Annotated in this window: 104 protein-coding genes and 1 tRNA gene (2 of these 105 cut by a window edge); 59 read left to right on the top strand and 46 right to left on the bottom strand. The window is 71.6% G+C overall.

From position 1 onward, the window contains the following. Window positions 1-1,232: the 5' portion of a lysophospholipid transporter LplT gene (gene lplT / locus LXT12_RS16725; protein ID WP_233393419.1), read on the bottom strand. It extends 58 nt beyond the left edge of the window; only the first 1,232 of its 1,290 coding nucleotides appear in the window; the start codon lies at window positions 1,230-1,232; the stop codon falls past the left edge of the window. A gap of 116 nt (window positions 1,233-1,348) precedes the next feature. Between lplT and alr the strand changes: the two genes are divergently transcribed. Together alr and arfB are read left to right on the top strand one after the other, a co-directional pair. Further along, a complete protein-coding gene (gene alr / locus LXT12_RS16720; RefSeq protein ID WP_233393418.1) occupies window positions 1,349-2,461 on the top strand; it encodes an alanine racemase in 1,113 nt (370 codons plus the stop codon). Continuing rightward, a complete protein-coding gene (gene arfB, locus LXT12_RS16715) occupies window positions 2,454-2,861 on the top strand; it encodes an alternative ribosome rescue aminoacyl-tRNA hydrolase ArfB (RefSeq protein ID WP_233393417.1) in 408 nt (135 codons plus the stop codon). The genes alr and arfB overlap by 8 nt, the downstream gene beginning before the upstream one ends. A 28-nt stretch (window positions 2,862-2,889) precedes the next feature. On the opposite strand, the gene LXT12_RS16710 is transcribed toward arfB, so the two are convergent. From LXT12_RS16710 to LXT12_RS16700, 3 genes are all read right to left on the bottom strand, one after another. Beyond that, complete coding sequence (locus tag LXT12_RS16710; protein WP_233393416.1) at window positions 2,890-5,064, bottom strand: prolyl oligopeptidase family serine peptidase; 2,175 nt, start codon at window positions 5,062-5,064, stop codon at window positions 2,890-2,892. 71 nt (window positions 5,065-5,135) lie between these two features. Further along, a complete protein-coding gene (locus LXT12_RS16705) occupies window positions 5,136-6,041 on the bottom strand; it encodes a DMT family transporter (protein WP_233393415.1) in 906 nt (301 codons plus the stop codon). Between the two features lie 5 nt (window positions 6,042-6,046). After that, a complete protein-coding gene (locus LXT12_RS16700; RefSeq protein ID WP_233393414.1) occupies window positions 6,047-6,676 on the bottom strand; it encodes a LysE family transporter in 630 nt (209 codons plus the stop codon). Window positions 6,677-6,736: 60 nt separating this feature from the next. On the opposite strand from LXT12_RS16700, the gene LXT12_RS16695 reads away from it, so the two are divergent. From LXT12_RS16695 to LXT12_RS16650, 10 genes are all read left to right on the top strand, one after another. Next, window positions 6,737-7,906 carry an MFS transporter gene (locus tag LXT12_RS16695; protein WP_233393413.1) on the top strand — a complete coding sequence of 390 codons (1,170 nt, stop codon included), beginning with the start codon at window positions 6,737-6,739 and terminating at the stop codon, window positions 7,904-7,906. Beyond that, the gene (gene radA, locus LXT12_RS16690; RefSeq protein ID WP_233393412.1) at window positions 7,906-9,282 is read left to right on the top strand and encodes a DNA repair protein RadA; all 1,377 of its coding nucleotides are present in this window, start codon (window positions 7,906-7,908) and stop codon (window positions 9,280-9,282) included. The genes LXT12_RS16695 and radA overlap by 1 nt, the downstream gene beginning before the upstream one ends. A gap of 79 nt (window positions 9,283-9,361) precedes the next feature. Then, complete coding sequence (locus LXT12_RS16685; protein ID WP_233393411.1) at window positions 9,362-9,793, top strand: hypothetical protein; 432 nt, start codon at window positions 9,362-9,364, stop codon at window positions 9,791-9,793. 76 nt (window positions 9,794-9,869) lie between these two features. Next, complete coding sequence (locus tag LXT12_RS16680; protein WP_233393410.1) at window positions 9,870-10,217, top strand: antibiotic biosynthesis monooxygenase family protein; 348 nt, start codon at window positions 9,870-9,872, stop codon at window positions 10,215-10,217. Further along, window positions 10,214-10,600, top strand: coding sequence for a hypothetical protein (locus LXT12_RS16675; RefSeq protein ID WP_233393409.1), 387 nt, complete (start codon window positions 10,214-10,216; stop codon window positions 10,598-10,600). The genes LXT12_RS16680 and LXT12_RS16675 overlap by 4 nt, the downstream gene beginning before the upstream one ends. Window positions 10,601-10,635: 35 nt before the next feature. Next, complete coding sequence (locus LXT12_RS16670; protein WP_233393408.1) at window positions 10,636-11,568, top strand: branched-chain amino acid transaminase; 933 nt, start codon at window positions 10,636-10,638, stop codon at window positions 11,566-11,568. Window positions 11,569-11,578: 10 nt separating this feature from the next. Then, window positions 11,579-11,794 carry a zinc-finger domain-containing protein gene (locus LXT12_RS16665; RefSeq protein ID WP_233393407.1) on the top strand — a complete coding sequence of 72 codons (216 nt, stop codon included), beginning with the start codon at window positions 11,579-11,581 and terminating at the stop codon, window positions 11,792-11,794. Between the two features lie 12 nt (window positions 11,795-11,806). Next, window positions 11,807-12,250, top strand: coding sequence for a YybH family protein (locus LXT12_RS16660; protein ID WP_233393406.1), 444 nt, complete (start codon window positions 11,807-11,809; stop codon window positions 12,248-12,250). Window positions 12,251-12,261: 11 nt separating this feature from the next. Then, entirely contained in the window at window positions 12,262-13,227 is a 966-nt protein-coding gene (locus tag LXT12_RS16655) for a YheT family hydrolase (protein WP_233393405.1), read from the top strand. 12 nt (window positions 13,228-13,239) lie between these two features. Further along, complete coding sequence (locus LXT12_RS16650; RefSeq protein ID WP_233393404.1) at window positions 13,240-13,758, top strand: DUF2946 family protein; 519 nt, start codon at window positions 13,240-13,242, stop codon at window positions 13,756-13,758. 55 nt (window positions 13,759-13,813) lie between these two features. Here the strand turns inward: LXT12_RS16650 and LXT12_RS16645 are convergent, their stop codons facing one another. Beyond that, a complete protein-coding gene (locus LXT12_RS16645) occupies window positions 13,814-14,353 on the bottom strand; it encodes a c-type cytochrome (RefSeq protein ID WP_233393403.1) in 540 nt (179 codons plus the stop codon). A gap of 155 nt (window positions 14,354-14,508) precedes the next feature. Here LXT12_RS16645 and LXT12_RS16640 point away from each other — a divergent pair. Beyond that, window positions 14,509-14,584, top strand: a tRNA-Arg gene (locus tag LXT12_RS16640). A 55-nt stretch (window positions 14,585-14,639) separates the two neighbouring features. Here LXT12_RS16640 and LXT12_RS16635 read toward each other — a convergent pair. Continuing rightward, window positions 14,640-14,840: a heavy-metal-associated domain-containing protein gene (locus tag LXT12_RS16635; RefSeq protein WP_233393402.1), complete on the bottom strand. Its 201-nt coding sequence runs from the start codon at window positions 14,838-14,840 to the stop codon at window positions 14,640-14,642. A gap of 128 nt (window positions 14,841-14,968) precedes the next feature. Here LXT12_RS16635 and cueR point away from each other — a divergent pair, with 128 nt between their 5' ends. From cueR to LXT12_RS16615, 4 genes are all read left to right on the top strand, one after another. Continuing rightward, window positions 14,969-15,442, top strand: a complete 474-nt coding sequence (cueR, locus tag LXT12_RS16630) for a Cu(I)-responsive transcriptional regulator (protein WP_233393401.1) — start codon at window positions 14,969-14,971, stop codon at window positions 15,440-15,442. Between the two features lie 81 nt (window positions 15,443-15,523). Further along, on the top strand, window positions 15,524-15,868 hold the full coding sequence (locus LXT12_RS16625; protein ID WP_233393400.1) for a hypothetical protein: 345 nt from the start codon (window positions 15,524-15,526) through the stop codon (window positions 15,866-15,868). Between the two features lie 102 nt (window positions 15,869-15,970). After that, window positions 15,971-17,413 (top strand): TolC family protein, encoded by a 1,443-nt coding sequence (locus LXT12_RS16620; protein WP_233393399.1) that lies wholly within the window; start codon window positions 15,971-15,973, stop codon window positions 17,411-17,413. A 9-nt stretch (window positions 17,414-17,422) separates the two neighbouring features. Further along, window positions 17,423-18,808 (top strand): multicopper oxidase family protein, encoded by a 1,386-nt coding sequence (locus LXT12_RS16615; RefSeq protein ID WP_233393398.1) that lies wholly within the window; start codon window positions 17,423-17,425, stop codon window positions 18,806-18,808. Window positions 18,809-18,834: 26 nt separating this feature from the next. Here the strand turns inward: LXT12_RS16615 and LXT12_RS16610 are convergent, their stop codons facing one another. Next, window positions 18,835-19,080, bottom strand: a complete 246-nt coding sequence (locus LXT12_RS16610; protein ID WP_233393397.1) for a hypothetical protein — start codon at window positions 19,078-19,080, stop codon at window positions 18,835-18,837. A gap of 17 nt (window positions 19,081-19,097) precedes the next feature. After that, on the bottom strand, window positions 19,098-19,631 hold the full coding sequence (locus tag LXT12_RS16605; protein ID WP_233393396.1) for a pyridoxamine 5'-phosphate oxidase family protein: 534 nt from the start codon (window positions 19,629-19,631) through the stop codon (window positions 19,098-19,100). Between the two features lie 226 nt (window positions 19,632-19,857). Between LXT12_RS16605 and LXT12_RS16600 the strand changes: the two genes are divergently transcribed. From LXT12_RS16600 to LXT12_RS16590, 3 genes are read left to right on the top strand one after another with little or no spacing between them, the layout of a single operon-like run. After that, window positions 19,858-20,367: a DUF4142 domain-containing protein gene (locus tag LXT12_RS16600; protein WP_233393395.1), complete on the top strand. Its 510-nt coding sequence runs from the start codon at window positions 19,858-19,860 to the stop codon at window positions 20,365-20,367. Between the two features lie 2 nt (window positions 20,368-20,369). Next, on the top strand, window positions 20,370-20,624 hold the full coding sequence (locus tag LXT12_RS16595; RefSeq protein ID WP_233393394.1) for a hypothetical protein: 255 nt from the start codon (window positions 20,370-20,372) through the stop codon (window positions 20,622-20,624). A gap of 57 nt (window positions 20,625-20,681) precedes the next feature. Then, the gene (locus tag LXT12_RS16590) at window positions 20,682-21,425 is read left to right on the top strand and encodes a proteasome-type protease (RefSeq protein ID WP_233393393.1); all 744 of its coding nucleotides are present in this window, start codon (window positions 20,682-20,684) and stop codon (window positions 21,423-21,425) included. Between the two features lie 231 nt (window positions 21,426-21,656). On the opposite strand, the gene nadC is transcribed toward LXT12_RS16590, so the two are convergent. Further along, on the bottom strand, window positions 21,657-22,523 hold the full coding sequence (nadC, locus tag LXT12_RS16585) for a carboxylating nicotinate-nucleotide diphosphorylase (protein WP_233393392.1): 867 nt from the start codon (window positions 22,521-22,523) through the stop codon (window positions 21,657-21,659). Then, window positions 22,520-23,218 (bottom strand): fumarylacetoacetate hydrolase family protein, encoded by a 699-nt coding sequence (locus LXT12_RS16580; RefSeq protein ID WP_233393391.1) that lies wholly within the window; start codon window positions 23,216-23,218, stop codon window positions 22,520-22,522. Before LXT12_RS16580 ends, nadC begins: the two co-directional genes overlap by 4 nt. 49 nt (window positions 23,219-23,267) lie before the next feature. On the opposite strand from LXT12_RS16580, the gene LXT12_RS16575 reads away from it, so the two are divergent. Next, on the top strand, window positions 23,268-24,131 hold the full coding sequence (locus LXT12_RS16575; RefSeq protein WP_233393390.1) for a septal ring lytic transglycosylase RlpA family protein: 864 nt from the start codon (window positions 23,268-23,270) through the stop codon (window positions 24,129-24,131). Window positions 24,132-24,134: 3 nt separating this feature from the next. Here the strand turns inward: LXT12_RS16575 and LXT12_RS16570 are convergent, their stop codons facing one another. Beyond that, entirely contained in the window at window positions 24,135-24,881 is a 747-nt protein-coding gene (locus LXT12_RS16570) for an SDR family oxidoreductase (protein WP_233393389.1), read from the bottom strand. Between the two features lie 53 nt (window positions 24,882-24,934). On the opposite strand from LXT12_RS16570, the gene LXT12_RS16565 reads away from it, so the two are divergent. The 3 genes from LXT12_RS16565 to LXT12_RS16555 all read left to right on the top strand — a co-directional run bounded on the left by LXT12_RS16565 (window position 24,935) and on the right by LXT12_RS16555 (window position 28,119). Next, window positions 24,935-26,128 (top strand): GGDEF domain-containing protein, encoded by a 1,194-nt coding sequence (locus LXT12_RS16565; RefSeq protein ID WP_233393388.1) that lies wholly within the window; start codon window positions 24,935-24,937, stop codon window positions 26,126-26,128. Window positions 26,129-26,150: 22 nt separating this feature from the next. Beyond that, window positions 26,151-27,317, top strand: a complete 1,167-nt coding sequence (locus LXT12_RS27050) for a GGDEF domain-containing protein (RefSeq protein WP_233393387.1) — start codon at window positions 26,151-26,153, stop codon at window positions 27,315-27,317. A 190-nt stretch (window positions 27,318-27,507) separates the two neighbouring features. Then, complete coding sequence (locus tag LXT12_RS16555) at window positions 27,508-28,119, top strand: DUF4337 domain-containing protein (RefSeq protein ID WP_233393386.1); 612 nt, start codon at window positions 27,508-27,510, stop codon at window positions 28,117-28,119. A gap of 32 nt (window positions 28,120-28,151) precedes the next feature. Here the strand turns inward: LXT12_RS16555 and LXT12_RS16550 are convergent, their stop codons facing one another. The 4 genes from LXT12_RS16550 to LXT12_RS16535 all read right to left on the bottom strand — a co-directional run bounded on the left by LXT12_RS16550 (window position 28,152) and on the right by LXT12_RS16535 (window position 32,903). Beyond that, window positions 28,152-29,456 carry an NAD(P)/FAD-dependent oxidoreductase gene (locus LXT12_RS16550; RefSeq protein WP_233393385.1) on the bottom strand — a complete coding sequence of 435 codons (1,305 nt, stop codon included), beginning with the start codon at window positions 29,454-29,456 and terminating at the stop codon, window positions 28,152-28,154. A 129-nt stretch (window positions 29,457-29,585) separates the two neighbouring features. Beyond that, window positions 29,586-29,957, bottom strand: a complete 372-nt coding sequence (locus LXT12_RS16545) for a hypothetical protein (RefSeq protein WP_233393384.1) — start codon at window positions 29,955-29,957, stop codon at window positions 29,586-29,588. Between the two features lie 377 nt (window positions 29,958-30,334). Next, complete coding sequence (locus tag LXT12_RS16540) at window positions 30,335-30,760, bottom strand: hypothetical protein (protein ID WP_233393383.1); 426 nt, start codon at window positions 30,758-30,760, stop codon at window positions 30,335-30,337. Window positions 30,761-30,857: 97 nt separating this feature from the next. Further along, complete coding sequence (locus LXT12_RS16535; RefSeq protein WP_233393382.1) at window positions 30,858-32,903, bottom strand: M13 family metallopeptidase; 2,046 nt, start codon at window positions 32,901-32,903, stop codon at window positions 30,858-30,860. Between the two features lie 131 nt (window positions 32,904-33,034). Between LXT12_RS16535 and LXT12_RS16530 the strand changes: the two genes are divergently transcribed. Next, on the top strand, window positions 33,035-33,967 hold the full coding sequence (locus LXT12_RS16530) for an NAD(P)-dependent oxidoreductase (protein WP_233393381.1): 933 nt from the start codon (window positions 33,035-33,037) through the stop codon (window positions 33,965-33,967). 15 nt (window positions 33,968-33,982) lie between these two features. Here LXT12_RS16530 and LXT12_RS16525 read toward each other — a convergent pair whose 3' ends face one another. Next, entirely contained in the window at window positions 33,983-34,252 is a 270-nt protein-coding gene (locus LXT12_RS16525; RefSeq protein ID WP_233393380.1) for a hypothetical protein, read from the bottom strand. A 236-nt stretch (window positions 34,253-34,488) separates the two neighbouring features. Here LXT12_RS16525 and LXT12_RS16520 point away from each other — a divergent pair, with 236 nt between their 5' ends. Then, the gene (locus LXT12_RS16520) at window positions 34,489-35,913 is read left to right on the top strand and encodes a DUF1254 domain-containing protein (protein WP_233393379.1); all 1,425 of its coding nucleotides are present in this window, start codon (window positions 34,489-34,491) and stop codon (window positions 35,911-35,913) included. Window positions 35,914-35,948: 35 nt separating this feature from the next. On the opposite strand, the gene LXT12_RS16515 is transcribed toward LXT12_RS16520, so the two are convergent. Then, a complete protein-coding gene (locus LXT12_RS16515) occupies window positions 35,949-37,076 on the bottom strand; it encodes a transporter (RefSeq protein ID WP_233393378.1) in 1,128 nt (375 codons plus the stop codon). Window positions 37,077-37,215: 139 nt separating this feature from the next. Between LXT12_RS16515 and LXT12_RS16510 the strand changes: the two genes are divergently transcribed. Next, the gene (locus LXT12_RS16510) at window positions 37,216-37,854 is read left to right on the top strand and encodes a TetR/AcrR family transcriptional regulator (protein ID WP_233393377.1); all 639 of its coding nucleotides are present in this window, start codon (window positions 37,216-37,218) and stop codon (window positions 37,852-37,854) included. A gap of 12 nt (window positions 37,855-37,866) precedes the next feature. Here the strand turns inward: LXT12_RS16510 and LXT12_RS16505 are convergent, their stop codons facing one another. From LXT12_RS16505 to LXT12_RS16475, 7 genes are all read right to left on the bottom strand, one after another. After that, window positions 37,867-39,678: a putative bifunctional diguanylate cyclase/phosphodiesterase gene (locus LXT12_RS16505; RefSeq protein ID WP_233393376.1), complete on the bottom strand. Its 1,812-nt coding sequence runs from the start codon at window positions 39,676-39,678 to the stop codon at window positions 37,867-37,869. Continuing rightward, window positions 39,675-40,259 (bottom strand): YfiR family protein, encoded by a 585-nt coding sequence (locus LXT12_RS16500; RefSeq protein ID WP_233393375.1) that lies wholly within the window; start codon window positions 40,257-40,259, stop codon window positions 39,675-39,677. Before LXT12_RS16500 ends, LXT12_RS16505 begins: the two co-directional genes overlap by 4 nt. Before the next feature lie 8 nt (window positions 40,260-40,267). Continuing rightward, entirely contained in the window at window positions 40,268-42,241 is a 1,974-nt protein-coding gene (locus tag LXT12_RS16495) for a TonB-dependent receptor plug domain-containing protein (protein ID WP_233393374.1), read from the bottom strand. 157 nt (window positions 42,242-42,398) lie between these two features. Then, entirely contained in the window at window positions 42,399-43,841 is a 1,443-nt protein-coding gene (locus LXT12_RS16490) for an aminotransferase-like domain-containing protein (RefSeq protein WP_233393373.1), read from the bottom strand. A 7-nt stretch (window positions 43,842-43,848) separates the two neighbouring features. Beyond that, window positions 43,849-44,433 (bottom strand): LysE family translocator, encoded by a 585-nt coding sequence (locus LXT12_RS16485; protein ID WP_233393372.1) that lies wholly within the window; start codon window positions 44,431-44,433, stop codon window positions 43,849-43,851. Window positions 44,434-44,537: 104 nt separating this feature from the next. Further along, window positions 44,538-44,948 (bottom strand): VOC family protein, encoded by a 411-nt coding sequence (locus LXT12_RS16480; RefSeq protein ID WP_233393371.1) that lies wholly within the window; start codon window positions 44,946-44,948, stop codon window positions 44,538-44,540. 84 nt (window positions 44,949-45,032) lie between these two features. Next, complete coding sequence (locus LXT12_RS16475; protein WP_233393370.1) at window positions 45,033-45,461, bottom strand: helix-turn-helix transcriptional regulator; 429 nt, start codon at window positions 45,459-45,461, stop codon at window positions 45,033-45,035. A 99-nt stretch (window positions 45,462-45,560) separates the two neighbouring features. On the opposite strand from LXT12_RS16475, the gene LXT12_RS16470 reads away from it, so the two are divergent. Next, a complete protein-coding gene (locus LXT12_RS16470) occupies window positions 45,561-45,839 on the top strand; it encodes a hypothetical protein (protein WP_233393369.1) in 279 nt (92 codons plus the stop codon). On the opposite strand, the gene LXT12_RS16465 is transcribed toward LXT12_RS16470, so the two are convergent. The 6 genes from LXT12_RS16465 to LXT12_RS16440 all read right to left on the bottom strand — a co-directional run bounded on the left by LXT12_RS16465 (window position 45,811) and on the right by LXT12_RS16440 (window position 53,276). Continuing rightward, window positions 45,811-46,971, bottom strand: a complete 1,161-nt coding sequence (locus tag LXT12_RS16465; protein WP_233393368.1) for a TolB-like translocation protein — start codon at window positions 46,969-46,971, stop codon at window positions 45,811-45,813. The genes LXT12_RS16470 and LXT12_RS16465 overlap by 29 nt on opposite strands. A gap of 91 nt (window positions 46,972-47,062) precedes the next feature. Beyond that, window positions 47,063-47,566: a hypothetical protein gene (locus LXT12_RS16460; protein ID WP_233393367.1), complete on the bottom strand. Its 504-nt coding sequence runs from the start codon at window positions 47,564-47,566 to the stop codon at window positions 47,063-47,065. 154 nt (window positions 47,567-47,720) lie between these two features. Then, a complete protein-coding gene (locus tag LXT12_RS16455) occupies window positions 47,721-48,773 on the bottom strand; it encodes a 2-oxoacid:ferredoxin oxidoreductase subunit beta (RefSeq protein ID WP_233393366.1) in 1,053 nt (350 codons plus the stop codon). Then, on the bottom strand, window positions 48,770-50,605 hold the full coding sequence (locus LXT12_RS16450; RefSeq protein WP_233393365.1) for a 2-oxoacid:acceptor oxidoreductase subunit alpha: 1,836 nt from the start codon (window positions 50,603-50,605) through the stop codon (window positions 48,770-48,772). The genes LXT12_RS16455 and LXT12_RS16450 overlap by 4 nt, the downstream gene beginning before the upstream one ends. Before the next feature lie 113 nt (window positions 50,606-50,718). Beyond that, window positions 50,719-52,509, bottom strand: coding sequence for an FAD-dependent oxidoreductase (locus tag LXT12_RS16445; RefSeq protein ID WP_233393364.1), 1,791 nt, complete (start codon window positions 52,507-52,509; stop codon window positions 50,719-50,721). 92 nt (window positions 52,510-52,601) lie between these two features. Then, on the bottom strand, window positions 52,602-53,276 hold the full coding sequence (locus tag LXT12_RS16440) for a phosphatase PAP2 family protein (RefSeq protein ID WP_233393363.1): 675 nt from the start codon (window positions 53,274-53,276) through the stop codon (window positions 52,602-52,604). 24 nt (window positions 53,277-53,300) lie between these two features. Here LXT12_RS16440 and LXT12_RS16435 point away from each other — a divergent pair, with 24 nt between their 5' ends. From LXT12_RS16435 to LXT12_RS16420, 4 genes are all read left to right on the top strand, one after another. Next, window positions 53,301-54,287, top strand: coding sequence for a KpsF/GutQ family sugar-phosphate isomerase (locus LXT12_RS16435; RefSeq protein WP_233393362.1), 987 nt, complete (start codon window positions 53,301-53,303; stop codon window positions 54,285-54,287). A gap of 146 nt (window positions 54,288-54,433) precedes the next feature. Next, window positions 54,434-55,021 (top strand): KdsC family phosphatase, encoded by a 588-nt coding sequence (locus LXT12_RS16430; RefSeq protein WP_233393361.1) that lies wholly within the window; start codon window positions 54,434-54,436, stop codon window positions 55,019-55,021. Continuing rightward, window positions 55,018-55,677 carry an LPS export ABC transporter periplasmic protein LptC gene (lptC, locus tag LXT12_RS16425; protein WP_233393360.1) on the top strand — a complete coding sequence of 220 codons (660 nt, stop codon included), beginning with the start codon at window positions 55,018-55,020 and terminating at the stop codon, window positions 55,675-55,677. Before LXT12_RS16430 ends, lptC begins: the two co-directional genes overlap by 4 nt. Continuing rightward, on the top strand, window positions 55,674-56,459 hold the full coding sequence (locus LXT12_RS16420) for an SDR family oxidoreductase (RefSeq protein WP_233393359.1): 786 nt from the start codon (window positions 55,674-55,676) through the stop codon (window positions 56,457-56,459). The genes lptC and LXT12_RS16420 overlap by 4 nt, the downstream gene beginning before the upstream one ends. A gap of 109 nt (window positions 56,460-56,568) precedes the next feature. On the opposite strand, the gene LXT12_RS16415 is transcribed toward LXT12_RS16420, so the two are convergent. Then, window positions 56,569-57,081, bottom strand: coding sequence for an RNA recognition motif domain-containing protein (locus LXT12_RS16415; protein ID WP_233393358.1), 513 nt, complete (start codon window positions 57,079-57,081; stop codon window positions 56,569-56,571). A 222-nt stretch (window positions 57,082-57,303) separates the two neighbouring features. On the opposite strand from LXT12_RS16415, the gene LXT12_RS16410 reads away from it, so the two are divergent. Together LXT12_RS16410 and LXT12_RS16405 are read left to right on the top strand one after the other, a co-directional pair. Next, on the top strand, window positions 57,304-58,203 hold the full coding sequence (locus LXT12_RS16410) for a hypothetical protein (RefSeq protein ID WP_233393357.1): 900 nt from the start codon (window positions 57,304-57,306) through the stop codon (window positions 58,201-58,203). Further along, window positions 58,200-58,994: a helical backbone metal receptor gene (locus LXT12_RS16405; RefSeq protein ID WP_233393356.1), complete on the top strand. Its 795-nt coding sequence runs from the start codon at window positions 58,200-58,202 to the stop codon at window positions 58,992-58,994. The genes LXT12_RS16410 and LXT12_RS16405 overlap by 4 nt, the downstream gene beginning before the upstream one ends. Here the strand turns inward: LXT12_RS16405 and LXT12_RS16400 are convergent. Beyond that, on the bottom strand, window positions 58,957-60,273 hold the full coding sequence (locus LXT12_RS16400; protein WP_233393355.1) for a reverse transcriptase family protein: 1,317 nt from the start codon (window positions 60,271-60,273) through the stop codon (window positions 58,957-58,959). The genes LXT12_RS16405 and LXT12_RS16400 overlap by 38 nt on opposite strands. Before the next feature lie 204 nt (window positions 60,274-60,477). On the opposite strand from LXT12_RS16400, the gene LXT12_RS16395 reads away from it, so the two are divergent. The 11 genes from LXT12_RS16395 to LXT12_RS16345 all read left to right on the top strand — a co-directional run bounded on the left by LXT12_RS16395 (window position 60,478) and on the right by LXT12_RS16345 (window position 71,625). Further along, the gene (locus LXT12_RS16395) at window positions 60,478-61,119 is read left to right on the top strand and encodes a MarC family protein (protein ID WP_233393354.1); all 642 of its coding nucleotides are present in this window, start codon (window positions 60,478-60,480) and stop codon (window positions 61,117-61,119) included. Between the two features lie 251 nt (window positions 61,120-61,370). Further along, the gene (locus LXT12_RS16390; RefSeq protein ID WP_233393353.1) at window positions 61,371-62,396 is read left to right on the top strand and encodes an NAD(P)H-dependent flavin oxidoreductase; all 1,026 of its coding nucleotides are present in this window, start codon (window positions 61,371-61,373) and stop codon (window positions 62,394-62,396) included. Further along, window positions 62,384-63,064: a two-component system response regulator CreB gene (gene creB / locus LXT12_RS16385; RefSeq protein ID WP_233393445.1), complete on the top strand. Its 681-nt coding sequence runs from the start codon at window positions 62,384-62,386 to the stop codon at window positions 63,062-63,064. The genes LXT12_RS16390 and creB overlap by 13 nt, the downstream gene beginning before the upstream one ends. Window positions 63,065-63,167: 103 nt before the next feature. Next, window positions 63,168-64,589, top strand: a complete 1,422-nt coding sequence (creC, locus tag LXT12_RS16380) for a two-component system sensor histidine kinase CreC (RefSeq protein WP_233393352.1) — start codon at window positions 63,168-63,170, stop codon at window positions 64,587-64,589. Between the two features lie 59 nt (window positions 64,590-64,648). Next, window positions 64,649-65,941: a cell envelope integrity protein CreD gene (gene creD, locus LXT12_RS16375; RefSeq protein WP_233393351.1), complete on the top strand. Its 1,293-nt coding sequence runs from the start codon at window positions 64,649-64,651 to the stop codon at window positions 65,939-65,941. A 22-nt stretch (window positions 65,942-65,963) separates the two neighbouring features. After that, window positions 65,964-67,622 (top strand): GMC family oxidoreductase, encoded by a 1,659-nt coding sequence (locus LXT12_RS16370; protein ID WP_233393350.1) that lies wholly within the window; start codon window positions 65,964-65,966, stop codon window positions 67,620-67,622. A gap of 64 nt (window positions 67,623-67,686) precedes the next feature. Continuing rightward, window positions 67,687-67,938, top strand: coding sequence for a type II toxin-antitoxin system Phd/YefM family antitoxin (locus LXT12_RS16365; RefSeq protein WP_233393345.1), 252 nt, complete (start codon window positions 67,687-67,689; stop codon window positions 67,936-67,938). 37 nt (window positions 67,939-67,975) lie between these two features. Beyond that, window positions 67,976-68,293 (top strand): type II toxin-antitoxin system RelE family toxin, encoded by a 318-nt coding sequence (locus LXT12_RS16360; protein ID WP_233393341.1) that lies wholly within the window; start codon window positions 67,976-67,978, stop codon window positions 68,291-68,293. A gap of 21 nt (window positions 68,294-68,314) precedes the next feature. Beyond that, entirely contained in the window at window positions 68,315-70,219 is a 1,905-nt protein-coding gene (locus tag LXT12_RS16355; RefSeq protein WP_419964781.1) for a B12-binding domain-containing radical SAM protein, read from the top strand. 10 nt (window positions 70,220-70,229) lie between these two features. Continuing rightward, window positions 70,230-70,811, top strand: a complete 582-nt coding sequence (locus LXT12_RS16350; protein ID WP_233393337.1) for a peptidylprolyl isomerase — start codon at window positions 70,230-70,232, stop codon at window positions 70,809-70,811. 49 nt (window positions 70,812-70,860) lie between these two features. Continuing rightward, entirely contained in the window at window positions 70,861-71,625 is a 765-nt protein-coding gene (locus tag LXT12_RS16345; RefSeq protein ID WP_233393335.1) for a ParA family protein, read from the top strand. A gap of 7 nt (window positions 71,626-71,632) precedes the next feature. Here LXT12_RS16345 and LXT12_RS16340 read toward each other — a convergent pair whose 3' ends face one another. The 4 genes from LXT12_RS16340 to LXT12_RS16325 form a co-directional block, all read right to left on the bottom strand. After that, the gene (locus tag LXT12_RS16340; protein WP_233393333.1) at window positions 71,633-74,476 is read right to left on the bottom strand and encodes a M16 family metallopeptidase; all 2,844 of its coding nucleotides are present in this window, start codon (window positions 74,474-74,476) and stop codon (window positions 71,633-71,635) included. A 70-nt stretch (window positions 74,477-74,546) separates the two neighbouring features. Next, window positions 74,547-75,530, bottom strand: coding sequence for an AEC family transporter (locus LXT12_RS16335; protein WP_233393331.1), 984 nt, complete (start codon window positions 75,528-75,530; stop codon window positions 74,547-74,549). Window positions 75,531-75,659: 129 nt separating this feature from the next. Next, window positions 75,660-77,510, bottom strand: coding sequence for an ATP-binding protein (locus LXT12_RS16330; RefSeq protein ID WP_233393329.1), 1,851 nt, complete (start codon window positions 77,508-77,510; stop codon window positions 75,660-75,662). Between the two features lie 109 nt (window positions 77,511-77,619). Further along, window positions 77,620-80,223 (bottom strand): DNA topoisomerase III, encoded by a 2,604-nt coding sequence (locus tag LXT12_RS16325; protein ID WP_233393324.1) that lies wholly within the window; start codon window positions 80,221-80,223, stop codon window positions 77,620-77,622. Between the two features lie 193 nt (window positions 80,224-80,416). Between LXT12_RS16325 and LXT12_RS16320 the strand changes: the two genes are divergently transcribed. From LXT12_RS16320 to LXT12_RS16310, 3 genes are all read left to right on the top strand, one after another. Continuing rightward, window positions 80,417-80,881 carry an SET domain-containing protein gene (locus tag LXT12_RS16320; RefSeq protein ID WP_233393320.1) on the top strand — a complete coding sequence of 155 codons (465 nt, stop codon included), beginning with the start codon at window positions 80,417-80,419 and terminating at the stop codon, window positions 80,879-80,881. Between the two features lie 136 nt (window positions 80,882-81,017). Further along, a complete protein-coding gene (locus LXT12_RS16315; RefSeq protein ID WP_233393315.1) occupies window positions 81,018-81,737 on the top strand; it encodes a biotin--[acetyl-CoA-carboxylase] ligase in 720 nt (239 codons plus the stop codon). Continuing rightward, window positions 81,737-82,441, top strand: coding sequence for a hypothetical protein (locus LXT12_RS16310; RefSeq protein WP_233393313.1), 705 nt, complete (start codon window positions 81,737-81,739; stop codon window positions 82,439-82,441). The genes LXT12_RS16315 and LXT12_RS16310 overlap by 1 nt, the downstream gene beginning before the upstream one ends. On the opposite strand, the gene LXT12_RS16305 is transcribed toward LXT12_RS16310, so the two are convergent. From LXT12_RS16305 to LXT12_RS16290, 4 genes are all read right to left on the bottom strand, one after another. Further along, on the bottom strand, window positions 82,424-84,535 hold the full coding sequence (locus tag LXT12_RS16305; RefSeq protein ID WP_233393312.1) for a S8 family serine peptidase: 2,112 nt from the start codon (window positions 84,533-84,535) through the stop codon (window positions 82,424-82,426). The genes LXT12_RS16310 and LXT12_RS16305 overlap by 18 nt on opposite strands. A gap of 155 nt (window positions 84,536-84,690) precedes the next feature. Next, window positions 84,691-86,175 carry a CYTH and CHAD domain-containing protein gene (locus tag LXT12_RS16300; protein ID WP_233393311.1) on the bottom strand — a complete coding sequence of 495 codons (1,485 nt, stop codon included), beginning with the start codon at window positions 86,173-86,175 and terminating at the stop codon, window positions 84,691-84,693. A gap of 11 nt (window positions 86,176-86,186) precedes the next feature. After that, window positions 86,187-86,855 (bottom strand): glutathione S-transferase family protein, encoded by a 669-nt coding sequence (locus LXT12_RS16295; protein ID WP_233393306.1) that lies wholly within the window; start codon window positions 86,853-86,855, stop codon window positions 86,187-86,189. 67 nt (window positions 86,856-86,922) lie between these two features. Beyond that, the gene (locus tag LXT12_RS16290) at window positions 86,923-87,816 is read right to left on the bottom strand and encodes a DMT family transporter (protein ID WP_233393304.1); all 894 of its coding nucleotides are present in this window, start codon (window positions 87,814-87,816) and stop codon (window positions 86,923-86,925) included. Window positions 87,817-87,834: 18 nt separating this feature from the next. Here LXT12_RS16290 and LXT12_RS16285 point away from each other — a divergent pair, with 18 nt between their 5' ends. From LXT12_RS16285 to LXT12_RS16275, 3 genes are all read left to right on the top strand, one after another. Then, the gene (locus LXT12_RS16285) at window positions 87,835-88,992 is read left to right on the top strand and encodes an NAD(P)/FAD-dependent oxidoreductase (protein WP_233393297.1); all 1,158 of its coding nucleotides are present in this window, start codon (window positions 87,835-87,837) and stop codon (window positions 88,990-88,992) included. Window positions 88,993-89,114: 122 nt separating this feature from the next. Next, on the top strand, window positions 89,115-90,191 hold the full coding sequence (locus LXT12_RS16280) for a type IV toxin-antitoxin system AbiEi family antitoxin (RefSeq protein WP_233393296.1): 1,077 nt from the start codon (window positions 89,115-89,117) through the stop codon (window positions 90,189-90,191). Beyond that, the gene (locus LXT12_RS16275; RefSeq protein WP_233393294.1) at window positions 90,188-91,051 is read left to right on the top strand and encodes a nucleotidyl transferase AbiEii/AbiGii toxin family protein; all 864 of its coding nucleotides are present in this window, start codon (window positions 90,188-90,190) and stop codon (window positions 91,049-91,051) included. Before LXT12_RS16280 ends, LXT12_RS16275 begins: the two co-directional genes overlap by 4 nt. A 77-nt stretch (window positions 91,052-91,128) precedes the next feature. Here the strand turns inward: LXT12_RS16275 and LXT12_RS16270 are convergent, their stop codons facing one another. From LXT12_RS16270 to glnE, 3 genes are all read right to left on the bottom strand, one after another. Beyond that, window positions 91,129-91,728 carry a hypothetical protein gene (locus LXT12_RS16270; protein ID WP_233393291.1) on the bottom strand — a complete coding sequence of 200 codons (600 nt, stop codon included), beginning with the start codon at window positions 91,726-91,728 and terminating at the stop codon, window positions 91,129-91,131. Next, window positions 91,718-92,308, bottom strand: a complete 591-nt coding sequence (gene rrtA, locus LXT12_RS16265) for a rhombosortase (RefSeq protein ID WP_233393290.1) — start codon at window positions 92,306-92,308, stop codon at window positions 91,718-91,720. The genes LXT12_RS16270 and rrtA overlap by 11 nt, the downstream gene beginning before the upstream one ends. Before the next feature lie 667 nt (window positions 92,309-92,975). Beyond that, entirely contained in the window at window positions 92,976-95,687 is a 2,712-nt protein-coding gene (gene glnE / locus LXT12_RS16260) for a bifunctional [glutamate--ammonia ligase]-adenylyl-L-tyrosine phosphorylase/[glutamate--ammonia-ligase] adenylyltransferase (RefSeq protein WP_233393285.1), read from the bottom strand. 222 nt (window positions 95,688-95,909) lie between these two features. On the opposite strand from glnE, the gene LXT12_RS16255 reads away from it, so the two are divergent. The 4 genes from LXT12_RS16255 to LXT12_RS16240 all read left to right on the top strand — a co-directional run bounded on the left by LXT12_RS16255 (window position 95,910) and on the right by LXT12_RS16240 (window position 105,493). After that, a complete protein-coding gene (locus tag LXT12_RS16255) occupies window positions 95,910-99,968 on the top strand; it encodes a YhdP family protein (protein WP_233393282.1) in 4,059 nt (1,352 codons plus the stop codon). Between the two features lie 18 nt (window positions 99,969-99,986). Next, on the top strand, window positions 99,987-100,784 hold the full coding sequence (locus LXT12_RS16250; RefSeq protein ID WP_233393444.1) for a carbon-nitrogen hydrolase family protein: 798 nt from the start codon (window positions 99,987-99,989) through the stop codon (window positions 100,782-100,784). Window positions 100,785-100,859: 75 nt separating this feature from the next. Then, the gene (locus LXT12_RS16245; RefSeq protein WP_233393278.1) at window positions 100,860-104,207 is read left to right on the top strand and encodes a S41 family peptidase; all 3,348 of its coding nucleotides are present in this window, start codon (window positions 100,860-100,862) and stop codon (window positions 104,205-104,207) included. Beyond that, complete coding sequence (locus LXT12_RS16240; protein WP_233393274.1) at window positions 104,204-105,493, top strand: MFS transporter; 1,290 nt, start codon at window positions 104,204-104,206, stop codon at window positions 105,491-105,493. The genes LXT12_RS16245 and LXT12_RS16240 overlap by 4 nt, the downstream gene beginning before the upstream one ends. On the opposite strand, the gene LXT12_RS16235 is transcribed toward LXT12_RS16240, so the two are convergent. Further along, window positions 105,477-106,034: a hypothetical protein gene (locus LXT12_RS16235; RefSeq protein WP_233393271.1), complete on the bottom strand. Its 558-nt coding sequence runs from the start codon at window positions 106,032-106,034 to the stop codon at window positions 105,477-105,479. The genes LXT12_RS16240 and LXT12_RS16235 overlap by 17 nt on opposite strands. Window positions 106,035-106,154: 120 nt before the next feature. On the opposite strand from LXT12_RS16235, the gene LXT12_RS16230 reads away from it, so the two are divergent. Beyond that, window positions 106,155-106,745, top strand: coding sequence for a 2OG-Fe(II) oxygenase family protein (locus LXT12_RS16230; RefSeq protein ID WP_233393269.1), 591 nt, complete (start codon window positions 106,155-106,157; stop codon window positions 106,743-106,745). Here the strand turns inward: LXT12_RS16230 and LXT12_RS16225 are convergent. Both LXT12_RS16225 and LXT12_RS16220 read right to left on the bottom strand, forming a co-directional pair. Continuing rightward, window positions 106,702-108,099 carry a sensor histidine kinase gene (locus LXT12_RS16225; protein WP_233393267.1) on the bottom strand — a complete coding sequence of 466 codons (1,398 nt, stop codon included), beginning with the start codon at window positions 108,097-108,099 and terminating at the stop codon, window positions 106,702-106,704. The genes LXT12_RS16230 and LXT12_RS16225 overlap by 44 nt on opposite strands. 2 nt (window positions 108,100-108,101) lie before the next feature. Then, window positions 108,102-108,770 carry a response regulator gene (locus LXT12_RS16220; RefSeq protein ID WP_233393265.1) on the bottom strand — a complete coding sequence of 223 codons (669 nt, stop codon included), beginning with the start codon at window positions 108,768-108,770 and terminating at the stop codon, window positions 108,102-108,104. A gap of 117 nt (window positions 108,771-108,887) precedes the next feature. Here LXT12_RS16220 and LXT12_RS16215 point away from each other — a divergent pair, with 117 nt between their 5' ends. The 3 genes in view from LXT12_RS16215 to LXT12_RS16205 are tightly spaced (each overlapping or abutting the next) and all read left to right on the top strand, a layout consistent with a single transcriptional unit that may run on beyond the window. After that, window positions 108,888-109,727: an alpha/beta hydrolase gene (locus LXT12_RS16215; protein WP_233393263.1), complete on the top strand. Its 840-nt coding sequence runs from the start codon at window positions 108,888-108,890 to the stop codon at window positions 109,725-109,727. After that, entirely contained in the window at window positions 109,711-109,974 is a 264-nt protein-coding gene (locus tag LXT12_RS16210) for an acyl carrier protein (protein WP_233393262.1), read from the top strand. Before LXT12_RS16215 ends, LXT12_RS16210 begins: the two co-directional genes overlap by 17 nt. Next, window positions 109,974-110,397, top strand: partial view of a beta-ketoacyl-[acyl-carrier-protein] synthase family protein gene (locus LXT12_RS16205; protein WP_233393261.1) — the 5' end (the start) only. The gene runs 800 nt beyond the window's last position; only the first 424 of its 1,224 coding nucleotides appear in the window; it begins with the start codon at window positions 109,974-109,976; its stop codon lies beyond the right edge, outside the window. The genes LXT12_RS16210 and LXT12_RS16205 overlap by 1 nt, the downstream gene beginning before the upstream one ends.

Below are 110,397 nucleotides of genomic sequence, written 5' to 3'. Positions count from 1 at the left end.
TCGCTGTGCTCGACGAGGTTGCGCTGGTGCCAGCGGCGGATCCACCACATCGTGCCGGCCACGACGACGCCGAAGATGGTGATGGCGCCGAACACCGACAACCCGAACTTGGTCATGGCCGTGTAGAAGGCGCCCATGCCGAGGATGCAGGCCTGCTCGTTGAAGTTCTGCACGGCGATGCTGCGGCCGGCGCCCATCAGGTTGTGGCCGCGGTGCTGCAGCAGGGCGTTCATCGGCACCACCATGTAGCCGCCGATGGCGCCCAGGGCCATCAGGAAGGGCGCGGCCAGCCAGACGTTGCTGATGACGTTCATCAGGATGACGAGCAGCCCCATGGCGATGCCCAGCGGGATGACCGAGGTGGCGCGGTCCAGCCGGCTGACGACCGAGGCCACGACGGCGCCGACGGCCGTGCCCACGGCCACCACGCCCACGAGGGAGGAGGCCTGCGTCATGCCGTAACCCAAGGCTGCGGCGGCCCAGGCCAGCACGATGTAGCGCAGGTTGCTGGTGGCGCCCCAGAACAGCGTCGTCACCGCCAGCGAGATCTGGCCGAGCTTGTCCTGCCACAGGCGGCTGTTGCAGGCCGAGAAGTCGCGCACCAGGCCGACGAAGCTGTGGGCGAAGGGCTGCAGCGGCGCCGAGGTGCGCGGGATGCGCAGGTTGAACAGCGCCGCCAGCACGTAAAGGAAGAGCAGGCTGGCGATGGCCGCCTCGGGTGGCGTGTCGATGCCGGTGTCGAGCATGGGCAGGTCGAACTGCAGCAGCAGGTGCGAGACCCGGTCGCCCACCAGTTGGCCGCCCAGCAGCACGCCCATGATGATGGAGCCGATGGTCAGGCCCTCGATCCAGCCGTTGGCCTTGACCAGTTGGGACGGCGGCAGCAGCTCCGTCAGGATGCCGTACTTGGCCGGCGAGTAGGACGCGGCGCCCAGGCCGACGATGGCATAGGCCGCCAGCGGGTGGGTGCCGAACAGCATCATCAGGCAGCCGATGACCTTGATGCTGTTGGAATAGAACATGACCTTGCCCTTGGGCACGGCGTCCGCGAAGGCGCCCACGAAGGGCGCGAGCACGACGTAGAACAGCGCGAACATCGGCACCAGGGCGGCGCGTTGCCACTCGGCGGCGCCCGAGGAGCGCAGCAGTTCGATGGCGGCCACGAAAAGCGCGTTGTCAGCCAGCGAGCTGAAGAACTGCGCCGACATGATGGTGTAGAAGCCGCGTTTCATCGGGCGTGGGCGCAATCCTGAATTCTTCTGCTGGGAGCGTGAGCGGGGGCGGCGCGGGTTTATAGCACGCCCCTAGTTTGGGCCGTCTGGCCCCGCTGCGGGCGCAAAATCCGGGCATGCCGCGCCCCATCGAAGCCCTCGTCCACACCGACGCCCTCGCCCACAACCTGGCCCGTGCCCGCGCACAGGCGCCCAACGCCCGGGTCTGGGCCGTCGTCAAGGCCAATGCCTACGGCCACGGCATCGAGCGCGCCTATCCGGGCTTGCGCGCGGCCGACGGCTTCGCCCTGCTGGACCTGGCCGAGGCTGAAGCGTTGCGCGCGCTGGACTGGCGCGGCCCCATCCTGCTGCTGGAAGGCGTGTTCGAGCCGCGTGACCTCGAGCTGTGCTCGCGCCTGAAGCTCTGGCATGCCGTGCACTGCGAGCAGCAGATCGACTGGCTGGCCATGCACAAGACGCACGAGCCCCACCACGTCTTCCTCAAGCTCAACTCGGGCATGAACCGTCTCGGGTTCACGCCGGCGACCTTCCGCGCCGCCTATGCCCGGCTTGCAGCCCTGCCCCAGGTCGACGAGATCGGGCTGATGACCCACTTCTCGGACGCTGACGCCCTGCGCCGCGGCGTGGACGGCATCGCCCACCAGCTCGCCGCCTTCGACGCCGCCACCGAGGGCCTGGCCGGCGAGCGCACCGTCGCCAACAGCGCCGCGACATTGCGCCACGTCGCCCGCACCGCCAACGACTGGGTGCGCGCCGGCATCATGAGCTACGGCGGCGTGCCGGACTACCCCGAGCACGACGCGGCCCACTGGGACCTGCGCCCGGCCATGACGCTGCGCTCGCGCCTCATCGGCGTGCAGGAGCTGCAGCCCGGCGACACGGTGGGTTATGGCAGCGCCTTCACCGCCGAGCGCGCCATGCGCATCGGCATCGTGGCCTGCGGCTACGCGGACGGCTACCCGCGCCATGCGCCGACCGGCACGCCCATCCTGGTCGACGGCCGCCGCACCCGGACCCTGGGCCGCGTGTCCATGGACATGCTGGCCGTGGACCTCACCGAGTTGCCGGCCAGCGGCTTCGGCAGCGAGGTGACGCTGTGGGGCGAGGGACCCGCCGTCGACGGCCAGGGTTCGCGGCTGCCCATCGACGAGGTGGCCCACGCCGCCGGCACCATCGGCTACGAGCTGATGTGCGCGGTCGCGCCGCGGGTGCCCATCCGCGGTGTCTGAATTCCGCTGGTCGCCGCGGCCGGACGAGATCGTCTTCGAGGCGATACGCGCCAGCGGCCCGGGCGGCCAGAACGTCAACAAGGTCAGCAACGCCGCCCACCTGCGCTTCGACATCCGCGCCAGCAGCCTGCCCGAGGCCGTGAAGGCACGGCTGCTCACCTGGCCCGACCAGCGCATCAGCTCGGACGGCGTCGTCGTCATCAAGGCGCAGGACTCGCGCAGCCTGGAGCGCAACCGCGCGGACGCCCTCGCCCGCCTGGTCGAGCTGGTGCAGGCCGCCGCCCACGTGCCCAAGGCAAGGCGCGCGACCCGGCCAACCCGCGGCTCGCAGCAGCGGCGGCTGGAAGGCAAGGCCCGGCGCGGCGAGGTCAAGGCCGGACGGCGCAAGGCGTTCGACTGAGCGCCGCCACCGGCCGGACGGGCCTGGCCTAACGCCCCGGCCGGTAGGCCATGCCAAGCTGGTCGAACAGGAAGGCGTAGATGTCGGCCGCCTGGTTCACGCGGATGGACAGGGAGCTGCCCATGCCGTGGCCGGCGTGGGTGTTGATGCTGAGCAGCACCGGCCGGCCGGAGCCGGTCGCGGCCTGCAGGCGGGCGATCATCTTGCGCGAGTGCATGGGATTGACCCGGCCGTCGGTCTCGCCCGTGGCCATGAGGACAGCCGGGTAGCGGGCGCCGTCCTGCACGTGGTGGTAGGGCGAGTAGGCGTAGAGGGCCGCGAGCTGCTCGGGCACCTTCACCGACCCGAACTCCGAGACGTTGAAGGCGCCGTTCGGGTCCAGCTCGACGCGCAGCATGTCGTAGATGCCCACGGTGGAGACCACGGCGCGCAGCAGCTGCGGATGCTGGGTCAGCGTCGCCCCCATCAGCAGGCCGCCGTTGCTGCCGCCGATGGCGGCCATGCGCCGGTGCGAGGTGTAGCCGCGTTCGACGAGGTATTGCGCCGCAGCGGCGAAGTCGTCGAAGACGTTCTGCTTGTGCGTCAGCGCGCCCTGGGCATGCCAGTCCTCGCCGAACTCGCCGCCGCCGCGCAGGTTGGCGACGACGTAGACGCCGCCGGCGTCCAGCCACATGCGCGTGGCGGCGCCCAGGAAGCGCGGCACCTGGCTGACGTTGTAGCCGCCATAGCCGTTCAGCAGCAACGGCGCGCGGCCGTCGAGCTTCATGCCCTTGCGACGCACGATGTTGAGCGGGATGCGGGTGCCGTCGCGCGAGGTGGCGAACTCGCGCACCACCTCCACGTCGCCGAAGCTCAACGGACTGGTCTGGCGCAGCAGCGTGGGCTTGCCTTCGCCGCCGGCGCTGGCGAAGCGCACGAAGCGCGGCGGCTCGAGGTAGGTCTTCACGGCGACGAGCAGGCTGCCGTCGTCCATGGCCTCGAGTTCGTCGACGGTCGCGACCTCGGGCAGGGCCAGGTGGCCGCGCGGGCGGCCGTCGAGGCCGTAGACCGCCACGCGCGACGGACCGCCGACGATCTCGCGCAGCAGCAGCGCGTCCCGCGTGACGGTGATGCCGGCGGCGCCGGACTCGCCGCCCGGCTGCAGCGCGCCGTCGGATTCCGGCACCAGCACCTGGGCGTGGGCCAGGGCGAGGTCGTCCAGCCCCAGCTTCAGCACCTTGCCGCGCGGCGCGCCGTCGTGGGAGACGAGGTAGAGGGCGTCGGGCCCGAGGGCCGCGGCCACGACCTTGTCCTCGAAGCGCGTCACCTGGCGGATGCCGCCGTCCTTGCCGATCAGGTAGTGGGCGAACTCGCCGCCGTCGCCGTTGCCGACCGAGACCACCACGCCGGGGGTGCCCGGCCTGGCTTCCAGGACGATTTCGGCGACGCGCGGGAAGTCCCGGCCCAGCACGTAGCGGTCCTTGGCGGGGTCGTCGCCGATGCGGTGCTCGTAGACCTGCTGGTAGAAATGCCGGCGTTCGGCCGGCGCATCGGCACCGGGGTAGCGCGTGTACCAGAAGCCGCTGCCGTCCTCGCGCCAGGCGAGGCTGCCGCCGCCGGTCGGGTATTGCACGTCGGGGATGACCGCGTCCACCTCGCGGCCCGTGGCCACGTCGAACACATGCAGCGAGCCGTCCTCGCTGCCGTTCTCCGACATCGACACCGCCACGAGTTTGCCCGTCGGCGACGGCACGAACCAGTCGATGGCGGTGGTGCCCTTGGGGTTGAGGGCGTTCGGGTCCAGCACGACGCGCGCCTGGGCCGGGTCGGCCTCCTGGCCCATCACGACCAGCATGGGCTGCTGCCGGGGCGGCTGGTTGTGCAGCGCGAAGAGCCTGCCGCCGGCGGCGTGCAGGCCGTAGTAGGCGCTGGAGCTGGCGGCGGCCTGCTTCATGAGCCAGTCGAACATCGGCTTGCGGGCCGGCAGCTTGTCGAGGTAGGCGCGCGTGCGGCGGTCCTGCGCGGCGCTCCAGCGGCGCACGGCGGGGTCGCCGGTGGCTTCGAGCCAGCGGTAGGGGTCGCTGACCCGCAGGTCGCCATAGGTGTCGACGACGGGCTTGACGGCCGTGGGCGGCGCGCCTTTGTCGGCGGCATGGGCGAGCAGCGCCGCGGTGCCGAGGGCCAGGGCGGCGCACAGGCGCGCGAAGACGGGATGCCAGGGCATGGGGTTCTCCGTGGAGGGGCACCGGCAGGTTAAGTGCATTTGCGCCGGCCCGGGCTCCCGAGGTTGCCCGCTCAGGGCTTGACCTGGGGCCGCGTGGCGACGACGAGGCTCACCAGGCACAGGCCCATGCCGGCGAGGGCGAGCGGCGTCGCCTGCCAGCCCTCCAGGGCGGCCGACACCATCAGCGCGATGACCGGCACCAGCACGCCCACCAGCGCCGCCTGGGCCGGCCCGCGGCGCTCGGCGAGCTTGTAGTAGAGCGTGAAGGCGATGACCGATCCGAAGGCGGCCAGGTAGACGAGGCTGCCGACGTAGGGCCAGGCGGTGTCGAAGCGCAGGCCGTGGCCGGTCGCCAGCGACAGGGCGAGCAGGAAGGCCGCGCCATAGCCCATGCTCCAGGCCAGCACCGGCAGCAGCGGCAGGCCGCGGCGCGTGAGCGCCATCGTGAAGAAGCCGCCGATGACGGCCGCGACGACGGCGAAGAAGCTCAGCGACAGGCCCAGGGCCGCGTCGGGCCGCGCGCCGGTGGCGGCGATCTCGGGCCAGAAGATCAGGGCCACCCCCAGCACGGCGCCGCTGGAGGCGGCCAGGAAGCGCCGGCTGACCGGCTGGCGCCACAGCAGCCAGGCCACCAGCGCGTTCATGAAGACCATGAGGCAGAACAGCACCGCCACCAGGCCGCTGGGCACGTAGCGCTCGGCCTCGTAGACGGCCCAGTAGTTGCCGGCATATTGGATGACGCCCGTGGCCAGCGCGAAGCCGTGGGCCCGCGGCGGCAGCTTCAGCGAGGCGCCCTGGCGCCGCGCCAGCGCCGCCAGCATCAGCGCGGCCAGCAGGAAGCGCCAGCCCACCGAGGTCAGCACCGGCACCGTGCTGCCGAGCTGGTAGAGGATGACGTGCCACGTGCTGGCCCAGATCGCCACCGGGGCCAGGAAGAGGAACCAGGTCGGCAGGCCGCGTGCGCGGGTCTCGCCCACCCCCATCAGGCGGCGCGCTTGAAGGTGGCGAGCAAGGCGCCGGCCGCGACGAAGAGGGTGCCGAAGACGCGGTTCAGCGCCTTGATGTGGGCCTCGCTCTTCAACGCCGCCAGCACGCGCGCGGCCAGCGCCGTGTAGCCGGCCATGACGACGAGGTCGGTGAAGGCGAGGGTGCCGCCGATGACGAGGTACTGGGGCGGCAGCGCGGCATGCAGGTCGAGGAACTGCGGCACCACGGCCAGCAGGAAGACGGTGCCCTTGGGGTTGACGGCGTTGATGCCCCAGCCGCGCAGCACCAGCTGCCGGCGCGTGACCTGCACGGCGCCCTCGGCGGCGGCCACCAGCGGCCGGGCCGGCGCGCGCCACTGCTGCACGCCCAGCCAGATGAGGTAGGCCACGCCGGCCCACTTGACCAGGGCGAAGCCCAGCGACGAGGCCGCGATCAGCGCCCCGAGACCGGCGCTCACCAGCACCACCTGCGTGAGGATGCCGAGGATGAGGCCGAAGGTCATGAAGTAGCCGCGCCTGAAGCCATGCGAGAGCCCGGCGCTCATCGCCGCCACCGCGCCCGCGCCGGGCGACAGGCTGATGGCCCAGGACGCCGCGAAGAAGGCCAACCACACCGAGAAATCCATGACCGGCTCCGTCAAAACAAAAAGCAGCCGGCGAGTGTCCCATGCGGCAACATGGGCTCGATGTGGAAAGCCCTTTTCTCGCTGCCGCGCAGCGTCTGGCTGCTCGGCCTGGTCAGCCTCGTCAACGACAGCGCCAGCGAGCTGGTCTATCCCCTCGTGCCGCTGTATCTGAGCGGCGTGCTGATGGCCGGTCCGCGCGTGCTGGGCCTGATCGAGGGCCTGGCGGAGGCGCTGGCCAGCCTGCTCAAGCTCTGGGCCGGCGTCATGGCCGACCGCAGCGGGCGCAGCAAGCCCTGGGTGGTGGCCGGCTACGGGCTCGCCGGCCTGGGCCGCCCGCTCATCGCCCTGGTGTCCGGCTGGCCGCTGCTGCTGGCCCTGCGGCTGGCCGACCGCGTGGCCAAGGCGGTGCGCGCCGCCCCGCGCGACGCGCTGCTGGCGGCCAGCATCGCCCCGGGGCAGCGCGGCCTGGCCTTCGGGCTGCACCGCGCCATGGACAACGCCGGCGCCGTCATCGGCCCGCTGCTGGCCTGGGCCTTGCTGGCGGCCGGCCTGCCGTTGAAACAGGTCTTCGCCTGGGCCATCGTGCCGGGCCTGGTCTGCGTGGCGCTGACCCTGGCCCTGCGCGACGCACCGCCGCCGGCACAGGCGCCGCCACGCTTCTCGTGGCGCCTCGCCGGCCTGCCGCAGCCGCTGCGGCGCTATCTGGTCGTCGTCGCCCTCTTCACGCTGGGCAACTCCAGCAACATGTTCCTGCTGCTGCGGGCCCGCCAGCTCGGCGTGGCCGAAGCCCACGTGCCGCTGCTGTGGGCGGCCGTCTCGGCGGTGGCGGCACTGTGCTCGGTGCCGGCGGGCAGCCTGTCGGACCGCATCGGCCGCGTGCGGCTGCTGCTGGCGGGCTATGTGGCCTATGCGCTGTTCTACGTCGGCATGGCCACCTGGGCGCAGCCGGGCTGGACGCTCTACCTGCTGTTCGGCTCCTACGGCCTTTTCATGGCCGCCACCGAGGGGGTCGAGCGCGCCCTGCTGGCCGACCTGGCGCCCCCGGAGCTGCGCGGCACGGCCTTCGGCTGGCTCAACCTCGTCATGGGCGCCATGCTGCTGCCGGCCTCGCTGTGGTTCGGCTGGCTGTGGGAGGGCGCCTCGGCCACGGCCGCCTTCGGCTTCTCGGCCGGCTGCGCGCTGGCGGCGGCGCTGCTGCTGGTGACCTGGGTGCGCCCGACAATGCGCTGATGGCCACGAGCAAAAGCATCTACACCTGCACCGAATGCGGCGGCACCAGCCCGCGCTGGCTGGGCAAATGCCCGCACTGCGGCGCCTGGAACACGCTGACCGAGACCGCCGCCGAGCCCACCGGCGGCAGCCGCAACCGCTTCCAGGCCCTGGCCAAGAGCCAGCCCGTGGCGACGCTGTCCGAGATCGAGGCGGCCGACTTCGAGCGCACGCCCACCGGGCAGGAGGAGCTGGACCGCGTGCTCGGTGGCGGCATCGTCGCCGGCGGCGTGGTGCTGATCGGCGGCGACCCGGGCATCGGCAAGTCCACGCTGTTGCTGCAGGCGGTGGAGTCGCTGTCGCAGACGGTCAAGGTGCTCTACGTCACCGGCGAGGAAAGCGGCGCGCAGGTGGCCATGCGCTCCCGCCGCCTGGGCCTGGCCGGCAACCGGGTGCGCGTGCTGGCCGAGATCAACCTCGAGAAGATCCTCGCCACGCTGGATGCCGAGGCGCCCGACTTCTGCGTGATCGACTCCATCCAGACCCTGTACTCCGAGCAGCTCAGCTCCGCACCCGGCTCGGTCGCCCAGGTGCGCGAATGCGCCGCCCAGCTGACGCGCACGGCCAAGGCCAGTTTTGGGGGGAAAGGCTGCGCCATGGTGCTGGTGGGCCACGTCACCAAGGAAGGGGCGCTGGCCGGGCCGCGGGTGCTGGAGCACATCGTCGACACGGTGCTGTACTTCGAAGGCGACACCCACAGCAGCTTCCGCCTCGTGCGGGCCATCAAGAACCGCTTCGGGGCGGTCAACGAGATCGGCGTGTTCGCGATGACGGAGAAGGGGCTCAAGGGCGTGGCCAACCCGAGCGCCATCTTCCTGTCCACCCACGCCGAGCCCGTGCCCGGCAGCTGCGTGCTCGTAACGCTGGAAGGCACACGCCCCATGCTGGTGGAGCTGCAGGCCCTGGTGGACAGCGGCGGCGTCAGCCCGCGGCGGCTGTCGGTCGGCCTGGACCGCGACCGCCTGGCCATGCTGCTGGCGGTGCTGCACCGCCATGCCGGCGTGGCCACGGGCGACCAGGACGTCTTCGTCAACGCCGTGGGCGGCGTGCGCATCAGCGAGCCGGCGGCCGACCTGGCCGTGCTGCTGGCCATTCAGAGCAGCCTGCGTGCCCGCGCCCTGCCGCGCGGCTTCATCGCCTTCGGCGAGGTGGGCCTGGCCGGCGAGGTGCGGCCCGCGCCGCGCGGCCAGGAGCGGCTCAGGGAGGCCGCCAAGCTCGGCTTCAGCGTCGCCGTCGTGCCCAAGGCGAATGCGCCGAAAAAGCCCATCGAGGGCCTGACCATCCATGCCATCGAGCGCGTGGAGCAGGCCATCGAGGTGCTGCGCGGCCTGGCCTGAGGCCGGCCGCGGGATTGCCTTCGTGCCCGCCCTGCCAAAGTCTGCTTAGGATGGAGGGGTCCGCATCGCAGGAGGCCCCATGACCAATCCCGCCGAGCATCGCCAGTACGTCCGCACCGACTTCCTCGCGGCCCAGCACGACGCCGACTCCCTGCCCGGCTGGGTCTTCAAGCCGGTGCAGTTCAGCCAGGGGCCGGCTGGCTTGGTGCTGAACATGAGCGACGGCGGCCTGCAGGTGCTGACCAGCGCCACCGAGCCGCTGGACGACGCGCGCTACGAGGTGGTGCTGCTGCTGGGCCGCGCCGACGCCGACACCGACGACGAGCAGGTGTCGTGGTTCAACGGCATCGTCGAGCGCAAATGGTCGCGCCCCGTGCCACGCATGGGCATCCTGCACGGCATGTGCTTCGTCGCCCGCAACTCCACGGCCGAGCAGTTCCTGGCCGGCCACAAGGCCGCGCTGGAATCCGGGCAATGGGTGCGTTGCGTGCTGCTGAAGGTGGCGAGCTGAGGCCCCTCGCCCAGCTCGGCCCGCAAATCCCGTGCTCCGTGGCAGGATGCGCGCCTCAGCCGCCCGCCGTCCTGACATGAGCTCCCTGCCCGAACCGCCCTACTACGCCGTCATCTTCACGAGCCAGCGCACCACGGTCGACCACGGCTATGGCGACATGGCCGAGCGCATGGTCGAGCTGGCGGCTGGACAGCCGGGCTACCTCGGCGTGGAGAGCGCGCGCGGCGCCGACGGGCTGGGCATCACGGTCTCCTACTGGCGCAGCCCCGAGGACATCGCCGCCTGGCGCCGCCATGCCGAGCACAGGATCGCCCGCGACACCGGCCGCAGTGACTGGTATGCCCACTACACGCTGCGGGTGGCCCGGGTCGAGCGCGCCTACGCCTGGGCGCGCGAGGACGGCCCGCAGGACCCGCAGGCATGAACCCCTGGGTGGGGACGGGGCTGGCGCTGGCCGCGCTGGTCGCCGGCGGCCTGCTGCTGGGCTGGCAGGGCGTGATCTTCGCGATGACGGGCATCGTCTTCTGGCTGCTGCTGCAGATGTCGCGGCTGATGCGGCTCATGAAGCAGGCCGGTGCGGCGCCGATGGGCTCGGTGGCCAACGCCGTCATGCTCGGCAGCAAGCTGCACGCCGGCATGAAGCTGGTCGACCTCATCACGCTGGCCGGCAGCCTCGGCGTCAAGCAGGCGGCCGAGACCTACCGCTGGCAGGACGCCGGCGGCGACGCCGTGGAGGTGGTGCTGCGCAAAGGCAGGCTCGTCGAGTGGCGGCTGGTGCGCGCTGACGGCGTCACCGGCTCTTCGTAAAATCGCCGGTTTTCACCTGCACCCCTGGAGTCACGATGGTTCCCGCTCCCCTGCACGACCGCGACGGCAAGATCTGGATGGACGGCGAACTCGTCGACTGGCGCGACGCCAAGATCCACGTGCTGACCCACACCCTGCACTACGGCTGCGGCGCCTTCGAGGGCGTGCGCGCCTACGACACGGTCAATGGCACGGCCATCTTCCGGCTGCAGGAGCACACTCAGCGCCTGTTCAACAGCGCCAAGATCCTGCGCATGAAGATCCCCTTCTCCGTGGAGCAGGTCAACGAGGCCCAGCGCGCCGTCGTCAAGGCCAACGGCCTGAAGAGCGCCTACATCCGCCCCCTGATCTGGATCGGCTCCGAGAAGTTGGGCGTCAGCCCCAAGGGCAACCAGGTGCACCTGATGGTGGCCGCCTGGAGCTGGGGCGCCTATCTGGGCGAGGAAGGCATGAAGCGCGGCATCCGCGTCAAGACCAGCTCCTACACCCGCCATCACGTGAACATCACGATGACCCAGGCCAAGACGGTGTCCAACTACACCAACTCCATCCTGGCCAACATGGAAGCCACCGACGACGGCTACGACGAGGCCCTGCTGCTGGACGCCTCGGGCTTCGTCAGCGAAGGCGCAGGCGAAAACCTCTTCGTCATCAAGAACGGCGTGGTCTACACGCCCGACCTGTCCGCCGGCGCCCTCAACGGCATCACCCGCAACACCATCTTCGCGATCTGCCAGGACCTGGGCCTGAAGCTGGTCGAGAAGCGCATCACCCGCGACGAGGTCTACATCGCCGACGAGGCCTTCTTCACCGGCACCGCCGCCGAAGTGACGCCCATCCGCGAGCTCGACCGCGTCGAGATCGGCGCCGGCTCGCGCGGCCCCGTCACCGAGAAGATCCAGTCGGCCTTCTTCGACATCGTGAACGGCCGCAACGCCAAGTACGCCGAGTGGCTGACCGCCGTCTAAGACCTCCATCATGAGCACCACCCAGACCCCCGCCGCCACCATCGAAGTGACCGCCAAGGACCTGCAAGGCCCCGGCGTCGTCGCCTGTCCCAACCCCAAGATGGCGCTGTGGAGCAACCATCCGCGCGTCTTCATCGACCTCGCCCACGGCGGCGTCGGCCAGTGCCCCTACTGCGGCACGGCCTACAAGCTCAAGGCCGGCGAGGTCATCTCCGGCCACCACTGAGCCGACGGCGCCATGCCTCGCACCCCCGCCCAGCAGGCCGCGCTGCTGGCCTCGCCCGACGACACCGAGGCTCAGTTCTACGAGGCCCTGCAGCATGCCGACCTCGACCGCCTGATGGCGCTGTGGGCCGACGAGGAGGAGGTGGCCTGCGTCCACCCGGGCGGCCCGCGCCTCGTGGGCCTCGCGCCCATCCGCGCCACCTTCGAGGCCATCTTCCAACGCGGCGCGGTGAACGTGCATCCCGAGCGGGTACGCCGGCTCGTCAGCGCCAATTGCGCCATCCACCACGTGCTCGAGCGGGTGCAGATGGCCGGCGACGCCCAGCACGCCTGGGTCATCGCCACCAACGTCTATCTCAAGACGGCCCAGGGCTGGCGGCTGGTGCTGCACCACGCCAGCCCCGGCAATGCCGGCGACGTGCAGGAACTCGTGGCCGACGCCGGCGTGCTGCACTAGCCCGCAGAGCCATGCAGTACCGCGCCCCCCGCTGGCTGCCTGGCGGCCACGCCCAGACCATCTGGCCGGCCCTCTTCAGCCGCCGCCACGCCGGCCCGCCGCCGGCCTGGACCCGCGAACGCTGGGACACGCCGGACGGCGACTTCATCGACGTGGACTTCCTCGCCGGCGCCCCGGCGGGTGCCCCCTTGTTCGTGCTCTTCCACGGCCTGGAAGGCGACCGCCACAGCCATTCGAGCATCGCCTTCGCCAGCGTCGCCCGAGACCGCGGCTGGGCCCTGGCGCTGCCGCATTTCCGCGGCTGCTCGGGCGAACTCAACCGCGCGCCACGCGCCTACCACTCGGGCGACTACGAGGAGGTCGGCTGGATCCTGCAGCGCCTGCGGGAGCGCCATGGCGCGCCGCTGCTGGCCGCAGGCGTCTCCCTCGGCGGCAACGCCCTGCTGCGCTGGGCGGAAGAGGCCGGCGACGGCGCCGCCCGGGTCGCCCACGCCGTCTGCTCCATCTGCTCCCCCATCGACCTCGCCGCCGCGGGCGCGGCCATCGACCGTGGCTTCAACAAGCAGGTCTATGCCCGCCGCTTCCTGCGCACGATGATCCCCAAGGCGCTGCGCAAGCTCGAGCAGCACCCGGGTCTGTTCGACGGCGAGCGGCTCAGGCGCGCCACCACCATCTACGAGTTCGACAACCTCTTCACCGCGCCGCTGCACGGCTTTCGCGGCACCGAGGACTACTGGACCCGCGCCGCCGCCAAACCCCACCTGCACCGCATCCGCATCCCGGCCCTGGTGCTGAACGCCCGCAACGACCCCTTCGTGCCCGGCAACAGCCTGCCGAAAGCCGCTGAAGTCGGCAGTTATGTGACACTCTGGCAGCCTGGCCACGGCGGCCACGTCGGCTTCCCGGCCGGCCGCCTGCCCGGGCATCTGTTGACCATGCCCGAGCAGGTCTGCGACTGGCTGTGGCGTCACCGCTGAGGGATCGCATCGATGGATGACATCGTCCAGGCCGCGTTGAAAAAGTGGCCCAACGTGCCCCACTGCTACGGCTGGCTGGCGCTGGACGCGCGCGGCGACTGGTACATGCGCGACGAGCGCATCCAGCGCGCCGGGCCCTTCCCGCGGGTCAAGGGCAGCCGCATCGACCACGACAAGCTGCTCGCCTTCATCGGCCGCAACTACGACTGCGACGAGCGCGGCGCCTGGTTCTTCCAGAACGGCCCGCAGCGCGTCTACGTGGAACTGGAATGCACGCCCTGGATCTGGCGGCTTCAGCCCGGCGGCGCCGTGCTCAGCCACACCGGCCGCGAGGCGCAGGTCGAGTCTGCCTGGCTGGACGAGGCGGGCCACCTCTACCTGCTGGCCGACCTGGGCCTGGGCCTCGTGCACACCCAGGACATGGCGCTGGCCGCCGACGCCATCGAGGCCGGACGCTGGACGCCGCAGGACTGCATCGCCGCCAAGCTGCCGGCCATCCACCGCTACCAGCGCCGGCCGCAGCCTGCCTGAGGCAGGCGCAAAAAAGCCCGCACGCGGCGGGCTCTCCTGCCGGGGCCGGCGACGCTCAGTTCGCGGCGGCGGCGGCCGGGGCGGGAGCCTTGGGCTCCTCGAACTTGGCGCCGCCCTGGTTGGCCATGTAGACCACGGCGCGGTGGATCTCGAAATCGCTGAACTCGCCGCCGCCTTGCGCCGGCATGTTGTTCTTGCCCTTGAGCGCGGAGGTCAACAGGGCCTCGACGCCGTTCTTGATGCGAGGGCCCCAGGCGCCCGCGTCGCCCAGCTTGGGCGCGCCCAGGGCACCGCTGGCGTGGCAGGTAGAGCACTGGGCCTGGAAGACCTGCTCGCCGGTGCGCAGGGCCGCGGCGTCGTTGGCGTCCTTGACCTCGACGCGGCCGACGGGCGCGATGCGCTCGGCCACGGCCTGGGCATCCAGCGCGCCGGTGCCTGCGGCCGGCTTGGTGTCGGTGCTGACGTAGTTGGCCAGCAGGATGATGACCAGGATGGGCACGACGAAGGCGAGCAGCACGGCCCAGGCCAGTTGCTTGGGCGTCTTGATCGGGCCGGTATGGGCGTCGTCTTGGTTGTGGTCGTGGCTGGCGCTCATGGATTCCTCTTGTCGATCCTGCTCGGATTGCCTAGGTCTTCGTCGGTGTTCGCTCGCGCAAGGTACGCCGCGCGACGCAAAAAACCGCGGAATTATAGGAGGCGCCCGCCACCCTCCCCGGCCCGGGGAAGCCCGCTGTTAGAATGAGCGGCTTCGCGCCCGTAGCTCAATGGATAGAGTACTGCCCTCCGAAGGCAGGGGTTGTTGGTTCGATCCCAACCGGGCGCGCCAGACATGACAAGCACCTGGCTTCACAGCCAGGTGCTTTTTTTGAACCCAGCCCGGCTCAGGCCAGCGCCGGCGTGTAGCCCGCCTCCCTGATGGCAGCCTCGAGCATCGCGGCGTCGGCCGTCGCGGGCTCGACCTGCACTCGGTGGGCGACCAGGTCGACCTGGACCTTGGCGGCGCCGTCGACGGTCTTCACGGCCTCGGTGATGGCGCCGACGCAGTGGCCGCAGCTCATGTCGGGGACTTCGAAAACGATCATGGGATTCTCCTTGAAGGGCGAGTGACGGACGGACTTTGAACCTTGCCATCGTGGTCAGGTCAAGGCCTTGCCCGCGGTCAAGCCGCAGGGGCCGGCGGCTCTGACACACTGCGCGCCAAGGAGCCGCCATGAACATCGGAGAAGCCGCCGCCGCCTCGGGCGTGTCAGCCAAGATGATCCGTCACTACGAGAGTGTCGCGCTGCTGCCGCCCGCCAGCCGCACGGAGTCGGGCTACCGCCAGTACGCGGCGAAGGACTTGCATGTGCTGCGCTTCATCCGCCGCGCGCGCGACCTGGGTTTTTCCATCGACGAGATCCGCGACCTGTTGAGCCTCTGGCAGGACCGCGAGCGCTCCAGCCGCCAGGTCAAGGCCCTGGCGCAGGTGCACCTGCAGGACCTGCAGGCGCGCATGGATGAGATCCAGGCCATGAAGACGGCGCTGGAGCAACTGGTGCATTGCTGCCACGGCGACGAAAGGCCCGACTGCCCCATCCTCGAAAGCCTCGAAGGCCAGCCCTCCGCAGCAGCCGTCGGCGTGCCCGCCCCGCCGCGTCCCGCGGCCCATGGCGCCGTGCCGCGCCGCCACGGCAAGGGCGCTTGACCTTGCCACGATGGCAAGCTGCAAGCTCTGTCCTGCGGGGCGTCAAAGGCCCCGCGTCGTCCCTCTGCTAGGCTTTCCCACGTGAGACTCCTGCGCATCTGGCTGTTGGTCGTTCTCGCCCTGCTGCTTCCGCTGCGGGGCGCGGTGGCCGCCGCCATGCTTTGCCAGCCGCTGGCCGCCGGACCGGCCATGCATCAGCTCGCCCATGCGGGCCAGGGCCACGAGGCCTGCCACCAGGACTACGGCCAGGCGACGCAGGACCGATGCCATGTGTGCGCGGCCTTCTGCGCCCTCACGCCGCTGCCCGCGGCAGGGTCGGACCTGCCCGAGCCACCCGAAGCGGCCTCGGCCGCCTTTCCCGAGCCCTGGCTGCCGCCCGCCAGCTTCCTGTCGGGCGGGCAGGAACGCCCGCCACGAACGGCCTGACCCCGCCGGGCCTGCATCGACAGGCCTCCAAGGGACTCGTGCGCCCTCCGCACGGGAGCTGCCCGCAGTCACGACCGCCGGGCCGTCAGAACCTTCACCGCCATGCCCATCTCCCCACCCCGACCCGGCCGTGCCGGGCCGCCTGCCATGCTGCGCTTCACCCCTCTCGCCCTCGCCTCCCTCGTGCTGGCGGGCTGCGCCTCCTTCTCGCCCGATGGCGGCTTCGGCCGCGTCGAACAGCTCACGCAGGACCGCACCGGCCTCAAGCCCAGCTTGCAGCGCAGCGCCGAGGCCTCGGCCGCGGCACGGACGCACATCGACGAGCTGCTGCGGCAGCCGCTCAGCGCCGACGGCGCCGTCGAGCTCGCCCTGCTCGGCAACCGTGATCTCCAGGCCCGCTATGCCGATCTCGGCATCGCCGAGGCCGACCTCGTGCGCGCCGGCCGCCTCGCCAACCCCAGCTTCACCTTCGGCCGGCTCAGCGGCCACGGCGCCGTCGAGATCGACCGCGCCGTGATCTTCGACGTGCTGGGCCTGCTGACCCTGCCCATGGCCCGGCAGGTGGAGCAGCAGCGCTTCGAGCAGGCCCAGCTCCAGGCCGCCTACGCCACGGTGGACGTGGCGGCCGACGCGCGCCGCGCCTATTTCGAGGCCGTCACCGCCGAGCAGCTGGTCGGTTACCACCTGCAGGTCCAGGAGGCTGCCGACGCCACCAGCGAGCTGGCCCGGCGCATGCTCGCGGCCGGCAACTTCAGCAAGCTGGCGCAGATGCGCGAGCAGGCCTTCCAGGCCGAGGCCTCCGTGCAGCTGGCGCGAGCCCGGCACCAGGCCGTGGCCGCGCGCGAGCGGCTGGTGCGCGCCCTGGGCTGGGATGGCGATGCTGCGGCCCTGAAGCTGCCCGAGCGGCTGCCCGACCTGCCTGCCAAACCCGCCCAGCCCCGCGACGCCGAGCAGATGGCCATGGCCCGCCGGCTCGACGTGCTGATGGCCCGCCGCGACGCCGAGGCCACGGCCCGGGCGCTGGGCCTGACGCGGGCCACGCGCTTCATCAACGTGCTGCACGCCGGCTACCAGAACCAGAGCACCAGCGGCGAGCCCCGCAGCAACGGCTACGAGATCGAGCTCAGCCTGCCGCTGTTCGACTTCGGCCAGGCGCGCGTGGCGCGAGCCGAGGCGATCTACATGCAGTCGGTCGATCGTGCGGCGGCGGTGGCCACGCGCGCCCGCTCCGAGGTGCGCGAAGCCGTCTCGGCCTACCGCACCGCCTTCGAGCTGGCCCGCCACTACCGCGACGAGGTCGTGCCGCTGCGCCAGCGCATCTCCGACGAACAACTGCTCCGCTACAACGGCATGCTCGCCAGCGTCTTCGAGCTGCTGGCCGATTCGCGCGACCAGGTCGCTGCCGTGACGGCCGCCATCGAGGCCCAGCGCGACTACTGGATCGCCGACACCCGGCTGCAGACCGCGCTGACCGGCCTCTCGCCCGGCGGCGCCGCGCCCATCGCCCCGGCCGCCGCCGCAACCGCCGCCGGCGCCGCCCACTGAGGACGAGACATGAGCAACCGCAGACACTTCTTCCGCGCCGCCGGCGCCACCTTCCTGGGCGCCGCGGCCGTCAGCCGCGCCGGCGCCGCCCTGCTGCCCGAGGCCGCATCGCAGACCTCGCCGGCGACGCAGGTGCCACCCTCGCCGCCCAACGGCAGGCCCTTCCAGCCCCTGGTCACGCTCAACGGCTGGTCACTGCCCTGGCGCATGAAGGATGGCGTCAAGGAGTTCCACCTCGTCGCCGAGCCCGTCGTGCGCGAGATCGCGCCAGGCATGACGGCCAGGCTCTGGGGCTACAACGGCTCCAGCCCCGGCCCCACGATCGAGGCCGTCGAAGGCGACCGCGTGCGCATCTTCGTGACCAACAGGCTGCCCGAGGTCACCAGCGTGCACTGGCACGGCGTGCAGGTGCCCTCGGGCATGGACGGCGTCACCGGCCTGACCCAGCCGCCCATCGAGGTGGGCAAGACCTTCATGTACGAGTTCGTGCTGCAGCGCCCCGGCACCCACATGTACCACCCGCATGCCGACGAGATGGTGCAGATGGCCATGGGCATGATGGGCCTGTTCATCATCCATCCGCGCGACCCGCGGCAGCACCGCGTGGACCGGGACTACGGCTTCATCCTGAACGCCTACGACATCGACCCCGGCAGCGCCACGCCCCGCGTGAACACGATGCTGGACTTCAACCTGTGGACGTGGAACAGCCGCGCCTTCCCGGGCATCGAACCCCTGGTGGCGCGCACCGGCGAGCGCGTGCGCCTCCGCATCGGCAACCTGACGATGACCAACCACCCCATCCACATGCACGGGCCGCACTTCGAGGTCACGGGCACCGACGGCGGCTGGGTGCCCAGGAGCGCCCGCTGGCCCGAGGTGACCACCGACATCGGCGTCGGCCAGATGCGCTGCATCGAGTTCGACGCCCTGGCCGGCGACTGGGCCATCCACTGCCACAAGAGCCATCACACCATGAATGCCATGGGGCACGGCGTGCCCACGATGATCGGCGTGGACCACCGCGACGTGGCCGACAAGATCACCCGCCTCATCCCCGACTACATGGTCATGGGCGACCGCGGCATGCACGACATGGCGCAGATGCACATGCCCCTGCCGGACAACACCCTGCCCATGATGACGGGCACCGGGCCGTTCGGTCCCGTGGGCATGGGCGGCATGTTCAGCGTCGTCAAGGTGCGGGACGACCTCGCGCGCGGCGACTACCGCGACCCCGGGGCCTACCGCCACCCGGCCGGCACCCTGGCCAGCGAATACACGGCCGAGTTGCCCGAACCTGCCCGTGCGGCCGGGCCCGCAGCCAGCGAGCAGACGCTGAAGGTGCGCAAGCCGGCCGGCCATGAAGGCCATGAAGGCCATGAAGGCCACTGAGGCAGGCCGCCCACCCGGACGATGCGTCAGGACCCCGCGCTGGATTCCGGCGGCGGCTCGCCCGGCTTGAGATCGCGGATCTTGCGCGGCTGGGCCGAAGTGGGGCCGGGCTCGGCCTGCGGCCGGCCGTCCGGCGGGATGCGCCCGCCTTCGCTCGGGTTGAGCTGGCGCTCCGGCGAGCCGGCGTCGCCGGCCTGTTCGTCGGCGGCATCGGCGGCGGAAGTCTCGGGACGGGGCGTCTGGCCCACGTGGCTGAGGGGATTGGTGCTCACGGCGGCTCCTTCGGGCGTCAGAGGTTCAACTGCCCGTGCACGCCTTCGTCCACGCGCCGGCCGGCGAGAGCGCCGAACAGCATCTTGATGCCGGTGATGGCGGCACCGTGGCGGTTGTCCCAGTACTCGCCGCCGCTCGGGTCGAAGCGCAGCAGGCTGATGCGCGGATCGTCCTCGCCGTCGAACCACGCGCGCAGCTTGGGGTTCCACAGGCGATGGATGGTCTCGCGGTCGGTCACCTCGGTGGTCGTGCCGTCGAGCTTGAGGTGGCCGCCATAGTCGCTCTCCTTGAAGAACAAGGTCACGCGCGGGTCGCGGTCGAGCTCGATGTTCTTGAAGCTGTCGACGTCGGTGAAGAACCAGAGCCGGCCACTGTCTTCTTCCACCTCCGTCACCGTCATCGGCCGGGCATGCAACTCGGCCGACATGCTGTGGGTGCAGAAGAAGCAGGTGTCGCCGGCATCGACGAGGTCGGCCACCTTGCGCGCGGCGGCAGCGCCGGCCAGGTCTTCGTCGCGGTCACCGGCCGCGCCCGGGTCACTGTCTTGCATGAGAGTCTCCTGGAAGTCTGTACCCAGACTAAGTCGTTATGTCGCGCCAGGCTGTCGGCCGGGAGGCCGGTCACGCGTCGGAACGCGTCGGCCGCCTGTTCTCCTACGCGAGGGTAGGCCGCCGCCGATGTGCGGCGGCCTGCGCGGCTGCCTAAATTGGCCTCGTCCGGCGGGCGCTGCGCGCGCTTAGGCCCGGCGTGCCCCATCCACCATCAAGGAGCCCTCCATGCGACCCCTCCAGCGATTCATGAGCCTCACCCTCGTCCTCGCCGTCACCGCCTTCGCGTCGCACGCCCACGCGCGCTCCGACGCCTCGTTCATGAAGGAGGCCGCCCATGCCGGCGCCGCCGAGATCGAGGCCAGCAAACTGGCCGTCAGCAAGGCCAAGAGCGCCGACGTGAAGTCCTTCGCCGACACGATGATTGCCGACCACACCAAGGTCGCCGACGAGCTCAAGGCCCTGGCCGCGACGAAGAACGTCAAGCTGCCCGACGGCCCCTCGGTCAAGCAGAAGGCCGAGATCAAGCTGATCGACGCCGGCGACAACGACAAGTTCGACGAGCGCTTCGCCAAGAACTTCGGCGTCAAGGCCCACGAGGACACCATCAAGCTCTTCGAGGAGGCCGCCAAGAACGCCAAGGATCCCGAGGTCAAGGCCTGGGCCGAGAAGACCTTGCCGGGCCTGCGCCACCACCTCGAGATGGCCCAGGCGCTGAGCGTCGCGCCCAAGAAGTGACCATGGCCGCCGCTCGCCTCACGCCCGCGCGGCGGCTGGCCGCCGCGGTGGCCGCCGTCGCCGTGTTCGGCCTGCTGGCCGCCTGCAGCGAGCAGGTCGCCACGGCGGAGCCCGGCACAGACCCGGGCACGGCCGCGGCCGTGCCGCCCTTGCCGCCGGCTCCGCCATCGGCGCCGTCCACGCCCGCGTCGTCCCCACCCTCCTTCCCGCCGGCGTCCGGCCCCGCATCGGCCCCGCCGTCCAGCCCCATCCGCTGAGGCGGCGGCGCGCGGGGCTCCGCGATAATCGACCCAGCCAACCGTCCTGGACCGCCCATGACCTACTGCGTCGCGATGCGCCTGCGCTCGGGCCTGCTGTTCGCCTCCGACACCCGCACCAATGCCGGCGTCGACCACATCGCCAGCTTCCGCAAGATGCACCAGTTCCAGATCCCGCACCAGCGGGAGCTGGCCATCCTGACGGCGGGCAACCTGGCCACCACCCAGTCCGTCATCTCCCTGCTGAACCAGCGCCTCAAGGGCGAGGGCGAGCACCTGCTGAACGTGCCGACCCTCTACGACGCCGCCGTGCTGCTGGGGCGCACGGTGCGCGAGGTCATCGCCCGCGACGCCGACACCAACGACCGCCGCAACAGCGTCGATTTCGGCGCCAACTTCCTCATAGGCGGGCAGATCAAGGGCGAGGGGCCGCGGCTCTTCCACGTCTACCCGCAGGGCAACTTCATCGAGGCGACCGAGGACACGCCCTACTTCCAGATCGGCGAGAGCAAGTACGGCAAGCCCATCATCGACCGCGTCATCAGCTACGACGGCACGCCGCTGGACGAAGCCGCCAAGTGCACCCTCGTCAGCTTCGACTCCACCATCCGCTCCAACCTGTCGGTCGGCCTGCCCATCGACATCCTGATGCTGCGCGCCAACCAGTTCGAGCAGGCCATGAAGCCGCCCCACCGCATCGGCCGCGACGACCCCTACTTCCTGGCCCTGCGCGACGGCTGGAGCAAGGGCCTGCGCCGGGTCTTCGACGAACTCCCCAACGAGCCCTGGTTCGACGTCTGAGCGAGCCGCCTGCGCGCAAGACGGGCACGCGTCGGGGTCATCTCGACGCGACGACGGCCACCTCCCGCCGATGAAGCGGGGGTATTGCGGGCCAGCGCTGGGGCCGGACATGACAAGTCCTGAGGACTTGTCGTGCCTGCCGAAGAGCAGCCGCTCTGTCGGCTGCGCGGTCTGCAAGACCGACCGGGCTCGCTCGCGTTCAGCAACGCGAGACCGGGCGTGGGGCAGACGTCAGACCGGCCCGAGCACCCGCATCGAATAGTCGACCGCCCTGACGTCCTTGGTCAGGCGGCCGATGGAGATGCGGTCCACGCCGGTGGCGGCGATCCAGCGCAGCTGCTCCAGCGCCACGCCGCCCGACACCTCCAGCAGGGCACGCCCCGCGTTCACGGCGACGGCCTCGCGCATCATGGGCTCGGTGAAGTTGTCCAGCAGCACGCTCACCGCGCCGGCCTCCAGGGCCTCGCGCAGCTGGTCCAGCGTCTCGACCTCGATCTGGATGTCCACCCCCGCCTGCAGGGCCTGCGCCGCCCGCAGTGCGGCACCGACGCCGCCCGCCGCGGCGATGTGGTTCTCCTTGATGAGGATGCCGTCGTAGAGGGCCAGGCGCTGGTTCTGCCCGCCGCCCACCCTGACGGCGTACTTCTGCGCCAGGCGCAGGCCCGGCACGGTCTTGCGCGTGTCGAGGATGGCGCAGCCGCGCGGGTTGGGGCTGGCGCCGGCGACCGCGTCGACATGAGCCCGCGTGACCGTGGCCGTGCCGGACAGCAGCTGCAGGAAGTTCAGCGCCGGCCGCTCGGCCGACAGCAGGGCGCGGCCCTCGGCTTCGATGCGGCAGACGATGGTGTCGGCGGCCATGGCGGCGCCTTCGTCGTACAGCCAGTCGATGCGGCGGGTCGCGTCCAGCGCCGCGAATACGCCGTCGAACCAGTCGCGCCCGCACAGCACCGCGGCCTCGCGCACGCGCACCTGGGCGGCCACGCGCCGGCCGGCCGGCACGAGCTGGGCCGTCCAGTCGCAGCGGCCGATGTCCTCGGCCAGGGCGTCGTGGATGTTGCGCGCGCGGGCCTGCTCGAGGGTCTCTTCGGGAAAGCTCATGCCGCCGGCCCCACCGTGAGCCGGATGTCGCCCAGGCCCTCGATGCGGCCCTCGAGCACGTCGCCCGGCACCACCGCGCCCACGCCGGCCGGCGTGCCGGTGTAGATGAGGTCACCGGGCTGGAGGTGGTAGAGCTGGGAGAGGTTGGCGACGATCTCGGCCGGGTTCCAGATCATGTCGGCCAGGTCGCCGCGTTGCTTCTCCACGCCATTGACCGCCAGCGTGATGGCGCCGCGCTGCAGCAGGCCGACGTCGGCCACGCGGACGATCTCGCCGAGGATGGCCGACTGGTCGAAGCCCTTGGCCGTGTCCCAGGGCTTGCCGGCCGCCTTGGCCGCCGCCTGCAGGTCGCGCCGCGTCATGTCCAGGCCCGGGGCATAGCCCCAGATGGCCGCCAGCGCCGCCTCGGGCGAGGCGCGGAAGACCGGCGCCCCGAGGACCAGCACCAGCTCCATCTCGTAGTGGTAGTTGCGCGTTTCCGTTGGGTAAGGCACGGTGCTGCCCGAGGGCGTCAGGGCGCAGGCCGGCTTGGTGAAGTAAAACGGCGGCTCGCGCGTCGGGTCGGCGCCCATCTCGCGGGCATGATCGGCATAGTTGCGGCCGACGCAGAAGATGCGGCTGACCGCGTAGCGGGCGTCCGTGCCACGGACGGCGGCGCTGGGGATCTCGGCCGGAGGAAAGACGAAGTTGCTCATGGCATGGCATCGACGATGGGGACAGAGGGCGCAGCATACTGGGCTGGCCTTGCTGCTGGCGGCCCTGGCCCTTCTGGCCGGCTGCGCCAGCCGGCCCACCGTTCCCGGCGTGGGCATCGACCGCGACGGCCCCCTGCCCAACCCGCCGCCCGACCTCGCCAAGGTGCCCGACGCCCAGCCCCGCCTGGAGTCCATCCGCAGCGGTGGCCCCAACAAGCCCTACGAGGTGCTGGGCGAGCGCTACGAGCCCATCACCGGTGACGAGCCCTATGTCGACAAGGGCCTGGCCTCCTGGTACGGCCGCAAGTTCCACGGCCGGCCGACGGCCAGCGGCGAGGTCTACAACATGTACGCCATGACGGCCGCCCACGCGACCTTGCCCATCCCGAGCTACGCCCGCGTGCGCAACCCCGCCAACGGCCGCGAGGTCATCGTCCGCATCAACGACCGCGGGCCCTTCCACAAGGGCCGCATCATCGACCTCAGCTACACCGCCGCCCTCAAGCTCGACCTGCTGCGCGGCACCGCGCCCGTCGAAGTGCGGCGCATCACCTATGCCGAGATCCGCGCCGGCAACTGGCGCAAGCCCGGCTCCGAGCCCGCGCCGGTCTTCGTGCCCGAGACCTCCCCGGGCGCGCCGCAGCGCGAGACGACGGGCAGCCCGGTCGCGGCGGCCGCTGCCGGCTACTGGCTGCAGTTCGGCGCCTTCGCCCGGCTCGACGGCGCCGAGGCCCTGCGCCAGCGCGTCGCCGAGGCCGACCTGACCCTGCTGCCGCTGCTGACCATCGTGCGCGAGGCCGGCCTGCACCGGCTGCGGGCCGGGCCCTTCCCGAGCGTCGAGGAGGCCCGGGCCACATCGGCGCGGCTGCGCGACGAGGGCGGGCTGGAGTCCAGCCTGGTGGATAAGCGCTGAGCCTCAGCGCCCGCCGGCCACGTCCAGCATCGCGCCCACCGTGTAGCTGGCCGCGTCGCTGAGCAGCCAGGCGATGGCCTCGGCGATCTCGTCGGGCCGGCCCAGGCGCTGGATGGGGATGGCCGACGTGACCTCCGGCGCCGCCACCGCCATGCCGCTGGTGGCGTGGATGTCGGTCTCGACGATGCCCGGGCGCACGCCGTTGACGCGGATGCCCTCGGCGATCAGTTCCCGCCCGAGGCCCCGCGTCAGCGTGTCCACGGCGCCCTTGGAGGCCGCGTAGTCCACGTAGACGCCGGGCGCGCCGAACTCCGCCGCCCGCGAGCTGAGGTTGACGATGGCGCCGCCCGCGCCGCCGTGGCGGGTGCTCATGCGCCGCGCCGCCTGCTGGCAGCACAGCAGCGTGCCCATCACGTTGACGTCGAAGACGCGCCGCCAGCGAGCCATGTCCATCGCCTCGAGCCGCGCGGCGGGCGCCACGATACCGGCGTTGTTGACGAGGCCGGCGAGCCGGCCGCCGGCCTGGTCCAGCCGCTCGAACATCGCGGCCACCTGGCCGGGGTCGGCCACGTCCGCCTGCAAGGTCAGCGCACGGCGACCCAGCCCGTCCAATCGCGAAGCCAGCGCCACCGCGGCGGCGCTATCCTGGGCGTAGTTGATGGCCACGTCCCAGCCGGCCTGCGCACAACGCAGCGCCGTCGCGGCGCCGATGCCGCGTGAGCCCCCGGTGATCAAGACCCAAGCCGTCATCCGCGCATTGTGGCTTTGTCGGAGAAGATGCGCGGCTGCCCATTTCCTGCTGCATGGATTTCCTCGACGTCCCGACGGTGCTCAAGGTCAGCGCCGTCTTCAACCTGATGGCCGCCCTCGCCTGGCTGATGCTGGCGCAGACCTTCCGGGTCGCGCCGCGCGCGGCCCGGCTGATGGCGGCCGGCCATCTGCTGCGCATCGCCTCGCAGGGCTGCGGCGAGTGCACGGCCGGCTGGCCCCTGCTGCTGCGCCAGGCCGTCCCCGCGTTCGGCCTGCTGGCCAGCGTCACGCTGCTGACGCTGGCGCTGCGGCACATGCTGCGCAGCCGGCAGCGCGTGCACGACATCGCCTGGGTCGGCGGCCTGGGCGCCCTGGGCATCGCCGCGGGCCTGGCCAGCGGCTCGGGCCTCGCACCGCAGCTGGCCTGCACGGCCGGCGTGGCGCTGCTGTCGCTGCTGGCCGTGCGCGACCTGGTGCGCGGCATCGGCGGCCAGCTCTCGCCGGTCGTCACCGCCTGCATGACCCTGCCCTTCGCGGCCCTGGCCGCCCTTTCGGTGGGCCATGTCGCGGCGCTGCTGCTCCTGCCGGGCTGGGGCGACCACGGGCTCGACGGCGAGCCGCCCACGCCAGCGCGCGTCGTGCTGTGGTTCGTCGTCACCGCGGGCATCACGCTGAGCCTGATCGCGCTGCTGATCTGGCGCGTCATTTCGCGCATCCAGCACCTGACCTACCGCGACCCGCTGACCGGTGCGCTGAGCCGCCGCGCCTTCGAGCAGGCCCTGGCCGAGGCCCAGGCGCAACTGCAGCGCGGCCACGGCTTCGCCTTGGTCATGATCGACGTCGACCACTTCAAGCGCATCAACGACGAACACGGCCACGCCGCCGGGGACGCGGCGCTCCAGCATTGCGTGCGCCTGTGGCAGGCCGGCCTGCGCGCCGTGGACCGGCTTGGCCGCCTCGGCGGCGAGGAGTTCTGCGCGCTGCTGCCGCTGGCCGCCCCGCAGGACCTGCCCACGGCCATGGCCGTCGCCGAGCGGCTGCGCGCCACCCTGGCCGCCCAGCCGCTGCACTGGAAGGGCGTGGAGCTGCCGCTGTCGGCCAGCTTCGGCGTCGCGCTGCCCGCGACGGACGACCCACGCGGCGAATCCGGCCTGGCGCGCGCCGATGCCGAGCTCTACCGCGCCAAGGCCGAGGGCCGCAATCGCGTCTGCGCCGCGCCGGAATTCCACGGGCTGGCCGCCGCATGAGCGCAGGACCAGGGGTGCCCCCGTGACCGCACCCAGCCCCACGCTGACCCTGGTCGCGGCCATCGGGCTGTGCGCCGGCATCGCCACCCTCGTCTGGCTGGCCCTCGCCACGCTGGCCCGCATCGCCCCGCGCGCCTCGCTGACCATGGCCGGCGCCAATGCCGCCGCCCTGCTGTCGCTGGTGCTGCGCGCCTCGCGCGGCAGCATGCCCGGGACGCCGGCCAGCTGGCTGGGCGACACGCTCGCCGTGGCCTCCGCCGCGCTGCTGGGCGTCGCGGTGATGGCCATCACCACGCGCCGGCTGCACTGGAAGGCGGCCGTCATGGTCGTCTCCCTGGCGGCGTTGGCGCTGCTGGCCCTGCCGGACGATGGCGACCTGCGCTGGCGCGTGCGCATCATCAGCGCGGGCGGCGCCGGCCTGCTGCTCGCGGCCAGCCTCACCGCCTGGCGCAGCCTGAGCGACGAGGCGAAGAAGGACGGCCGCTCCACACTGGCCCCGCTGGTCCTGCCGCTGATCCTCATCGCGCTGCTGATGGCGGTCCGTGGCATCGCGACCTTCATCGCGCCCGTCGCCAGCCTGGACGTGCATGTGCCGACCTCGCTGAATCTCACGCTGCTGTGGTCGGCCCTGACGGCGATGCTGCTGCAGAACACGACGCTGGCCTTCCTCGTGCTGCTGCGCTTGATCCGGCGCATCGAGCGGCTGCTGGAGCGCGACCCGCTGACCGACACCTTCAACCGGCGCGCCTTCGACCGCGCCCTGGCCGACGCCCACGCCTGGCTCGGACGAGGTCGCGGCTATGCGCTGGTGATGATCGACATGGACCGTTTCAAGCAGCTCAACGACAGTCTCGGCCATGCCGCGGGCGACGCGGCACTGCGCCTGATGGTGGAGCAACTGCGGCCCTGCCTGCGAGAGGTGGACCGCTTCGGCCGCCTGGGCGGGGAGGAGTTCTGCGTGCTGCTGCCCGACACCGACCTCGCCGGTGCTGCCCTCGTGGCCGAGCGCATGCGCGCGCTCGTCGAGGCCACGCCGCTGCGCTGGCAGGATCAGGACTGGCCGCTGAGCGCCAGCTTCGGCATCGCCGAAGCGGAGCGCGCCGACGCCAGCGCCGACGCGGTGCTGGCCCGGGCGGACGCCGCCATGTATCGGGCCAAGGGGCAGGGGCGCAACGTGGTGCAGGCTTGAGGTGCCGGGCGGCTGGGGTTGCGTTTGCCGAGCCCTTCCACTCGGTGCGTTGCTTAGCGAGCCGCAAAGGCTCTCCCCGCCCCCTGGGTTTCAACGAGCTTGCAAACCACCCGCCTCCACGGCGCGCCCACCTCCGCAAGGCCTGCACGGCCCCACACTCCGGCCCCAAGCTCCCTTCAGCCCCCCCGCCATGGACCTCGACCCCAAGGACCTCATCGACCGCGCCGCCGAAGCCGCCCAGGCCCGCAAGGAAGCCAGCGCCGCGCGCCTGAACGCCGCCGTCGCGGTGACCGTCGCCGTGCTCGCCACCTTCATGGGCATCTGCAAGGTCAAGGACGACAACATCGTCCAGGCCATGCAGCAGGCCCAGGCCGACAAGCTCGACCACTGGGCCTACTACCAGTCACGCACCCTGCGCGCCGACGTGGCCGAGGCGACTGCCGTGCAGCTGGAACTGGCCAAGGCCGGCGTGGCGCCCGCCCAGGCTCCGGCCTACGAACAGGCCATCGCCAGCTACCGCGCCAAGGCCACTGACCAGGTGAAGAAGCGCGATGAACTCAAGGCCCAGGCCGAGGCCGACCAGAAGGCCTACGACGCGCTGAACTACCGCGACGACCAGTTCGACCTGTCCGACGCGCTGCTGGCCATCGCCATCGCTCTGCTGGCCGTCACGGCCCTCACCCGCCTGTGGCCGCTGTACTTCGTGGCCCTGGTGCCGACCTTCTTCGGCGTCGTCATGGGCATCGCGGGGCTGGCCGCCCTGCCCCTGCACCCCGATGCACTGGTGAAGCTGCTGTCCTGACCTGCTGCGTCCGGGCCGGCGCCATGGCGGCGTCAGGGCATGCCGGGCGGCTGGCCGCCTTCATGGCCGACGAGCCGGGTGATGCCGATGGCCTTGAGCACGTACTTCTCGTAGACCGGTTCGGAACTGCCTGTCTTCATCTTGTGAAGGAAGTACTTCTCGAACGCGATCTTGGCCAGTCGCACCCACCGGCCCTTGCTGACCCAGTTCACGTTGCGCGGCGGTATCTGCGGCAGCGCGACGAAGGCCGCCGCGGTGTCGCCCAGGTCGGCCAGGCAGATGGCGTTCCAGGTGCCCTCGGCGGAGGCGGGCTCGCCGCGAGTCTCGGCCGCGATGTTGTGCACGATCGCGGTGACCATGGACTCGATCATGTAGCCGGTCTTGGGCGCCCCCGTCGGCACCGGGGTGGCCTCCACCGGCGGGATGGCGACGCAGACGCCGGCGGCAAAGATGTTCCGGTACTTGAGGCTGCGCTGGTGCTTGTCGATCAGCACGAAGCCGCGCGGGTTGCACAGGCCGTCCACCCGGGCGACTGCCTCGACGCCCTTGAAGGCCGGCAGCATCATGCTGTAGCGGAAGGGCAGCTCGTGCTCCTTCCTCACCTGGCCGAGGTCGTCGAGCTCGGTCACGAACATCCGGCCGGCTTCCACCTTGGTGACCCTGGCGTTGCAGATCCACTTGACGTCGTGGCTGCGCAGCTCGCTCTCGAGCATGCCCTTGGAGTCGCCCACGCCGCCCAGGCCGAGATGGCCGATGTAGGGCTCGGCCGTCACGAAGGTGATCGGCACGCGGTGGCGCAGCCTGCGCTTTTGCAGGTCGCGGCTGAAGATGAACGCGAACTCGTAGGCCGGCCCGAAGCAGCTGGCACCCGGCATCGCGCCAATGACCGCCGGGCCGGGATCTTCGAGGAAGCGCTGGTAGGCGGCCTGCGCATGCTCGGCGTGGTCGGTGGTGCAGATCGATTCGGTGTGCCCGCCGTCGGGCCCGGCGCCGGGCACTTCCTCGAAGGCCAGGCGCGGGCCGGTCGTGATGACGAGGAAGTCGTAGTCCAGGCGGCGTCCGTCCTGCAACTCCACGGCATTGCCCTCGGCATCGATGCGGACGACGGGCTGACCGATGAAACCGATGCCCTTCCTGGCCAGCGCCGGCTCGATGGGCAGGGTGATGGCCGCGCGCTCGCGCCAGCCGACGGCGAGCCAGGGGTTGGACGGAACGAACTGGAAGTGGTCGACCGCATTGATGACGGTGACGCGGTGCTCGGGCCCGAGCGCGGCCTTCAGTTCGTAGGCAGCGGGCATGCCGCCGATACCGGCACCGAGCACGATGACGTGGGCCATGGTGGGTCTCCTCGTGACGCGCTCTGGCTGGCGCGTATGGGATGGCGCTCGGAAATGCCGACCCGGGGCGTCGCCATCGCCGCCCCGACCGCGTCTGTCATGGCTTCGCCGGCCGACCTGGCCGGGCGATCACTTCGACGGCTTGGCCTTCAGCGGCGCGCAGGCGTCGCGCCGAGGGGCTGCCGGCACCGGTCGCCCGCGCTCCTTGGCGCGCGCCGCCATCTCGTCGTGGTGCTGCTGGACGTAGGCCTTGCAGTCCTCGTAGGTCTTGAAGCTGGCCAGGCGCTCGCGGTGGGCCTGGCGCTCCTCCGGCGTCATCATGGGCCAGCCGGGCGTGAAGTCCTTGCCCCAGCGGGCGTGCGGGCCGCCGCCACCGCAGCCCGCCGCGGGCGCGCTGGCGCCGCTGGCGGCCATGCAGGGGCCGGGGCCGGCTGGCTGGGCCAGCACGCTGCCGGCACCGGCGGCGAGGAGCAATGCAGTGATGAATCGCGCAGTGTTCATGGCGGGTCCTCGAAGGAAGTCCAGGCCGCCATTGAACGCCTCGACCCTCGGCGCATGTTGATCTGCATCATGTCCACGGCAGCTTGCCGCGCCGGTCACCACACTTTGCAGTGCTGCCCCGCCGGCTTCACCAGCCCGGCGCCCGGCAGCGCGCCCGCCGGGAAGTTGATGTCGTTCATCTGGGCGTCGTAGTCGGCGTTCACCGTCTGCGGCGCCAAGGCCACCGGCCAGGTGAAGACGCGCGACGAACCTAAGCCCCATCTGCGTCGTGATGGGCATCGCCGGGCCGGCCGCCCTGCCCTTGCACCCCGATGCCCTGGTGAAGCTGCTGTCCTGGGAGCCGTCAACGCCACGGCAGCAGCCCCGGCGGCCGGCGCTCAGCGCAGCGTGTAGCCGCGGCCGTCCATGCAGGCCTCGATGGCGCGCTGGAAGACGCCGGCATCGGCCATGGCGGCCGGCTGGGTGGTGGCCCAGCGGTTGCACTCGCGCAGGTCGGCCTCGCGCTGTACATCGCTCTGGCCGTTGCGCGGGTAGATGACCGGTGCCGGCCTCACCGGCGCGGGCGGCGGCAGCGGCGCCGGGGGCGGCACGTAGACCACCTCGGGCGCCGGGTCGGCCCGGCTCGCCAGCGCGACGAGGGGCACGGCCACCGCCAGGCCCAGCACCAAGCCGCCCAGGCCGGCGCCGTGGTGGTGGTGATGGTGGTGGTAGGGCGGCGGCCCGTAGTAGCGCGGGCCGGCGCCCGCCACGCCATGGGCGGCGACGAGGGTGGCGACGATCAGGGTGCGGGCAAGGGTGTTCACGGCAGGCTCCGTCCGGGCCGGCCTGGACGACGGCAGGCCGCACCGGCAAGTTGACCACGGCGGGCAGCGCCATGGGAACACCCCCGCCCCACCGCCGTCACCACACCTTGCAGCGCTGCCCCGCCGGCTTCACCAGCCCGGCGCCCGGTTTGCAGGCGAAGGCCTTCTCGAATTCGGGCATGTTCACGACCACGCCGTTGATGCGCCAGCGCGCCGGCGAGTGCGGGTCGATCTTGGCGCGCAACCGCAAGGCCTCGGGGCGGGCGTCGCCGCAGTCCCACTGCGCGAAGCCGACGAAGAAGCGCTGCTCGGGCGTCAGGCCATCACGGCTCTCGAGCGTCTTGCCGGCCACGTGCACCTTCCAGGCCTCCCAGGCGAGGATGAGGCCGCCGAGGTCGGCGAGGTCTTCGCCCAGGGTCAGCTTGGAGTTGATCTTGATGTCGTCCACGACGGTGTAGGTGGCGTACTGGTCGGCGACGCAGGCAGCGCGGCGCTCGAACTCCTTGCCGTCCTTCTTCGTCCACCAGCTCTTCAGGTTGCCCTGGGCGTCGAACTGGCGGCCCTCGTCGTCGAAGCCGTGGGTCAGCTCGTGGCCGATGGTGCCGCCGGTGTTGCCGTAGTTGGGCGCGTCGTCCAGCTTCGCGTCGTACAGCGGTGCCTGCAGCACGCCCGCCGGGAAGTTGATGTCGTTCATCTGGGCGTTGTAGTAGGCGTTCACCGTCTGCGGCGTCATGCTCCACTCGCCGCGGTCCAGCGGCTGGCCGATCTTGGCGAGCTGGCGCCGGGCCTCGAAGACATTCCCCGCCACGACGTTGCCGAGGAAGTCGCCGCGCCGCACGGCCAGGGCCGAGTAGTCGCGCCAGCGGTCCGGGTAGCCGACCTTGTTGACGATGGCCTTGAGCTTGACCTTGGCGCGGGCCTTGGTCTCTGTGCTCATCCAGGCCAGGCCGTCGATGCTGCGGGCCATCGCGGCCTCGATCTCGTCGGTCATCTGCACCGTCGCGGCCTTCAGCTCCGGCGTGAAGTTGCGGGCGACGAATTCCTGGCCCAGGGCCTCGCCCATCTGCACGTCCACGAGCTGCACGCAGCGCTTCCAGCGCGGCATCAGCTGCGGCGTGCCCTGCAGGGCCTGGCCGTAGAAATCGAAGTTGGCCTGCACGAAGGCGTTGTCCAGGGCCGGCGCCAGGCTGCTGGCCAGCTGCCAGCGCAGATAGGTCTGCACGTCGGCCAGGCTCATGGCCTTCAGCCGCGCGGCGAAGGCCTTGAAGAAGGCCGGCTCGGTGACGTTGTAGCGGGCCTGCGCGGGAGCCGTGCCCAGGGCCGCCTGGAAGGCCGCCCAGTCGAAGCCCGGCGTGAGCGCCTGCAGGCCGCGGGCGTCGACGGCGTGGAAGATCTTGTAGGGATCGCGCTTGTCGACCTTGCTCAGCGAGGCCCTGGCCAGCGCCGTCTCGGTGGCCAGCACGGCGCGCGCGCTCGCCCGCGCCGCCTCGGGCGCCTCGCCCAGCAGCTCGAAGGTGCGGGCCACGTGGGCCTCGTAGGCCGCCCGGACTTTGGCGGTCTTGTCGTCGTGCTTGAGGTAGTAGTCGCGGTCGGGCAGGCCGAGTCCGCCGGCGGAGGCGAAGGCGATCTGGCGCGTGGCGTCGGCGTAGTCCTGCCCCGAGCTGAAGCCGAAGAACAGCCGGTCGTTGCCGGCGGCGAGCTGCAGTTCCGCCAGCAGGGCCGGCAGGGCCCGCTTGTCCTTCAGGCCGGCGATGCGCTCCAGCCAGGGCTGCAGCGGCTTGATGCCCGCAGCCTGCACCGCACCCTCGTCCATGCAGGCGGCGAAGTAGTCGCCCAGCCGCGCCTGGTTGGCGCTGCGGCCCTCCGACTGGTGCGCCAGCTTGCCGAGCACGCCCCAGAGATAACGCTGGTTCTCATTGGCCATCTTGGCGTAGACCGACCAGCGCGACTGGTCCGCCGGGATGGGGTTGCTGGCGCTCCAGCCACCGCAGGCGAAGCGGTAGAGGTCCTCGCAGGGGTCGACGCTGCGGTCCATCACCGTGGGGTCGAGGCTGGGCGTGTAGGGCAGCGCGTCCAGGGGCGTTTCGTCGGCGGCGTGGGCGAGCGTGGCCGCCAGCAGGGCCGGGATCAGCAGTCGTTTCATCGGGATGCCGGAAATTTCAGGTGCCACGATTGTGGGCGTGTCCGGCGGTCGGGCCATTCGGCATCCCCCGTTCGCAGTGGCCGGCTTGGGCCATGATGGGCGCTTCGCTCCCCGCCCGTCCTGCCTTCGCCATGCCCACGCTGCTGCTGCTCGTTCCCATCGCCGCCGAACACAAGGCCCTGCTGCTGGAGCGCTACCACGTCATCGACGCGCCGGACGCCGCCAGCCGCGCCGCGGCCATCGCGGCCCGCGCCGCTGACATCGACTTCGTGCTGACCAACGGCAGCACCGGCTTCACGGCCGACGAGATCGATGCCTGCCCGCGACTCAAGCTGCTCGCCGCCCAGGGCGCCGGCTACGAGAACCTGGACCTGGCCGCCGCACGGGCGCGCGGCCTGGCCTGCTGCAACGGCGCCGGCACCAACGACGACTGCGTGGCCGACCACGCCCTGGCCCTGCTGCTGTCCAGCGTCCGGGCCCTGCCCCAGCAGGGCGCCGCCTTGCGCGCCGGCCTCTGGCGCGATGCCCTGCCGCTGCGCCCCAACTTTGGCGGCCGGCGCCTGGGCATCGTGGGCCTGGGCGGCATCGGCCGCAAGATCGCCTCGCGGGCGGCGGCCTTCGGCATGGTGATCGGCTATCACAACCGCCGGCCCCGCCACGACGCCGACGGCACCACCTACTTCGACAGCGCCACGGCCCTGGCCGACTGGGCCGACGACCTCGTCGTCGCCACGCCCGGCGGCGCCGCCACGCGCCACATCGTCGACGCCGGGGTGCTGGCGGCCCTGGGCCCGGGCGGCCACCTGGTCAACATCGCCCGCGGCAGCTGCGTCGACACCGCCGCGCTGGCCGAGGCCCTCGCCGCCGGCCGCATCGCCGGCGCGGCCCTGGACGTCTACGAGGGCGAGCCGCAGCCGCCGCGCGAGCTGCTCGGCCTGGACAACGTCATCCTGACGCCCCACGTCGCCGGCTGGTCGCCCCAGGCCATCCGCGCGACGGTGGAGAACTTCATCGCCAACGTCGACGCCTGGGAGCGCGGAGAACCGCTGCGCACGCCGATCTGAGCCGGCCCCGCCGGCTCAGCGCCTGGCCTCGATGACCTGGGCCTCGCCGCGCGGCGGGTAGACGCGGCGCGTGCCCTCCTCCAGGGCCACCTCCGCGGCGATGCGTCCGATCTGCGTCCCTCCCATGCACTGCAGGGCCAGGCCGTCGATGTCGTCGGGCAAGCGCGCGTCCTCGAACTGCGGCTCCAGCGCCTCGCGGCGCGCGCCTGGACCACCCCAGGCCTGGCGGCGGCCGAACAGCGCATCGAGCTGGAGCAGGCGGCGAGGGGCGGGCAGCGGTTTCATGCGGACCTCCGGGATGTTCTTGCAGCGCGGCGACGAAGCCGTCTTCCTGTAAAGACGACGGCGCCACCCGGCCTGCGACAGGGATACGGGTTTTCCCCAGGACTCGAGGCCCCGGAGCGAAGGCCGGGCGCCGCCTCTCGGCTCGGTGTCTCCCCCGATGTCGGGGGTGCGTCATGAGTTGACACTCCGACTGCCACAATCAATTGGCACTTGCAACGCCAATACTTGAGATCCTCATGAACCCTTCCCGAGACCAGCCGGCCGCACCGCCGCGCCTCGCCTCCTCCCCGGCGCCAATGGCGCGGCGGACCTGGCGTCGGCGTCGCGGCCTCGTGGCGGCGGTGCTCGCCGTGCCGGCGCTGGCGGCCGCCTTGCTCGCAGCCCAGGCGGACATGATCACCCTCGGCGCCGAGGCCTACCTGTACGGCTATCCCCTCCTCATCGTCGACGCCAGCCGCGACCGCATCACCGCGCTGGCCGCGCCGGCCAACGTCCTGCATCGCATGCGCCAGTTCCCCGACGCCGGCTTCAAGGAAGTGGTGCGGCCCAACGTGGACACCCTCTACACCTCGGCTTTCATCGACACCGCCCGGGGCCCCTGCCTGTTCGAGATGCCGGCCAATGCCGAGCGCTACGAGGTCATGCCCTTCATGGACGCGTGGACGAATGTCTTCGCCACCCTCGGCACCCGCACGGAGGGCACCGGCGGCGGGCGCTACTGGCTGGTCGGGCCAGGCGTGGCACCGCCGCCGGACGACGGCCTGCCCGTGATGCGGTCGCCCACACGCTGGGCATGGCTGATCGGCCGCACGCAGACCAATGGCAGCGGCGACTACGAGACCGTCCACCGCCTGCAGGACGGCCTGCGCCTGCGCTGCGACGGTGCGCAGCGCGGCGCGGCGGCGCCGGAAGAACCTTGGCCGGCCGGACCGGCAACGCCGCGCGAGGCCGTCGACAGCCTGGCCACCCGCGAGTTCTTCCGGCGCCTGGCCGCACTGATGCTCGACAACCCGCCCGCGGCGGCCGACGCGCCTCTCCTGCGTCGGCTGGAGGGCACCGGCTTCAAGCCCGGCCATGCGCCCGACTGGGGGCTGCTGGACCTGTGGAGCCTGAGCCTCGGCCGCGCGATCGCCGATCACCGCGTCGCCCAGGCACTCGCCTCGACGCAAGGGCTGCGCAACGGCTGGTCCACGCCGCCCCAGGCCATCGGCGACTACGGCACCGACTACCCCACCCGCGCCGCCGTGGCGATGGTGGGCCTGGGCGCCAACCTGCCCCAGGACGCCGTCTACATGAGCGCCCGGCTGGACGCCCAGGGCCAGGCCCTGCAAGGCAGCCGGCGCTACCGGTTGCACTTCGCCCCGCAGGAGCTGCCGCCGGTCAAGGCCTTCTGGTCCATCACCGCCTACGGGGCCGACGAGTTCCTCATCGCCAACCCGCAGCAGCGCTATGCCCTGGGCGACCGCGACCCGCTGGTGCGCAATGCGGACGGCTCGCTGGACCTGTGGGTGCAGGCGGAGCAGCCGGCCGCCGAGCGGCGCCCGAACTGGCTGCCCGTGCAGGCCGGCCAGCCCTTCCAGCTCGTCGCCCGGCTGTACTGGCCGCGCCACACCGCCCTGAGCGGCGCCTGGCAGATGCCGGCGCTGGAGCGCCTGGATTAGCGCCTGCCAACGGGCCCAAGGAATGGGCCCAAGGCTCAGAACGCCTTGGACAGGCGCAGTTGGTAGAACGAGCCACTCAGCGCGTTGCGAGCGTTCACCATCGTCATGTACGACAGGTTGAGGGCGGCGTCCACGCCCGGCACGCGGGTCGTGAAGAAGGCGCCCAGGCCGGTCGCGGCAAAGCGGTTGGGGCCCACGCTGCCGCCGAGGTCGTCCGAGACCTGCCTGACCATCAGCAGGTGCGGCCCGAAGACGCCGAAGGAGGCGCGGTAGGCCAGCGCGAGGTCGAGGGCGCCGAAGTCGCCGCTCCTGATGTGGTTGTCCTTGTTGCGGGTGTTGAAGCCCATGCTGGCGCGCAGGCCCAGGGTCCAGGCCGGCGCGGGGCTGTAGGCCATGGCCACGCCCGGCCGCAAGGTGTAGAAGTTGCCGAAGCCGACGTTGATGGACTTTGCGGCGTCGTAGCGGCCGGTGGGCAGGGCCAGGGTGACGCCCGTCACCACCCGCAGGCCGTCGACACGCCCCACCCAGGCGGCCGTCAGCTCGGCGTCGCCCAGGCCGTCGACAACGCCCGAGCCGGCGGCGGACTGCACGCCGAGCTGGGCCTGGTAGGCCGTCGAGAAACCCGCCTGGGCGGCGGCCTGGGCCGCCGCGGCCGTGCCGGCCGGCAGGGGCGGCGAGGTGAGGGCCGGCGACAGGGTGCTCAAGGTCGGCGTGGCGCCGCTGAGCGTCAGCCGCCGGTCCAGCCGCGTCGTGTAGGGCAGGTTGAGGACGAAGGACAGCCGCCCGCCGCCGTACCGGCCCTCGGTCAGGTAGCCGAGGATGAGGTTGGCGTTGGTCTGGGACTGCCGGAAGTCGGTGTCGGCGGTGCCCGACCACGTCGCGGTGCGCACCCGCCCGGCCACGGGCGACGGCGTGGCGAACACGCCCGACGAGGCGACCTGCCGCGGCTCGCCGCTGCCGTCGGTGACCTTGTCGAGCTCAATCTGCGTCGCCACCAGGCTGCCGAAGAAGCCCGGCGTCTCGTTGGCCACCGCGATCTCACCGCCGAGCGTGCCCGACAGCGGGAACCGCAGCTTGAACCCGTCGGCGGCGTGCGCCGGCGCAGCCATACCGCAGGCGGCTGCGCAAGCCACCCAGGCGAGCCAACCAGGACGATTGTTCATATCCGTTCTCCGCCCCCTTGTTGTCTTTATTTTTTGGCATGCGGAGTGTCAAAACATCGGCGCCCCGCCGAAATAGGGGCTTACGCGAGGGCGGCGCAACTTGGCCCTGGCGGCGCGGCGGCGTCGGCAGAATGCCGGCATGAAGACCGTCCGCGCCAAGACTCGAGACACGGCCACGCCCACGCAGGCGGGCCGCCCCGACGCCAAGACCGATGGCCGTGCCGAGCGCAGTCTAACTACCCGTCGCCGCATCGTCGAAGCCCTGACCGCGCTGATCCACGAAGGCGACCTCACGCCCACGGCCGAGGCGGTGGCCCGGCGGGCGCAGGTGGGCCTGCGCACGGTGTTCCGGCACTTCGAGGACATGGACACCCTCTACCGCGAGATCCGCATCGACCTCGACGCCCTGCTGCAGCCGTTGCTGCAGGCCCGGCTCGATGGCCAGACCTGGCAGGAGCGGGTGCTGCAGAGCATCGGCCACCGCGCCGGCATCTTCGAGCGGCTGGCCGCCCTGCACGTGGGGGCCCAGGTGCACCGCCATGAATCGGCCTTCCTGTCGCAGGACCTGATGGAGTCGGCCCGCCTGCAGCGCGACTTCCTGCAGCGCCTGCTGCCGGCCGAGGTGGCCGCCAACACGCCGCTGCTCGACGCCCTGGACCTGGCGCTGAGCATCGAGGCTTGGATACGGCTGCGCCGCGAGCAGGGGCTGAGCGAGCACCAGGCCAGCCGGGTGGTGCACCTCACGGTGGAGGCGCTGCTGGCCTCGGTGCCAGGCTGACGCCGCGGCGGCTCAGCCCGGGGCGAGCAGGGCCGGGACCTCGTCCGGCGGCACCGGGCGGCAGAAGCCGAAGCCCTGCATCAGGTCGCAACCCATGGCGATGAGGGCGGCCTCGTCGGCCGGCAGCTCCACGCCCTCGGCCACCACCAGCATGCGCATGGCGTGGGCCACGCGCACCATGGACTCGACGAGGGTGCGCGAGTCGGCGTTGCTCGACAGGCCGTGCACGAAGAGGCGGTCGATCTTGAGCTTGCGGCAGCGGATGCGGCGCAGATAGGCCAGCGAGCTGTAGCCGGTGCCGAAGTCGTCGATGGCCAGGCCGTAGCCCAGGCCCTGCAGCGTGAAGACGAAGGAGTCGGGCTTGTCGATGTCCTCGAAACCGGCGCTTTCGGTCAGCTCGAACTCGACCTCGTCGGGCCCCAGGTGCAGGGCCTTGAGCTGCTGCAGGAAGCGCTCGCGGTGCTGCAGCTTGCGGCACTGCTCCCAGGAGAGGTTCACGGCCACCGCCGGGCACTTCACGCCGAGCTCCTTCCAGGTGTCGAGGTCCCGGCGCAACACGCCCAGCATCACGAGGCCGAGGTCGACGATCAGCCCCGAACTTTCGGCCACGGGGATGAACTCGGTCGGCGGGACCCAGCCGCGCTCGGGGTGGCGCCAGCGCGCCAGCGCCTCGAAGCCGAGCACCCGGCGGCGGGCGTCGTACTGCGGCTGGTAGGCCAGCGAGAACTGGCCGGCTTGCAGGCCCTCGCGCATGTCGTGCTCCAGCGCCTGGCGTGAACGCAGGGCCTCGCCGATCTGCGGCGTGAAGAGCTGGAAGCTGTCCTTGCCCACCTGCTTGGCATGGCGCAGCGCCGCGTCCGCACAGCGCAGGGCCTCGCTCGGGTCGTGGGCATGGTCGGGCATCGAGACGGCGCCGATGGACACGTGCAGGTGCAGCCAGTGGCCGTCGTGCAGCACGGGCTGCGTCAGGTCGCCCTGCAGCTGGGCGACGTGGGCGCGCAGGGCCTCGCCGTCCAGGCGCGGCGTCAGCAGCATCGCGAATTCGTCGGCCGACAGCCGGGCCACCTGGTCGCCCGGACGGCAGCGCAGGCGCAGCCGCTGGCCGACGGCCTGCAGCACCGCGTCGCCGGCGGCGTGGCGGTACTGGTCGTTGATCTGCTTGAAGTCGTCCAGATCCAGGATGAGCAGGGTGGCGCCCGGCTCCTGCTGGAGGGTGCGCTCCATCAGGGCGCGCATGTGGTCGCGGTTGGGCAGGTCGGTCAGGGCGTCGAAGCGCGCGAGGTAGCGGGTACGGCGCTCGACCTCCTTGATCTGCACCCGCAGCTGCTTGGACATCCACCAGGCCAGGCCCGCCGTGGCGACCAGGATGCCCAGCGTGGCGGCCAGGAACTGCATCGCGTCCATCCACATCGGCAGGCGGCTGGCCTCCACGGCCAGCATGCCCACGCGCCGCCCGTCCGCCATCACGGGCACCTGCACGCTGGCGGTGCCGGCCGCCTCGCGCAGCCAGCCCTGGCCCGCGTCGGCGCGCGCGTACAGGGTGAAGAGGCTGCCGTCGTTCTTCAGCAGCCGCGCGTGCACGATGGCGGGGCTCTGCTGCAGGGCCGCGAGGCTCTCGCCGGCGTCGCTGCGGCTGTCGAAGACCAGGGCGGCCGAGACGGTCTGCGCCACGATGCTGGCCTGGGTACTCAGGTCCTCGAGCTGGCGGGCCTGCAGCCGCCAGTACTGCATCAGGCTCAGCAGCAGCGCGAACATCAGCAGCGCCGACAGCGCGACCATCAGCTCGCGCAGGCGCTCGACGGTGTCGGCGTAGGCGGCCCTCATGGCGCGCTCACCTGGTGCCGCACGAAGCGGGCCAGCCGCAGCAGCTTGGTGCTGACGACCAGGCCCACACGGCGCGCGGCGTCGAGCTCGACGTCGAAGACGATGCGGCCGTCCTCGACCTGCAGGTTGAGCATGGCGCCCTGGTCGAGCATGGTGGCGGCATCGGAGACGACCAGCACGGGTAGCTCGGCCAGCGCCGCGCGCAGCGCCGGCTGAGGCGCGGGCAGGTAGAGCAGGTGGCAGCCGGCGAGCTGCTCGGCGCGCACGCCGTGGCGCACGTCCACCGTGAGCTGGCGGATGGACCGGCCCGCCAGGACCTGCAGCGCCCCGTCCATGCGGCCTTCGCCGACGGTGCACAGCTGCAGCGACCGCCCCGGTTGCTCGCGGTCCGCCGGCCAGTTGACGAACATCAGCACGCGGTAGACGACCTCGGCCTTCAGCACCTCGGGGCTGGTGGCCTGTGCCGCGGCGGGCCGGGCCAGGGCCAGGCAGAGTAGGCCGAGCAGCCACGGCGCCGCCGCCCGGACAGCCGGCCATGGGCGGCACGGGAAGCGGCTTGCGATGACCGGGGCGCCAGGCATGGACGTTCTCAGAGGGCGAACCGCCAGTCCAGCCGCCAGGCTCGCGCGGGCTGCGGAATCGCGCTCAGCGCCGTGTCGGGCGTCGAGGGATCGAGGTTGCGCCGGTCCAGCGCGTTGCTGACGTGCAGGGCCAGGCTCTGGCGTTCGTCGAAGCGATAGCGCAGATGGGCGTTGACGACGGCGGTGGCGCCCACCTCGACGCGGCCGACCCGCCGGCCGAGCAGGTTCCACTCCGTGCCGAACTGCCAGCCGCCCCAGCGCGGCGAGACGAGATCGCCCTTGAACATCCACGACGGCGCATTGCTCAGGCGCTGGCCGGCGTTGTTGCGTGCGTCCATCCAGGAGCCGCTCAGCCGCCAGACCCAGCCCGCCTCGGCCCGCCTTTCCACCCCGAGGTCGACGCCGCGCAGGGTGACGCGGCCGACGTTGCGGTACTGGGCCACGGCATCGGGCGCATCGCTCAGCGGCACCAGCTCGATGAGCCGGTTCATGCGCGTGTGATAGGCGTTGGCGCTGACGGCGAGGCCGCCGTGCAGCAGGTATTCCCAGCCGGCCTCCATGGAGTTCAGCCGTTCGGGCCGCAGGGCGCCGTTGCTGATCTGCGAGATGCCGCCGTCGTCGTAGAAGCGCTCGTAAAGGTTGGGCGTGCGATAGGACTGGGCCCACATCAGCTTGAACGACTCGCGCTCGTCCGGCCGCAGCGCCAGCACCGCCCGCGGCGACATGGCCGGCGCGAAGCCGCGCACATGGTCCACCCGCAGGCCGGTGGTCAGCTGCAGCATGGACGACAGCCGCCACTGGTCCTGGGCGTAGACGCCCACGGCGTCCTGGGTGGCACGGGAGTCCAGGTGCAGGGTGTAGGGCTCGACGTCGTAGTTGCGCTGCACGCCCGAGGGCGAGGTGCGTACCTCGGCCCCCATCATCAGCTGGTGGTTGAGCAGGCCGCGCCACAGCACGCGGCCCTCCAGCGTCGTCCACTGGGCCCAGGCCTCGTCCTTGTTGATGAAGTCCGGCGCGACGCCGAAGACATAGCGGCCACGGAACTCGTAGCCGGCGACGCTCAGCTTCAGGGTGCGGCGCACGTCGTCCCGCCAGCCGTCGTCGTAGCTGGCTTCGCCGAGGACGAGGCGGTCGCTGTAGCGCGTGCCAGGCACGCCGGCCAGGGTGCCGTAGGGGGCCGTGGGCGCGTCCTTGTCGCGCTGCACCGCGTTCAGCGAGAACCGCCACGGGCCGCTGCGGACCTTGGCGAGCAGGGCCGCCTGGCGTTCGCCGTCCAGCCCGCGCACCCACCCGTCGGGCGTGCCGAGTTCGGGCAGGTAGAGGTTCTCGCCGGCGGTGCGCTGCAGGTTCAGGCCGACGAAGAGGTCGCCGTCGCCCCCGCTGCCGGCGCCGTAGTGCATCTCGATGCGCCGCGAGCCCTTGTCGCCGAGGCTGGCCTGGGTCGTCAGGCCGGGCGCGTCGGCGCCGTTGAGGGTGACGACGTTGACCACGCCCAGCAGGGCGTTGCTGCCGTAGACCGACGAGCCGGGACCGTGGACGAGTTCGACGCTCTTGACCCACTCCGCCACGACGGGCAGTTCGAGCTGGGGCAGGCCCTGGTCGTAAATAGCGTCGTTGACGCGCTGGCCGTCGATGGCCATGAGGATGCGCGAGCTGTAGTCGCCCGGGCGGTTGAAGCCGCGCAGGCCCAGGGCGCTGTAGCTGCGCGAATTGCTCAGGTAGACGCCCGGCAGGCGGGCGAGCTGGTCGCCGACCGTCTGGTGGCCCAGGGCATCGGAGACCTCGCGCTCCAGCACGCTGACCGAGGCCGGCGCGTCCATCAGGCTCTGCGCATAACGCGACGGCCCCTGCACCTCGCGCTTGAGCAGGGCTTCGAGGGCCTTGTCGTCCGTCGAGTCGGGCGTCGGGACGGGTGCGGCGTGAGCCGCGAGAGTCAGGGCCGGCAAGGCGAACCAGGCCGGCGCGAGGATGCGGCACTTCACGGATTCGGTCGCCGTCGGCGGCGACGGGCGATTGAGGGAACTGGCCGAAAGCTTAGCCGTGGGCCTCGGCGCAGTCGCTGTCACATTTCACAGCAGGCGCGGTTTTGCGCGCCGGCCGGCCCGCGGCCGCAAGGCGATGTCGCCGCCAGCCGACGCGCTACGGGCTGGCCCGGGCGCGCTCCAGCGCGATCTGGGCGCTCGTCGCAGCGCTCAACTGATGCTGGAGATATTGGGCCAGGCGCGGCTGCTGGCTGAAGGCGGCGTTGAAGCGGATGTGGTCATCACGCGCGCCGTCGGCGGCGAAGGTGGCGCCGCGCACGAGCAGGATGCCGTGGCGGAAGGCGTCGCGCACGACGGCATCCACGTCGACGCCGGGCGGCACGGCGCCCCACAGGAAGAGGCCACCCTCGCCCGGGTGCTCCAGCAGTACGCCGGCCTGGCGCAGCTGCCGCGTCGCGGCCACGCGCGCCGCGCCGAGGCGCTGCTGCAGGCGGTCCAGGTGCTTGCGCCAGCGGCCCGCGGCCAGCACCTCCAGCAGCACGTATTCGTTGAGCGCGGCCGTCGTCAGCACCGAGAGGATCTTCTCGCGCAGCAGGGTCTTGACGATGGCGGGCTCGGCGGCCACGTAGCCCAGGCGCAGCGCCGGGCTCATGGCCTTGCAGATGCTGGAGTAGTAGATGACGCGGTCCAGCCCCGAGAGCTGAGCCAGGCGCGTCGGCGCGCCGGGGTGGAAGTGGCCCTGCACGTCGTCCTCGGCGATGAGGAAGCCGTGGCGCTGCGCCAGCAGCAACACGCGGTGCAGGTTGGCCGGCGTGCTGCCCCAGCCGGTCGGGTTGTGCAGCACGCTCTGCAGGAAGAGCAGCCGCGGCCGGTGGCGGGCACAGGCCTCGTCGAGGGCGTCGAGGTCGATGCCATCGGGGCGGCGCGGCACCGGCACCACCGTGACGCCCGCCTGGCGCAGCCGGTCGAAGAGCAGGAAGTAACCCGGCGTCTCGACGGCCACGGCATCGCCCGGCCGCAGCAGGGCACGGCAGATGAGGTCGATGGCGTGGGTGCCCCCGTAGGTGGTGAGCACGCGGCTGGCGTCCACCGCCATGCCCTGGGCGCGCAGCAGCGTGGCCAGGCGCTCGCGCAGTTCGGGCAGGCCCTGGGGCGGGCAGCGCGAGGCCATGCCGGCGGCGGCACGGGCCAGGCCGCGCTGCACGGCCGCGGCGGGCACGGCGTCCTCCAGCCAGGTGGCCGGCAGGGCGCCGCTGCTGGCCAGCAGCACGCCGGCGCGCTGGTCGTTGGCCTGCTGGGCCAGCCACACGGCCTCCTGCTCCTCGCCGGCCTCCACGCGCACGGCGTCGGGCATGGCGTCGGCCGGCCCCTCGGCGACAAAGAAGCCCGCCGTGCCGCGCGAGTCCACGAGGCCGGCGGCGACGAGGCGGTCGTAGGCCGCCACCACGGTGTTGGGGCTGACGCCCAGCCGCGCAGCCAGCTGGCGGATGGAGTTCAGCCGCGCGCCGGGCGGCAGCTGGGCCGTGGCAATGAGGGCGTGCAGGCGCTGCTCGATCTGGTCGGCCAGCGGCCTGGGCGAGTCACGGTCCAGCGAGAACATCGATCGGTCAGCGCAGCAGCAGCAGGGCCAGCAGGGCGAGGGAGGCGGCCATGATGACATTGAACGCCCGCCGCCGCGCGGGGCTGGACAGCAGCCGGCCGATGGCCGCGCCGAAGAGGGCCCACATCGACACGCAGGGGAAACCGATGGCGGCGCCGATGCCGCTGACGAGCAGGGCCCCGGCCGGCAGGCTGAGCTGCGCGGGCATGAAGACCGAGGCGATGGTGATGGAGCGCACCCAGCTCTTGGGGTTGACGGCCTGGAAGAGGGCCGCCTCGGCGAAGCTCAGCCGCTGCGGCGGCCGGTCATGCACGACGGGGCTGGCCGCCAGCCGCCAGGCCAGCACCAGCATGTAGAGGGTGCCGCCCAGCCGCAGGGCCTCGTGCAGCAGCGGCCAGGCGACGAAGAGCGCGCCCAGGCCCATGCAGGTGGCGAAGGTCTGCACCGCGTTGCCGGTGTTGATGCCGAGGATGGCCGGCAGCGTGCGCCGGTAGCCGTGGTGGGCGCCGCTGGCCACCAGCATCATGTTGTTGGGGCCGGGCGTGCCGGACATCAGCAGGCAGTAGCCGAAGAAAGGGAGCATCTCGTCCATGCCCCGCATTGCAGCGGCGCCGGGCCGCCGCGTGAAGGGACAGCCACCGATGCCGCGCGCTGCGCTGTATCAGCCCGCGCATGGATACAGCGCGGGCGGGGCCTTCAACGCGCCTGCTGGATGCGGATCATGTTGCCGGCCGGGTCGCGGACGGCGCAGTCGCGCACGCCATAGGGCTGGTCGGTGGGCTCCTGGGCGATCTCGGCGTCGGCGGCCTGCAGCTTCTGGAAGGTGGCCTCGAGGTCAGGCGAGGCGAACAGGATCATCGCGAAGCTGCCCTTGGCCATCATCTCGGCGATGGAGCGCTTCTCGTCGTCGGTCAGGCCGGGCGTGGCCTGCGGCGGATAGAGCACGATGGAAGTGCCGGGCTGCGACCTGGGGCCGACGGTGATCCAGCGCAGGCCGTTGTAGCCCACGTCGTTGCGCACCTCGAAGCCGAGCACGTCGCGGTAGAAGGCCAGCGAGGCCTCGGGGTCGGTCTGGGGCAGGAAGGTCGAGTGGATGCTGATGTCCATGGCTGAAAGTCTCCTGGGGGATAACGGGAAGTCCGTGCGGGCCAGTCTAGGTTTGGCCCCCAGGCGGCGCTTCTCGATTCCTGATCAGCTGCGCACCGGCCGCGTGACCTGCTTGGCCACGCAGGACGGCATGCCCTGGGTCGCCTCCGCGGCCTCGCGGCGGTAGACGCTGGGCGACACGCCGACCAGCTCGGTGAAGCGGGTGCTGAAGGTGCCCAGGGACGAGCAGCCCACTTCGAAGCAGACCTCGGTCACGCTCAGGTCGCCTCGGCGCAGCAGGGCCATGGCGCGCTCGATGCGGCGGGTCATCAGGTAGGCGTAGACCGATTCGCCATAGGCGGCGCGGAACTGCCGGCTCAGGTGGCCGGCGGACATGCCGATGCCGCGCGCCAGGGCGTCGACGTCCAGCGGCTGGGCGTAGTCGCGGTCGATGCGGTCGCGCACGCGGCGCAGCCGGGCGAGGTCGCGCAGCTGGGTGTCCGGAGGCCGGCTGGCGGTGGAGCTGTCGGTCATGGGCGCGAGGATATGTCCTACCCCGGCAGCATCCCCGTCCGACGCCGGCCGCGGCGAGGGCGGCGCAGACTGGGTTCTCCCCAACGGAAGGAGACCACCATGGGACACAGCAGCCTCGTGGGCACCGAGATGGCGCCGCGCCGGCCCAAGGGCACCGACGAGGAGGCCCTGGGCCCCTCGGACCTCAGCGACAGCGGCAGCGACGTCGTCGGCGCCGACACCCTGCCCTCGGCCGACCCGGGCGAGCCGGTGGACCTGACGCTCAACCGCGATCAGGCCGTGGCGCCCATCGAGGGCACGGGCGAGACGACCGACGACACCGAACCCGCCGACATCGCCCTGGACCGCGTCATCGACGCGGCCGACGACCGCTCCTGACGGCCCCCAGGGCCGCGATGCCGGCCACGGCCAGGGCCAGCGAGGCCGGCTCCGGCAGGGCGCCGTGCGGTTGGGGGGCCAGCGCGTCCAGGAAGACCTGGCTGGGAGAGCCGGGCAGGTCGAACGACAGGTAGGCGATGCTCAGCCCGTCTTCGCTGAGCCGGGCCTCCGAGTTGTAGGCGCCCAGCGTGTGCGTGACCTGCATGAAGTCGCCGGCCAGCAGGTCGTAGACGAAGACCTCGGTGTTGCCGTCGCCATTGCCGCCGGTGAGGTCGGCACCGGTGCTGAAGGCGATGCGGCTGCCGTCTCCGCTCAGGCCGCCGAGGGAGAGGTAGCTGCCCAGGGTGTGGGTGACCTGGGTGAAGGTGCCGGTCAGGATGTCGTAGCTGAAGAGCTCGCGGTTGCCGTCGGCGTTCTGGCCCAGCGGGTCGAAGTTGGAGACGAAGGCGAGGGTGCGGCCGTCGGCGCTGAGTGTCGGGCGCTCGTTGAAGCTGGCGCTCTGCGGCGCGACGTTGATGGTGATGCCGGTGCCGAGGTCCAGCAGCTTCACGCCCGAGAAGGTCTCGAAGGCCAGGCGCTGGCCGTCGCCGCTCAGCGACATGTTCAGCACCCACGGAGCGACGACGCCGGAGAAGGTCTGCGTGGCCGTGTCGTACAGGCGCACGCCGAGGTTGTCGGTGCTGACGGCGATGCGCTTGCCGTCGCGGCTGATGGCCGACTGCTCGAAGAAGCCGGGCGGCTGGGTCAGCGTGGTCAGGGTGTTGGTGGCGAGGTCGTAGCTCTGCGTCTGGAAGTAGGCATAGCCACCGCTGACGTTGAAGTGCTGGAAGGCGACGCGGCTGCCGTCGCCGCTGATGCTGGGCGTCTGGTTGCCGCCGGCCAGGATGCCGCCGGCACTGTCGCTCAACTGGCGGGTCTGGCCGGTGGCACGCTCGTAGACGTAGACCTCGAAGTTGTGGTCGGGGTTGCCGCCGGTCAGGTCGGACGCCGAATAGAAGACCAGCCGGCTGCCGTCGGCGCTGAGGGCGGGCCCGAAGCTGTTGTAGCCGCCCGTGGTGACCTGCAGCGGCGCGGCGGAGGCGGAGGTGGCGCAGGCCAGCAGGGCGGCAGCGGCCAGGAAGGTGGGCTTCATCGGAGGTCTCCAGGAGAAGGCGGTGCTTCAAGAGGAGACGCTTCGACGCGGCGGTCTGCGACAGCCCTTCCCCCCATCTCGGGGGTTGGCCCTAGACGGCGGAGGCCGCCTTGGCCGGCGCGGCCACGCAGGCCTTGGCCACCGACAGGCCGCGCAGGTAGCCCCGCCGCACGCCGCCGGCCGTGATGGCGGCGGTGACCTGGCGGGCATAGCGCTCGGCGCCCGTGAGCTTGCGCACCCAGCCGCGGAAGGGGATGACGCCCTCGGCCGTGCGCTGCAGGGCGCCGGTGGCCGCGTCCTCGCCGCGCTCCAGCAGGCCGGTGTTGCCGTTGCCGGCCGGCACGTCGAGGTCGGGGCCGAGGACTTCGTCGAGCGCGCGGATGGCCGAGGCCAGGCCGGTGCAGCTGGCGTCGGCCGGCATGGCATAGGGCGCGGCGGCGGCGGCACGCAGCACTTCGGGGATGTCGGCCCGCACGACGTTGAGATCGGACAGCGGCGTGGTGGCGGCGTTGGCCACCTTGTCCTGGCTGTGGCTGGCGCAGGCGGCCAGGGCGAGGGCGGCGAGGGCCGCGAGGGCGAGGGAGGAGGTGCGCATGGGCGGGATCATCTCAGTTGTTCATTCCACGTTCGCGGCACCCGCGACGCATGAAACGAATGCGGAAATGCAACCACAGAGGCACAGAGCCACAGAGATAAAACTCCGTGTCTCCTCTGTGCCTCTCCGTGCCTCTGTGGTTGCCTTTGAGGTTTCACTTCAGGGAAGCGTTGATGCGAGCGAGGGCGTCCGAGCCAGGGCAAAGTGCTGCTTCGCCGAGCACGTTCAGCGCCCCGGGCGGCGTGCGGTGGGCGGCGTGCCAGTCGCGGGCCGAGGGGTCGATGTAGAGCAGGCCAGTGGCGATCTCGCCGGCCGCCGCGTGCCGCTGCAGGGCGTTCATGGCGGCGAGGCGGTCGGTGGGGTCGTGGCCGGCATCGAGCCTGCGCAGGCGCAGCAGGCTGCCGTCGCCCTGGGGCACGTCGAGGACCTCAGGCGAGCCCTGCACCACCGTCTCGGCGGCGAGGTCGATGACGTCGATGCGGTTGAGGGCCTCGTTGTGGGCGCGGACGTGGTCATAACTGCGCGTCGAGCCGGCATGGTTGTTGAAGGCCACGCAGGGGCTGACGACGTCGATGAAGGCGGCGCCGCCGTGGCGGATGGCCGCTTCGATCAGGGGCACGAGCTGGGCCTTGTCGCCCGAGAAGCCGCGCGCGACATAGGTGGCGCCGAGCTGCAGGGCCAAGGCGGCCAGGTCGATGGCCGCGTCGCTGTTGGTGGCGCCCTTCTTGGCCACCGAGCCCTTGTCGGCCGTGGCGCTGAACTGGCCCTTGGTGAGGCCGTACACGCCGTTGTTCTCGACGATGTAGACCATGCGCACGCCGCGCCGCATGGCATGGGCGAACTGGCCCAGGCCGATGGAGGCGGAGTCGCCATCGCCCGAGATGCCGAGGTAGAGGAGCTCGCGGTTGGCGAGGTAGGCGCCGGTCAGCACGCTGGGCATGCGGCCGTGGACGGTGTTGAAGCCGTGGCTGGCGCCGAGGAAGTAGTCGGGCGTCTTGCTGGAGCAGCCGATGCCGCTGAGCTTGGCCACGCGGTGCGGCTCGATGTCGAGCTGCCAGCAGGCCTGGACGATGGCGGCCGAGACGGAGTCGTGGCCGCAGCCGGCGCACAGCGTCGAGACCTTGCCTTCGTAGTCGCGGCGGGTGTAGCCGACCTTGTTCTTCGTCAGGCTGGGATGGTGCAGCCTGGGCTTGGCGAGATAGGTCATGCGGCGCTCCTCGGCGTGGTGGCCAGCGCATGCACGTGGCGGGTGATGGCCTCGATGATGAAGCGCGCCGTGATGGGCGTGCCGTCGTAGTGCAGCACCGGCGTGAGGCGGGCCGGCGCCACCTCCAGCTCGTTGACGAGCAGGCGGCGCATCTGCGCGTCGCGGTTCTGCTCGACGACGAAGACGGCGTCGTGCGCGGCGAGGAACTCCGCCACGCTGGGCGGGAAGGGGTAGGCCCGCAACCGCATGGCGTCGATGTGGATGCCGGCCTCGGCCAGCGCGGCGAGCGCCTCGTCCATGGCGGGCGAGGTGGAGCCGAAGTAGACGACGGCCAGCCGAGTCTTCCGGGCCGCGGCGCGCAGCTGCGGCTGCGGTGCCAGCAGCGCCGCGGTGGCGAACTTGGCGCGCAGGCGCTCGACGTTGCGGACGTAGTCGTCGCCACGTTCGGAGTAGACGGCCGCTTCGTTCCTCGTCGTGCCGCGCGTGAAGTAGGCGCCCTTGCTCGGGTGGGTGCCGGGCAGGGTGCGCCAGGGGATGCCGTCGCCGTCCACGTCCTTGTAGCGGGCGAACTCGCGGCCGGCGTCCAGCATCTCGGCCGTCATGAGCTTGCCGCGGTCGTAGCGGCGGGCGTCGTCCCATTCGAGCGGCGCGCACAGGCGCTGGTTCATGCCGATGTCCAGGTCGCTCATCAGGAAGACCGGCGTCTGCAGTCGCTCGGCCAGGTCCAGCGCCGTGGCGGCGAACTCGAAGCATTCGCGCGGGTCCTCGGGCAGCAGCAGCACGTGCTGGGTGTCGCCGTGCGAGGCATAGGCGCAGCTGAGCAGGTCGGCCTGCTGGGTGCGCGTGGGCATGCCAGTGCTGGGGCCACCGCGCTGCACGTCGATGACGACGAGGGGGATCTCGGCGAAATAGCCGAGGCCCAGGAACTCGGTCATCAGCGACACGCCGGGACCGGAGGTCGCCGTGAAGGCCCGGGCGCCGTTCCAGCCGGCGCCGGTGATGATGCCGATGGAGGCGATCTCGTCCTCGGCCTGCACGATGGCATAGCGCTGCTCGCCGGTGTCGGGGTCGGTGCGGAACTTGCGGCAATAGCCCTCGAAGGCCTCGGCCACGGACGACGACGGCGTGATGGGATACCAGGCGCAGACGGTGGCACCGCCGTAGACGCAGCCCAGGGCCGTGGCCGCGTTGCCCTCCAGGAAGATGCGCCCGCCCACCGCGTCGGCACGCCTGACCTTCAGGCCGAAGGGCTGCACTGAGAGGTGGTCGCGCGCGAACTCGCGGCCTGCGTGCAGGGCGCGCACGTTGGAGTCCAGCAGCCTCTCCTTGCCCTTGTACTGCGCGGCGAAAAGCTGCTCGATGACGGCGGCCTCGATGCCCATCAGCTCGCTGAGCGCGCCCAGCACGAGGATGTTCTTGAACAGCGTGCGCTCGCGCGGCACGTCGTAGGTGGCGTTGCAGATGGCCGTGGCCGGCATGCCGATGACGTGGATGTCGGGGCGGAAGGCGCTCTGCGGCATCGGCTTCGTCGAGTCGTAGAAGAGGTAGCCGCCCGGCTGGATCTCGGCGACGTCCTGGTCCCAGGTCTGGGGGTTCATGGCCACCATCAGGTCGACGCCGCCGCGCCGCCCCAGCCAGCCCGCCTCGCAGACCCGCACCTCATACCAGGTCGGCAGGCCCTGGATGTTGCTCGGGAAGATGTTGCGCGGGCTGACCGGCACGCCCATGCGCAGGATGGCCCGCGCGAACAGCTCGTTCGCGGACGCCGAGCCCGAGCCGTTGACGTTGGCGAACTTGACGACGAAGTCGTTGGTGGCTTCGATGCGGCTCATGTGAGGTCCCTCAAATGCAAACAAAGCCACAGAGACACAGAGACACAGAGGCGCCGTCATTCCGCCTTCTCCGTGACTCTGTGCCCTCTGTGGTTATGTTTTCTTGTGTCACGTCAATCACCAACCAGGCGAACCGCGTGGTCGCGGCAGGCCGCGCCCGCCTTCGCGGTCACCAGCATGAACTTCTGCATGTCCCAGGCCCCCGTCGGGCAGCGCTCGGCGCACAGGCCGCAGTGCAGGCAGACGTCCTCGTCCTTGGCCATCACGCGGCCGGTCTTGAGGCCGTCTTCGACGTAGAGGTCCTGGGCCTCGTTGGTGGCCGGCGCCCGCAGCCGCGCGCGCAGGTCGGGGCCGTCCGCGGTGAAGGTGATGCAGTCCATCGGGCAGATGTCGACGCAGGCGTCGCACTCGATGCAGAGCTTGGGGGCGAACACCGTCTGCACGTCGCAGTTCAGGCAGCGCCGCGCTTCCTTCAGGGCGGTGGCGGCGTCGAAGCCCAGCTCCACCTCGACCTTGATGCTGGCCAGCGCCCGCTCGGCCGCGGCCCAGGGCACCTTGCTGCGCAGTTCCAGCGTGACGGCGTTGTCGTAGCTCCACTCGTGGATGCCCATCTTCTGGGAGACGAGGTTGACGTGGGGCGGCGGGCGGCGGGCGACGTCCTCGCCGTGCAGCAGCCGGTCGATGCTGACGGCCGCCTCGTGGCCGTGGGCCACCGCCGTGATGATGTTCTTCGGCCCGAAGGCCGCGTCGCCGCCGAAGAAGACATGGGGCAGCGTCGACTGGAAGCTGGCCGCGTCCAGCACCGGCAGGCCCTGCTCGTTGAAGGCGATGCCCGCGTCGCGTTCGATCCACGGGAAGGCGTTCTCCTGGCCGACGGCGATCAGCACCTCGTCGCAGGGGAGGACGACCTCCTCGCCCGCGCCACCACCAGGCTGGACCTTGCGGAACCGCATACCGGTGAGCCGGCCGTCCACGTGCTCGAAGGCCAGCGGCACGTGGAAGTCGAGGATGGGGATGCCCTCGTGCTCGGCGTCCTCCTTCTCCCAGGGCGAGGCCTTCATCTGCGCGTAGCCGCTGCGCACGGCCACCGTCACCGACGCCGCGCCCAGGCGGCGCGCCGAACGGCAGCAGTCCATCGCGGTGTTGCCCCCGCCCAGCACGATGACGCGCGGCCGCACGGCCGTGACGTGGCCGAAGGACACGCTGGCCAGCCAGTCGATGCCGACGTGGATCTGCGCCGCCGCCTCCTGCCGCCCGGGCAGGGCGAGGTCGCGGCCCCGCGGCGCGCCGCAGCCGACGAAGACGGCGTCCCAGCCCTCGGCCAGCAGCTCCTTCATCGACTCGACGCGCTGCCCGGCGCGCCACTCCACGCCCAGGCCGAGGATGTAGCCGCACTCCTCGTCGATGACGCGCTCCGGCAGCCTAAAGCGCGGGATCTGCGTGCGGATGAAGCCGCCGGGCCGGGCCTCGCCGTCGAACACCGTGACCGCGTAGCCCTCCAGCGCCAGGTCGCGCGCCACCGCGAGCGACGCCGGCCCCGCGCCCACGCAGGCCACGCGCCGGCCGTTGCGGGCGGCGGGCTTGGGGATGAGGGCGCGGAACTCGTCGGTCTTGCTGTCGGCCGCCACGCGCTTCAAGCGGCAGATGGCGACGGGTTCGGGCTTGGCGGCCTGCTTCTCCTCCACCCGCCCCCGCCGGCAGGCCGGCTCGCAGGGCCGGTCGCAGGTGCGCCCGAGCACGCCGGGGAAGACGTTGCTGACCCAGTTGACCCAGTAGGCCTCGTCATGCCGCCCCTGCGCGATCAGGCGGATGTACTCCGGCACGGGGGTGTGCGCCGGGCAGGCCCACTGGCAATCGACGACCTTGTGGAAATAGGCCGGGTCCGAGATGTCGGTCCGCTGCACGGTGTCTCCTCCGTGGTGCGAGATAGGGACCGAGTCTAGGACCGCCCTCCGGCAGCCGGTTCTGTGGAAACCCTTTGCAGGGCGTGGCGGGGTCAGGCCGCGGCGGGGCGGGCCAGCCTCCACGGGCCGAGCCGGGCCGCCGCCACCGTCACCGCCCAGCAGATCCAGGCCGTCCACATCGTGTGGCTGGGGTAGTGGGCGCCGCGCACCATCTGGCCCACGCCGTAGACGATGCCCAGCCCCACGACGGCCAGGCCCCAGGCCAGGGCCGAGCGCGGATAGGCCCGCGCCAGCGCCCACGCACCGGCGAGGTAGGCGAAGGCGGCGCTGGCGTGCCCGGACGGGAAGCAGTGGCCGCCGCCGCCGTCCCTCACGCCGAAGGCCCAGTGCGAGACGTAGCGGGCCGCGGCCTCGCCGCCGAACTCCGCCAGGTCCCAGGGGCAGCTCGTCAGGCTGGCCCGCTTGACCAGGGAGACGACGGCCAGGCAGGCCAGCGTCGTCAGCAGCCACCAGCGGCGTTCGCGCACCGACAGGCCGGGCAGCAGCCGCGGCCACAGGTTGAGCAGCACGATGAAGCCCATGGCCACGTAGGACACGAGCCGCCCGCCCTCGTGGATGAGCACGCGCGTGGCCCAGGCCTCGCGCAGCGCGAAGCCGTGGGCATCGCCGACCCAGCGCATGACCGTCAGGTCGAGGTGACTGGCGTCCCAGGCCAGCAGCAGGATCAAGGCCAGCGCGAGCCAGCGCAACGGAAGGAGTCTGTGCATGAGGTCATTGTCTACACTGGCCCGATGTCTTCCGCTTCCTTCGACGCCGAACGCGCCGTGCGCATGGGCCGCGAGGCCTTGCAGGTCGAAGCCCGCGCCCTGGCCGAGCTGGCGCCGCGCCTGGGCGAGGCCTTCGCCCGCGCGGTGCAGGCCATGCTCGGCTGCCGCGGCCGCGTCGCCGTGATGGGCATGGGCAAGAGCGGCCACGTGGGCCGCAAGATCGCCGCCACGCTCGCCTCCACCGGCACGCCCGCCCTCTTCGTCCACCCCGCCGAGGCGGCCCACGGCGACCTCGGCATGGTCACCCCCAGCGACGTCGTGCTGGCCCTGTCCAACTCCGGCGAGAGCGACGAGCTCAATGCCATCCTGCCCGTCCTCAGGCGCCTGGGCGTGCCGGTGCTGGCGATGACCGGCCGCGCCGAGTCCAGCCTGGCCTCGCACGCCGACATCGTGCTGGACAGCGCCGTGGCCGAGGAGGCCTGCCCGCTGCAGCTGGCGCCCACGGCCAGCACGACGGCGCAGATGGCCCTGGGCGACGCCCTGGCCGTGGCCCTGCTGGACGCCCGCGGCTTCAAGGCCGAGGACTTTGCCCGCTCGCACCCCGGCGGTGCGCTCGGCCGCAAGCTGCTCACCCACGTGCGCGACCTGATGCGCAGCGGCGAGGCCCTGCCCCGCGTGGCGGCCGGCACGCCCTTCACCGAGGTCATGCGGGAGATGAGCGCCAAGGCCCTGGGCATGGCCGTCGTCGTCGACGCGCAGGACCGCGTGCAGGGCATCTTCACCGACGGCGACCTGCGCCGCCTCGTCGAGCAGGGCCGCGACCTCCGGGCCCTGACCGCCGCCGAAGTGGCGCATCCGCGCCCGCGCACCGTCGGCCCAGAGGCCCTGGCCGTGGACGCCGCCGACCTGATGGAGGCCGCCCGCATCACCGTCGTCCTGGTCGTCGACGCCGGGCAGCGCCTGCTCGGCGCCGTCAGCATCAACGACCTGATGCGGGCCAAGGTGATCTGAAGTGGAACCTCAAAGGCAACCACAGAGGCACGGAGGCACAGAGGAAACACAGGGCATTTTTCTCTGTGGCTCCGTGCCTCTGTGGTTGCATTCCTGCATTCGTTTCACGCGTCGCGGGTGCCGCGAACGCGGAATGGACAACTGAGATGGCTGCTTTGAGTTTTCCTGCCGAACTGCTGGTCCAGGCGCAAGGCCAGGGCCTGGCCATCAAGCTGGCCATCTTCGACGTGGACGGCGTGCTCACCGACGGCCGCATCTACATCGGCGGCGCCGGCGAGGACGTGAAGGCCTTCTCGACGCTGGACGGCCATGGACTGAAGCTGCTGCAGGCCGGCGGCATCACCCCCGTCATCATCACCGGCCGCGACAGCCCCGGCGTGCGCCGCCGCGTGGCCGACCTCGGCCTCACCCACGCCGTGCACGGCGCCAAGGACAAGCTGGCCGCCGCGACGCCGCTGCTGGCCGAGTTCGGCATCGGCTGGGGCGAGGTGGCCGCCATCGGCGACGACTGGCCCGACCTGCCGCTGATGAGCCGCGCCGGCTTCGCCGCCGCGCCGCCTGGCGCCCACGCCGAGGTCCGGGCCGTGGCCCACTACGTCACCCAGGCACCGGCCGGTTATGGCGCCGCGCGCGAGTTCTGCGACCTGCTGCTGATGGCCGCCGGCCGCTATGCCGGCCTGCTCGCGGCCCACCACGACACGCTGGACAGCACCTCCACCGGAGGCAAGGCATGACGCCCACCCTCCCCGCCCCGGCTCCGCGGCGCCCGGCTGCCGCCCAGCCGTGGATCTGGCAGGCGCAGCGCCTGCTGTTCAACTACCTGCCCCTGCTGCTGATGGCGCTGCTGGCCGCCGGCACTTGGTGGCTGGTGAAGAACACGCCGCTGCTGGACCTGCCCACCGAGCGCGCCGCGCCACGCCACGTACCCGACTACCGCATGGACAAGTTCGAGCTGCAGCGCATCGGCGCCGATGGCCGGCTGCGCGTGCAGATCGCCGGGGCCGAACTGCGCCATTACCCGGATACCGACACCGTCGAGATCGACCAGGTGCGCGTGCGCGCCCTGACGCCCGACGGCAGCCTCGCCATCGCCGACGCGAAGCGCGCCATCAGCAACGGCGACGGCAGCGACATGCAGCTCATCGGCGACGTGCACCTGCGCCGCCTGCCGCCCGGCGCGGGCGACGACGCCCCGCCGGAGCTCGACGTGCGCGGTGAATTCCTGCAGGCCCTGTCCAACAGCGAGATCCTGCGCTCCCACCTGCCCGTCACCATCCGCCAGGGCGGTGCCACGCTGAACGCGCAGAACTTCGAGTACCGGCACCTGACCGGCCAGGTCAGCTTCACCGGACGCGCCCAGGGCCGGATCCTGCCCCGGACCAAGCCATGACGGCGGCCCCGGCGGAACTCGTCTTCATCACCGGCGCCTCCAGCGGCATCGGCCAGGCCCTGGCCTTGCGCTACTACCGCGACGGCGCCCGGCTGGCCCTCGTGGCCCGGCGCACGGACGAAGTGCAGCGCTGGGCCGCCGAGCAGGCGCTGGACCCGGCGCGCTTTCGCATCTACGGCGCCGACGTGGCCGACCTCGACGCCATGGCCCGCATCGGCCGCGAATGCATCGCCGCCCAGGGCCTGCCCGACGTCGTCATCGCCAATGCCGGCATCAGCGTCGGCATGGACACCACCCAATTCGCCGACCTCGAGGTGATGCGCCGCACTTTCGCGACCAACAACGTCGGGCTCGCCGCCACCTTCCACCCCTTCGTCGCGGCGATGAACGAGCGGGGCTCGGGCACCCTCGTCGGCATCGCCAGCGTGGCCGCCATCCGCGGCCTGCCGGGGCATGGCGCCTATTGCGCGAGCAAGGCCGCCGTCGTCGCCTACTGCGAGAGCCTGCGCGGCGAATGCCGACCCTTCGGCGTGCGCGTCGTCACCCTGCTGCCGGGTTATGTCGACACGCCGCTGACGCGGGGCAACCGCTACGGCATGCCCTTCCTGATGCCGGTCGCGGCCTTCGCCGACCAGGCCGTGCGCGCCATCCGCGCCCAGGTGAGCTACCGGGTCATCCCGTGGCAGATGGGCGTGCTGGCCAAGCTGCTGCGCCTGCTTCCCAACGGGCTGTACGACCGGGCCCTGGCGGGCCGGCCGCGCAAGAAGCGCGCGAGCGAATAGCCCCGGCGGCACCGCCCGCCCGGCCGGGGCCCCAAAAAGCACAAGGCGCCCGAAGGCGCCTCGTTGCATGCATGGCGCCCGAAGGCGCCTGGCTCAGTGCAGTCGGGGCTCAGTAGCCGCCACCGCCGTAGCCGCCGCCACCGGAGCGGCCACCGCCGCCGTAGCCACCGCCGCCACCCGAACGGCCGCCGCCACCGTAGCCGCCACCGCCGCCGCCGTAGCCGCCGCCGCCACCACCGGAGCGGCCACCGCCGCCGTAGCCGCCGCCACCGGAGCGGCCACCGCCGCCATAGCCGCCACCACCACCGCCGCCGTAGCTGCCGCCACCGCCGCCGAAGCCGCCACGGCCACCGCCGAAGCCGCCCGGACGCTCTTCACGAGGACGCGCCTCGTTCACGACGATGGCGCGGCCTTCGAGGGCCTGGCCATTCATGCCGTTGATGGCGGCCTGCGCCTCTGCATCAGAACCCATCTCGACGAAGCCGAAGCCTTTGGAGCGGCCCGTTTCACGATCCATCATGACCTTTGCGGAGGTCACGGTGCCGAACTGACCGAACGCTTCTTGCAGCGATTCGTCACGCACGCTGTAGGCCAGATTGCCCACGTAAAGCTTGTTTCCCATGGGGAAGCCCTTCTCTAACTCAAAACCAAGAAACCATGTGGAGCTTCAACCCATCGTGAACCATTCAAGCGAAGGCGCGGCGTCCAGACACAGGCAATTGATTATGGTGGCGGGGTCGCCGCTTGAGAGAGGGCCCTCCGGTAAGTGTTGTTTTTCAGAGCTAGCACAAACCCTGGCGCCTCGGTGCCATCACGCATCCGTCATCGATACCATCGCCGCCCGATGAGGATTTCACTGCTTCCCGCCCTCGACCGCGTCCTGGCCAGCATCGACGCGCCGCGCAACCTGCGCGCCCTCTACGCTTTGCTGACCGCTTTCTGCGTGGCAGGCCTGCTGATGGCCATGGCCCGCTCGGCGCTGGCCCGCGACCGGGAGCTGCTCAGCGCCCTGTGGCTGGGCCTGGCCCTGGCTGTCGCCTTTTTCGGGGTCAATGCCACCGGCCTGATGCTGATGGACCAGGCCCGCGGGCGGGCGGTGCGCGACCCCCAAGACGCCCTGGCCGACGCCCTGGGCAGCGCCCATCGCGTGCTGCTGGCCCTGCTGGGCTGCCTGGCGGTGGCCGGCCTGGCGGTACTCGCCCTGGCCGGCCTGCTCTGGGCCACCCGTTTGCCCGTGGTCGGCCCGCCGCTGCTGGCCGTGGTGCTGCCCGCCGGCGTGCTGATGCTGGGCGGCATCGCCTTCATCCTCGTCATCCTCGTCGGGCCGCTGGCCGGGCCGGCCGTCTGGGTGGGCCAGGACACCCGCGGCGTGCTGCGCTTCCTGCGCTGGCGGCTGCGCCACGGCCTGCCCGAGACGGCCCTGCTGATGGCCGCGGTCTACCTCCTCGTCGCGCTGGCCACCGCGGCCATGAGCTTCGTCGTCGTCAGCGGCAGCCGGCTGCTCGCCGGCCTGGCCATCCTGGGTGCCGGCGTCGAGCTGCCGGTGCGCGAGCTGCTGGCGGGCGTCATGGGCCTGGGGCCGCGCGGTTTCGGCGCCAGCGGCCTGCCGCTGCAGGGGGGTGATCTGGGCCTGGCCGCCCTGATCGGCGGCGGCGTGGTCTTCGCACTGGCCCTGGTGCTGCCCACCCTGGTCTGGCTGCGGGGCTGCTGCGCCGTCTACCTGGCGGTGACGGAAGAAGGATGAGCCGGCCGCGGATCGCCTCGCTGGTGCCCAGCGCCACCGAGACGCTGTTCGCGCTGGGCCTCGGACCCTGCCTGATCGCCCGAACGGGTTTCTGCGTGCACCCGGCCGACGCCGTGAAGGGCGTGCCCAAGGTGGGCGGCACCAAGGACGTGAACCTCGACAAGCTGCGCCGGCTGGCACCCACCCACGTCGTCGTCAACGTGGACGAAAACCGGCGCGAGACGGCCGAGGCGCTGCGCAGCTTCGTGCCCGAGGTCATCGTCACCCACCCGCGCGCGCCCGAGGACAACCTCGCCCTCTTCGAGCAGCTGCGCGCCGCTTTCTCCACGGAGCCGGGCGTGAACGAGCGCGCCGCCGCCCTGGCGGCCGACCTGCGCGCGGCCCTCGGCCGCTGCCGAGCCGCGGACCGCCCCGGCGAGGACGTGCTCTACCTGATCTGGCGCGAGCCGTGGATGACGGTGGCGCGCGACACCTACATCTCGCGGCTGCTGGCCGAGGCCGGTTGGCGCACCTGGCCCGACGCCCGCGGCGGCGAGCACGGCGCCGGCCGCTACCCGGCCCTGCGCGGCGACGAGCCCTGGCTGGCCGGCATCGGCCGCGTGCTGCTCAGCTCCGAGCCCTACCGCTTCGGTCCCGCGCACCTGGCCGAGGCGCAGGCGCTGTGCCCGCAGGCGCGGGTGCAGCGGGTCGACGGCGAACTCCTCGGCTGGTGGGGTTCGCGCGGCGCCGCGGGGCTGGACTACCTGCTCGCCCTCAGCGATGCCAGTCGATGCGGTCGAACAGCGCCTTGAGCCGGGCGCCCCGGGCCGGATTCAGCTGGGCCGCCCAGGCGACGCGCCCCTGCAGGTGGGCCCGCCAGTCGGCCCGGCCCTCGCGGTTCTGGCCGGCTGGTCCGTCGACGACGCAGCGGTGCAGGATGGCCTTGAGCCGGTCGAAGGCGTCGCGCGGCAGGTTGGGGTGTTCGTTGACGACGATGCCGCAGACCGATTGCCGGCCGGCCGCGCCCAGGCTGCGCGTCTTGCGCCGGTTGACGACGAAGCCCTCGTCCTCGGCGATGGCTGCCACCCAGGCCGACACCGCGCGCACCGGCAGTGCGGCCGGGCCCGAGATGACCAGGTCGTCGGCATAACGGCTGTAGCGCGCGCCAAAGGCCGCCGCCAGTCCGGACAGGCGCGCATCCAGGGCGAAGGCGCAGAGGTTGGCCAGGGCCGGCGAGGTGGGTGCGCCCTGGGGCAGGTGGGGGTCGCGCAGGCGCTGGCGCTGCAGCCAGGGCAGGCGGGCCTCCTGGCGCAGCCAGGCCTCGGGCGCCGAGGTCGTGCACAGGGCGGACAGCGCACGGGCCACGGCCGTCGAGAAGCCCAGCGTCGCGAAGAGGGCGTGCACGCGCGCGGCCCTGACGGTGGAGAAGAAGTCGGCCAGGTCGAAACGCAGGACGCGGCCCTGACCGACATGCCGGGCCGCATGCTGGACGACCGAGCGGCCTCGCGTGAAGCCGAAGGCCGCCTCGTGGGGCGGCAGTCCGTCGAGCAACTGCGTCAGCAAGCGGCGTTGCACGGCGCGCAGATGCGGCGCCGGCACCTCCAGCAACCGCCAGCCCGCGCCGTCGCCGCGTTTGGGGCACAGCCGCTGGGTGTAATGCTGCCGGGCGAGAGGCCGGCGCCGCTGCCAGTCGGCCGGCAGCGTCAGCCGCCACAGGCCGGCCGGCGTCATGCCGAGGCCGCGCGCCAGCGCACCAACGGTGGGCCAGTGGGGCCGCTCCAGGCCGGCCGGCGCGGCGCCCGGCTCCTGCGGGGGACGCAGCAGCCAACGCCGCGCCTCGGGCCGGCCGTCCCCGCACCAGGCCTCGAGAAAGCCCTCGTGGGCCTCGACCCGCGCGGCCAGGGCGTCCACGTCCAGCCGCCGCCACACCTCGCCCGGCATCCGCGCCATCGCCGCGGCCAGGCCGGCCAGCCAGGGTGGGCTCTCGTCCAGGCAGGCGGCCATGCGCGCCGCCAGCGCGTCCTCGCGCCGGGCACCGGCCAGCATGGCGCGGGCCAGGGCCCGGGCCGTCATCCTGCGGGCGTGGTCCACCCGGCCTCCCTGAAGAAAGATGCGGCACGCCGCCCGAGCGACGGGTGATGCGTGAGGTGAAGGGCGCTGTGCGCCCGGCGTTCTCACGCCCTGCGGGTCGAGACATCCATGACCCCCGGGGGTGCCCCGGAGTACTTGCCCAAAGGCTCGCGAAGACCTCGGCCGACGGCCGCGCGGCGATGGTAGCCGCCACAATCCCCGGCCATGGACATCTACAAGCCCCTCGTCGCGCTGCTGGCCATCGTGAACCCGGTGGGCGTCGTGCCCTTCTTCATCCACTTCACGACCAACCTCTCGCGCGAGCAGCGCCGCCGCACCATGGTGGTCAGCGCCTGCACGGCCGGCATCGTCATCGCGCTCAGTGCCCTGTTCGGCCTGAAGATCATCGAGTTCTTCGGCATCTCCCTGGCCAGCTTCCAGGTCGGCGGCGGCTGCCTGCTGCTGATCAGCTCGCTGCAAATGCTCAACGCCCAGCCGGCCGAGGCCCGCAAGGAGGACGTCTCCGAAGGCTCCAGCAAGGCCGACGCCGGCGCCAGCATCGCCGTCGTGCCCCTGGCCATCCCGCTGCTGACCGGCCCGGCCACCATCTCGACCATGGTCATCTATGCCGACAAGACGCGCCACTGGTGGGAGCTGGCCATCCTGTGCGGCTACGGCGTCGTCGTCACCCTCGTCACCTTCGTGGTCTTCTCGGCCTCGAGCAAGATCGCCCGGGTGCTGGGCCAGACCGGCATCAACATCATGACGCGGCTGATGGGCCTCATCCTCGCGGCCCTGGCCGTGGAGCTGCTGGCCGACGGGCTGATCAAGCTCTTCCCCGTACTGGCCGCCCGCACCATCAGCTGACATGGCGCCCCTCGTCCAAGGACTACCTTGGCCGGTCCCCCGAGGGGACGGCGATGCCCGCGGCATCGAGCCGCAGGCACGTCGCCAGCGCGGGCCGGCTTGGCGAACTGGAGTCGGACACAAGCAGTCCCTGCGGACTGCTTGTGCCTACGACAGGCCAAGGGCCTCTGGCCCTTGGCAGCCCAGCGCTCGGCCCGCAATCCCCGGGTTTCATCAACTGTGGGTGGTGCGTAGCGCCATGGACAACTGACATGAGCCTCTTCAACCTACCCCCGATCTGGATGGCCCCGATGGCCGGCGAGGCCGCGAGCGCCGCCCTCGTCGCCGCGGTCAGCGCGGGTGGGGGGGTCGGCCAGCTCGGCGCGGCCTACCTGGCGCCGGCCCGCATCGGCGAAGTCGCCGCCGAGATCCGCGCCCGCACCGACCGGCCCTTCGGCATCAACCTCTTCTGGCCGCAGCCGTGGATGCCCGACGCCGCGGGGCTGGACGCCTACCTCCAGCGCCTGGCGGCCTGGCATGCCGAGCTGGGCCTGCCGCCGCCCACGCGGCCGGAGCGCTTCGAGGAAGACTTCGAGGCCCAACTCGAGGCCACCATCGCCGCCCGGCCCGCGGTCATCAGCTTCGCCATGGGTGACCCCGGCCCGGCCCGCGTGGCGGCACTCAAGGCGCAGGGCTTCAAGGTCGTCGGCACGGCCACGCAGGTGGCCGAGGGCCGGCTGCTGCAGGCCAGCGGCGTCGACGCCGTCGTGGCACAGGGTTATGAGGCCGGCGGCCACCGCGGCGGCTTCCTCGGGTCGCCGGAAGGCGCCCTGATCGGCACCCTGGCCCTGGTGCCGCAACTCGTCGATGCGCTCGACGTGCCCGTGCTGGCCGCAGGCGGCATCGCCGATGCCCGCGGCGTGGCGGCGGCCCAGGCGCTGGGCGCCAGCGCCGTCACGGTGGGCACGGCCTTCCTGCTGGTCGACGAATGCCCGCTGTCGCCGGCCTACCGTGAGGCCCTGGTGGCGGCCGGCGATGCCGACTCGACGCTGACCCGCGCCTTCTCCGGCCGCTTCGCCCGCGGCGTGGCCAACCGCGTCACGCACGAGCTCGAGGGCGCCGAGCTGCCCGCCTTCCCCCAGCCCAATGCCGCCAGCCGGCCGCTGCGCCAGGCCGCCGCCAAGGCCGGCCGCGCCGACTTCATCAGCCTGTGGGCCGGCCAGGCCCTGCCGGTGAACCGCCGGCCCGGCTCGGCCGCGCAACTGGTGGCGGCCCTGTCGCGAGGCTGGCGCGCTTGAGCATCCTGCTGCTGGAGGACGACCCCGCCATCGCGGACACGGTGGCCTTCGCGCTGCGCCGCGAGGGCTTCGAGGTGGAGCACCGCGCCTGGCTGGCCGAGGCCCGCGAGCGCCTGCGTGCCGGGCCACCGCCACAGCTGCTGGTGCTGGACATCGGCCTGCCCGACGGCCACGGACTTGACCTGTGCCGCGAGCTGCGCGCCGGCGGCCTGTCGCACCTGGCCCACCTGCCCGTCATCGTGCTGAGCGCCCGCAGCGAGGAGATGGACCGCGTGCTCGGGCTGGAGCTGGGCGCCGACGACTACCTGGCCAAGCCCTTCAGCCCCCGCGAGCTGGTGGCCCGCGTGCGCGCCCTGCTGCGCCGCGCCCAGGCCGCACCGGCCGCGGCGCCGGGCTTCGTCGTCGACGGCTCGCGGGTGCGGCTGGACGGGCAGCTGCTCAACCTCACCAAGCTCGAACTCGGCCTGCTGCTCAGGCTGCTGCAGGCGCCGCAGCGCATCCACTCGCGCGAGACGCTGCTCGACGCCGTCTGGGGCACGAGCGCCGACAGCGGCGACCGCACCGTGGACACCCACATCAAGACCCTGCGCGCCAAGCTGCGCGAAGCGGCCCCCACCCGCGACCCGATCAAGACCCACCGCGGTCTGGGCTATTCGCTGGAGCCTTGAGTCTTCATGCCCAGGAACAACGCCACAGAGGCACAGAGACACAGAGAGGAACGGAATTTCTCTGTGCCTCTGTGTCTCTGTAGCTGTGTTTGGAGCGCCTGACATGCGCCTCGGCCTGCGCGTCTTCTTCGGCTTCTTCCTGATCGCCGGCCTTAGCGCCGTGCTGCTGCTCAAGGTCTTCCTGGCCGAGGTCAAGCCCAGCGTGCGCGAGGTGATGGAAGACCTGATGGTGGACACCGCCCACCTGCTGGCCGAGGTGGCGGCCGACGAGCTGGCCGAGGGCCCGCCCCGGCCCGACGGCCGGCTCGCCGCGCAGTTGCAGCGCTATGTGAAGCGCGAGGTGGACGTGCCGATCTGGGGCCTGCGCAAGCAAAGCCTCAGCCTGCGCATCTACGTGACCGACATGGCCGGCCGCGTCGTGCTGGACTCGGGCCAGCCCTCGGCGGTGGGCGAGGACTATTCGCAGTGGCGCGACGTGGCGCTGACGCTGCGCGGCGACTACGGCGCACGCTCGACGCGCTATTCCGCGGACGACCGCAGCACTATCCTCGTCGTCGCCGCGCCGGTGCTCAAGGACGGGCGCCGGCTCGGGGTGGTCAGCGTCGCCAAGCCGGTGGCCAGCGTGCAGCGCTTCATCGACCGCGCGGAGCGCCGCGTCTTCTGGGCCGGCGCCGGCCTGCTGGCGGCCAGCCTGCTGGTCGGCGTGGCCGTGACGCTGTGGCTGGTGGCCTCGGTGCGGCGGCTGCGCCGCTATGCCCAGCAGGCGCAGGCGGGCCAGGCGTTGGCGCCGCCTGAGGTGCCGGGCGAACTCGGCGAGCTGGCGCATGCCATGGACGACATGCGCCGCCGCCTGGAAGGCCGCGAGCAGCTCGAACACGACGTTCGGGCCCTGACCCACGAGCTCAAGAGCCCCCTGGCCGCGCTGCGCGCCAGCGGCGAGCTGCTGCAGGACGACCTGCCCGAAGCCGACCGCCAGCGCTTCGCCGCCCAGGTGCTGGACCAGACCGCGCGGCTGCAGGCCCTGGTGGAGCGGGTGCTGGCCCTGTCCCAGCTCGAGGCGCAGGTCGGCCTGGGCGAGCGCCAGCGCCTGATGCTCGCCGACTGGACCGAGGCCCAGCTGCGGCGCCAGGAACCGCGGCTGGCGCAGAAAGGGCTGCGCGCCACCTGGACGGAACGCGCCGACGTGGCGGTGGACGCCGACCCGGCGCTGCTGGAACTCGCCTTCGGCAACCTGCTCGTCAACGCCATCGACTTCGCGCCGGCCGGCTCGACGCTGGAACTGGCCGTCAGCGCCACGCCGACCGCCGCACGGCTGACGCTGCGCGACCACGGCCCCGGCGTTCCGCCGCAGGCCTTCGCCCAGCTGGGCCGGCGCTTCTTCTCGACGGCGCGGCCGGGCAGCCTGGTCAAGGGCTCGGGCCTGGGCCTGGCCATCGCCCGGCGCGTGGCCGAGCTGCACGGCGGCCGGCTGGCCTTCGAGGCTGCGGAGCCGGGGCTGCGCGTGACGCTGACCCTGCCGCGCTGACTTCACCGTCGCTTCACACAGCTCTTCGTGTCCTCACAGGGCCCGCCGATGCTGGCGGCATGAAGCTCAACCCCACATTCGCCAAGCTGGCCATCCTGGCCGTCGTCACCGTCCTCCTCGGCATCGTGCTGGGCCAGATCGGAGGCCTCGTTCGCGAGCGCCAGGCGCGCCAGAACGAGGCTGCGCAAAGCGTGGAGCAGTCGCTGGCAGGACCCCAGACCGTGCTCGGCCCCGTGCTCGTTCGCCACTGCAAGGAAACCTGGATGAACGGCCGCGGCGACAGCGAAACCCGCGACTTCACGCTGACCGCAGCTCCCGCACGACTGGACGTGACCGGTGGCCTCAAGCCGGAGACGCGCTACCGCGGCCTCTTCAAAGTCAACACCTATGCCGGCCAGCTCAAGTTGACCGCGCGCTGGGCCGACACGAACGCGCTCACGCCCCGCGGTCTGCGTCCTGGCAGTCAAGTCGACTGCGGGGAAGCGTCCGCAATGGTCTCCGTCAGCGACGCCCGCGGGCTGCGCAGCGCCGACCTCCAGCGCGACGGCCAATCCCTCGCCGTCAAGCCCGGCACCACGCACGCGGCCTATGCCAGCGGCCTGCACGCGCCCTTGCCCGGCCTGCGCCCCGAAACCGCCCTGTCGATCACACTCGACCTGGAACTGGTCGGCACCCAACGCTTCGGCCTCGTGCCCGCCGCCGGCAGCACGACGATGGCGCTGCAGTCCAGCTGGCAGCATCCCAGCTTTGGCGGACGCTTCCTGCCGGTCGACCGGCAGGTCGGCGTGAGCGGCTTCGCCGGCCGCTGGCAGGTGACCGAGTTGGCCAGCAACGCAGCCGCCCAGGTGGCCGCCGGCGACAAGAACGTGGACACGCTCGACGTCGAGCTGATCGACCCGGTCAACCCTTACGTCATGAGTGACCGCGCCATCAAGTACGGCCTGATGTTCGTCGCCCTGACCTTCGTGACCGTCGGCCTGACCGAACTGCTGACGGGCCGGCGCGTGCACCCCGTGCAATACCTGCTCGTGGGTCTGGCGATCAGCCTGTTCTTCCTGCTGCTGCTCAGCCTGTCGGAGCATATGGACTTCCTGAAGGCCTACCTCGTGGCCGCCGCCGCGGCAGCCGCGGTGCTGACGCAGTACGCCGCGGCCATGCTGGGCGGCTGGTTGCGCGGGCTGGCCTTCGGCGGCGGCATCGCCCTGCTCTACGGCGCCCTCTACGTGCTGCTGCGCCAGGAGCAGACGGCCCTGGTCATCGGTGCCGTCCTGCTGTTCGCCGTGCTGGCCGTGATCATGACGCTAACCCGCAAACTCGACTGGTATCGGCTCGGCGCCTCGGCCGAGGCCTGAGCGTGCATTACGCTTGGGGCCCATGTCCCAAGGCTTCGACTACATCATCGTCGGCGCCGGCACCGCCGGCTGCCTGCTCGCCAACCGCCTCAGCGCCGACCCCGCCAAGCGGGTGCTGCTCATCGAGGCGGGCGGCAAGGACGACTACCACTGGATCCACATCCCGGTCGGCTATCTCTACTGCATCGGCAACCCGCGCACGGACTGGTGCTTCAAGACCGAGGCCGAGCCGGGGCTGAACGGCCGCAGCCTGCGCTACCCGCGCGGCAAGGTGCTGGGCGGCTGCTCCAGCATCAACGGCATGATCTACATGCGCGGCCAGAGCCGCGACTACGAGCACTGGGCCGAGCTGACCGGCGACGACACCTGGCGCTGGGAGCGGGTGCTGCGGGCCTTCCGCCGCCACGAGAGCCACTGGCGGCTGGACGATCCCAAGACCGCCCCCGAGGGCTTCGCCGACATGCACGGCCCGCTGCCGGGCAAGAAGGGCGAATGGCGGGTCGAGCAGCAGCGGCTGCGCTGGCCCATCCTCGACGCCTTCGCCGCCGCGGCCAACCAGGCGGGCATCCCGTCCACGAGCGACTTCAACGCCGGCACCAACGAGGGCGTGGGTTATTTCGAGGTCAACCAGAAAAAGGGCCTGCGCTGGAACGCCGCCAAGGCCTTCCTGCGGCCGACCTGCCTGGGCCGGCCCAACTTCGAGCTGTGGACGGGCGCCCAGGTGCGCCGCCTGCGCCTGATGCACGACGACGCCGGCCTGCGCTGCGGCGGCGTGGAGGTGCAGACGCCGCACGGCCTGGAGCAGCCCTGGCTGAACGCGGGCGGCGAGGTCATCCTCGCGGCGGGCGCCATCGGCTCGCCGCAGATCCTGCAGCTCTCGGGCCTGGGCCCGGCCGGGCTGCTGCAGGGCCTGGGCATCAAGGTCGAGCAGGACCTGCCCGGCGTGGGCGCCAATCTGCAGGACCACCTGCAGATCCGCGCCGTCTACAAGGTCGAGGGCGCCCGCACGCTGAACACGCGCGCCGCCTCGCTGCTGGGCAAGGCCATGATCGGCCTGGAGTACGCGCTGCGTCGCAGCGGCCCCATGAGCATGGCGCCCTCGCAGCTCGGCGCCTTCACGCGCAGCAGCGCGGACAAGCCCTGGCCCGACCTCGAATACCACGTGCAGCCGCTGTCGCTGGACGCCTTCGGCGAGCCGCTGCACGCCTTCAACGCCTTCACGGCCAGCGTCTGCAACCTCAACCCGACCAGCCGCGGCACGGTCCACATCACCTCGCCCGACGCGGCCCAGGCGCCGGCCATCCGGCCCAACTACCTGTCCACCGACGAGGACCGCCGCATCGCCGCCGAGAGCCTGCGCCTGACCCGCCGCATCGTCGCCCAGCCGGCGCTGGCGCCCTTCAGGCCCGAGGAGTACAAGCCCGGGCCGCAGTACCAGACCGACGAGGACCTGGCCCGCCTGGCCGGCGACATCGCCACCACCATCTTCCACCCCGTGGGCACCTGCAAGATGGGCCGCGTGGACGACCCCGGCGCCGTCGTCGACTCGCGGCTGCGCGTGCGCGGCGTGACCGGCCTGCGCGTGGCCGACGCCAGCATCATGCCCACCATCACCAGCGGCAACACCAACTCGCCGACGTTGATGATTGCGGAAAAGCTGGCGGGGTGGCTGACGGGGTGATTCCCCGACGCCCGGCGACGCGGCCGGGGAAGAGCTATATTCGGCCCCGAATTTGGAGCCGATCATGGAAGCCATCCTTGCCGACATCACCGTGAGCATGTCCGAGTTCAAGAAGAACCCGGCAGCCGTTCTGCGCGAAGCCAAGAGCCGCCCCGTCGCGGTGCTCAACCACAACCGGGCTGCGTTCTACATGGTCGAGCCGCGGGTGTTCGAAGCCATGATGGAAGAGCTCGCCGACCAGGATCTCTATCGCAAAGCCGTGAGCCGCCTCGCGAACAAGGCGAAGGCGGTCGAGGTCGACCTTGACGAACTCTGAGGGCGGCCCGGCCAAGCACAAATACCGGCTTCGCTTCATGCCCGAAGCCCTGCAGGAGTGGCACCGGCTCGACGGATCGGTCAAGGCGCCGCTGAAAAAGTTGCTTGCGAAGCGCCTGGACGAGCCGCACGTGCCCGGCGGCGAACTGCACGGTCCGCTGACAGGCTGCTACAAGATCAAGCTGAGGCAGCAAGGCGTGCGGCTGATCTACGCCGTGGAAGACGACCAGTTGATCGTGACCGTCATCGCCGTGGACAAAAGAGAAGGTGGCATCGCCTACGCCTCGTCGGTGGAACGGGTCACCGCAGCGGCGCGCAAGTCGTCCGCCAACCCGCCCTCCCGTCGAAAGCGGTAGTTTCGCCACCGGCACCTGGCCATGCATCCAGCCCATCCCCGCGTCCTCTCCGTCATCCCCCCGATGACGCAGCTGAACACGCCCTACCCGTCCACCGCCTACCTGACCGGTTTCCTGCGCTCCCGCGGCATCGACGCGCGCCAGGCCGACCTGGCGCTGGCCCTGGTGCTGGAGCTGTTCGCGCCGGCAGGCCTCGCGCAATTGCACGAGGCCGTGCAGGCCCTGCCGGAGGCCGAGCGCCCGCCGCAGACCGCCTGGTTCGCCGCCAGCTTCGACACCATTGCGGCCGTCGCGCCGCGCACCATCGCCTTCCTGCAGGGCCGCGACCCCACGCTGGCCCACCGCATCAACACCCGCACCTTCCTGCCCGAGGGGGCGCGCTTCGCCTCGCTGGACCATTACGTCGGCGAAGAGGGCGAGGACCCGCTGGCCTGGGCCTTCGGCGCCCTGGGCCTGCAGGACCGTGCCCGCCACCTGGCCACCCTCTTCCTCAACGACCTCGCCGACGTGCTGCGCGACGCGGTGGACGAACGCTTCGAGTTCGTCCGTTATGCCGAGAAGCTGGCCGCCGCCCAGCCCCACTTCGACCCGCTCGCCCAGGCCCTCGCCGAGCCGCCCCACCTCATCGACCGCACGCTGCAGCGCCTGGCCCTGCAGGCGCTGGACGAGCACGATCCCGGCGTCGTGCTGCTGTCCGTGCCCTTCCCGGGCTCGGTCTACGCCGCCCTGCGCATCGCCCAGGCCGTCAAGGCCGCCAGGCCCGAGGTCGTCACGGTGCTGGGCGGCGGCTACGTCAACACCGAACTGCGTGATCTCGCAGAGCCGCGCCTCTTCGACTTCGTCGACTACGTGACGCTGGACTCGGGCGAGCGGCCGCTGTTGGCCCTGCTGGAGCATCTCGCCGGCAGGCGCTCCAGGGCGCGGCTGGTACGCACCTTCTGGCGGGAGGGCGAGGCCGTCAGGTACACCAACTTCGTCGAGCCCGACATCCCCTTCGAGGAAGTCGGCACGCCGACCTGGGACGGGCTGCCGCTGGACCGCTACCTGTCGCTGCTGGACATGCTCAACCCCATGAACCGGCTCTGGAGCGACGGCCGCTGGAACAAGCTGACCGTCGCCCACGGCTGCTACTGGAAGAAGTGCAGCTTCTGCGACGTGAGCCTGGACTACATCTCGCGCTACGAGGCCGCCTCGGCCACGGTGCTGGTGGACCGCATCGAGGCCATCGTGAAGGAGACGGGCCAGACGGGCTTCCACTTCGTCGACGAGGCGGCGCCGCCCAAGGTGCTCAAGGCCCTGGCCGATGAGCTGATCCGCCGCGGCGTGGCCATCTCCTGGTGGGGCAACATCCGCTTCGAGAAGACCTTCACGCCGGAGCTCTGCCGGCTGCTGGCGGACAGTGGCTGCATCGCCGTGTCGGGCGGGCTGGAGGTGGCCTCGGACCGGCTGCTCAAGCTGATGAAGAAGGGCGTCAGCGTCGAACAGGTCGCCCGCGTGACCAAGGCCTTTGCGGACGCCGGCGTGCTGGTTCACGCCTACCTGATGTACGGCTTCCCGACGCAGACGGCGCAGGACACCGTGGACGCGCTGGAGTACGTGCGCCAGTTGTTCGAGAACGGCTGCATCCACAGCGGCTTCTTCCACCGCTTCGCCTGCACGGTGCATTCGCCCGTCGGCCTGAACCCGGCCGACTACGGCGTCACGCTACAGCCCCTGCCCGAGGGCCGCTTCGCCAGGAACGACGTGGCCTTCGTCGACCCCACCGGCACCGACCACGACCGCCTCGGCCAGGGCCTGAAGAAGGGCCTGTACAACTTCATGCACGGCATCGGCCTGGACGGCGACATCCGCGCCTGGTTCCCGGTGCGGGTGCCCAAGACCACGGTGCCACGCCGCTTCATCGAACGCGCGCTGGAACGCGCCTAGGAGAGACTCCATGCAACGACGCCAGCTGCTCGCCGCCGCCGCTCTGCCCGCACTGCCCGCCTTCGCCGCCGCCTCGACGGTGAGGACCCGCGTGGAGACGCCGCTCGGCCCCTTCGTCGTCGAGGTGGACCCGGCGGTCGCGCCCGTCACGGTGGCCAACTACCTGGCCTACGTGGACCGCCACCTGCTGGACAAGGCCTGGGTCTACCGCCTCGTCTCCCTGGCCAACCAGCCGCAGAGCGCCTACAAGATCGAGGTCGTGCAGTGGGGCCTGAACCTGCCCGACGAGGCGCCGCCGCGGCTGCCCGCCATCGCCCACGAGACGACGCGCGAGACCGGCCTGCGCCACCGCGACGGCACCCTCTCCATGGCGCGCGGCGCGCCGGGCACGGCCACGGCCGAGTTCTTCATCTGCATCGGCGACCAGCCCGAGCTGGACTACGGCGGCCGGCGCAACCCCGACGGCCAGGGCTTCGCCGCCTTCGGCCAGGTGGTGCAGGGCATGGAGGTCGTGCGCGCCCTGCACGGCCGGGCCGGCCCCGAGCAGTGGCTGAAGACGCCCATCGCCATCGGGCCCGTGCGCCGGGTTTGACGGTTCTTTGTTGCAGTGCACAATCGCCGCATTCCTGCGGAGGTGAGCGATGCGGCGCGTGGTGTTCAACCAGAAGGGCGGCGTGGGCAAGTCCACGATCACGAGCAACCTCGCGGCCATCGCCGCGGCCTCGGGCCGGCGCGTGCTCGTCATCGACCTGGACTGCCAGGGCAACACGACGCGCTACCTGCTCGGTGACGCGGCAGACGAGGAGCGCTCCGGCTCGGCGGACTTCTTCGCCCAGACGCTGAAGTTCAGCGTGCGCGAGACCGACACCAGCGCCTTCATCAGCGAGACGCCCTGGGAGCACCTGCACCTGATGGCCGCCAGCCCGGAGCTGGACGAACTGCACGGCAAGCTGGAGAGCCGCTACAAGATCTACAAGCTGCGCAACGCCCTGCAGCTGCTGGACGACCACTACGATGAGATCTGGATCGACACGCCACCGGCGCTGAACTTCTACACGCGCTCGGCCCTGATCGCGTCCCAGGGCTGCCTCATTCCCTTCGACTGCGACGACTTCTCGCGCCGCGCCCTCTACGGCCTGCTGGAGGCCGTGGAGGAGATCCGCGCCGACCACGCGCCCGAGCTGCACGTCGAGGGCATCGTCGTCAACCAGTTCCAGGCCCGCGCCTCGCTGCCCCAGCGCGTGGTGCAGGAGCTGCAGGACGAGGGCCTGCCGGTGCTTGAGCCTTTCCTGTCCAGCAGCGTCAAGGTCAAGGAGTCGCACGAGCTGAGCCGGCCCATGATCCACCTCGACCCGCGCCACAAGCTCACGCAGGAGCTGGTGGCGCTGTACGAGTCGCTGGGCTGACGGTCGCTCAGGGCTGGGCCGGCCGGCCCTCGGTGTCGCGCACCTCGGCCTTGCGGCCGATGGCTTCCAGCTGGGGCAGGACCTTGCCCTTGTCGCCCACCGCCACGACGATGAGCTGGGCCGGGTCCAGGTACTGCTGCGCCGCCTTGAGCGCCGTGGCCGAGGTGACGGCGCCGTACTTCTTCGGCAGCTCGGTGATGGTGGACAGCGGCAGGCCCGACGACCAGTTGCCGGCATAGCCGGCCACCACGGCGAAGTTGGTGTCGAACAGGCCGGGCAGGGACAGCAGCTGGGCGTTGCGCACGCGGTTGAGTTCGGCCGCGTCCATCGGCTTGGCGCGCATGCCTTCGATCTCCTTCCACATGTCGACCAGGGCGGCGCCGGTCACGTCGGTGCGCACGCTGCCCCGGATGCCGAACTGCCCGCGCTCGCGGCCCATGGTGTAGCCGGAGTAGATGCCGTAGGTGTAGCCCTTGACCTCGCGCAGCTGGTTGTTGATGCGCGAGGTGAACAGGCCGCCGAGGGCCGCGTTCATGACCTTGATGGCCGCCGCGTCGGGTGTCGCGGCGAGCGGGCCGGGGGCGACCACGGCCAGGGCCGTCTGCGGCGCTCCCGGCTTGTCGACGACGACGGTGCGCGCGGCGATGGGCTTGGCCGGCGGCAGCGGCCGGGCGGCGGGCGCCTCGCCGGCTCCCTTCCAGCCGCCGAACAGCGGCTCCACCAGGCTGCGCAGTTCGGCCTCCGTCAGGTCGCCGGCCACGACGAGGGCCGAGCTCTCGGGCCGGTAGCGGGCCTGCCAGAAGCCGCGCAGGGCGGCTGCGTCCACGGCCTTGATGCTGGCCTCGGTGCCCAGGGCGTTCTCGGCCAGCGGATGGCCTTCGCCGTAGGTCACGCGGTTGCCGACGGCGTTGGCCAGCAGCGGCGCCTGCTCGCGCGCCTGGGCCAGGGCGGCCAGGCGCTGGGCCTTCTGGCGGGCGATCTCGGGGTCGGCGAAGGCTGGGTTGAGGACGAGGTCGGCGAGCAGGCCCAGGCCCTCGCGGGCGCTGGCCTTGAGGCCGGAGAAGTCGATGCGGGCCTCCTCCGGCCCGGCCTGCGAGGTCAGCGTCGCGCCCAGGGCCGCGACGGCCTCGGCGATCTGCTGGGCGCTGCGCGTCTTGGTGCCCTCGGGCAGCATGCCGGCGGTGAAGCCCGCCAGGCCAGGCTTGTCCGCCGGGTTCACGGCCTGGCCGGCGCGCACCACCAGGCTGGCACTCACCAGCGGCAGGCCGGCCTTGCGCGAGTGGATGACGGTCAGGCCGTTGGGCAGGGTGAAGCTCTGGGCCGCCGGCAGGGTCAGCGGCTTGGCCTTGCCCGCGGCGGGCGGCTTGTTGCGCCAGGCTTCCAGTGCGTTCAGCGACTCGCGCTCGCCCGCGGCGGCCTTCTCGGGCATGGGCGGCGTCGGCACCTCGGGGGGCAACACCTGCTCGCCGGGCTTGGCCTGCACGACGACGCGGTGCTCCTTCTGCAGCCATTGCGCCACGGTCGCACTGACGGCGGCCGGCGTGGTGCTGCGGTAGCGGGCCAGGTCCTGGCCGGCGAAGCCGGGGTCGCCGGCCATCTGGTTGTAGTGGTTGACGGTGTCCGCCAGGGAGGTGACCTTCTCCCCGCGCTGCAGCAGGTGGGTCTCGATGGTGGCGCGCGCCTGGGCCATCTCGGCCTCGGTGGGCGGCGTCGTGGCGAGTTTGCGGATCTCGGCATCCACCAGGGCCTCGATCTCGTCGAGGGAGGCCCCCGGGCGGGCGACGATCTCGATGTCGAACAGGGAGCTGAGCGACATCGACTCCTGGGCCACCTGCACGCTCTGGGCGAGCTGCTTGTCACGCACCAGCAGGCCGTAGAGCCGGCTGGCCTTGCCGCCGCCGAGCACGTTGGCGGCGATGTCGAGTTCGGCGTCGCCCTTGGCGAACATCGGCGGCGTGTGCCAGGCGAGGTTGAGGCGGCTGAGCTCGATGCGGTCGGTGACGACGAGGCGGCGCTCCTTGGTGATCTCGGGCATGGCCACGTGCACGGCCGGCACCTTGGGGCCGGGCTTGAGGCTGCCGAAGTACTTCTGCACCAGGGCCTTGGCCTGCTTCGGGTCGAAATCGCCGGCCAGCACCAGCGTCGCGTTGTTGGGCCGGTAGTAGGTGCGGGCGAAGGCCTTCACGTCCTCGAGCTTGATGCTCTGGATGTCGGCATGCGAGCCGATGACGGCGGCCCGATAGGGGTGGCCCTCGGGGTAGAGGGCCTGGTACATCGCCTCTTCGACGATGCCGTAGGGCCGGTTCTCGAAGCTCTGCCGGCGCTCGTTGCGCACCACGTCCTGCTGGTTGGCCAGGGCCACCGAGTCCACCTCGTCGATCATCCAGCCCAGCATGTCCGACTTCAGCCACAGGCCCAGCTCGAGCTGGTTGGACGGCAGCGTGAAGAAGTAGTTGGTGCGGTCGAAATTGGTGGAGCCGTTGCTGTCGGTGCCGCCGGCGGCGTCGACGTACTGGTCGAACTTGCCGCGCGGCACGTGGCGGCTGCCGGCGAACATCAGGTGCTCGAAGAGATGGGCGAAGCCGGTCTGGCCCTTGGCCTCGTTGCGCGGCCCGGCATGCACCCACAGGTTGAAGGCGACCAGGGGCAGGCGGTGGTCCTCGACGAGGATGACCTCGAAGCCGTTGGGCAGGGTGTACTTCTCGTGGCGGATGGACAGCTGGCCGGCCTCGGTGCTGACGGCGCCCGGCGCGGGCGCGGCACCGGCAGGCAGGCAGGCCGACAGCGCGCCGGCCACGGCCAGCAGGGCGGTGAGTCGGCGCAGGGGACGGTGGGGGGCGGGAGCATTCATGCGTGTCGTTCCTCGAAAGGCAAGGCGGAGATTGGGCGGTGCGCCGGCCCGGGACCAGAAGTGCCGGGAGTCACCACGGAGAAACCCAGGCCAGCAGCGCCAGCCACAGCGGTGCCGTGGCGACGTAGAGCACGGTGGACAGCACGGTGGCGGCCGTCACCTCGGCCTCCATGGTGCGGTAGCGCTGGGCGAAGATCAGCGCGTTGGAGCCGGTGGGCAGGGCCGCCGTCATGACGATGACGGCCAGCGGCAGCCCCTTCAGACCCAGCACCCAGTGGCCGATGCCGAAGACCACCGCCGGGATCAGCAGCAGCTTGGCCGACACCAGGCCCGACAGCCCGTGCCAGGACTTCGGCCAGCCGTAGTAGGCCAGCGACATGCCGATCAGCGTCAGGCACAGCGGCACCACGGCCGTGCCCAGGCTCTGCAGCACCTCGTCGAGCACGGCGGGCAGGGGCCAGCCCGTCAGGTGCCAGGCCAGGCCGGCCAGCACGGGCAGCACGACGGGATGGATGACGGTGTTGCGAACGGTCTGCCTGAGCGTGGCGCCAAAGGTGCGGGAGTGGCGATCCCGGGCCAGGTCGAGCTCGACGAGGCTGGTCAGCAGGCTCAGGAGGGTCAGGGCATGCAGGCTGACGACGGCGATGTGCAGGGCCAGGCCCCGTTCGCCGAACACCCCGGCGGCCACCGGCACGCCGACCTGAAGCGTGTTGCCGAAGCCGGCGGTGATGGCCTTGACGCTGGGCGCCGTGACGGCCTCGCCCGGCTTGCGCCGCCAGCGCTCGAAGGCGTAGATGAGGGCCACCACGGCCAGCACGGGCACGAAGAAGGCGAACAGGAAGGCCCAGGGCAGGGTCGAGGTGTCCAGCCGCGCCGTCGTGCGGAACAGCAGGGCCGGCACGAAGATGTAGAAGGCCGCATTGGCCAGCACGCGCGCCGGGTCGCCGTCGCTGCCCGCCTGGGCATGGCCCAGCCAGCGCATGCGGCCGACGACGTAGCCGATCGTCACGGCCACCAGGATCGCCAGCAACTTGAAAGCGATGGGCCAGGTCATGCGCCGCCTCGCCCGAAGAAAACAAGGCCACAGAGGCACAGAGACACAGAGAGAGTTGCCTGGAACTCACCGATTTCTCTGTGCCTCTGTGCCTCTGTGGCTGTGTTCATGAGCCGCACGACCAAACCGTCACGCCACGGCAAGTCGCAACTCGAACACGAAGCTGCTCCCCTGCCCCGCCGCGCTGCGCACCAGGATCTGGCTGCCCATCAGGCGCACGAGCTGCTGGCTGATGGACAGGCCCAGGCCCGTGCCGCCGAGGTGGCGGGAGGCCTCGGACACCTGCTCGAAGGCCTGGAAGAGGCGGGCCTGCTGGGCCGGCGTCATGCCGATGCCGCTGTCGCTCACCTCGAAGCGCAGCCGCACGTGGCCGTCCTGGGGCGGTTCGATGACGGCCACCGCCAGGCGCATCTGGCCGCTGTCGGTGAACTTGACCGCGTTGGACAGCAGGTTGAGCAACACCTGGCGCAGGCGCTGCCCGTCGATGAGCACCTGCACCGGCAGCCGCGGGTCGACGTCCAGGCCGAAGTTCAGGCCCTTCTGCTCGGCGCGCAGGCGCACGCTGTCGCAGGCCATGTCCAGCAGGGCACGCAGGTCCACCGGCGCCGGCTTGAGCGAGACCTTGCCGGCCTCGATGCTGGCCATGTCCAGCACGTCGTTGATCAGCTCCAGCAGGTGCAGCCCCGAGTCGCGCATCAGCTGCAGCCGCGACTGCTGGGCCGCGGGCACGCCGGGGTCCATCTGCATCAGCTGGGTGAAGCCGAGGATGGCGTTCAGCGGCGTGCGGAACTCATGGCTCATGGTCGCCAGGAAGCGGCCCTTGGCCTGGTTGGCGGCCTCGGCGCGCGCCTTGGCCTCGCGCAGCTCGGCCGTGCGCTCGGCCACCAGCTCCTCCAGGTGGTCGCGGTGGCGGGTCAGCTCGGCCTCGGCCTGGCGGCGCAGCGAGATGTCGCTCACCATGCCCTCGATGCGCCGCTGGCCGCCCTCGGTCTCCACCCAGTGGGCGTTCAGCTCCACCCACAGCGGCCGGCCGCCCGCGCCGCGCAGCTGCAGCTGGCACTGCTGGATCTTGCCCTGCTCGTTCATCACGGCCGAGACGCGCCGCATCTCGTCGCGGTCGATGCCGGTCAGCTCGAACAGCCGCCGGCCCACCGGGCTCTGCGCGCCCAGGCCCAGCATCTGCGTGAAGGCGCGGTTCATGCCCAGCACGCGGCCGTCGGCATCGGCCTGGAAGATGCCTTCGGTGGCGTTCTCGAACAGGCTGCGGTAGCGCGCCTCGCTGGCCCGCAGGCCCTCGGAGCTGAGCTGGACCTGGTCGGCCGCGCTGCGCAGCTTCAGGCTCATGGCATTGAACCGCGTCGTCAGCTCGCCGATCTCGTCGTCACGCTCGACCCTCTCCTGGGCGCCGAGGTCGCCTTTGGCCACGCGCTGCGCCAGCCCCCCGAGGCGGGCCACCGGCCGGCGCACCAGCCAGTCCACCAGCAGCCAGGTGGCGACGACGATGCCCACGACGACAACGGCCAGCAGCCCCACGACGAAGAGCCGGGTGCGCCTGACCTGCTCGTCGACGAGGTCGCGGGTGAAGGTGAGCACCGCCGTCGCGACCTGGGTGCCGGGCGCGTCGGCGGCGGGCTGGTAGGTGATGTCGAATTCGCGTCGCAGCGGCCCGTTGGCCGGGCGGGCGCGTTCGCGGTGCGCCAGGCCGCCGCGCAGGCCCAGGCCCTTGAGCTCGATGGCATGCACCTCGGGATCGGCCATGACAGCGTCGAGCAGGTTCTCGATGGCGACGTGGTCGAGGTTCCAGATGGGGCCGGCGAAGCCGCGCTGGATGAGGCCCGCCATGCGCGCCTCGCGCTGGCCCAGGGCCTGGATGAGCTCGCCCTCCTCGTGGGCCGTCCAGGCCCAGCCGACGGCGAGCACGAGCAGGCTGGCGACCAGGGCGATGCCGGCGGTCAGCCGCGCCTGTATGCCCATGCTCATCGGCCCCCTTGCCATGCGCTGCCCTCCCCGGCTTCACGGCCCGTTGCAGGCTGCGAGCATAAGTCCCCGGCGGCGCTGCGCGCGATGGCGCGGGTAGCCGCCAGCGCCCTCAACCCTTGGCGGCCGCCTTCTTGGCGGCGGCCTTGCGCGCCGGCGCGGCCTTGGCGGGGGCCTTGCCCGCGCGCGGCTCGAACTCGAAGACCACCTTGCCCTCCTTCTTGTCGTAGGCGAGGAAGGCCTTGAACTTGCGGCGCGTCTTGTTGGAGACGAAGTTCTCCAGCAGGTCGGTCTTGCCATCGGCCAGCAGCTTGTTCACCTGGGCCGGCTCGATGGGCTGGGTGAGGATGACCTTGCCGGTCTTGAAATCGCAGGTGACCTTCTCGCCCACCGAGTGCTCGCAGACGTAGTTGGCGCCGTGCTCGTAGACGTGGCCCTGGCACTTGGGGCAGGGCCCCAGAGAGTTCTGGCCGGAGAAGTCCACCGGCTCGCCGTCGTTCTCGGCCTTCTTCGCGTCCTCGCCGAAGTCGAACTCGAGCTTCCAGTTGTCGATCTCGGGGTCGAACACCAGCGCCAGCTCGGCCGTGAAAGGCCAGCCCGCCTTGGAGCGGAAGCCCTCCAGCGGGCCGATCTTCTTGGTCGCCAGGAAGGTCTCCACCTCGTGCAGCTCGAAGCTGCGGCCACCCGGGATCTTGCCGATGGAGAAGCCGCAGGCGTCGCTGCCGTCGCCGCTCCTGCCGGTGCAGGTGAAGCGGCGGTAGTTCTCCTTCACGACGCCGCCGCACTTGGGGCAGGGCGTCTTGAGCGTCGCGTAGTCGCCCGGGATGGTGTCGCGGTCGTAGCCCTTGGCCTTGGCGACCATCTTCTCGGTCATGGCGGCGATCTCGGCCATGAACTGCTCGCGCTTCAGGCGCCCCTTCTCCATCTCGGCGAGCTTGAACTCCCAGTCGCCGGTCAGTTCGGGCCGGGTCAGGTCCTCGACGTCCAGGCCGCGCAGCAACGTCATCAGCTGGAAGGCCTTGGCCGTGGGGATGAGTTCGCGGCCCTCGCGCAGCATGTACTTCTCGGTGATCAGGCCTTCGATGGTGGCCGCGCGCGTGGCCGGCGTGCCCAGGCCCTTCTCGGCCATGGCCTCGCGCAGCTCGTCGTCGTCGATGAGCTTGCCCGCGCCTTCCATGGCCGACAGCAGCGTCGCTTCGGTGTAGCGCGCCGGCGGCTTGGTCTGCAGGGCCTTCACGTCCACGCTCTCGGTGCGCACGACCTCGTTCGGCTGCACCGGCACGAGGTTGGCGTCCTCGTCGTCCACGTCCTTGCCGTAGACGGCCAGCCAGCCCGGCTTGACGAGCACCTTGCCGTTGGTCTGGAAGTGATGCTTGTTGTCGATCTTCGAAATGCGCGTCGTGACCAGGAACTCGGCCGGCGGGAAGAACACCGCCAAAAAGCGCTTGACGACCATGTCGTAGAGCTTGGCCTCGATCTCGGTCAGGGCCTTGGGCGCCTGCAGCGTCGGGATGATGGCGAAGTGGTCCGACACCTTGGCGTTGTCGAACACCTTCTTCGTCGGCTTGATGTAGCCCTCCTTCAACGCCTTGGCCGCGTGCTCGGACAGGGCGCCCAGCGGACCCGGCAGGTCTCCGGTCGCCAGCATCTTGGCCGTGTCTTTGGCGACCGCGAGGTAGTCCTCGGGCAGGAAGCGCGAGTCCGTCCGCGGGTAGGTCAGCACCTTGTGCTTCTCGTAGAGCGCCTGGGCGATGGACAGCGTCGTCTTGGCCGAGAAGCCGAAGCGCGAATTGGCCTCGCGCTGCAGCGTCGTCAGGTCGTAGAGGGCGCCGCAGCTGGTCGTGCTGGGCTTGCTCTCCTCCGTCACCACGGCCGGCTTGCCGAGCACGGCCTTGGCGATCTCGTCGGCCTCGGCCTGAGTCCACAGCCGGTCGGCACGGCGCTCGGCATCGTCGTTCTTCTTCCAAGCCGGATCGAACCACTTGCCCTCGTACTGGCCGGCCTGGGCATCGAAGGATGCGCGCAGCTCCCAGTAGTCGCGGGCGACGTGCTTGCGGATCTTCTCCTCGCGTTCGACGACGATGGAGAGCGTGGGCGTCTGCACGCGGCCCACCGTGGTCAGGAAGAAGCCGCCGTCGCGAGAGTTGAAGGCCGTCATGGCCCGCGTGCCGTTGATGCCCACCAGCCAGTCGGCCTCGGAGCGGCAGCGCGCGGCGTCGGCCAGCGGCAGCATCTGCTGGTCGCTGCGCAACTTCTCGAAGCCCTCGCGGATGGCCGCGGGCGTCATCGACTGCAGCCACAGCCGGCGCACCGGCTTGTTCAACGGGCCCTTGGCCGGCGTGGCGTACTGCTCGATCAGCCGGAAGATCAGCTCGCCCTCGCGGCCCGCGTCGCAGGCGTTGATCAGGGCCGTCACGTCCTTGCGGCGGACCAGCTTGACCAGGGCGTTCAGCCGGCCCTTGTTCTTGTCGATGGGGTTGAGGTCGAAGTGCGGCGGGATGACCGGCAGGTGGGCGAAGCTCCACTTGCCGCGCTTGACGTCGTACTCCTCGGGCGCGGCGATCTCCACGAGATGGCCCACGGCGGAGCTGACGACGTACTGCTCGTTTTCGAAGTGGTCGTCGTGCTTGTCGAACTTGCCGGCCACGGGGGTCAGCGCACGGACGATGTCCTGCGCGACGGAGGGCTTCTCGGCAATGATGAGTGTCTTGGTCATTTGCGACTGAGGAAATGCAACCACAGAGGCACGGAGCCACAGAGCAGATTCCTCTGTTTTTCTCCGCGCCTCTGTGCCTCTGTGGTTGCGTTTTGCATTGAACTGGAAGGACGAACCCGATGCCTACAATCCGGGCCTCGCGCGCACGCTCACGTACGCGCGCACCCATGAAATCACCGTACCACAGCGTTTGATGGCCACCAAAACCCCACGCCGCAAGATCGAAGTCCGCGAATCGGGCGTGCATGGCCGCGGGGTCTACGCAGCAGCGCCCATCGCGGCCGGCGCGCGCATCATCGAATACACCGGCGAGCGCATCACCTGGGACGTGGCCCTGGATCGCCACCCCCACGACCCGGCCCAGCCCAACCACACCTTCTACTTCCACCTCGACGACGGCCTCGTCATCGACGCCCTGTACGGCGGCAACGACGCGCGCTGGATCAACCACGCCTGCGAGCCCAACTGCGAGGCCGAGGAGATCGAGGGCCGCGTCTTCATCAAGGCCCTGCGGGACCTCGAACCCGGCGAAGAGCTGTTCTACGACTACGGCCTGGTGCTGGACGAGCGCCACACCCCCAAGGTGAAGAAGCAGTTCGCCTGCTGGTGCGGCGCGGCGACCTGCCGCGGAACGATGCTGGCTCCCAAACGGCGTTGACAGCCTCCCTAGGCCCATGAACACAGCCACAGAGACACCGAGGCACAGAGGCATGGGGTGCGCTCACACGGGCTTCTCTGTGTCTCCGTGCCTCTGTGGCTGTGTTTCGCAATCGCGGCGTCGAGCCGACTGACGGATGGACCGCCGTCATCTCGCCGAATGCGGCTCCACCAACACCGAAGCCCTCGCGCACCTGCGTGAGGGCGGCGGGCCGCTGTTGCTGTCGGCCGCCCGCCAGACCGCCGGCCGCGGCCGCCTGGGGCGGGCCTGGCAGAGCGACGACGCGGCCCTGACCTTCTCCGTCGCCCTGCCGCTGCCGGCGGAGCTGGACCTGTCCGGCCTGTCGCTGGCCGTCGGCTGCACGGTGGCCGACGTGCTCGACCCCGCGGGCGGGCGCATCCGGCTCAAGTGGCCCAACGACCTCTTCCTGGACGGCGCCAAGCTCGGCGGCATCCTGATCGAGACGGTGCCGCTGCCCGCCGGGCGGCGCGGCGTCGTCATCGGCATCGGGCTCAACCTGCTGCCCCTCCCCCCCGAAGCCGACCGCACCGCCTTCGCCAGCGGCCACGCGGCCCTGCGCAGCCTCGACCCGGCCGCGACGGCCGCCGCGACCCTGGACCGCCTCGCGCCCGCCCTGCGGGCCCTGCTGGCCGACTTCGCCGGCCTCGGCTTCGCACCCTGGCAGCCCGCCTTCGAGCGCCGCGACCTGACGCTCGGCCGCAGCGTTCGCGTCGGCGAGCGCAGCGGCATCGCCCGCGGCGTGAACGAGCGCGGTGAACTGCTGCTCGAGACGGCCGAAGGCCTGCAGCCCGTCGGCGGCGGCGAACTCAGCCTTCGACTGGAGCCCTCGTCGTGATGCGTGTCCTCGTGATCGTGCTGGTGGCGGCCAACGCCCTGTTCTTCGCGTGGTCGCGCGGCTGGCTCGACCTCGTCACGGGCATCCCGGCCGACGGCGGCCGCGAGCCCCAGCGCCTGGCGGCCCAGCAGCATCCCGAACGCATCCAGCCGCTGGCCGCGAGCGCTGCGGCGGCCCTCTCGCAGCGCAGCTGCCTGGAACTCGGCCCGCTGGAGGGCGATGCCGCCCTGGCCGCCGCCCAGGCCGCGCTGAAGGCCGCCGGCGCCGAGGCCCAGCTGCACAGCAGCGAGCAGCCCGGCGTGTGGGTGGTGGCCACCATCAAGCTGGCCGACCCCGACTTCCGCGCCCGCAAGGAAGCCACCTACAAGCAGATGCGCCTGGCCTTCGAACCGCTGGAGGGCCTGCCCGCCGAACAGCCGGCCTTCGTGCTGGGCCGGCATGCCAGCGCCGCCGAAGCGGCGGCCGAGATCGCAGCCCTGGAACGGCGTGGCCTGAAGGGCCTGCGCGTGCTGGCCCTCAAGCCGCCCGTGAGCCGCCACACCCTCGTCATCGCCCAGGCCGACGGCCTGCTGGCTGGCCGGCTCAAGGCCAGCAAGGACCCGGCCTTCGCCGCCGGCTTCAAGGCCTGCAGCGCGCCGCCGCCCTCCGCGGCATCGACGGCCTCCGCGGCTTCGGCCGCCGGGGCCTCAGCCGCCTCGCGCTGAACGGCGCAGCGCCAGGGCCGCCACCAGCAGCCCGGCCAGCCAGGCCGCGCCCGCGGCGCCACCGCCGCCGCCACCGCTGCTCGAGGTGGGCTGCACCGGCGCTGCGGCAACTGTGATGGTGGCCGTCTGGCTGTGCACATAGCCGTCGCTGTCGGTCAGGTCGGCCTGGACCTTGAAGCTGCCAGCGGCGGCCGGCACGACGGTCACGGTGGATGTGTCGGCGCCGCTGCCCAGGGCGCTGAGCACGGCCGGGTTGGAGCCGCCATCGAGCAAGGTCCAGTGCGTGGCCGTGACGGTCTTGCCCGCGGCCAGACCGGAGATGGCGGCCGTGAGCGTCGCGGACTGCGTGGCTGTCAAGGTAGCGCTCGAGGGCGTGACTGTCACCGTCGCGTCGTTAAGGGTCCGGGCCGCGGCCACAGCACCGGCAGCATCCACCATGCCGGCGCCGCAGATACCGGTCTTGCAATAGCACTCCGCCTGCTCAGTCGAATCTGGCGCTCGACAGACCGGCGTGCCGGCCGTGCCGCCGGTGGTCGGAAAAGCACGCGCCGTCACCTTCAGGATGGCGGTGGATTCTGCGGAGGTCAGTGCAGGCCGTACCGAGGCCATCAGCCCCACGACACCACTGACGATAGGCGCCGAGAAGCTCGTACCGACTGACGCGCTGCTGCCAGTGTAGGAAGCGTCGCCCACAACCGGCGTCGTCGCACCGCTGTTCGTCGTGCTGACCATGGGATAGAGGCAGGGCTGGCCGGCGCCGACGTTGATGCAATTGCCACCGGGCGCGGCCACAGTGACCTCCGGGCCAATACTCGCGAAGCCCACCTTTGTGCCGACATGACGGAGCGCCGTCACAGTGATGACACCGGGGCAATTGCCAGGAAGGCCGACCGCCAAACCTTTCGAGTTGCCCGCGGCCACGACGATGGTGGCTCCCGTCGCGTTGACCTGCCCGATGGCGTCGCGGTAGAGGGAACCGGTGCTATCGGTGCTGGCGCAGCTGCCGCTGCCACCGAGACTGAGGTTGAGCACCTTGGCCTTGTTCGTATTCGTCGGGAGGCCAGGGACCGCAATACCTGCCGCCCATTTCACCCCGGCGATGATGTCGCTGTCATAGCCGCCGCACTTGCCGAGCACTCGCACCGGCAGCAACTTAAGCCCCCAGCCAACGCCGGCCATGCCGGTTGTGTTGTTGCTAGCCGCGGCGATGAGGCCCGACACGCGGGTGCCGTGCCAGGAACTGTCGATCTGGGGATAGCTGCCGTCGTCAGCCGGTTCGCAGTGATAGAACTGGCCACCCGCGGTGTTGTTCTCGGCAAAAGTGATCCAGTCGCCCGGGTCGGAAGCGTCCACATCGGCGCCGTCCCCGTCGTTGGCCATGGTGATGGAGTTGGCCTGCTGCGAGGTGCCGTTGGAGCTGAAGCCCACCATGTCGTATCCAGCAAAGATCTGCCCAACGAGCGCGGGCGGCAGGAACTTGCCAGCGAGATCGGGATGGTCGCTTCGCACGCCGGTGTCAATGACGGCCACGACGACGCTTCCAGATCCAGTCGTCAGATCCCAGGCGGCGGGCGCATTGATGCTCGACACCACGGCTGGGTTGGTGACAGTCCCAGGCGCCTTCAAATACCACTGGTCGATGACGCGGGTCTGGATGCCCCCCACCGTAGTCTCCGGATTGACGTTGGCGCCGCCGAACAGCGGATCGTCGGGCAGCTTGAAGTGCTTGCGCAGCCGGTCCACCGCCACCAGTTCCACCTCCGGGTCGGCCGCCAGCCGCTGGGCGAGCTGGGCGGCCGTCATGCCACGCGACATGACCACGTGGGTGCGCTCATCGAGGCTGCGCCCGGCGGCGAGGGCCTGGCCGGTGCGCAGGCCCAGGGCGGTCGCCCGCGTCTGCGCCACCTCGCGGGCCTCGGCGCGCGTGGCCCGCAGGGACAGGGCCTTGGCGCGCACGCTGTCGGCGCCGGGCTTGAAGCGCACGATGACGCGGGCCTCCGGCTCGGCCGAGGCCAGGGCCCGGACGGGCAGCGGCGTGGCCAGCACGGCGGCCATGGCGGCCATGGCGGCCACGAAGAAGGCCGTCGTCAGCAATGAGCGCGTGGACATCATGGCGGTGAACTCGTGCGGTGCAGGGCCGGCCAGTTTAGGCGCGAGCCCCCGGCCGAAAGGGTGACAAATGTGACCCGGCCGCGGGCTGCAAGTGCGGCGCAAGCCTGGCGCGCGGAGTGCGGAAATGGGATGCTGCTTCAGCGGCCGGGTGCAGGCAAGGCTGCCAGCTCGCCCAGGGCGCGCCGGGCCTTGTCGCGCAGCGGCGGCTGGCGCGCGGCCAGCCAGCCGATGGCGAACCAGGCCGCCGGGTCGTCGACCACCCGGCCTTCGTAGCGGGCGCGGGCGACGGCCAGGTCGTTGACCTCGCCCAGCGCCTGCTGGGCTGCGGCCAGGGCCGTGAGGTAGCGGGCCGTCCGCTTGCGCGGCAGCAGCGGGGCGAAGAACTCCACGGCATAACGCTGGCGTTTGACGTGCTTGCGCAGCGCGTGCAGGGCCGCGGCGTCGAGGGCGTCGAAACCCCGCCAGGCCGCGGCCAGGGCCTGGTGCCAGCGGCGCAGCCGGTGGCGCGCCGCGTGCTTGAGCCCGGCAGGCGCGTCCTCCCTGGCCTGCAGGCCGGCGCGCCAGGACAGCCAGGCCAGCAGCAGGCGCTGGCTCTGCGGCGAGCGCACGAGGTCGGCTGCGTCCGGCACGGGCGCCTCGTCGGGCGGCGCCAGCGGCGGCGCGCCGGCCTGCGCCAGCTCGGCATCGACGCCGCTGCCCAGCACGTCGCGGTCGCGCACCGCGCCCAGCGCGGCGAAGAGCTCCTTCAGGCCTTGGACCAGCTCCGTCGGCGGCTCGGCCACCCAGCCGCGAAAGGCCCGCAGCGCACTGCGCAGGCGGCGTATGCCCACGCGCAGCTGATGCACGTGCTCGGGCCGTTGGGCAGCGTCGCCCTCGGTCACGCCGATGGCGCTGCGGCCGATGTGGTCCAGGCACTCGTCGCAGACCGCGGCGAAGGCTTCCAGGGGGCTTGCGCCACGGCCGTAGCGCGGCGTGCCGGCCTTGCGCAGCGGTGCCTGCGGCGCGCCGGCCGCGAGGGCCAGACCTCGTTCGGCCTTGTTGCGCGGGTCCAGCACGAGGCCGAAGCGCCCCCGCCAGCGCTCGGCCAGGGCCAGCATGGCGGTGGCGGAGCCCGACACCAGCTCGAACTCGACCTCGCACAGGCGCTGCACGGCGGTGCCAGCGGTCAGAAGGCCCTGGTCCAGCGCGACGTCGACGACGGCGCCGCGCGTGCGCACCCGCCGCGAGAGCCGCCTCACGTCGGCGACGAAGCGCGGGCCTACGGCATCCCCGGCCTGTGCCGCGGCCTCGACGAGGGCGACCAGCTCGCGGCCAGGTGCCGTGCCGGCATGGGCCAGGGGGTCGGCGCTGGCGTCGGGCCGGTCCACTTCGTGCTCGAAGCGCTCCAGCGCCCCCCGCGCCGCCTTCAAGGCCTGCACCCAGCGCCCGCCCTCGCGGCGCAGCCGCCAGGCCAGACCGGCGCGGGCCAGGCGCAGGTCGGGCGTATCGAAATAGGTGGCCGTCAGCGTGACGCGCCGCGGGCGGCCCCGCCCCGCCAGCTCCGCCGCCAGCGCCGCGCGCGCGGCCGCCGGCACGAGGAACTTCAGCTCGATCTCGGCGTTTGCAGGGGCAGCGGCGGTCAAGGCAGATGGGTTCAGGACTTGGCGCGGTTGGCGGCCAGGGAGCGCTCCTGGTCGGCCTTGCGATCGGCCGCCACGGTCTGCGCATGCGGCCGGTCGCCGACGAGTTTGGCATAACCCTTCCAGTCCACGCCACCGGCAGCCAGCAGGTCCTCGCCGTAGATGGTCTTGGTAGCCATGCCCACCAGTGGCAGGCTGACCCAACCGGCGCAGTCGGCCATCGTGAAACTGTCGCCGGCCAGGTAGGGCCCGAACTTCGCCAGCCGCCGGAAGGCGCGGATGTTCTCCGGCAGCACGCGGGCCACGCGCTTCTTCGTGCCGTCGCTGACCTGGCCGCCGAAGAAGGCCTCCGGGTAGAGCTCCCGCACCACCAACTCCAGGTGCAGCTCCACGTAGGTGATCAGTTCGCGCACCTTGGCAGCCTGGTAGGGGTCGGCCGGCACCAGGGCCGGGGTGCCGGGGTAGGCCGCCTCCAGGTAGTCGACGATGACCTGGCTCTCGCACAGCGCCCCCTGGGGCGTCTTGATGAAGGGCACCTTGCCCAGCGGCGAGCAGCTGAGCACCGCCTCCTCGTGGCAGTGGGTCTCGACACGCTCCTCGGCGAAGGGGATGCCCTTTTCGAGCAGGGCCAGCTTGACCTTGTTGTAGTAGTTCGAGAGCGGAATGCCGCAGAGGGTGATCATGGGTGTCTCCTGGTGAAGGCCGGCAGTCTATGCAGCGGAGCCGGCGCGTCCTGGCGCGGGCGCGACATCAACGGTTGACCAGCACGATGCCCGCCGCCAGCGCCGCCAGCGCCGCGACGAGGCGGGCGCTGATGCCCTCGCTCAGCAGCAGGGCGCCGGCCAGCAGGCCGAACAGGGGCGTGCTCAGCGTGAACACGGCCAGCCGCGTGGCCGCGTAGTGGCGGATCAGCCAGAACCAGGCGAGGTAGCTGGCGAAGGACACGATCACGGCCTGGAAGCCGAACAGGCCGAGCAGCCGCGGCGACCATTGCAGCGGTACCGGCTCGCCGGCCCAGGCTGCCGCGGCGCACAGGGCGAGCGCCGAGACGCCAAGTTGGTAGAGCAAGGTCTTCTCGGCCGGCGCGTGGGCCAGGCGCGTGGCGCGGATGGCCAGCGTCGTGCCGCCCCAGAGCACGGCCGCGGCCACGCCCAGGGCGTCGCCCCACCACTGGCGCGGGCTCTGCGCCGCCGAAAAGCCCTCCGCGAAGGCGAAGGCCACGGCGCCGAAGGCCAGCACCAGGCCGGCCCACTGGCGGCCCGACAGCTTCTCGCCATGGGCGATCCACGGCATGCCCAGGGCCACGACGAAGGGCGAGAGGTAGATGAAGACCACCATGCGCGAGGCGCTGGTGTACTGCAGGCCGACGAAGATGCAGGCGAATTCGGCCGCGAACAGCGATCCGGCCAGCAGCCCGCCAGCCAGGCTGCCGTCGCGCTCGAACAGGCGGACACCCCGCGCCGCCGACCACAGCCAGACCAGCCCGCCCGCGACGACCGAGCGCAGCCCCGCCTGCCACAGCGGCCCGATCTCGGTGAGCGCCGCCTTGGCGGCGACCTGGTTGATGCCCCAGAGCAGGCAGCACAGCAGCAGCAGGGAGACGGCGCGGGCGTCGAGATGGGCGTGGCGGATGGGGGGCGTCATGCTGCGTATGCTGCCAGCATGTTCGAAGTGACCCTTCTCGGCGGCGGCGTGATGGGCGCCGCCACGGCCTGCTTCCTGGCGCGCGACCATGGCGCGGCAGTGACGGTGGTCGAGCGCGACCCGAGCTACGCCCGCGCCTCCAGCTCGCTGTCGTTGAGCTCCATCCGCCAGCAGTTCTCGCAGCCCGTCAACATCGCCCTGTCCCGCTGGAGCCTGGACTTCCTGCGCCGCGCGGCCGACGAGCTGGCCGTGTCCGACGACCGGCCGGCCCTCGGCCTCGTCGAACCCGGCTATCTCTACCTCGCCACCGAAGCGGGTGCCGCGGCGCTGCGCGCGCTGCACGGCCTGCAGCGCGCCGAAGGCGTGGACGTGACCCTGCTGGCGCCGGCCGAACTCGCAGCTCGCTTCCCCTGGCTGGCCGTGGACGACCTGGCGCTGGGCTCGCTCGGGCTGTCGGGCGAGGGCTGGTTCGACGGCCCGGCCCTGCACCGCGCCTTCCGGCGCAAGGCCATGGCCTGCGGCGCGCGCTTCGTGGCCGCCGAGGCGGTCGGCTTCGAGACCGCCGGCGACCGCGTGACGGCCGTGCGCTGTGCCGACGGCTCCCGCCTCGGCGGCGACGCCTTCGTCGTCACGGCCGGCGCATGGAGCGCGCCGCTGGGCCGGGCCCTGGGCCTGGAGCTGCCGGTGCACGCGAAGAAGCGCGACGTCTTCGTGCTGGAGACACCCGCCGAGCTGACCGGCTGTCCGCTCGTCATCGACCCCAGCGGCTTCTGGTTCCGCCCCGAAGGCCGGCTGCTGCTGGCCGGCGGCCCGCCGCGCGGCGACGACCCCGACGACGCGCCCCTGGACGCCATCGACCACGGCCTGTTCGAGGCCGGGCTGTGGCCGACGCTGGCCGCCCGCGTGCCGGCCCTGGAGGCCTTGCGCGTGCGTTCGGCCTGGGCCGGCTACTACGAGATGAATGCTTTCGACCACAACGGCCTGGCCGGCCGTTTGCCCGGTTATGCGAACGCCTACGCCGCCTGCGGCTTCTCCGGCCACGGCATGCAGCAGTCGCCGGCGGTGGGCTGGTCGATGGCCCGGCTGATCGCCGGGCTGGACGCGCCGCTGGTGCAGGCGCTGTCGCCGCAGCGGCTGCTGGACGGGCGGCGACTGCTGGAGGCCAATGTGATCTAACCGGCCACCGCTCGACCCGCAGGTACAGATCGCCGTCCGGCCAGGTCGTTCAACACGTCTTGAACGACCCCACTTGTCTGAACTGAAGCGACCAATTTCAGCAAATATGCTATGTTCAACAAATGTTGAACGTGACAAGTTCGGTGAAATTAGATCAGCTGGCGGCTGACGCGCTGCGAAGGGCGCTGCAAGACGTGCCGCATTCGAAACTCGTCATCGACTCGGAAAAAGCACACGACCCGGGCGTGGACCTGGTAGCCCATATCGACCATCACGGCGAACGCAGGGTCGTGGTCGCCGAGGTCAAGGCGAGCGGCCAGCCGCGGCACGTCAAGAGCGCCTTGTTCCAGCTGAAGCGATACGCCCAAGAGCAGGCGCAACCGATCACACCCCTTGTCATCGCCCCCTACCTGTCCGAAAGCGCCAGGGCGCTGTGCATCGAGAGCCAGGTCGGCTATCTGGATTTCGAGGGCAACACGCGCATCGCGTTTCCCGGGTTCTTCCTGTCCAGGGAGGTGGCCAGCAAACCGCAGACTGAACGGCGCGAACTGCGCTCGCTGTTCAAGCCCAAGTCGGCACAGGTGCTCCGTACCATGCTGCGCGATCCAAGCCAGGCCTGGCGTGTCGTCGACCTCTCCAGGACTGCGGATGTCAGCGCCGGCCAAGTGAGCTATGTGCGCAGTGGGCTTTTGGACCGCGGCTGGGCCGAGGTCTCCGACGACGGCGTGTTCCTGTCCAACCCTGACGCCCTGCTCGATGCCTGGCGCGAGGAATACCAGCCGCCCGCAGGCCATCGATGGACGTTCTACACGACGATGCACGGGTCCAGCCTGGACGACGCGTTGCGTTCCATGGGCGGCGAAGCCGCCGAAGACCGGGGGCTCGCCATCCTCGCTTCCTTCTCGGCGGCGAACTGGCTCGCTCCCTATGGCCGGACGGGCACCCAGTACTTCTACGCCGACCGTGAGGGCGCCCAGCGCCTGCGCGATGCCTTGAAGCTGTCGCCAGCGTCTCGCGGCGAAAACCTCGTGATCACCGTCCTCGACGAGCCCGGGCCTTTGCGCGACTTCATCGAACCTGCACCGGGCATCTATACCACCGGACTCGCACAGACCTACCTGGACCTGTACGCTGCCGGCGAGCGCGGCCGTGAAGCGGCCGAGCACCTTCGCAAGGCGAGGCTGCAGTGGAAAAAATGACGCCCGACGAGCCTCAGAGCGCCAGCGACTACGGCGATCGCACCACGGCAGCCGTCAAGTCCGTCCTGTTGGAAATCGGGCAGATCCTCGGCAGCTACCAAGGCAAGTTCGCCGTGGTCGGCGGCGCCGTGCCATGGCTGCTGCTGAACGACAACGAGGACATGCGGCATGTCGGCACGATGGACGTGGACCTCGGGCTCGATGCCGAAGCGCTCGGCGACGGCGAATACGCGAGCCTCGTCCAATCACTGATGGCCCATGGCTACGTCCAGCGCGAGGCCTTGAAGCGTTTCCAACTCGTCCGGACCATCGATGCGGCCGACGGCGGCGCCCCAATCGACGTGATGGTCGACTTCCTGATGCCCCGCGACGCGCGCATCGTCAGGAACAAGCCACCGCTGGTCGACAACTTCGCGGTGCAACGCGCGAGCGGCGCCGAACTCGCGCTGCGCTTCTATGAGCTCGTCGCCATCTCGGGCGCCATGCCGAACGGTGGGACCAACAAGGTCGAGATCGCCGTCTGCTCCATTCCCGCTTTGCTTGCGATGAAGGGCCATGCGATCAACGGCCGCTACAAGCAGAAGGATGCCTACGACATCTACTTTTGCGTCCGCAACTACCCCGGCGGTCCCGCAGTGCTCGCCCAGGCGTGCCGCCCGCTGCTGGACCATGCCCAGGCCCTTGCCGGCTACCGGTTCATCGCCGAGAAGTTCGATTCGCTCGAAGGCTTCGGCCCCAGCTGCGTGCGAGGCTTCGTGCAGGAAACCCAGGTGCTCGGGGAGCGCACGCCGGATCAGTGGCAAATGGACGCCTTCGGACAGGTCGATGCGTGGTTGCGCGCGCTCGATCTGCGTGCCTAGCTTCGGGCTTGCGGACGGCCGAAGTGATGGCGCCTCGGCTGCGCCAGCATGGCCGCGCAGTTGCCCTGCAGCTGTTGTCAGCGCCTGACGTAGCGCGTGGCGGTGAGGCGGTCCGACACCGCGCTGGTCTTGTTGTCGACATAGCCGCGGCCGCGCAGTTCGCCGCGCACCTCGGCGTCCGAAGGACTGGCGTCGGGGCCCTTGGGGTGGACGACCCAGACCGTCTTGCAGGGCATGCCGGCGTGGAAGTCGGCCATGCGCTCGACCTCGAAGGGCGACTGCACCACGGCCACCAGCATGTGGGCCGCGCGCGGGTTGCTCGTGAGCCCGTGCCCGAGGGCCTCGGCCAGCGCGGGGTCGAGGGCGCCGTGCGTCGGGCCCATCAGCAGGGCGGGGTGTTCGGCGCTGATGCCGAGCTTGGCAGCCAGGGTGGGCGGCGGGGTCAGCAGCTTTCTGAGCCAGCGCTCGGCCTCCTTGGCGCCGAGTTCCAGCACGACCGCCTCGCCGTCAGCCTCGAAGCACAGGGTCTCCCCGTCGACGCGCAGGTTCTGCAGGGCGGCGATGGCCCAGCGCCGCTTGAGGTCGCCGCGCAGCACGACGGTGGTCGATTCGAGCAGCGCCTTCACCTCGGCGCCCTCCTCGCCCACGCGGGCGGTGCAACTGGCTTCACGTCCCATGCGGGCTCCTCGCTGACTTGTCGTTGAAGCGCATTGTCAGGCCCCAGGCCAGGGCGCCGGCGAGGGCGCCGCAGAGGTGGGCGAAGGGGGCGACGGGGAAGTCGAAGCCGGCCGTGGCGCGCAGCGCGGGGCCGAGGGGGTGTTCCAGGGCCAGCTTGGCGGCAAGGCCGAGGGCGATGCCGGCACCGACGAGGCGCTCGCGGCCGGGGCGCGTCAGCAGGGTCAGCGCGGCGATGGCGACGAGGCCATGCAGTTCGCCGGACAGGCCGGCGTAGCGCTGGAGTTCGGGCTTGAGCAGCAGGCCGGCCTGGGTCAGGGGCAGCGCGAGGAGGGCGGCGGTGGTTTCACGCCAGCCGAGGCGGGCACGCCAGCCGAGCAGGGCGAGGACGGCACAGCCAGCGAGGTTGGCGGCGAGGTGGATGGGGGTCCAGTGGACGAAGGCGGCGGTGAGGGCGCGCCAGGGTTGGCTGACGGCGAGGGTGGGTTGCCAGTCGAGGGCTTCCCGCGGGGCGGGCCAGATCAGGAGGGCTGCAGTGGCCAGGGTGGCGCAAAGGGCGAGCCAGCTGAGACGGCGCGTCATTGAAGAAGCCGGGAGATGGGAGCTTTTGCAACGAGCCTTTCGACTCGGTGCACCGTGCCGGGAGTTCGCCCCGGCGGGCGACCTACTTTCTGGCCCGCCAGAAAGTAGGCAAAGAGCGGCCCCTGCAAAACCGCCCACCCTGCGGGTGGGTGCCCTGCGATGCTCGAAGCCCGGGGCCGCGCCCAACTCGCTTCGTTCACTGCGTTCACTACGCTCAGACAAAGGGGCGCGAAGTCAGTTGTTGAAGCGCGCTGCGCGCGCGCCCCGGGCTCCTGCGCTTCTCGGCGGTTTAGAAGGGGAGACCCCAAGCAGCCGAAACAGCCAACAGCCAAACGCCGCATCCCTGCGGTCGCGGCTGTTCCTTCACTCCCCCTTTGAGCCCGCCGAGGAGCGCAGCACCTTGAGGCCGCGTGCGCAGCACGCTTCAACAACTGACTCCGCGCAACTGTCTGAGCGCAGCGTAGCGAAGCGAGTTTTGCGCGGGGCCTCAAGGTGCGAGCACCGCAGGGAACCCCGCAGCGCAGCGAAGGGGCGGGCGGTTCGGGGGCGACTTTTTGCCTACTTTTTGGTCGCCCAAAAAGTAGGTCGCCCGCCGGGGCGAATTCCCGGCATGGGCCTTCGCAGCAAGACACCTGAGGCACAAGCCACCAGCGCCGCCAGACGCGGCCTAGCCGAACACCGCCCGCCACAACGCCCTCACCGCTGCCCGGTGACCTTCCAGCGGCATCGCCGCCCCCGCATCCAGCGCCGTCGACTGCTCATCCAGCCTCGCCCGGTGCTGCACGCGGCGCAGCTCGCGGTAGGCGTTGGCCGCCCGCACGCCCACGCCCGCGGGCAACAGACCGGCCGCCTCGCAGCGCTGCAGCAGGGCGATGTTGCCGGCGTTGTCCTGCAGCTCCGGGTGGGCCGCCGAATGCGCCAGCACCAGGAACTGCAGCGCGAACTCGGCGTCCATCATGCCGCCCTCGCTGTGCTTGACGTCGAAGAGGCCCTCGCGCACCGGCCGCGCCGCACGCACCTTCTCGCGCATGGCCTGCACCTCGCGCTTGAGGGCCTCGGCGTCGCGCGGTGCCGTCAGCACCTGGCGGCGCACCGCCTCGCAGCGTTCGGCCATCGAGGCCTCGCCGGCGCAGAAGCGCGCCCGCGTGATGGCCTGGTGCTCCCAGGTCCAGGCGGTGTTGCTGCCGCGGCCGGTCTGGTAGGCCTCGAAGTGGGCCAGCGAGGTGACCAGCAGACCCGAGTTGCCGTTGGGCCGCAGCGCCGTGTCGATGTCGAACAGCTCGCCCGCCGCCGTGCGCAGGGTCAGCCAGGTGATGAGGCGGCGCACGAAGGCGCCATAGATCTCGCCTGCGTTCTCGTCCTCGTCGTCGAAGACGAAGACGACGTCCAGGTCGCCGCCGTAGCCCAATTCCTTGCCGCCGAGCTTGCCGTAGGCGATGACGGCCAGGCGCGGCGACTCGCGGTGGGCCTTGGCGAAGCGCGCCCAGGCCCATTGGATGGTGATCTGCAGCACCGCGTCGGCCAGCAGCGAGAGGTCGTCGGCCACCTGCTCGACCGTGATGCAGCCCTCGACGTCGCGCACCAGCGTGCGGAAGACCTCGGCATGGTGGGCGCGGCGCAGGGTGTCGAGCAGGGCCTCCTCGTCGGCCTCGCCGCTGCGTGCCCAGCCGCGCTCGCGGTCCTGCAGGTCGGCGATGAAGGCCTCGCGGTCGAAGCGGGCCTGGAGCAGCAGCGGGTCGGCCAGCTCGTCGATGACGCCGGGGTGCTGCATCAGGTAGCGCATCGGCCAGCGCGCCAGGCCCAGCAGGCGTAGCAGGCGCTGCTGCACCGCGGGGCGCTCGACGAGCAGGGCGAGGTAGCTCTCGCGCCGCAGCAGCGGGCCCACCCAGTCGACGAAGCGCAGGGCGGCGTCGAGCGAGCATTCCTCGGCAGCCACCGCCTGCGCCGCCCGATGGAAGAGTTTGGCCAGGCGCTGGCGCGACTCCTCGCGCAGGCCCTGCACGCGCGGGCTCTCGGCCAGGCTGCGCACGGCCGCCGCCAGCGGCGCCGGCAGGCTCTGCAGGAAGTCGTCGGCATCCACCGCCGGCCGCGGCCCGCCGCACTGGCCGCCGCGGCAGCCGCCGGGCTTGGCGCCGGTGCCTTCATGCAGCAGCGCATCGAACTCGGTCGCCACCAGCTCGCGCACCTCGCCGAGCTGCTCGAAGAGTTCACAGGCCTCGCGCGAACACGTCAACCCGAGGGACGCGGCGATCCAGGCGAGGTCGGCGTCGGCCTGGGGCAGGCAGTGGGTCTGCTGGTCGTCGAGGAACTGGATGCGGTGCTCGACGCGGCGCAGGAAGACGTAGGCCTCGGTGAGGCGGCGGGCGGTCTCGGGCTTCATCAGGCCGCCGGCGGCCAGCTGGGCCAGGGCCTTGACGGTGGAGCGGGTGCGGATCTCGGGGAACTGGCCGCCGCGCACCACCTGCAGCAGCTGGACGATGAACTCGATCTCGCGGATGCCGCCGCGCGAGAGCTTCACGTCGTTGGCCCGTTCGGGCCGGCCGGCGGCGCGCGCCTTGGCCTCGCTGCGGATCTTGCCGTGCAGCTGGCGCAGGCCCTCGAAGACGCCGTAGTCCAGGTAGCGGCGGTAGACGAAGGGGGTGACGAGGTTGCGCAGGGCCAGGGTGCGCGGGTCGGCTGGCGAGCCGGGGCCCGACAGCGGCGCGACGACGCGGCTCTTCAGCCAGGCGAAGCGCTCCCACTCGCGGCCCTGCACGAGGAAGTACTCCTCCAGCATGCCCAGGCTGACGACCGGCGGGCCGCTCTTGCCGTTGGGCCGCAGGGCCAGGTCGACGCGGAAGACCTGGCCGTCGTCCGTCACGTCGCCGATGAGGGCGTACAGGCGCCGGGCGACCTGGGAGAAGTACTCATGCGCGGTGACGGGCTTGGCGCCGTGGGTGGCGCCGTCGTCCTCGTAGACGTAGATGAGGTCGATGTCCGAGGAGACGTTGAGTTCGCGCGCGCCGAGCTTGCCCATGCCCAGCACCCAGAAGGCGATGTCGCGTCCCTCCGCCGTGCACGGCGCGCCGTGGATGGCGTCCAGCTCGGCCCGCGCGGCGGCGAGGGCCTGGTCGAGCGTGACCTCGGCCAGGTGGGTCATCGCGAGGGTCACGTCGTCGACGCTGGCGCCCCGCTCGATGTCCAGCACCGCCAGCCGCTCCAGCACCAGGTGCCGGGCCACGCGCAGGGCGCTGGCCAGCGGCCGCTCGCGCGCCAGGTCGGCGATCAGGGCGGCGATGACGGCGCGGTCGGGCAGGCCGGCAGGCAGCCGTACCAGCTCGGCCGCATAACGGCGCCGGACGCGCTGCACATAACGGCTGTGTTCAGCGAGAACGATCAAGGCGAATCACTCCACATCGCTCAGCGGCTGCCGTGGATCCGGCTTTGCCGGGCCACTGGCAGCTGCCAAAGCCAGAGGCTTTGTCCTTCGCCAGGCACAAACAGTCCACAGGACTGTTTGTGTCCGGGCTCAGCCCCATGAGGGGTCGGCGAAGCCGGTAGGGGTGGTCTTGTTCCATGTGCTAGATTGCCTTCCGGCCGGTTCTCCACGTGCCAGGACAACGTGTCTGACTTCTTCTCGGCCGCCTTCCACCACTGTTCCCGCATTGCCGGCTGGCCTCTGCGCCTGTGCTGGCTCGCGCTTCGCTGGGCGCTGCTGATCCTCGCCCTGCTGTGGGCGCTGGTGGTGGTGGCCTGGGCGGTGCTGCACTGGGGCATTCTCCCGCACGCCAATGAATGGCGTCCCTGGCTGGAGAGGGAAGCCTCAAGGGCTTTGGGGGTAGAAATGCGCATCGGGCGCCTGAACGTGGAGTCGGGCGGCTGGATGCCGAGGCTGGAGTTCGTCGACGTGCGCGTCCTCGACCCCGCCGGCCGCCAGGCCCTGCGCCTGCCGCGCGTGGCCGCGGTGCTGTCGGCGCAGTCGCTGCTGGCGATGGAGCCGCGCTTCGTCCAGCTCCTCATCGACACGCCCGAGCTGGAGATCCGCCGCGACGCCCAGGGCCGGCTCTTCGTCGCCGGGCTGGACGTGGACGCCACCGAGCGCGCCGAGGCCGGCGGCGCCTCCGACGCCTGGCTGGACTGGCTTTTCAGCCAGCCCGAGCTGGCCGTCGTGCACGGTCGCATCCGCTGGGTCGACGAAAAGCGCGCCGAGGCCCGCCCGCTGGAGCTGTCCGACCTCAACCTCGTCATCCGCAACGGCCTGCGCCGCCATGCCCTGCGCCTGGACGCCACGCCACCGGCGGACTGGGGCCGGCGCTTCACCCTGCGCGGGCAGTTCACCCAGAGCCTGCTCAAGCGCCCCGGCGAGCTGCAGCACTGGAGCGGCCAGCTCTACGCCGAGCTGCCGCGCGCCGACCTGAGCCAGCTGCGCCGCCACGTGGACCTGCCCTTCCAGCTCAGCGAAGGCGATGGTGCCGTGCGCGCCTGGGGCGAGATCCGCAACGGCCAGCCCGTGGGCGCCACGCTGGACCTGGCCCTGCGCTCGGTGCGCCTCAAGCTGCTCGAGTCCGCCCCCGACCTGGACCTCGACCACATCGAAGGCCGGCTGGACCTGGCCCGCACCAAGGGCAGCCTGAGCCTGCAGGCCCGCCAGCTCGGCTTCGTCAGCGGCGACGGCGTCGTCTGGCCACGCTCCGACTGGGGCGTGACCCTGCAGCTGGGCAAGGGCGACGAGGTGCTCGGCGGCCAGGCCGACGCCCAGCGCCTGGACTTCGCGCTGATGGCCCAGATCGCCCAGCGCCTGCCCCTGGGCGAGCGCGCGCACGAGTTGCTCGCCGAACTGGAGCCCCAGGGCGTGCTCACCGCGCTGAGCGGCCAGTGGCAGGGCCCGCTGGACGCGCCGCTGAGCTACCGCGTGCGCGCCCAGCTCGACGGCCTGGCCGTGGCCGCCCGGGCGGCCGAGGCCGAGGGCCATCTCGGTCGCCCCGGCCTGCGCGGCGCCAGCCTGGACCTGGACGCCAACGAGCGCGGCGGCACCGCCAGGCTGGCCGTGCACCAGGGCGAGGTCGTGCTGCCCGGGCTCTTCGACGACCCGGTGCTGCCCATCACCCGGCTGGCGACGCAGCTGAGCTGGAAGCTGCCCGCGGCCAGCGGCAAGGCTTCCGGCGACGTGGAGCTGCGCCTGCGCGACCTGCAACTGCAAACGCCCGACCTGAGCGGCGAGTTCGAGGTGCTGTGGAAGCGCCCCGTCGGCGCCGCGACCCCGGGCTTCCTGGACCTGAGCGGGCGGGCCCAGCGCGCCGACGCCACCCGTGTGGCGCGCTACATCCCGCAATGGCTGCCGGCCACGCGCAGCTACCTCTCGCACGCCCTGCTGGGCGGCGAGGCCCGCAACATCAGCGTGCGGGTCAAGGGCGAGCTGCGCGACTTCCCCTTCGACGGCGCGCGCTCGAACGGCCTCTTCCGCGTCTCTGCCCAGGCCCAGGGCGTGACCCTGGCCTACGTGCCGCCGAGCGAGAGCGGCACCAACTGGCCGGCGATGGAGAACGTGGACGGCGAGCTGGTCTTCGAGCGCGCCGGCATGGAGATCCACAACGCCCGGGCCCGGGTGCTGGGCTATGAACTGAGCGGCGTCAACGGCGGCATCAAGGATCTCGGCCACGCCCGGGTGCTGGCGCTGGACGGCAGCGGGCGCGGCGCCGGCGCCGACCTGCTGCGCTTCGTGCGCGGCTCGCCGCTGGACGAGTGGCTGGGCAATGCGCTGACCGCGGCCTCCGCCCAGGGGCCGGTGGCCCTGAAGCTGGGCATCGGCATCCCGCTGGACGACGCCTCGCAGACGACGCTCAAGGGCCAGCTCCAGCTCGGCGGCGTGGACCTCAAGCTGCGCCCCGAGCTGCCGCCGCTCGCCGGCGCCCGGGGCCGCATCGACTTCGACCGCAAGGGCTTGCAGCTCGTCGGCATGACGGCACGTCTGCTCGGCGGCGACGCCGGCATCGAGGGCGGCACCCAGCGCGACGGCAGCCTGCGCTTCGCCGTGCAGGGCCAGGCCACCGCCGACGGCCTGCGGCGCGCCACGGAGCTGGGCGCCGTGGCGCGGCTGGCCCAGGCCGCCAGCGGCCAGGCGGCCTACCGCTTCCAGCTGGCGGTCAGCAAGGAGGGCCAGAGCGAGCTCAGCGTGGCCAGCAGCCTGCAAGGCCTGGCGCTGGACCTGCCGGCGCCCGGGCGCAAGGAGGCCGACGCCGCCCTGCCCCTGCGCCTGCTCATGACCCCCACCGCCGCCGGCCGCGACGAGATCCGCCTGGAGCTGGGCGCCGCCACCGCGCCGCTGCTGCAGGCCCAGCTGCAACGCGACATCTCCGGCGCCAGCTCGCGCGTGCTGCGCGGCGCCCTGGCCGTGCAGGACAAGCTGCCCGCCCTGCCCGCCAGCGGCGTGCTGCTGCAGGCCAATGTCGCGGCCCTCGACCTGGATGCTTGGCAGCAGCGCCTGGGTACGCTGGCAGGCAACGGCGGCACCACCGGCGCCGGCGCAGGGGTGGCCGGTGCCGACAGCGGCGACGACGGGCTGCTGCCCAGCCAGATCGTCCTGCGCAGCCAGGCGCTGAAGGTGGCGGGCCGCCAGCTCGGCCACGTGACGGCCCAGATCGCGCGCGACGGGGCCGCCTGGCGGCTGAACGTCGACGCCGAGCAGCTGGCCGGCCGCATCGAGCTCAAGGGCGTGCACGGCAGCCAGGTCGACGCCGTGCAGGCGCGGCTGACCCGCCTGTCCCTGCCGCGCTCGGAGGCCGAGTCCTTCAGCGAGCTCATCGACCCCGGCAAGGCCGCCGCCACCAGCAGCCCCCTGCCTTCGCTGGACATCGAAGTCGACGACTTCGAGCTGCGCGGCAAGCGCCTGGGCCGGCTGGAGGTGCTGGCCCAGGCCCCCGCCGCGGCCCGCGACTGGAAGCTGGACAAGCTGCAGATCCGCTCGCCCGACGCCCTGCTGACCGCCAACGGCCGCTGGGGCGACACCGCCGGCCGGCGCCGCACCCAGCTCGACTGGAAGCTCGAGATCGCCGACGCCGGCAAGCTGCTGGAGCGCCTCGGCCAGGGCCAGGTGCTGCGCGGCGGCAAGGGCGTGCTCGTCGGCGAGGTGGGCTGGGACGGCTCGCCGCTGGCCCCCCACTACCCCAGCATGGCCGGCAACTTGAACATCCAGCTCGACACCGGCACCTTCCTCAAGGCCGAGCCGGGCGTGGGCCGACTGCTCGGCGTGCTCAGCCTGCAAAGCCTGCCGCGCCGGCTGCTGCTGGATTTCCGCGACGTCTTCGCCGAAGGCTTCACCTTCGACGGCGTGACCGGCGACGTGAAGATCGCCGCCGGCGTGGCCCGCAGCGACAACATCCGCATCCGCGGCCTGCAGGCCGCCGTGCTGGTGGATGGCAGCACCGACCTCGCCGCCGAGACGCAGAACCTGCGCGTCGTCGTCGTCCCCGAGGTCTCGGCCGGCGGCGCCTCGCTGGCCTACGCGGCCATCAACCCCGCCATCGCCCTGGGCGCCTTCCTGGCCCAGCTCATCCTCAGCCGCCCGGTGGCCGCAGCCAGCACGCGCGAGTTCCACATCAGCGGCAGCTGGGACGATCCCAAGGTCGAGAAGCTCGAATCGACCGCCGCGCGCGCGGTGAATGCCGCCAGCGCCGCCCAGTGACCTAGCATCGCCGCCATGATGAAGATCGCCGCCTGCCAGATGGTCTCCGGCCCCGACGTGGCCGCCAACCTCGCCACCGCCCGCCGCCTGCTCGAGGACGCCGCCCGCCAGGGCGCCCGGCTGGCCGCCCTGCCCGAGTACTTCTGCCTGATGGGCATGCACGACAGCGACAAGCTGGCCCTGGCCGAGGACGACGGCGCCGGCCCCATCCAGGCCATGCTCGCCACGGCCGCGCGGGAGCTGGGCCTGTGGCTCATCGGCGGCACCCTGCCGATCCGCTCGACCACCGCCGACCGCGTGCGCAACTCGACGCTGGTGTTCTCGCCCACCGGCGAGCGCGTCGCCCGGTACGACAAGATCCACCTCTTCGCCTTCGACAACGGCCGCGAGTCCTACGACGAGGGCCGCGTGCTGGAGGCGGGCAGCGAACCCACACGCTTCGACGCCGGCGGCGTGAACGTGGGCCTGTCGGTCTGCTACGACCTGCGCTTTCCGGAGCTCTACCGCCGCTACGCCGGCTGCGACCTGCTCGCCGTGCCGGCCGCCTTCACCTACACCACCGGTCAGGCGCACTGGGAGCTGCTGCTGCGCGCGCGTGCCGTGGAGAACCAGTGCTATGTCATCGCGCCGGCCCAGGGCGGCCAGCATGCCAACGGCCGCCGCACCTGGGGCCACAGCATGGTCATCGACCCCTGGGGCCAGGTGCTGGCCGTGCAGGCCGAGGGCGAAGGCGTGGTGATGGCCGAGCTGGACCCGGTGCGCCTGGCCCAGGTGCGCCAGCAACTGCCCGCGCTGGGCCACCGACGCCTGGGTTAGTCCCGAGGCGCTGACTTTCCGCCGCGCGAGGCGGCACTCCTAGACTCGCCGGCTCCAGTCATTCCGCCCCAGCCCATGCGTTTCAAACTCGTAGGCGCCGCCGTGGCGCTGTCGGCTGCGCTCGCCGCCTTCGCCTCGCCCACGGCCGACACCCCCCTCGGCCCCATCACCCAGCCCCTGTGGCTGCGCCAGTCGGCCATCTCGCCCGACGGCAGCCAGGTGGCCTTCACCTTCCAGGGCAACCTCTACCTCGTGCCCGCGGCCGGCGGCACGGCGCGGCTGCTGGTGGCCAGCGGCCACCACGTGACGGCGCCGGTCTGGTCGCCCGACGGCCGGCTGCTGGCCTATGCCGCCGACGTGCACGGCAACAACGACGTCTTCCTCGTCTCGGCCGATGGCGGCCCCTCGCGCCGGCTGACCCAGCACTCGGCACCCGAGACGCCCATCGCCTTCACGCCGGACGGCAAGGCCGTGCTGTTCTCGGCCCAGCGCCAGGACGCCGCCACCAGCATGGCCTTCCCGTCGCCGGCCATGGGCGAGCTCTACCAGGTCGGCATCGAGGGCGGGCGGCGCCCGCGCCAGCTCTTCAGCGAGCCCGCCCTGGCCGGCCGCTATGACAAGGCCGGCACCCGCCTCGTCTACGAGGACTGGAAGGGTTATGAGAACAGCTTCCGCAAGCACCACGTCTCGCCGGTGGCCCACGACATCTGGCTGTGGGACGCCAGGACCGGCCAGCACCGCAAGCTGACCAGCTCCGGCGGCGAGAACCGCAACCCGGTCTGGTCGCCCGACGAGGCCTCCATCTACTACCTCAGCGAGAAGAGCGGCAGCTTCAACGTCTGGAAGATGCCGCTGAACCGACCCGAGGCGGCGCGGCAGATCACCCACTTCACGAAGAACCCGGTCCGCTTCCTGTCGGTGGCCGCCAACGGCACGCTGTCCTTCGGCTACGACGGCGAGCTCTACACCCTGGCCGGCGACACGGCCGAGCCGCGGAAGCTGGCCGTGGGCATCGCGGCCGACGCGCTGGCGCCCACGGTCGAGACGCTGAAGCTCAGCGACGGCGCGACCGACATGGCGGCCAGCCCCGACGGCTCGGAGGTGGCCCTGGTCGTGCGCGGCCAGGTCTTCGTCACGTCGGCCGAGTTCGGCAACACGCGCCGCATCACCGAGGGCCCAGGGCAGAAGCGCTCGGTCAGCTTCAGCCCCGACGGTCGCAAGCTGCTCTACGCCTGCGAGCAGGACGGCCAGTGGAGCCTGTGCGAGGCGGCCATCGCCGGCGACAGGAAGGCCGTGCCCAGCTTCTTCAACGCACCGCGCGTGACGACGCGGGTGCTGCTGAAGGATGCGCACCAGAACTTCCAGCCGCGCTACTCGCCCGACGGCAAGCAGGTGGCCTACCTGCGCGACCGCGCGGCCCTGCACGTGCTCGACACGGCCAGCGGCAAGACGCGCGAGGTGCTGTCGGCCGAGTGGAACTACTCCTACGAGGACGGCGACCAGTGGTTCGACTGGGCGCCCGACGGCAAGAGCCTGCTGGTGCAGTTCATCGACCGCAACCGCTGGAGCGCCGAGGTGGGCGTGGTGCCGGCCGACGGCAGCGGCAAGCTCGTCAACCTGACGCAAAGCGGCTACGAGGACCAGCGCCCCATGTTCGGCCGCCAGGGCCAGCTGATGCTGTGGACGACCGACCGCCAGGGCCTGCACGGCAGCGGCAGCAGCGCGCGCAGCGACACCGACGTGTACGCCATGTTCCTGACCCGGGCGGCCTACGACCGCTACCAGCTCGACAAGGCGGAGTACGCCCAGCTGAAGAAGCGCGAGGAGGAGGAGAAGAAGGACGCCAAGAAGGACGGCGACAAGAAGGATGGCGACAAGAAGGCCGACGCGAAAACCGACGCCAAGGCCGACACCAAGGCCGAGGAGAAGAAGCCCGAGCCTCCCAGGCCCGTCGTCATCGAGCAGGAGGGCCTGGAGCACCGCATCGCGCGCCTGACCACGGTTTCGGGCGACATCAAGGACTACGCCCTCACGCCCGATGGCGAGCAGCTCTTCTACGTGGTCAAGACGGACGAGGGCCACGAGCTGTGGCAGGTGCGGGTGCGCGAGAAGGAAGGCCGCCGCGTCGCCACGCTGCCGCCGGGCAAGGGCGACGCCGTCAGCCTGGCCCTGGACGCCAAGGGCGCGACCGGCTTCGTGCTGGCCGGCGGCAAGGTGCAGAAGTTCAAGGTGCCGGCCGAGGACGGCAAGGGCGACGTCAAGACCGAAGGCGTGAAGTTCACGGCCGAGCTGCGCATCGACCACGCCGCCGAGCGGGCCCAGATGTTCGACCACGCCTGGCGCCAGACCCAGGAGAAGCTCTACGTCACCGACATGGGCGGCGTGGACTGGGCGGGCTACCGCAAGGTCTACGAGCGCCAGCTGCCCTACGTGGCCGACGGCGCGGACTTCGCCGAGCTGCTGTCGGAGATGCTGGGCGAGCTCAACGTCTCGCACACCGGCGGCAACTACCGCCCGCCGCCGAGGGGCGACGCCACCGCTTCGCTGGGCGTGCTCTACGACGGCGCCTACCAGGGCGCGGGCGCCAAGGTGGCCGAGGTCATCGAAGGCGGGCCGCTGGACACGGCCGCCAGCCGCGTGAAGGCCGGCATGCTCGTCGAGTCCATCGACGGCGAGGCCATTGCCGCGGGTGCCGACTTCGACGCCCTGCTCAACCTCAAGGCCGGCAAGCAGGTGGTGCTGGAGGTGTTGGACCCGGCCACGGGCAAGCGCTTCGAGCAGACGGCCCGGGCCATCAGCCAGGGCGCCGAGCGCGAGCTGCTCTACAAGCGCTGGGTGCGCAAGGAGCGCGCGCTGGTGGACAAGCTCTCCGGCGGGCGGCTCGGTTATGTACACGTGCGCGGCATGAGCGACCCGAGCTACCGGCAGGTCTTCTCCGATGCCCTCGGCCGCGCCAGCGGCAAGGAGGCGCTGATCGTCGACACCCGCTTCAACGGCGGCGGCAACCTGCACGACGAGCTGGCCACGCTGCTGTCGGGCAAGCAGTACCTGGAGTTCATGCCGCGCGGCCAGAGCCTGGGCTGGGAGCCGATCTCCAAATGGATCAAGCCCTCGGCCGTGCTGATCAGCGAAAGCAACTACTCCGACGCCCACCTCTTCCCCTGGACCTACAAGCACCTGGGGCTGGGCCAGCTCATCGGCATGCCCGTGGCCGGCACCGGCACGGCGGTGTGGTGGGAGACCCTGCAGGACGGCACCACCATCTTCGGCATCCCGCAGGTGGGCTTCCGCGCCCGCAACGGCGACTTCATGGAGCGCGCCCTCATCACGCCCGACCTCGTCGTGCCCAACGACAAGGCCAGGCTCGATGCCGGCGAAGACCAGCAACTCGAGGCGGCCGTGAAGTCGCTGCTCGGCCAGTGAGCACCATCGCGCCCACCGCGGTCGGCCGGCCCGGCCGCCTGACGGCCTGGATCGTCGGCGTGCTGGTGGCCGTCTCGCTGTTCGGCAACTTCTACGTCTACGACTCCATCGGCCCGGTGGCCGACCTGCTGCAGCAGCAGCGCGGCTTCACCGACACCCAGGTCGGCCTGCTCAACGCCATCTACAACCTGCCCAACATCGTCCTCATCCTCGTGGGCGGCGTGCTGGTGGACCGCTTCGGCGCGGCGCGCATGACCCTGGTGACGGCAGGCCTGTGCCTGGCCGGCGCGGCGCTGACGGCCTTCAGCCCCGGCTTCACGGGCATGGCCGCGGGCCGGCTGCTCTACGGCATCGGCGCGGAGACCTTCAACATCGCGACGCTGGCCGCGGTGGCCGACTACTTCGGCGGGCGCAGCCTGGCCCTGGCCATGGGCGCGGAACTGGCCATCGGCCGGCTCGGCTCCTATGGCGCCGACATGTCGCCCACCTGGTTCGCCAACGCCTATGCCCAGGGCTGGCAGCCGCCGTTGGTGATCGCGACGGCCATCGCGGCCACCTCCTTCGCCGCCGCCCTGGCCTATTGGTGGGTGGACCGCGGCCCGCGCCGCGCCGGCCTGCTGCCCACCGGCCAGGCGTCCGAGGGCTTCGCCTGGCGCGACCTGCTGCATTTCGGCAAGGCCTACTGGTATCTGCTGGCGCTGTGCGTGCTCTGGTACGCCGTCATCCTGGCCTTCCGCAGCACCTTCTCCATCAAGTACTTCCAGCACGTGCACGGCCTGGACCTGGCCACGGCGGGCGAGATGAACAGCTACGTCTTCCTCGCCGCGGTCTTCGCCACGCCGGCCTTCGGCTGGGTCTGCGACCGCGTCGGCCGCTACGCGCCCTTCCTGGCGCTGGGCGCGGCCCTGCTGCCGGTGGCCCTGGCCATCCTGGCGCTGACCTCGTGGAGCCTGTGGCTGCCGACGGTGCTCATCGGCGTGAGCTTCTCGCTGGTGCCGGCGGTGATGTGGCCGTTGACGAGCCGGCTGGTCGCGCCCAACCGCTTCGGCACGGCCATCGGCCTGATGTGGGTGGTGCAGAACGCCGGCATCGGCGGCGCCAATCTCGTCGCCGGCTGGCTGAACGACCGCGCGGGCGCCAGCGCCGCCAACCCGGGCGGTTATGACGCCATGATGGCTTTCTTCGGCCTCACCAGCGTGGCGGGCCTGGCCTTTGCGCTGATGCTGTGGCTGACCGCCGGGCGGCGCGAGCAGGAGAAGGCCGCGACGCTCAGGGCCTCAGCGTGACGAGGTCGCGCAGCAGCAGGTTGATGTTGGCGCGCAGGGCCCGTTCGTTGGCGATGCGCAGCCGCTCCGGCGGCGACAGCACCGCCTCGCCGAGGCGGGCCTCCTCCTGGTTGGCGATGAGGCGCTGGTAGACGACCCGGCCGCCGGCCCGGTCGGCCAGGGTGTAGCGCACCGCCACGCCGACGGTCACGCCCATGGCCGGCACCAGGGGCTGCTCCAGCTGCACCAGCTCGGCCTTCAGCTCGAAGCGCGGCGCCGGCTGGGGCGCGGGCGGCTTCATGCCGACGGCGTAGAGCGACTCCTCCAGCGCCTGCTGCAGAGTCGCGGCGCTGACCTTGGAGCCCCACCAGCGGCCCGTCTCCTGGCCGCCGAGGACGGGTGCGACCTCGACCTGGCCCTTGAACGCGTCGGGCACCCAGCCGCGGATCTGCAGCGCATCGGCCGCCGAGACCGTCATCGGCAGCGGCTGGCTGGGCGTGCCGCAGCCGGCCAGCAGCAGGGCCAGGGCGGCAACGGGAAAGAGGGAGGCAAGGCGCGGCATGGGTGGCCCATGCTAGGCCCGCGCGCTGCCGGCAGTGGCCGCAAAAACACCCGGGAAGCGGCGCAGTTCGGCGCTCGGGCGGCGCTGCGCCAGGGGTCCGGCGCCGGCAGAATCGCCGCCATGAGCGAGCCCTCCGCCGTGCGCATCGTCGGCGCCACCGTCCAGACCGAGCTGCCCATCATCGTCGCCGAGCTCGGGCCCATCGCCGACCGGCTGCAGCTGGCGCGCGAGGCCATCGAGGAGCTGCGCGCGAGCCATCCGCAGTCGCCCGAGTCCAACGTGAAGGCGGCCTACATGAGCCCCTGGAAGAGCCACCTGCTCAACGGCAAGCTCATGCCGCTGTGCGCCAGCGTCGTCGAGATCGCCAAGGCGGCTGCGCCCAAGGCCTGGTCGGCGGACTTCGCCCAGCTCGGGCTGGACCTGCTCGTCACCCACTGCTGGGGCGCCATCTACGAACAGGCCGACTACACGGCGCCGCACAACCACTGGCCGGCCGACCTGAGCTGCGTGGTCTACCTCGAAGCCGAGCCGGGCTGCGCGCCGCTGGTGTTCTCCAGGACCAGCGCCTACCAGCCCCGGCCGGCGACCCTCGTCATGTTCCCCGGCATCGCCATGCACGAGGTACCGGCGACACCAGGACGGCGTGTCGTCGTCGCGATGAACCTGTTCAAGCAGCTGGCGCTGGATCCGGCGGCGGCGGCGGCAGGCTGAGCCGGGCGCGCAGGCCCGAGCCGCTCTGGGCGTCGAGCAGTTCAAGGCGCCCGCCATGCCGGGCCGCGATGTCGGCCGCGATGGCCAGGCCGAGGCCGCTGCCGGCCCCCGCCGCCGAACTGCCACGGCGAAAACGCTGCATGGCCGCCGGGCGCTCGGCCACCGGGATGCCGGGGCCGTTGTCCTCCACCTCCAGCCAGGGGCCCTCGCCGTCGGTGCCGCTGCGCACGGTGATGCGGGCGCCGGGACCGGCATAGGTGACGGCGTTGTGGATGAGGTTTTCCAGCAGCTCGCGCAGCAGGAAGGCGTGGCCCAGGGCCGGCGCGCCGGCCAGCTCGAAGCCGAGGTCGACACCGCTGGGCAGGCTGCGATGGGCCCAGTCCTGGCCGCTCTCGGTGGCAATGTCGCGCAGGTCGATGCGCTGGCCGACGTCGACGCTGCGGTCCTCGGCCCGCGCCAGCGACAGCAGCTGCTGGGCCAGCCGGGCGCTGCGCACGACGCGCAGGCGCAGCCGCTCCAGCAGCGGGTCGACCCGCCGGTCGTGGGGCTCCAGCATGGCCAGCTCGATCTCGGTCTGCAGCGAGGTCAGCGGCGTGCGCAGCTGGTGGGCCGCGTCGGCGAGGAACTCGCGCTGGGCCTCGGCGGCGCGCCCCAGTCGCTCGAACAGGCGGTTGAAGGCGGCCTGCAACGGCACCAGCTCACGCGGGAGGCCGGCGGTCAGCGGCGTCAGGCGGTGCAGGTCGCGGCGCTCCAGCTCGGCGCTCAGGCCGGTCAGCGGCGTCAGGCCCTGGCGGATGGCCCACCAGCCGGCGAGGGCGAGCAGCACTGCCAGGCCCGCGCCGTTCAGGGCGACGAGGCCGCCGATCTCGCGTTGCAGGGCGTCGCGCTTGTGCAGGGTCTCGGCGACGAGGATCTGGCAGACGCCGGCGGCGCCGCAGTCGTGCCCGAGCTGCACGAGGCGCAGCTCGCGGCCACGCAGCCTGACGTCGCCGTAGTGGGATTCGCCCGCCAGCTGCGGCGCCGGCCGCGGCTGCACCTCGGCCAGGCCGGCATCACCCTGCAGCACGTCCCCGCCCGGGCCGAGCACGAGGTAGAAGACGTCGTCCTGGCGGTCGAAGCGCAGGGCGCGGTCCATGGTGGCGCTGATGTCGATGCGGGGCTCGCTGCCGCGCAGGTCGATCTGGCCGGCCAGCGTCAGCGCGGTGTCCTCCAGGCCCTCGTCGAGCCAGCTCTGGGCGCTGTGCTGCACCTGCTGGTAGAGCGCGATGCCCAGCAAGGGCAGGGCCACCAGCAGCGGCAGCAACAACCAGCCGAAGAGCCGGCGCTGCAGGCTGGAGCGCGGGCGGTCAGGCAAGTTCAGCCGACTTCTTCCAGGAGGTAGCCCAGGCCACGCACGGTGCGCAGCTGCACGCCGGCGGGCTCGATCTTGGCGCGCAGGCGCGACAGGCAGACCTCGATGGCGTTGTCGCTGACGCCCTGGTCCCACGCATTGCTGGCCAGGGCGATGTGCTCCTTGGGCACCACCTTGCCGGCACGCGCCATCAGGAAGCCGAGGACGTCCCACTCGCGCGCGGACAGGGCCAGGGGCTCGTCCTCGATGTAGGCGCGGCGGGCTTCCTGGTCGATGCGCAGGCGGGCGAGCTGGAGCTGGTTGCTGGTGCGCGCCTGGCTGCGGCGCACCAGGGCCCGCGCCCGGGCGACCAGCTCGGTCAGCGCGAAGGGCTTGACGAGGTAGTCGTCCGCGCCGCCCTCCAGGCCGCGGACGCGGTCTTCGACGGCGTCGCGCGCGGTGAGGATGAGCACGGGTACCGCCAGGCCCTCGGCGCGCACGCGGCGCAGCGTCTCGAAGCCGTCGATGCCGGCCAGGCCGATGTCGAGGATGAGGAGGTCGTAGGCGTCTTCGCGGAGCGACCGCGGGACGGGTTCGCCACGGGCCGTGCAGTCGACCACCCACCCCTGGGAACGCAGGGCGCGGGCGGTGGTTTCGACGAGTTGTTCGTCGTCTTCGACCAGCAGGATTCGCATGCACCGCAGTATGGCGCGCGAGCGCCCCGGGGCGCTGACGTTTCGCTGTCACAAGGCGTCAGGTCGCGGCAAGGCTTGAGTCATGCGCGTGACGGCCGTGGTTTCGACACTGCCGGCATGGAATCGTTAGATGGGCGCCGCCCCGCGGTACTGCTTTTTCACGGCCTGTGCGCCAACCCTCTCGAGCTCGCGCCGGTGGCGCGCTCTCTGCGAGAGGTGGGTTATGTCGTCGAGACGCCGGCCATGGCCGGCTACGGGGTCAGCAGCACCACCGGCGAGCAACTGCCCGTGCCGCCCTTCGAGCACTGGCTGGCCGAGGCCGAGGCCCTGTTCGATCGGCTGGCCGCGGAACATGGGCGGGTGGCCGTCGGCGGCCTGTGCATGGGCGCCGTGCTGGCCCTGGCCCTGGCGGCACGCCGGCCGGCCGCGGCCCTGGTGCTGATCTCCACCACGCTGCATTTCGACGGCTGGAACGTCTCGCCATGGCGGCGCCTGCTGCCGCTGGCCTACCTGCCGCCGCTGCGCCGCCGCATGAGCTTCAAGGAGACGGCGCCCTTCGGCCTGAAGAACGAAAGGCTGCGCGCCTGGGTGGAGCAGGCCATGGCCTCGGACCAGGTCTCCGCGGTCGGCGCGGCACGGCTGTCGGCCGCCTCGCTCTACCAGGCCACGCGGCTGATCCGCCACGCCCGCCAGCGGCTCGCCGGCCTCACCGCGCCCGCGGTGGTGCTGCATGCCAGCGAGGACGACGTGGCCGGCCCGCGCAGCGTGCGCGAACTGCAGTGCCGCCTCGGCCGCGAGCCCGAGGTGCACTGGTTCCACGACAGCTATCACATGCTCACCCTCGACAACGAGCGCATCGCCGTCGCCCGCACGGTGCGCGACTTCCTGCTGCGGCGCCACCCACTGGCCCACGTCTCAAACTCGATCCCCGGAGCCCTTCATGAGCAACACGCTTGACCAACTCTGCACTCTCGCCCAGCGCGAACTCGGCGCCGAGGCGCTGAACGAGAAGGTCGACACGCCCTTCGTCGAGCTCGGGCTCGACTCCCTCGGCCTCGTCGACTTCATGTTCACCGTGGAGGACCACTTCCACGTCAACATCGAGCACGACCGCGCCCTGCAGAACCCGACGCTGGGCGGCCTGGCGGCGCTCGTGGACGAACTGCTGGCCGCCAAGGCCGAACCGGCCCGGGCCGCCGCCTGATGACCCAGGTCTGGATCACGGGGCTGGGCGCCATCAGCGCACTCGGCCAGGGCGCCGAGGCCCTGGCTGACGCCCTGCAGTCGGGCCGTTCGGGCATCGGCGCCCAGCCGGGCAGCGAAGCGCATGCGCTCAAGCCCTTCGCCGCCGGCGTCGTGACCGTGCCGCTCGCCGCGGCCCTGCCGCCGGCCCAGCGCAACCTCTACGACCGCCACAGCCTGATGGCGCTGGAGGCCGCGGCCGAGGCCTGGGCCCAGGCCGGCCTGCCCGCCACCACGCCCGACCCCGACCGCGCGGCCGTCGCCTGGGGCACGGGCCTGGGCGGTTCGGCGTCGCTGGAGGCCTCCTACCAGCAGATGTTCACGGCCCAGCCGCCGCGCGTGCACCCCTACAGCGTCGTGCGCGTGATGGCCAACTCGGCCGGCT

The sequence above is a fragment of the Pelomonas caseinilytica genome (assembly GCF_021353235.1).
In the GTDB taxonomy this organism is placed as follows: Bacteria; Pseudomonadota; Gammaproteobacteria; order Burkholderiales; family Burkholderiaceae_C; genus Pelomonas; species Pelomonas caseinilytica.
Note: the sequence above shows the minus strand (reverse complement) of the source record. Positions and strands in the feature narration are given on the sequence as shown.

Coding starts and splice junctions, on each gene's coding strand:
- alr (WP_233393418.1), top strand. CDS start 1,349: ATGCCGCGCCCCATCGAAGCCCTCGTCCACACCGACGCCCTCGCCCAC.
- LXT12_RS16710 (WP_233393416.1), bottom strand. CDS start 5,064: ATGCCCTGGCATCCCGTCTTCGCGCGCCTGTGCGCCGCCCTGGCCCTC.
- LXT12_RS16700 (WP_233393414.1), bottom strand. CDS start 6,676: ATGGATTTCTCGGTGTGGTTGGCCTTCTTCGCGGCGTCCTGGGCCATC.
- LXT12_RS16695 (WP_233393413.1), top strand. CDS start 6,737: ATGTGGAAAGCCCTTTTCTCGCTGCCGCGCAGCGTCTGGCTGCTCGGC.
- radA (WP_233393412.1), top strand. CDS start 7,906: ATGGCCACGAGCAAAAGCATCTACACCTGCACCGAATGCGGCGGCACC.
- LXT12_RS16685 (WP_233393411.1), top strand. CDS start 9,362: ATGACCAATCCCGCCGAGCATCGCCAGTACGTCCGCACCGACTTCCTC.
- LXT12_RS16680 (WP_233393410.1), top strand. CDS start 9,870: ATGAGCTCCCTGCCCGAACCGCCCTACTACGCCGTCATCTTCACGAGC.
- LXT12_RS16675 (WP_233393409.1), top strand. CDS start 10,214: ATGAACCCCTGGGTGGGGACGGGGCTGGCGCTGGCCGCGCTGGTCGCC.
- LXT12_RS16670 (WP_233393408.1), top strand. CDS start 10,636: ATGGTTCCCGCTCCCCTGCACGACCGCGACGGCAAGATCTGGATGGAC.
- LXT12_RS16665 (WP_233393407.1), top strand. CDS start 11,579: ATGAGCACCACCCAGACCCCCGCCGCCACCATCGAAGTGACCGCCAAG.
- LXT12_RS16660 (WP_233393406.1), top strand. CDS start 11,807: ATGCCTCGCACCCCCGCCCAGCAGGCCGCGCTGCTGGCCTCGCCCGAC.
- LXT12_RS16655 (WP_233393405.1), top strand. CDS start 12,262: ATGCAGTACCGCGCCCCCCGCTGGCTGCCTGGCGGCCACGCCCAGACC.
- LXT12_RS16650 (WP_233393404.1), top strand. CDS start 13,240: ATGGATGACATCGTCCAGGCCGCGTTGAAAAAGTGGCCCAACGTGCCC.
- LXT12_RS16645 (WP_233393403.1), bottom strand. CDS start 14,353: ATGAGCGCCAGCCACGACCACAACCAAGACGACGCCCATACCGGCCCG.
- LXT12_RS16635 (WP_233393402.1), bottom strand. CDS start 14,840: ATGATCGTTTTCGAAGTCCCCGACATGAGCTGCGGCCACTGCGTCGGC.
- cueR (WP_233393401.1), top strand. CDS start 14,969: ATGAACATCGGAGAAGCCGCCGCCGCCTCGGGCGTGTCAGCCAAGATG.
- LXT12_RS16620 (WP_233393399.1), top strand. CDS start 15,971: ATGCCCATCTCCCCACCCCGACCCGGCCGTGCCGGGCCGCCTGCCATG.
- LXT12_RS16615 (WP_233393398.1), top strand. CDS start 17,423: ATGAGCAACCGCAGACACTTCTTCCGCGCCGCCGGCGCCACCTTCCTG.
- LXT12_RS16605 (WP_233393396.1), bottom strand. CDS start 19,631: ATGCAAGACAGTGACCCGGGCGCGGCCGGTGACCGCGACGAAGACCTG.
- LXT12_RS16600 (WP_233393395.1), top strand. CDS start 19,858: ATGCGACCCCTCCAGCGATTCATGAGCCTCACCCTCGTCCTCGCCGTC.
- LXT12_RS16595 (WP_233393394.1), top strand. CDS start 20,370: ATGGCCGCCGCTCGCCTCACGCCCGCGCGGCGGCTGGCCGCCGCGGTG.
- LXT12_RS16590 (WP_233393393.1), top strand. CDS start 20,682: ATGACCTACTGCGTCGCGATGCGCCTGCGCTCGGGCCTGCTGTTCGCC.
- nadC (WP_233393392.1), bottom strand. CDS start 22,523: ATGAGCTTTCCCGAAGAGACCCTCGAGCAGGCCCGCGCGCGCAACATC.
- LXT12_RS16580 (WP_233393391.1), bottom strand. CDS start 23,218: ATGAGCAACTTCGTCTTTCCTCCGGCCGAGATCCCCAGCGCCGCCGTC.
- LXT12_RS16570 (WP_233393389.1), bottom strand. CDS start 24,881: ATGACGGCTTGGGTCTTGATCACCGGGGGCTCACGCGGCATCGGCGCC.
- LXT12_RS16565 (WP_233393388.1), top strand. CDS start 24,935: ATGGATTTCCTCGACGTCCCGACGGTGCTCAAGGTCAGCGCCGTCTTC.
- LXT12_RS16555 (WP_233393386.1), top strand. CDS start 27,508: ATGGACCTCGACCCCAAGGACCTCATCGACCGCGCCGCCGAAGCCGCC.
- LXT12_RS16550 (WP_233393385.1), bottom strand. CDS start 29,456: ATGGCCCACGTCATCGTGCTCGGTGCCGGTATCGGCGGCATGCCCGCT.
- LXT12_RS16545 (WP_233393384.1), bottom strand. CDS start 29,957: ATGAACACTGCGCGATTCATCACTGCATTGCTCCTCGCCGCCGGTGCC.
- LXT12_RS16535 (WP_233393382.1), bottom strand. CDS start 32,903: ATGAAACGACTGCTGATCCCGGCCCTGCTGGCGGCCACGCTCGCCCAC.
- LXT12_RS16530 (WP_233393381.1), top strand. CDS start 33,035: ATGCCCACGCTGCTGCTGCTCGTTCCCATCGCCGCCGAACACAAGGCC.
- LXT12_RS16525 (WP_233393380.1), bottom strand. CDS start 34,252: ATGAAACCGCTGCCCGCCCCTCGCCGCCTGCTCCAGCTCGATGCGCTG.
- LXT12_RS16520 (WP_233393379.1), top strand. CDS start 34,489: ATGAACCCTTCCCGAGACCAGCCGGCCGCACCGCCGCGCCTCGCCTCC.
- LXT12_RS16515 (WP_233393378.1), bottom strand. CDS start 37,076: ATGAACAATCGTCCTGGTTGGCTCGCCTGGGTGGCTTGCGCAGCCGCC.
- LXT12_RS16510 (WP_233393377.1), top strand. CDS start 37,216: ATGAAGACCGTCCGCGCCAAGACTCGAGACACGGCCACGCCCACGCAG.
- LXT12_RS16505 (WP_233393376.1), bottom strand. CDS start 39,678: ATGAGGGCCGCCTACGCCGACACCGTCGAGCGCCTGCGCGAGCTGATG.
- LXT12_RS16500 (WP_233393375.1), bottom strand. CDS start 40,259: ATGCCTGGCGCCCCGGTCATCGCAAGCCGCTTCCCGTGCCGCCCATGG.
- LXT12_RS16490 (WP_233393373.1), bottom strand. CDS start 43,841: ATGTTCTCGCTGGACCGTGACTCGCCCAGGCCGCTGGCCGACCAGATC.
- LXT12_RS16485 (WP_233393372.1), bottom strand. CDS start 44,433: ATGGACGAGATGCTCCCTTTCTTCGGCTACTGCCTGCTGATGTCCGGC.
- LXT12_RS16480 (WP_233393371.1), bottom strand. CDS start 44,948: ATGGACATCAGCATCCACTCGACCTTCCTGCCCCAGACCGACCCCGAG.
- LXT12_RS16475 (WP_233393370.1), bottom strand. CDS start 45,461: ATGACCGACAGCTCCACCGCCAGCCGGCCTCCGGACACCCAGCTGCGC.
- LXT12_RS16470 (WP_233393369.1), top strand. CDS start 45,561: ATGGGACACAGCAGCCTCGTGGGCACCGAGATGGCGCCGCGCCGGCCC.
- LXT12_RS16465 (WP_233393368.1), bottom strand. CDS start 46,971: ATGAAGCCCACCTTCCTGGCCGCTGCCGCCCTGCTGGCCTGCGCCACC.
- LXT12_RS16460 (WP_233393367.1), bottom strand. CDS start 47,566: ATGCGCACCTCCTCCCTCGCCCTCGCGGCCCTCGCCGCCCTCGCCCTG.
- LXT12_RS16455 (WP_233393366.1), bottom strand. CDS start 48,773: ATGACCTATCTCGCCAAGCCCAGGCTGCACCATCCCAGCCTGACGAAG.
- LXT12_RS16450 (WP_233393365.1), bottom strand. CDS start 50,605: ATGAGCCGCATCGAAGCCACCAACGACTTCGTCGTCAAGTTCGCCAAC.
- LXT12_RS16440 (WP_233393363.1), bottom strand. CDS start 53,276: ATGCACAGACTCCTTCCGTTGCGCTGGCTCGCGCTGGCCTTGATCCTG.
- LXT12_RS16435 (WP_233393362.1), top strand. CDS start 53,301: ATGTCTTCCGCTTCCTTCGACGCCGAACGCGCCGTGCGCATGGGCCGC.
- LXT12_RS16430 (WP_233393361.1), top strand. CDS start 54,434: ATGGCTGCTTTGAGTTTTCCTGCCGAACTGCTGGTCCAGGCGCAAGGC.
- lptC (WP_233393360.1), top strand. CDS start 55,018: ATGACGCCCACCCTCCCCGCCCCGGCTCCGCGGCGCCCGGCTGCCGCC.
- LXT12_RS16420 (WP_233393359.1), top strand. CDS start 55,674: ATGACGGCGGCCCCGGCGGAACTCGTCTTCATCACCGGCGCCTCCAGC.
- LXT12_RS16415 (WP_233393358.1), bottom strand. CDS start 57,081: ATGGGAAACAAGCTTTACGTGGGCAATCTGGCCTACAGCGTGCGTGAC.
- LXT12_RS16410 (WP_233393357.1), top strand. CDS start 57,304: ATGAGGATTTCACTGCTTCCCGCCCTCGACCGCGTCCTGGCCAGCATC.
- LXT12_RS16405 (WP_233393356.1), top strand. CDS start 58,200: ATGAGCCGGCCGCGGATCGCCTCGCTGGTGCCCAGCGCCACCGAGACG.
- LXT12_RS16395 (WP_233393354.1), top strand. CDS start 60,478: ATGGACATCTACAAGCCCCTCGTCGCGCTGCTGGCCATCGTGAACCCG.
- LXT12_RS16390 (WP_233393353.1), top strand. CDS start 61,371: ATGAGCCTCTTCAACCTACCCCCGATCTGGATGGCCCCGATGGCCGGC.
- creC (WP_233393352.1), top strand. CDS start 63,168: ATGCGCCTCGGCCTGCGCGTCTTCTTCGGCTTCTTCCTGATCGCCGGC.
- creD (WP_233393351.1), top strand. CDS start 64,649: ATGAAGCTCAACCCCACATTCGCCAAGCTGGCCATCCTGGCCGTCGTC.
- LXT12_RS16370 (WP_233393350.1), top strand. CDS start 65,964: ATGTCCCAAGGCTTCGACTACATCATCGTCGGCGCCGGCACCGCCGGC.
- LXT12_RS16365 (WP_233393345.1), top strand. CDS start 67,687: ATGGAAGCCATCCTTGCCGACATCACCGTGAGCATGTCCGAGTTCAAG.
- LXT12_RS16360 (WP_233393341.1), top strand. CDS start 67,976: ATGCCCGAAGCCCTGCAGGAGTGGCACCGGCTCGACGGATCGGTCAAG.
- LXT12_RS16355 (WP_419964781.1), top strand. CDS start 68,315: ATGCATCCAGCCCATCCCCGCGTCCTCTCCGTCATCCCCCCGATGACG.
- LXT12_RS16350 (WP_233393337.1), top strand. CDS start 70,230: ATGCAACGACGCCAGCTGCTCGCCGCCGCCGCTCTGCCCGCACTGCCC.
- LXT12_RS16345 (WP_233393335.1), top strand. CDS start 70,861: ATGCGGCGCGTGGTGTTCAACCAGAAGGGCGGCGTGGGCAAGTCCACG.
- LXT12_RS16340 (WP_233393333.1), bottom strand. CDS start 74,476: ATGAATGCTCCCGCCCCCCACCGTCCCCTGCGCCGACTCACCGCCCTG.
- LXT12_RS16335 (WP_233393331.1), bottom strand. CDS start 75,530: ATGACCTGGCCCATCGCTTTCAAGTTGCTGGCGATCCTGGTGGCCGTG.
- LXT12_RS16330 (WP_233393329.1), bottom strand. CDS start 77,510: ATGAGCATGGGCATACAGGCGCGGCTGACCGCCGGCATCGCCCTGGTC.
- LXT12_RS16325 (WP_233393324.1), bottom strand. CDS start 80,223: ATGACCAAGACACTCATCATTGCCGAGAAGCCCTCCGTCGCGCAGGAC.
- LXT12_RS16320 (WP_233393320.1), top strand. CDS start 80,417: ATGGCCACCAAAACCCCACGCCGCAAGATCGAAGTCCGCGAATCGGGC.
- LXT12_RS16315 (WP_233393315.1), top strand. CDS start 81,018: ATGGACCGCCGTCATCTCGCCGAATGCGGCTCCACCAACACCGAAGCC.
- LXT12_RS16310 (WP_233393313.1), top strand. CDS start 81,737: ATGCGTGTCCTCGTGATCGTGCTGGTGGCGGCCAACGCCCTGTTCTTC.
- LXT12_RS16295 (WP_233393306.1), bottom strand. CDS start 86,855: ATGATCACCCTCTGCGGCATTCCGCTCTCGAACTACTACAACAAGGTC.
- LXT12_RS16290 (WP_233393304.1), bottom strand. CDS start 87,816: ATGACGCCCCCCATCCGCCACGCCCATCTCGACGCCCGCGCCGTCTCC.
- LXT12_RS16285 (WP_233393297.1), top strand. CDS start 87,835: ATGTTCGAAGTGACCCTTCTCGGCGGCGGCGTGATGGGCGCCGCCACG.
- LXT12_RS16280 (WP_233393296.1), top strand. CDS start 89,115: ATGTTGAACGTGACAAGTTCGGTGAAATTAGATCAGCTGGCGGCTGAC.
- LXT12_RS16275 (WP_233393294.1), top strand. CDS start 90,188: ATGACGCCCGACGAGCCTCAGAGCGCCAGCGACTACGGCGATCGCACC.
- LXT12_RS16270 (WP_233393291.1), bottom strand. CDS start 91,728: ATGGGACGTGAAGCCAGTTGCACCGCCCGCGTGGGCGAGGAGGGCGCC.
- rrtA (WP_233393290.1), bottom strand. CDS start 92,308: ATGACGCGCCGTCTCAGCTGGCTCGCCCTTTGCGCCACCCTGGCCACT.
- LXT12_RS16250 (WP_233393444.1), top strand. CDS start 99,987: ATGAAGATCGCCGCCTGCCAGATGGTCTCCGGCCCCGACGTGGCCGCC.
- LXT12_RS16245 (WP_233393278.1), top strand. CDS start 100,860: ATGCGTTTCAAACTCGTAGGCGCCGCCGTGGCGCTGTCGGCTGCGCTC.
- LXT12_RS16235 (WP_233393271.1), bottom strand. CDS start 106,034: ATGCCGCGCCTTGCCTCCCTCTTTCCCGTTGCCGCCCTGGCCCTGCTG.
- LXT12_RS16230 (WP_233393269.1), top strand. CDS start 106,155: ATGAGCGAGCCCTCCGCCGTGCGCATCGTCGGCGCCACCGTCCAGACC.
- LXT12_RS16220 (WP_233393265.1), bottom strand. CDS start 108,770: ATGCGAATCCTGCTGGTCGAAGACGACGAACAACTCGTCGAAACCACC.
- LXT12_RS16215 (WP_233393263.1), top strand. CDS start 108,888: ATGGAATCGTTAGATGGGCGCCGCCCCGCGGTACTGCTTTTTCACGGC.
- LXT12_RS16210 (WP_233393262.1), top strand. CDS start 109,711: ATGAGCAACACGCTTGACCAACTCTGCACTCTCGCCCAGCGCGAACTC.